Genomic DNA, 115,343 nt, shown 5'->3' on the forward strand with positions numbered 1-115,343 from the left:
TAATCCAGATACTTACCCCCCGTTTTGCTTCCTGCTCATCAGCAACATACTCCGGCTCGTTATTAACCGGAATTGTGGTAATTGGCGGCGGCGTATAAGTTTGCTGTAAAGGTATATCCGTTGGCAAAGGCGGCGGCGGAGGTGGTGGCGGTACATAGTTCACCTTGTTAAGTGTAACTGGTGTAAGGCCAAAAAACAAAGGATCAGTCCCTTGTGATTGCTCCTGTGCCCTGAAGGCAATTTTGCCTTCCTGCATATAAAACCAGCCTAACTGTGCAAAAGACACTTCATGCAGTGCCAGCTCCTGCTTTAGGCTGTTGATATATTTTTCGGTGAAATATTTGGATGATGCCAGCGAAATCTTTTTCTTTTCGGCAATATATTGCGTTAAGATCTCGTCGTCCTTAGGCTGATGATCAAAATGCAGTTTATGACCTGGCGGATAAAATGTTGCCTGTGCATCATCATAATAGCCATTTACACGCAGGCGCGAAAAGCAGCCTAAACCGGGTACACTTACTTCAGTGTACCGGCCAAGTAGTTCGCTTAAATAATTGGCTATATCCATCCGGTAAAAATACAGTTAATTTTAAAACATCAAACAGGGCTTAAAACGAGTATCCAACGCCACCAAATATATTAAATCCGTAGTTAGGGTAGTATAACCAGTTTTGGTACGAACTGCTCAGGATGTTATTAGCCTGCGCAAATACCGAAAACCTGCGGTTGATCTTGTATTCCACACTGCCGCTTAAATCGCCAAAGCCATTAATTGGCTGTTTAACCTGATTGTAAACCGGGCTGCCGCCTGGTGTATTTGGTGTTGGCGCCAATACCAATAACCTGTCGTTAGTTGCACCGCGGATAAGCAACGAACCGGTAACAGTCAATTTGCTGTCGATATGTATTGAAGTACCTGCAGTTAATAAAAACTTAGGCAGGTTCCATGGTTCTTTTTCAGATGCCATCTGGTAATCTTTTATTTCAACGCGACCGAAAATGTTAAAATCGTCTGTTGCTTTAAAGTCCAGCTCACCGTTGAAGCCGTTTACACGGGCTTTGCCGTCATCATAAATAACGGTGAATTTGTTGCCTTCTGCATTGAAGTTACTCACCATTAAAGGCATATTTTTAATGCTGTTGCGGTATACCGAAGCTTTGAAACTTAAACCGGGAGCAAGGGTGCCTTTTAAACCGGCGGCAATATCCAACTGATCAACTGAGTTTTTAATATTGAGGTTTTGACCAAGGAATGGGTTGATCATGGCAAAATCGTGCAGTGAAGAGCGGTTTACATCACCTTTAGCTTCCACAAACAAACGCACATATTTAGGCACTACCTGTACCTCAAGCTTTGCTGCCGGGAAAATGTAAAACTTGCCAAAGTCGCCAAACTCCTTCACAATGTTAACTCCCGCATCTATCTTGTAGTTAGTACCCTGAAATTTGATGTAAGGGTTAATCCTTGCAATGTTATTACCAAGGCTGTAAAGACTGTCTTTCTGGGTGGCCAGATCTAAGGAAGCGCTTAAGCCTGCATAAAATTGTTTAACGGTCTGGTTTAAAAAGCCCGAGATAACCACATTGTTTTCACGTGCCTGGTAAGCATTGCTAAATGCATAACCTTTTAATTTTACAGCATAGGTGAAATCGTTTTCAACATCTTTATAATTTTTGGCCAGTTCAACCTCACCGCTTATGGTATTGAAGTGTTGTTTAGTTGGCACAAAGCTATTGTCTGGGGGGACATCTCCGTTATAACCATAAAAATAAGTGCCTAAACGGTTATAGTTGATCCTGCCCGATATGTTGTTATCGCCAATAATGCTTTTGGCAAATACACCTACATCATCACGGCTTTGAGTTTGTTTTTGTAACGAGCCTGACTGAGATAGATGTTTAACAAAACCACCAAATTGTAATGCCTGATCGCGGCCATTGGCAAAGTAACCTTCGCCATAAATGGTTTTTAAGTTGCCGAAACCAACTTTAGCAAAGTTGTTGGTTAAAACAGAATCCTGCTCGGCTGGCCTTTTCATTGGGTCCAGCTGCCTTATCTCGGAGTTTTGCTCCTGGCGTTTATCAAGCGGTGAATAGGTTAGTGGCGCTTTAAACGGCACTTTATCCTCCAGGTCAGGATTGCGGCGGATCTTTACAGCATCGGCCAGTACAGGTTTGTAGGCTGTAGTTACCACAATCTCTTCTGATAAACTGCCACCGTTGGCAGATGCATTAGGGTTATTGCCACCACCTTTTTTAGTGGTATCTGCCACGGTTTTTGCAGCTGCATCACCTAAGCTTTTGCTGTCAGCAGCTTTTTTGGTTACCGGTTTTGGTGCGGCTTTTTTAGGCGCTGGCTTGGTAGCCGGTTTTTTTGTTGCAGTTTTTACAGTTGCTTTCTTCGCGGGTTTCTTTGTTTGTGCCTGGGCAGGAACAAAGTATAATGCTATTATTAAGGTAAGCAGCGTATATGTGTATCTTGAGTTCATTGCTTGTCTTTTTTTATATTACTCTTTGTTACTGTTTGTTAGTTGTATCTGGCTGGGCAGTTTCTTTGGTACTTGCAGCAGGAGCTTTGGTTTTGCGGCCGCTCAGTTTATCCAGCTTTTCTTTAGCAGTAGGTAATATGTCGTCATCGGCTTTATAGTTATCAATGATACTTTGCAGGGTTGCTTTAGCCTGGAAGGTATCTTTTAAGCCTACATAGGTATCTGATAATAAAATGTATGTTTTGGCAACCCAGTAATCATAGTTTGGCATTTCCTTGGCTAAATCAAAACACATTTTTTGAGCTGTTTTGTAGCGGCCTTTATCGTATTCGATATAGGCAAGGTTGTAACGGGCTTCGGCAGATGCAACGGTTTTAGTGTTTGTTGCAGTGTAGGTAAATTGCTTAACAGCAATAGCGGTGTCCCCGGTTGCCAGGTAAGCTTTACCTTCGTAAAGACCGGTTTTGAATTTATCCTCCTGCGATGTTTTATCATTGGTTTTAACCAGCTCTGCGTACTTGATAGCATCGTCGGTCATTAACATTTCGGAGTAGCAGTACATCAGGTTGGTAATAGCGAAGGTATAATCTGCCTTGTATTCGGCATTAGTTTCCAAACGTTTCAGGAACACTACAGCTTCGTTATATTTCTTTTGCTGCATGTACAGTTTAGCCATACTGATCAGGGCTTTTTCACTGTAGGCACTTGTCCAGTCGTTCAGGATCACGTTATAATCAACTACGGCCTCGTCTGTACGGCCTAATGCTGCTAAACCTTGTGCCCGAATAAAGCGGGCTTGTTTTTCATAGATCTGTTTGCCCGGGAATTTATCAAAATAAGCGTTTACAGCGCTTACAGTACCCTGCCAATCTCCTTTAAGGTAAAGGTTGTTAGCCGCAGTGATCATGATGCTTTCCTGATCAGATGTAGTGTAGTTACCGATAGGGGTGGTACCTGCATAGTTGATAAATGTTTGGGCATCGCCTTTATCAGTATAGATCTTTTCGATCTGTTTCAAAGATTGTTTGGCCTCATCTGTTGAAGAGTAATCCTGTACTACTTTTTTGAATGATTCAATAGCAAGGTCATCGTTGCCGGCATTATAATCGATTAAACCGATGGTAACCAGTGCACGCGGTATGTAGCTGCTGCGCGGATATTTCTGGATCATGGCGTTCAAATCGGTTTTAGCTTTCTCTCCGTCTGATTTCAGGAAGTAGGTATAAGCTATCTCGAAGGATGCATCGTCGGCATAATCAGAGTTTGGAAACTTGTTCAGCACGTCATTCAGGGTGCTGATCTTGGTGTCTAACGATCCCTGTAAGCCCTGGATCATACCACGCTGAAACAGTGCGTAATCTTCGCCCTGGTTGTGCATAGCTATGATGCGGTTATAATAGGTCATCGCATTACCATAGCTTTTCATCACAAAATAGCTATCGGCCAGGCGGGTGATGGCATCGTTTTGGGTATTGGCGTCTTTTACATCGCCCTGTAAAAACTTCTCAAAGTAATTGGCTGCTTTTTTATACTGCTCATCGCCAAAGGCTGCATAAGCTAAAGCGTAGTTTGCATAATTGGCTACATCGGTTTCCTTAGCCTCAGGCATGCTCAGGAATTTTTCGAAATTCTCTACAGATTCGCCGTATTTACGCACCTCAAACATGGCCTCGGCCATCCAGTAGGTAGTTAATGCCTCGGTTTTACTATCAACCGGATCTTTTAACGAACGCAGGAAAATACCAATAGCGTTTTCAAAAGCACGCTCATTATAAAATTCCAGACCGCGATAGTAAGTAACTTTTTGATAAGCTAAACGTGCACTCTGGCTTTTATTAGGGATTGGTTCCAGGATTTCAACAGCTTCTTTGTAGCTGCGCGAGTTCAATAGCTCTTCACCCAATAATACCTTAACCTCATCAATACGTTTTGAACGCGGGTAGGTAGCCAGGTATAACCTTGTAGCGCCTAAAGCCTGCAGGTTAAAGTCAAGCTCGTATGATAGTTTGGCGTACTCATAAAGGGCGTCTTCCTGTAACTGCTTATCGTAATCCAATTTTGATGCATTAAGGAAAGCGTTACGGGCACTCTGTTTATTGTTCATTTTCAGGAACACATCGCCCAGGGTATAGTTACCGCTTTGGCTGTAAACATCATGCTGTTCAACCAGTTTTTCCAACTCGCTGGCAGCTTTGGCATAGTTGCCTACTTTATAATAGGTATAACCCATTTGGTAGCTGTCCTGCGTATTTTGGGTACGGCCCTGGTCGCGGTCTTCAAAACGGCCATAGTACTTAACCGCGTTATCATAATCGGCTTTGGCAAAGTATGACGCAGCTATGATGCGCAGCATTTCGGTTTCGTTTTGCTGATGGGTGCTGTTTACAATAGGCACAGCGTAATTGATCACATCATCATAACGTTTATCTAAAAAGTAAACAGCTGAGATGTAATAAGGATAGCTGTTTTCGTATTTTTTAGAGTTTTTAAGCTTTTCAAAGTTTACCAGGGCAAGGTGATAGTCCTTGTTTAAGTAAGCGATGTAGGCAAAATAGTAAGTAGCATCTTCGGTAAACTCAGTGCGCTTATTTTTTACTTCGCCAAAAAGTAATTGTGCGTTTTTAAAATCCTTTAACTCAAAGTAGGCATAACCTTTACGGAATTTATACTCGGTGTTGTCATGACCGTTAAGCTCGCCGGCTTCAACTTTATTGAACCAGCGGATAGCATCTTCATATTTACCTTGTTTAAAATATGATTTACCGATCTGGAAAAAAGCCTGTTTGGTAAGTGGGTTTTCCGGATGTTCTTTTATAAAACGAAGGAACATGCTTTCAGCATCATCGTTCCCTAAATTAAGGGCGCAATAGGCTTCGTAATACTGGCAGTTTTCTTTGGTGAGCGACAGCTCGGTTTCAAACTGCGGCTGAGTGCTGGTTTTAATTTTGTAAGCTTCAACCAAACGGAACTGTTCGGCAGCCGAAGAAAATTTCCCTTTGTCCATCAAGTCCAAAGCCGCATGATAGGTGCGGTAGATTTGAGTGGAAGGGTTTTGCTGGGCTCGTGCGGTTGAAACTAAAAATACGGGAATGAGCAGGGTGATGTATCTTGTTTTGATCATAAAGCGCATACTAACGATAGTGCGAAAATAGCTAAACCAAAAAGAGGCTTTTCACATTAGAAATTAACAATTGTGGATAACACTTCTTTTAACGAAGGTAATACTAAAGATAATATCCGTGTGGAAAACTTTAAAATTGTTGAGTATTGCCGGGGCTTCGGCGAAGAGTACCCAAAGTTAACAATTAAGCATACAGGGATGCAATTTATTTGTATTTTGAGCATTATAATACCCTTGGGGTGCTATATCGCATCTTTTATTTTTACCAATTATGAACAGGGTTTTTAACAGTGCTGGATTGTGGTTGCCGGTAATGTTGTACATGTTTGTGTTTTGTCCGTTAAATTCAAAAGCACAAAAAACAAATGCCGAAATTGTTTTAACAAACAGGCAGTTAATTGACAAACCAAATGAGTTTTATATAGCTAATGTTATTGATGAACGGGCAGAACGCAATGCCGTTGCCTGGTTACTGCCTGCACCGGGGAATTTACCGGCGGTGCAATATAAGGCGGATTTACAGGGAGGAGCATCCACAGCAGTTAAGCAATTTGCCGACTATGCTATCCCTGTAAATAAAACACTGCGTGCGGTAAACATCCGCATAAAAAAATTGAAACTCAATGAAACGCCTATGTCCGATGGCAGGATAGCAGGCCGGCTGGAGATACAGTTATGGTTTGAATTGAAAAAAGATGACGGAAACGTGCATTTGATTGACTACCCGGCCTCCACAACCTACTACCGCAGCGCAACACAGCAATACGATACAGGGCTGTTGATAAGCCGGACACTTGAAGCCGGTCTTCAGTTTTTTAATAAATGGATAAACCGCGAAGCTGATACCAATATTAAACTTGCCAAGGGGGTGAAGCTGATCTTCACAGATTATTCGGAACAGCCCGAAGGGGACACCATTTACTATTCGGCTAAAAGGCCCCTGACCTGGAATGATTTTCAGGATAAGGCCCGCGGCGGGAAGTACGTTGCCGAAGTGATGCCTGGTTTTGGTTATACCGAACAGGTAGAAGTGAGCAAAGCTATTGTTGTTGTGAGGATAAGCATGAAGGTATTTTTACCTAAAAGTGCTGCCTGGGTAAAACCCGAGGGCCGTACAGCGTTTGCACTGAACCACGAACAGCGACATTTTGATATTGTAAAGGTGGTGGCCCGGCATTTTAAACAGGCACTTATAGCTATGAAACTGCCGGTTGATAATTATGATGGCTACATTAATGTACAATACCTCGACTCGTACCGGGAGATGAACCTGTTGCAGGAACAGTATGATAATGAAACTAATCACGGTACGAACCAATACTATCAGCAGGAGTGGAATACGAAGATAGATGGGTGGTTGAGGCAGTAGATTTTAGATGTGAGACATGAGATAGGAGACAAACTGTATGTCCTTGTTGAAAATGTTTTGTAACCCTAAAGTTATGAGTTCGTTTAGCCTTTAGCCTTAATTTTCATTTTTTTTTGAAAGTTTAAAAACTTATCTATATTTGTGCATGGAATTGACAGAGGCAAGGTTAAAATTCATTGAGGCATGGGGTAAGCTGGGATCGGAGTGGGGGATAAACCGCACCATGGCCCAGGTACATGCCTTGCTGATGATCTCGCCGGAAGCCTTGACTACCGAAGAAGTAATGGCCGAGTTAAGCATATCGCGAGGCAATGCAAACATGACCCTGCGCGATTTAATTGACTGGGGCCTGGTTGAAAAGCAGCATAAAACCGGTGAACGCAAAGAGTTTTTTTACGCCGAAAAGGATGTATGGACTATTGCCCGCCGTGTAGCCGAAGAACGTAAAAAGCGCGAGCTTACACCTATCATTAAAATCCTTGACCAACTGGCAGGGGTAGAAGGTGATGCAAAAGATCCGGCTTATAAAACATTTAAAACCACGGTTACTGATATCAACAAGTTGGCTAACAATGTGAACAAAACACTTGATACCATGCTTAAAGCCGAAGAGAACTGGTTTTTCGGTTCGATACTGAAAGTATTTAAATAATTTTTTTTAAATCAAAATTTCAATTTTTTCTGAAAATTCTAAATTATTAATAATAAATAAAACCCTAGGCGTCATGAATTACTTTATTTTAACCTATGTTATTTATCTGCTGGCAAGTATTGCATTAACTGTATGGGTGGCCAAAGTGCTGTTTAAAAACGGGCGGATCTTTTTGGTAGATATATTTCACGGCAACAACGAGCTGGCCGATTCTGTGAACAAACTGCTGGTGGTAGGCTTCTACCTGGTAAACATAGGCTATATGAGCCTGGCCCTTAAAGAGTATGGCTCTATAGCCAGTATGCAGGTAGTGGTAGAGGTATTGAGCTATAAACTGGGGTGGATCATTTTAATATTAGGCGGTATGCATTTCCTAAACCTTGTCATTTTCTTTAAGCTGCGTAACCGCGCTAAACGGGAAAAGGCATTTAATATAAATGTTTGATTTTTAGTTTTTTGTTTTGATTTGGCGGGGTGGGCAAGTGTTTGTCTGCCCCGTTTTTTTGGAGATATGTATCGTATATCAGGCAGCGCTTTTTAATTGCCTGCTTATGCTGTTCAGCAATGCATCAATATCAAATGGTTTGGCTATAAAATCATCGGGTGATCCGGCCTGGGTAAGTACGCCGGGGTTATGGCTGGCCGAAATTAATATCACAGGTATGTTTTTAGTTTCCTGTTGATTTTTAAGGGCTTTGCAAAGTTCGCGGCCGTCTAAATTGCCAAGCATAATATCAAGCAAAATTAAATCAGGTTCATGCTGTTTTATACGGTCGAACAATGCTTTGCCTTCGGTTAATGTGTCAACCTCGTAACCTGAGTCTTCCAGAATATATTTTATGATCTCTAAAATGTCTTTGTCGTCGTCCACCGCTAATATCCGTCGCATAAGTAATCTGTTAAAAATTGTATCAGCAAAAAATGAAATTTTGATATAGCTTATTCAATATCAGGTTACATTGAGCAATTTTTATACCAAGTATTATACTCGATTGTTTTAGAGCCAAATTTGTGTTTTGGGGTGTTTTTATGCAGAAGGTTTAATAATCTGATAGGTTCAATAAAGTATGGCAGATGTTCAATTGTATACAAATAAGGTCGGCGTTCTAAAATAACAGAATAATGCCGTATAGGAATGGTTGTAAATACCGGGGGCAATCAGAATATCGACGTATCTAAATGGATGCAGCTAACTGGTGTTATTTTATAAAAACGTGGGCAGATTTTTTACACTTTGCGCAAAAATATTTTCTGACCGGTACAAAAAACAGAACGTTTTTTAAAAACCAATTTCTTCGCATCTGGAAATGATAAGGGGCTCCGCATTTCGAACAGTAATACCTTTTTCTTGAGTTGGCTTCGTTTTCTTCCACAAATTTTAAAATAACAGGAAGCCAAAATACAATATCTATAGTATTTATGGAGAAGAAAATAAGAGAAAAGTACTTTTAAGTGCTTGTTAATTTACTTTTAAGAAATTAATTAAATTAATTATCGTAGTATATACCGCTTACGTTGACATTTATAGCAGATATATCTTTTTAAGGGAAGAAAAAAAAGAAATTTTTTCACCAAAAAACCTCTTGGCACGCGGCTGTCAAGTTCTGATTTACACCTGGGGCATACCGGTGCTTTCCTTACTTCCTTTTTTTCGTGTTCAGTTATCGATAGTACCATAATACAATCAGGGGTTATTGTATTTAATTATTTATTGATATTAACTTATAAAACAAAGTTAATATAATTATCAATATCTTAATAAGAGTATTGAAATATTGATAATTATTAAATTAAAATAGGAAAATGAAACTGTATTTGTAAAGCGATGCTCTTTTATGTTCTTTTTTTATTTTTTTGATAATTCCAGCCTTTTATCACATGGAAAAAACTTGTAACTAAAGCTTAAAATGTACAATGGAAAAAGGCGGCAGCAATGTTGATGGACTAAAGCAAGGTGGCTTATTTTAAAGCAGGCTATTTACCTTTTCAACAAGTTCGGTTAAATCAAAGGGCTTATTGATTATGGAGTCGCAGCCGTAGCTAATGAGTTCGCTTTCATTATTTACATAGGCCGAAAAGATAATTACAGGTGTATTGCCAAATTTAGGGTGTACTTTTATATTACGGCAAATTTCGCCGCCATTGGTACCTGCCACACGGTAATCAAGTATAACAAGATCTGGTTCAAAACTCTCAATCAGCGGCAGAACATCGGTGCTTACCGATGTACTTTTAACCTCAAATTGCTCATAAGTAAGGGTTTCATGAACAATATCAAGAATGTCTTGATTGTCATCCAATACTAAAATACGCTTAACCATAATAAAAATTAAAGAAATAAATGCCGAAAAGGTATTAAAGTATGCTCGTTAAAATACAGTATCCTGTAAATAGTGGTTTGGGCTTAATCTTAATCGGATAAAACTTTAATGCAAAATTAAAACTATTTTTTATAAAAAAAATGAAACGGACGATAAATAGTAACAGGTTGCAGAATAATTACACAGGCTTCCGGTTTTTCGGGTTATAAAGATAAAAAAGCTACATATGTGCTGTTAATAGCAAGGTAATTAAAAGCTTTTACCATTAAAAATCCGAAACTCAAATTTTGTTGTTACTTTAGTTGGCCGCAGCGGGTGTCCAATACTCTGGTTATACACCACTGGCCATACATAAACATATAATTTAATGGTACTGTTAACTATCCTTTTTTGTATTGTGCTGCTGGTTTTGCTGGTAAGCCTTGTAAAAGTAAATCCCTTTATCGCATTCCTGATTGTTTCAATAGTAGCTGGTTTGCTATTGGGCATTCCCATTAATAAAGTAACCGCTTCATTGCAAAAAGGAATGGGCGATATTTTGGGCCAGTTGCTGATCATTATATGCCTTGGTGCCATGCTGGGCAAGCTTGTGGCGGTAAGCGGAGCCGCGCAAAAAATAGCAGGCGTACTTGTTGCCGCAGTAGGTGAAAAATATATTCAGTGGGCGTTGGTTGTTGCCGGATTTATTATCGGCATTCCATTGTTTTATGGTATTGGTTTTGTGCTGATGGTACCGCTCATATTTTCGGTAGTTTATAAATATAAACTGCCGGCTGTTTATATAGGGTTGCCAATGCTTGCTTCGTTATCGGTAACGCATGGCTTTTTACCCCCGCATCCATCGCCATCAGCATTAGTAGCCCTGTTTCACGCTAATATGGCTACAACATTTATTTACGGCCTTGTAATAGCTATTCCTGCCATCATATTGGCAGGGCCTGTGTTTGCCCTGTTTCTAAAAAAAATTCCATCAGAGCCACTGGCTACTTTCCGGGCCGAAGAATTACCTCCTGAAAAGCTTCCGGGAGCATTTAACAGTTTTTTTACGGCGTTACTGCCGGTTATGTTGTTAATGCTTACTGCATTTTTTCCATATCTTAACATACAAAACCCAGGTTTAGCAAAATTTATTACATTTCTCGGCGATCCCTCAATTGTTATGCTGGTAGCGCTCATTGTGGCCACTTATACTTTGGGTGTAAAGCAAGGTAAAACAATGGGCCAGCTTGCAGGGAGTTTTACTGATGCAGTAAAGGATGTTGCACTGATATTATTAATCATAGCAGGATCGGGCGCTTTTAAAGAGGTTCTAACTGCAAGTGGCGTAAGCAGCCAAATAGCAGCGCAGTTGCAGGCTTTTAATTTGCCGCCCCTGCTGCTCGGTTGGGTAATTGCCGCTATTATACGCATTAGTTTGGGCTCTGCAACAGTAGCCGGACTAACAGCCGCAGGTATCGTTGCGCCCCTGGTTTTGCAAAATCATGTTAACCCTAATTTAATGGTATTATCTATCGGGGCCGGTAGTCTGGCATTTTCGCACGTAAACGATTCGGGGTTCTGGCTATTTAAAGAGTATTTTAATTTGAGTATCAAAGATACGATCAAATCATGGTCGATAATGGAATCCCTTGTTTCTGTTATCGGGCTTGTGGGTGTAATGATTATTAACCTGTTTGTTAAATAAAAACTGTACTTGTTATGAAAAAGTTACCAGCCGGTTTGTGCCTGTTTTTCTTTATGCTGATCATCAGCAACTGTGTTAGGGCGCAGCAAGCTGCTACAGCAGGCAGCTACTATAACTCGTTTGATGGCATTAAGATTTATTACGAGGTAAAAGGCGATGGCTTCCCGGTAATACTGGTTCATGGTTTTTCGGGCACCGGCGAAGGCTGGAAAAAAGGACAGCTTTATAATGATTTGTTAATCGCAGGCTACAAAGTAATTATATTGGATCAGCGTGGTAACGGCCGGTCGGACAAGCCACATACCGACGCCGGTTACGCTAACGATGCCGAAGCAAAAGATATTATGGGTTTAGCCACGAACCTTGGCCTTAAACAATATAATATTGTTGGATACTCCCGCGGATCGATCATTACATCGCGGGTGTTTGTGCTGGATAAGCGCGCCCAAAAGGCCGTAATGGGGGGCATGGGTGATGCTTATACCAATCCCGAATGGCCGCGCCGGATCCATGCCTATAAGGCTTTAATGGGCGATACCAGCTTTCATGACGTTGATGGGATGATTAAATACATCCGCAGTAATCCCTTTGATGAGCTTGCTTTGGCTTATCAGCAAAAGTGGCAACCATCAACCGGTAAACAGGAATTAGCCAAAGTGAAAATCCCGGTGCTGCTTATAGATGGCACTGAAGATCATGACAACGGCGATGAAGTTGCCCTCAATAAACTCATTCCAGGGTCTAAGCTCGTTTACGTTCCCGGCGATCATAACAGCGCCAGCCGAACCTCCGAATTTTCAAAGGCTGTTTTGGAATTCCTGAAATAGCATTGTCAGCTAAGGTTCTTTTGTTTAATTTTTGCAACGCAATTTTCAATAACGGCCTGTTATTTGTATAGGTGTTTGTGTTAACACTTATTAAATACATACCAAAATGAAAAAGTTAATGATATATATGTGCTTTTTAATTGGCCTGATGTTATCGATCAGTATTAATGCCGGTGCACAAACAACACAAAAAAAAGGAATCAGTAAACAAGGTAAGGGAGCTATAATAGGCGGCGCAGGTGGCGCTGTTGCAGGTGCCCTTATTACGCATAGCGCAGGCGGCGCTTTAGTTGGCGGTGCTCTTGGCGCGGGTGGTGGTTACATTATTGGTAATGAAGCCCGCAGGCGCGAAGAAAAAAGGCAACGCGCAGCACGTATTGCATGGCGCAGGGCACATCCGCACCATCATTATACTACCACCAAAACAACTGTAACCAAAACAACAACGTACCATTAATTTAAAAGCTTTTATAAAAGGCCTGTAATTAATAATAGTTACAGGCCTTTTTTATTTAAATTAAAATTTAACTAAATTGAAGCGATTACACTGTTTTATCCGTTAATAACATTATTAACGATCAAACAGCTGGGTGAGTTTTCTGTTTAAAGCACGATGGTAGGACGGTTATCTGTATTAGTTTTATGTTTTATTCCGGCTATGGTGCTGGCGCAGGAAGCGGGTACCGATACCGTGAGCATAAAAAAAGATACAGTACCACAAAGAGATGTTATTGATATTGCACGTTCGCTTTTTAAAGTAAAGCCCCGGCAGCAAACAACCGAAAGAAAAAAGATTTACTTTTCTGTTTTCCCAATTTCATCAACAGATGGCCGGAGCGGGGGCAGGGCGCTGTTTACTTCAACAACTGCCGGTTTTTACCTTGGTGATGCGGCTACTACCAATTTATCGAGCTTTACTTTTACCCCTTATTTTAATTTAAAAGGGCGGTATGGTTTGCCTATCCGGTCAAATATCTGGCTTAATAATAACGAGTGGAATATACAGGGGGATACCCGGCTGATGGTTTATCCGCAATATACATGGGGCTTAGGCGGCAATCAGGGGCCCGAAGATAAGTTCCTGGTAAATTATAATTACATCCGGTTTTATCAAAGCGTGTTAAAGCAGATCAAACCCTACTTTTATGCAGGCTTAGGCTATAATCTGGATTACTACATGGATATTGAAAGCAATGGCGATCAAAACCTGCGTAAGTTTACCGGCTATAAATATGGCACCGCTGCCGATCAGGATGCATTTTCATCGGGCATAACGCTCAATTTACTATACGATTCGCGCAAAAACTCTATCAACCCGCTTCCCGGCGCTTATGCCAATGTGGTTTATCGTGTTAATGCAAAAGCATTTGGAAGCCATACCGATTGGCGGTCGTTATATATTGATATGCGTAAATACCTGCAGTTAACCAACTCCGGCCCTAAAAACGTGCTGGCTTTATGGGCTTTCTTCTGGACAACGCTTACACCACGTACTCCATATCTCAACCTGCCCAGTCTTGGCTGGGAGCCCTACCAGCGATCGGGCAGGGGATTTCCTCAAAGCCGGTACCGGGGCGACAGGCTTGCTTATTTTGAAACAGAATATCGTCGTGATATTACCCGCAATGGCTTATTAGGCTTTGTGGTATTCGCAAACGTGAACTCAGTTACCGAGCCCGGAAATCATGCTTTTGTATACTGGCACCCGGCCGGTGGCACGGGGCTGCGGTTTAAGTTCAATAAAAAAGCCGGCACCAATATCAGCCTTGATTATGGGGTGAGCAAAAACTTCTCGTCAATAAGTCTTAATTTAGGCGAGGCGTTTTAGGGGCTGTAGTTCATGGATCATAGTTCATAGTGCGGAGCCTGTGAATGATTGCCTGAACGTTGAAAACCACTACATACTGTAATCCAATATTGCTATGGTCCATGAACTATGATCCATGAACCATCAACAAAAATATGACCAAACAAAAATATATTGTACTGATCCTCATATTAGGGTCCTTAACGGCCCTTGGCCCTTTTTCTATTGATATGTACCTGCCGGGCTTTACGGCAATAGCTAAGTACATGCATACCAGTACCGATGAGGTAGCGCTATCCTTATCGAGCTATTTCGTTGGCATTGCTGCGGGGCAGCTGCTTTACGGGCCTTTGCTTGACAGGTTTGGCCGTAAAAATCCACTATACTGGGGGCTGGGCCTCTATATCGTATCATCAATGGGATGCTTCTTTTCCTCATCGCTTGAAATGCTTATTGTGCTTCGTTTTTTTCAGGCGGTGGGCAGCTGTGCGGCAAGTGTGGCAGCTATGGCTATGGTGCGCGATCTGTTTCCGGTTGAGGATAATGCTAAAGTATTTTCATTGCTGATATTGGTACTTGGCGCATCGCCCATGCTGGCCCCTACGGCCGGTAGTTACATTGCGGCCGCTTTTGAATGGCAGATCATTTTCCTGGTGTTAACTATTATAGCGGTGCTTATATTGGTGTCGGTAATATTCTGGCTGCCCGAAAGCTATCAGCCCGATCCTTCGTATTCCTTAAAACCCGGGCCGATAATAGGGCATTTTATAACTGTTTTAAAAGATACACAGTTTGTAACTTATGCCATAGGCGGGGCGTTTGCATTTGCAGGTTTGTTTGCCTACGTTTCGGCATCGCCCATTGTGTTTATTGACGGCTTTAAAGTAAGCGGAACTCAGTTTGGATGGATCTTTGCCGGGCTTTCGGTGGGCTTTATTGGTTCAAGCCAGTTGAATAGCTTATTGATAAAGAAATACAAAAGCGAGCAGATGATTGGAGCGGCCTTGATTTTAATGGTAATTATCTCAATGGTGTTTTTTATAGGATCATTACATCACTGGTTTGGAATAGGGGGGACTATAGCTATGATATTTGGTGTATTATGTTGTATTGGTATCAGCGCGCCAAACACGTCTGCATTATCACTCGCGCCGTTCACAAAAAATGCAGGTTCTGCTTCGGCAATATTAGGTGCATCTCAGATGGCTGTGGGGGCGTTATCATCCATTGGCATCTCGGTAATAAAACAACATAGCTCGCTGCCTATGGCGGCTGTTATGGTTAGTTCATCAATTTTGGCGCTTTTAATTGTTTTTATTGGCAAGCGTTTTATTAAACACAAGGTTGAGGCCAGCGGTGATGTTGTTGCGGCTCATTAAACCTTGATTTTTAGGATTGAAGGATTAACATGATTTAAACCAAGCGCTACCGTAAGGTTTTGCCTTGTGGCCCATATGCAAGTTATGCAATTTTCCTAATTAAAACTTACTCGCCCGTAAAGCGGTAACTTTTGAACCATCCGGGCCGGTGCTTTCAAAAACTATCTTGGTTTCGGTAAGTTCCGAAACGTAAAAAACAAAATCGCGGGTCTTGCCATCAGGCAGCTTCTCTGTTATATTCATATTACTGCCGTTAAGCGTAAAACTACCGTGCGACAAAAACTTGCCTCCCCAAACTATCAGGAACTTCATTTCGGGCGTAAACTGGATGTAGGGCACGTTTGCATCCAACTCGGCTTGTTTTACGGTATCGGGCGGACTGGCATTAGGGTGTTCAATTTTTATGTATTTCCATTTACCGGTAAGTGTAGCAACCGAAACCGTAGGTTTACATGACGTTATAAAAAGTGTAACTATGGCAAGCAATAAAAAGCCTTGTTTTATCATAACATAAAATGTTTGGATAAAACTATACAATTGCTTTTGAAATTGAAAGCGACGCTAAGTCTTTAGTCTGAAGCCGTAAGTCTTAAGTTCAAAGTATAGAGAAGAGGGAAACAGAATCAGGACTTGTGGACTTCCGACCTCGGACTTCCGACTAAGACTATTTCTTTGTGCCTTTCCTGGTACGCTCTTCGGCCTGCTTTACTTCGTCCTTTTCACTTAGCGGGCCTTCTGTTTTGAGCTCTTTGGCTTTTTGCCCTTCCGTTTTAGTAGTATCCGCCTTGCTACCTTCTTTTTTGATATTATTAGTAGTGTTCATGGCTTTATAAGATAAGTTTTCGTTAAATAACCTGTATCTGTTTAACTATGCGTATTGTTAAAAGTTTTTATAAAAATTGTCTTAAAATTTACTTTCTGTGTATCAATTAATTACATGGATTTGACGTTGGGCGTAAAATATTTTTAAGATTTTTCGTAACAAAGCATAACTGCAACTGTCTTAATGACACTATATAGCCAAGGTACTCTTCCAGGTAAGCTATAAGTATTGTGAGGGCCCGCACCTTAAGGGTTCCGTTAATAAAAAAATCAAAAACAATCTTTAAAAAAATGGACAATCTAATTGTTAGTCTGTGGTGGGTTATACCCGTCATAGTGTTATTGCTGATGTACAAATTTGTTTTGCGCGTGTTTTGCGGCATGGTTATCGTTCCAGACGACCGTATTGGTTTGGTGATCAAAAAGTTTGCCCTTACGGGTAACAGCCGCCTGCCCGATGGCCGTATCATTGCCACCCAGGGCGAAGCTGGTATGCAGGCCAAAGCTCTTGCTCCTGGTTTATACTGGAAAATGTGGCCATGGCAATATACCATTGTAATGCAGCCTTTTACCATTATTGAGCAAGGCAAATTGGGCCTCGTAAAGGCTAAAGACGGTGCTGCATTTGATACCGGCCGTGTATTGGGTAAACCGGTTGAATGCGATAAGTTTCAGGATGCTATTGCCTTTTTGGATAATAATGGTCAGAAAGGTCCGCAGGCAGCTTTTCTTACTCCGGGTAACTATCGTATCAACGCCTTTTTGTTTGATATAGAGATGGTGCCAATTACGCAGATTCACGAAAATAAGGTAGGTATTATTACCACTTTGGATGGTGAACCGCTGAATAAAGGTGAGATAGCCGGCGAATCGGTACATGGACATAAAAACTACCAGGACCCGATAGCTTTCATTAATGCAGGCGGCCGTAAAGGTTTGCAGGAGGATGTAATACTGGCAGGTACATATTACCTTAACCCTTGGTTTGTGAGTGTTGAACAGGTAGATATGATCTATATACCAATTGGTTACGTGGGCGTTGTTAACTCCTTTGTGGGCCCGGAAGGTAAAGATACCAGCGGCGATAACTTTAAGCATGGTAACATTGTAAAACGCAACGAAAAAGGTGTTTGGGATGAGCCGCTTGACCCTGGTAAGCACCCGGTAAACATCTACACTCATGCGGTTGAAATTGTGCCTACAACCAATATCGTACTAAACTGGGCCGATAGCCGTACCGAATCGCACGAGTTGGACAAGAACCTGTGTACTATTACAGTAAGGTCAAGCGATGGTTTTACTTTCAACCTCGATGTGTCACAGATCATCCACGTGCCACGTAATGAAGCGCCAAAAGTGATAGCAAGGTTTGGCAAAATGAAAAACCTGGTATCACAGGTACTGGAACCAACCATTGCCAACTACTTCCGTAACTCTGCCCAAAAAAGTGATGTAATCGGCTTCCTGGCCAATCGTATCCAAAGGCAAACCGATGCCCGCGAGCACATTGGGCGTGTACTGGAAACCTACAACGTAATTGGTGTAGATACCCTGATAGGTGACATCGTACCGCCAGCAGCGTTGATGAAAACCCTTACCGACCGTAAACTGGCCGAAGAGGAAAAGGTTACTTATGAGATCCAGCGCCATGCGCAGATTGAACGTAAAGAGTTTGAAAGTGCACGTGCCGGTGCCGATATGCAGCCTGAAGTAGTGAAATCAACCCGCCAGGTTGAGATCAACACCCAGATGGCCGCTTCAAGGGTAGCTGCGTCAAAAGGTGAGGCCGAAGCTAAAACCATCAACGCCAAAGCCGATGCCGAGGTAAGGATCACGATAGCCAAAGCCGATGCCGAAGCAAAAACAGTGAATGCCAAAGCTGATGCGAATGCCACTGAAGTGAACGGTTTGGCCGAAGGTGCCAAGATCAAAGCCATAGGTTTATCAGAAGCCGAGGTTACGAAACAAAAAACCGAAGCGATGGGTACCGAACAATATGCCATAGTGCGTGTAGCCGAAGCTTTAGCTGCTGCAGGCATCAGGTTAGTGCCTGAGATATTGGTGAGTGGTAAAGAGGGTGGCAGCGGCGGTATGATTGACGCCTTGATAGGTACCGAAATGCTTAAAAAATTGCAGATCGAAAACCAGGGCAAAGGCGACGCCAGCACTAAAGGCGAATAATTAAAATATCCTGATGCATAAAAATTTGCTGGCTGATTATGTAATCCCTGCAAATTATGCATCATGGTTAAGGTTTGTGATTAGAGATTTTTGAGGGAGAGTACATATGATTTCAAAATCCTAAACCTTTTTATTGAAGAAATTTGCGGCTAAGGGGGAGTTTTTTACTGCCCCCGGCCAAAGAAAGAGCGTTCTTTATACCTAAACCTTTCTTTAACGTGATCAGGGGTTGGAGATTATCGATTGGTTGCTGTGATAGTATCCGGCTTTATGATTCAATTGCACTGATATAATTGACGAGGCTTTTAACCTAAACCGATCAATGAACAAAGGCATCCCGCGAGGGGATGCCTTTTGTGTTTTATGAGTTAAAGAATCAACGGAATCATCGAAATCAAAACCAATCAACGGTTACAGGTCGCTAAGCTTAAACATATCTTTAACCCTGATGCCTTTTTCCGTTTGTTGTAGCGTGCAGCATTCATTAACGGGGTCATGCTCAAAATATAATACGTATTCTTTTTCCAGAGCTTCATTTAAAAAGAGCTTTTTCTCGGCAAGCGTTTGCAGCGGGAACATATCATAGGCCATGACGTAAGGGATAGGCAGGTGGCCAATGGATGGCAGCAGATCAGCCATGTACAGGATCTGTTTGCCTTTATAATTAATGAGCGGCAGCATCATGGATTCGGTGTGGCCGGATACAAAACGGATATCAAAATCCTTCATGAAGTTAATACCGTCTTCGGCATCAACAAATTTGAGCTGGCCGCTTTCCTGTATGGGGATGATATTCTCCGTAAAAAAAGAAGCCTTTTCGCGGTCATTAGGGTTTACTGCCCAGTCCCAGTGTTTGGGGTTACTCCAGTAGGTTGCATTTTTAAAAGCAGGTAACAAGCTTTCGCCATCTCGTACAACGGCCCCGCCCACATGATCAAAGTGAAGGTGGGTTAAAAATACATCGGTAATATCATTCCTGTGAAAGCCAAGGGAAGCCAGCGAGCTGTCCAAACTGGCGTTGCCATGAAGATAATAATGGCTGAAGAATTTTTCGCTTTGTTTGTTACCAATGCCTGTATCAACTAATATCAGCCGGTTTTCGTGTTCAACCAGCAGACAGCGCATGGCCCAGGTACAAAGGTTATTTTCATCGGCAGGGTTGGTTTTGTTCCAGATGGTTTTCGGAACAACGCCAAACATAGCGCCGCCATCTAATTTAAAAAAGCCGGTATCGATGGTGTGTAGTTTCATTTTAGTTGTTAGTTCGTGGTTTATTTTTGTTCATAGATCATGGTTAATAGTTCATGGTCTTTGATGCATAAAGGCCCTTTAGTACACGCAAGGCTAAATTAGGATATTATTTTTAAGATGACTTTCGCTTGATGACGTTATAAACGTAAAAAGCCTCAAACTAAATGCTATACATTTAATTTAAGGCTTTAAATATGTGTTGCAGCTATAGGCTATTAACCATGATCTATGAACTATTAACCATGATCTATGAACTATTAACCATGATCTATGAACTATGAACCATGATCTATGAACCATGATCTATGAACTATGAACCATGATCTATGAACTAAAATCTACAAGTGGATACACTCGCCGTAAGCTTCGGCGGCTGCTTCCATTACGGCTTCGCTCATGGTTGGGTGAGGGTGTACCGATTTGATGATCTCATGACCGGTAGCTTCCAGCTTGCGGGCAGTAACTACTTCGGCAATCATTTCGGTAACGTTGTAGCCAATCATGTGGGCGCCTAAGAACTCGCCATATTTGGCATCAAATATCACTTTTACGAAACCATCTTTAGCACCGGCAGCACTTGCTTTACCCGATGCTGAGAATGGGAACTTGCCAACCTTAATTTCGTAACCGGCTTCTTTAGCTGCTTTTTCGGTATATCCAACAGAAGCAATTTCTGGTGAGCAATAAGTACAGCCAGGGATATTATTATAATCAAGCGGGTGCGGGTTTTCACCGGCAATTTTTTCAACGCAGATAATACCTTCGGCAGATGCCACGTGAGCAAGGGCCTGGCCTTTAACTATATCGCCGATAGCGTAAACGCCCTCAACGTTAGTGCGGTAAAAATCATCAACCAATACTTTGCCGCGATCAGTTTTAACGCCATTTTCTTCGAGGCCAATGCCTTCAAGGTTGGTAGCAATACCTACTGCAGACAGAACAATCTCAGCTTCCAGGGTTTCGGTGCCGGTAGCTGTTTTTACAGTCACTTTGCACAAATCGCCGCTGGTATCAACAGCTTCAACATTTGAGCTTGTCATAATGTTGATACCTTGTTTTTTTAGGATGCGGTTTAACGCTTTTGATACGTCCTCGTCCTCAAGCGGAACGATGTTATCAAGATACTCAACAACGGTAACTTTAGTACCTATTGCATTATAAAAGTAGGCAAACTCAATACCGATAGCGCCTGAGCCAACCACGATCATTGATTTTGGCTGCTGAGGCAATACCATAGCCTGGCGGTAACCGATAACTTTTTTACCATCCTGTTTAAGGTTAGGCAATTCACGAGAGCGTCCACCGGTAGCTAATATAATGTGTTTTGCACTGTAGGTTTTAGCCGAACCATCGGTAGATTTAACTTCTACTACGCCTTTGCTTTTCAATTTACCAAAGCCAACAAGAACATCAATCTTGTTTTTCTTCATCAAAAACTGAACGCCTTTGCTCATGCCATCGGCAACGTTACGGCTTCTTTTAACAACTGAGGCAAAATCAACTTCGCCGGCGCCGTTAATTTTAATACCATAATCGGTACTGTGGTTAAGGTATTCAAAAACCTGGGCGCTTTTTAACAAAGCCTTGGTTGGGATACAACCCCAGTTCAAACAGATACCACCTAAAGATTCTTTTTCGACAATGGCGGTTTTTAAACCAAGCTGGGAAGCGCGGATAGCAGCAACATAGCCACCCGGACCAGACCCAATAACAATTACATCGTAATCCATATTATTATTGATATACTTTAATTTCGTTTCAAAGGTAAACAAGCTGTGCGGATTTTAGAGGTTTTTCCGCAGACCCCTATTTTTTCGAATGCCAAAGCTAAGTAAAAGGGCTGAAACCAAAAAATGTACTGCCTGTATATATGCTTCGCAATCGGCTATTTATATCTGTCCTGTGTCATAAAACCGCCTATGTTATTTTAACAGTTGAACCAGATATGATATAAACCATATTATTTACAATATTTTCATTGCTTTTGACCATTGTTTTATGGTTTTTGTATTTATCATGTAAAATGTTGATAAATATATAATAATTGTTAACGTTAACTTAACATTGGTAATTGGTTCATTAATTATCTTTGCGCCAATTAATTAAACGTATAATTAAAAAAGCAATTTATGAGGAAGCATTACCTTCTTTTATTACTTCTCATCGGCTTTTCGTTCTTCACTGGTAAGAACGTATTAGCTCAGGGTGTAACCACCGCAAGCATCAACGGTACCGTTACCGATGCTAAAGGTGCTATCCCCGGTGCAACTGTAACAATGGTGCACACGCCAACCGGTACTGTGTATTCGACTGTAACCCGTGCCGATGGCCGTTACAACATCCCTAACTTAAGGGTAGGTGGCCCCTACACTTTCAAAGTAACTTTTATTGGTTACGCTAATTTCGTTCAGGAAGGTATTAACCTTAACATTGGCCAGGATCAAAAGATCTCTGCTCAGCTTGCCGACAACACTACTTCATTAAAAGAAGTAACTGTAAGAGGTACATCAGGTAAAGTGATCAACTCTTCACGTACCGGTGCACGCGAAACTGTTAGCCGTCAGCAAATTGAAAACCTGCCAACTATCGCACGTTCATTATCTGATTTCACTAAATTAACCCCTTCTGCTAACGGTTTATCATTTGGTGGTCGTTCAAGTACTTTCAACAACATTACTGTTGACGGTGCATTGTTCAACAACTCATTTGGTTTATCAGGTACCTTGGGTGGTCAAACCAGTTCACAGCCAATTTCATTGGATGCGATTGACCAGATCCAGGTTGATATTGCTCCTTATGACGTTCGTCAGGGTAACTTTACCGGTGCCGGTGTTAACACTGTTGTAAAATCAGGTACTAACCAGGTTAAAGGTACTGCTTACTACTACGCCCGTGGTTCAAAATTACAAGGTTACCATGTTGGCCCAACCAACCTTAACGTAACTGATGTAAACTACCATACAGATGGTGTTGCTGTAGGCGGCCCGATCATCAAAAATAAATTATTCTTATTCGTATCTGGCGAGCAGGAAAGAATCACTCAACCACCTTCAGCTGTTTATGTAGCCGGCGGTTCAGGTGCAAGTGGTGCTAACGTATCACAGGTACAAGCTTCTACACTTGATGCAATCAAACAAAAATTGGCTACTTATGGTTATGATCCAGGTGTTTACCAGGGTTACAACTACCGTACGTCAAGCAATAAATTGACTGCAAAAATTGATTGGAACATCGACAAAAACAACACTTTAAGTGCTAAGTATTTTTACTTAAAATCATTTAAAGATCAGCCTGCAAGTAACTCAGGTATCACCAATGGTGGTGTTGGTTACGGTACAACCCGTGCTCCTGGTACTAACACATTACCTTTCTACGGTTCAGGTTATACTATTAACAATAACTTTAACATTGGTATTGTTGAGTTGGATACCCGTTTCAGCAATAAAATTTCAAACAAATTTACTGTTGGCTACTCTGCTTTAAGAGATTTCCGTAACTTCCTTGGCAGCTCAACTATCCCTATGGTTGATATCGGCAACGGCACAAGCGATGCTAATGGTAACGTAGTAACTGCTGCAAACGCAACAGCAACCAGCTTTGGTTCTGAGCTTTACACAGCCGGTAACTTGTTAAATACAAACATCTTCCAGTTTTCAGACGATTTAACTATCTTCTCTGGTAAACATGAGATCACTATCGGTACAAGTAACCAGATCCAGAGCTACACTAACGGTTTCGCTCCAGATTACAATGGTTTATATACCTATAACTCAGCTTCAGATTTCATAAACGGTTTGCCTGCACAGGCTTATACTTTACGTTACTCTGCAGTAGGTAATTCATTCCCGTTTGCTAAAATTAAAGCTTCTATCTATAGTGCTTACGTACAGGATAAAGTACACGTAACTGATAACTTCAGGTTAACTTACGGCTTAAGGGCTGATTATGATGTATTCCCTACTACTTTAGCTGCTAATAGCAATGCTGCGGCTTTAACTTTCCAGGGTGGTACTCAGGTTGACGTTTCTAAATTGCCAAAAAACAGGGTTCAGTTATCACCTCGTGTAGGCTTTAACTGGGATGTTAATGGTGACCAGTCAACTCAGATCCGTGGTGGTTCTGGTTTATTTACAGGTTCTGTACCATTTGTATGGATCTCAAACCAGGCTTCAAACAACGGTTTATTGTTCGGCTCATACACCATCACCAAAGCAAATGCTACTCCTGCTAACGCCGGTCAGTTAGTATTTGATCCAAACGTTAACAAAAACAGGCCTGCAAATGCAGTAGCTGCTACTTCATACGAGTTAGACGTTGCTGATCCGAACCTGAAATATCCAAAAATCTGGAGAACAAACTTAGCTGTTGACCAGAAATTACCTGGCGGTATCATCGGTACTATCGAAGGTGCTTACACTAAAGATATCCGTGCTATTTATCACCAAAATCTTGTTCTGTCTGACGGTTACAGCACTTTTGCTGGTCCTGAAGGTCAGATCCGTTACGATTCTAAAAACACTACCCCTGCTGCATCTGCAGCTACGGCACAGAACCCGGCTATCACCGGTTTATATTACATGAGAAATACTTCAAAAGGTTTTTCATACTTCATTACCGGTCAGTTACAGAAGAGCTTCACCAATGGTTTCGCTGCAAGCTTTGCGTATACTTACACCAAATCGAAAGATGTTAACGACGGTGGTTCAACTGCAAGCACTATCTGGAGCACCAGGTATGTTGCCGGTAACCCTAACGCCGATAATATCTCAAACAGCTCATACGTACAGCCAAACCGTATCATTGCTACAGTATCTTACCGTAAACAATACGCTAAAAACTTAGCTACTACTGTTGGTTTAGTATTTGAAGCTGCTAACAGCGGTGCTATCTCTTACATCACTGCTAACGACCCTAACGGCGACGGTGCTACCAACGACTTGATGTTCATCCCTAAAAATCAGGGCGACATTACATTAGTTGCTGCTCCAACTGCTGCTAACGGTACTGTTGATACCCGTACTCCAGCTCAAATCTGGAACCAGTTGAATAACTTCATCAACCAGGATTCATATTTAAGTGCACACAGAGGTCAGTTCGCTCAACGTAACGGCGCTATATTACCAACCTACAAAAGGTTAGATTTACACTTTGCCCAGGACTTCATGATCCAGGCTGGTAAAACCAAAAACACTTTGGAGTTCACTTTCGACGTGATCAACTTCACCAACTTATTGAACCGCAACTGGGGCTTATACCAGGTATCTTACAGCGGTTTCAACAACGGTGCAACTACAGTGTTAAGGTATATGGGTAAAGATGCTACTACTGGCAAAGCTCAGTATTCATTCCCTTATCTTGATGCTAACAATGCAATCCCTGTTACTAAGTCATTCCAAAATGATATCAGCACCTTCTCTCGCTTCCAGGCGCAAATTGGTGTAAGGTATATCTTTAACTAAGAATTACTTATAACAATAAGATAAAACAAAAAAGTCCCGGCCAATTGGCCGGGACTTTTTTGTTTTAGGATTTTTCCGTTGTTTAAATATGGCTGTTTTTGATCGTAGAGACGCATAATAGCGTCTCCCGCATGCAGGTTAGATATGCAAGTTCGCCAGCTTTCATACAAAGTGGCTTGTCCTGCGAAAGACGCAATTATGCTCTCTACATAAACCTGTTTTTGGATTGTTTTCAAGCTGCCCCGGAAAATGTCATGCGGCAAAACAACAAAGGCGCTTAGGATTATCTAAAGCGCCTTTTAATAGCAAATCGTAAACTATTTATTTTTATTCGTATTCAAATACCCCAAATTCAGATGTTACGGTTACCTTCTTGGTATCAGCTTTTTCAACCCTGCCAATGATCTGCGCGTCAACTCCAAAGCTTTTTGAAATGCTGATCAGGTCTGCAGCAATAGCCTCAGGTACGTAAAGCTCCATACGGTGCCCCATATTAAATACCTTGTACATTTCCTGCCAGCTGGTTTTTGATTCCTCATGGATGAGCTTGAACAGCGGAGGTACAGGGAACAGGTTGTCTTTTATAATATGAAGGCCTTCCACAAAGTGTAATACTTTGGTTTGAGCACCGCCGCTGCAATGTACCATGCCATGCACCCGGCTGCGGTAGCCATCCAGTATTTGTTTAATGATTGGAGCGTAGGTACGGGTAGCGCTTAAAACAAGCTTACCGGCAGTTACGGTTTGCCCATTTCCGATATCAATAGCATCGGTAAGGTTTTTACTTCCTGAGAAGATTAGCTCATAAGGAATAGCCGCGTCATAGCTCTCCGGGAATTTTTCGGCAATGGTTTTATTAAACACATCATGACGGGCAGATGTAAGGCCGTTTGAGCCCATGCCGCCGTTGTATTCTTTTTCGTAGGTAGCTTGTCCGTATGATGCAAGGCCTACAATTACATCACCGGGTTCAATGCGGTGGTTTGATATCACATCTTCGCGTTTCATACGACAGGTAACTGTCGAGTCAACAATGATGGTACGTACCAGGTCGCCCACATCAGCGGTTTCGCCGCCGGTTGAGTAGATGCCGATACCGGCTTCACGCAATTCGGCCAAAATTTCTTCAGTACCGTTAATAATAGCTGCAATAACTTCGCCCGGGATCAGGTTTTTGTTACGGCCAATGGTTGATGACAGCAAGATGTTATCTGTGGCACCAACGCAAAGCAGATCGTCCAGGTTCATGATAATGGCATCCTGGGCTATACCGCGCCAAACGGATATATCACCGGTTTCTTTCCAGTAAGTATAAGCCAGTGACGATTTTGTACCAGCACCGTCGGCATGCATAATGTTACAGTATTCTTGGTCGCCGGTTAAAATATCGGGTACTATTTTGCAGAATGCTTTTGGGAAAATGCCTTTGTCGATGTTTTTTATGGCATTATGAACGTCATCTTTGGAGGCTGATACGCCACGCTGATCATATCTTTGCGAAGAAATCATGGGCAAATATAAGGCTATTAGGTTAAATTGAACGAATGGGCTTTCTGTATAAAGTAAAATGAGTTTTAATTAAATCGCGCTTTTAATATTCCCATCCATCGTACTTAATATTGGGAACTTCAATTTTAGGTGTTTGCCTTATTTTTCGGTTTCGCTGTTTTTTTAACCATTTTCTAAAACCGGCTTTAGGCTTTACTTCATATTTTCGATTAAACCAATGTTCGATTTGCTGATTTCTTAAAGACATATAATTGACTTTGGGTAAGTTTAATAACTAATTAGGTAATGTAAATATGCTCCAATTGAGTTTAATGAATATAAACTGTTGGAAATTGTGTTTCTTTGTAAGAAAATAGACTAATACACATCCTTAGTCTGTTTTAGGTTAATCGAAAAACAATTCGCGCTGATAATACTTCATCGGCAGGATTAGTATTTACTTCTGTTATGTTAAAAACACTTTCCTACAAAATAAACCGCTGGCGGCTAAAGCGTAACAGCCAACGTAACTTTTTAATTTATTGCAGCGTTTTTGTAGGCTTTGTAGGCGGACTGGCAGCAGTAGCCCTTAAGTTTTTAGTGCATTTAATGGAAGAACTGAGCCACAATATATCATCGCACCTGTATTATCATATAGCCTATGTGTTTTTACCTGCAATTGGCATTTTGGGTACGGTAGCTTATCAGCACCTGATAAACCGCGATAAAATTGAAAAAGGCATAGGCAAGATCCTCATCAATATCAAAAAGAACCGCTCGAACATTAAGGTCAACAATATTTATTCGCACCTGATCACAAGTTCATTAACTGTAGGTTTCGGTGGATCTGCGGGGTTGGAGGCGCCTATTGTTTGTACAGGCACAGCTATCGGCTCAAACGTGGGTAAGTTTTTTAAGCTCACGCCCTATGAAAAAACGGTATTATTAGCAGCTGGATCATCGGCAGGTATAGCAGCGGTATTCAATAGCCCTATAGCGGGTGTTTTATTTTCGCTCGAGATATTGATAGGGGAGATCACCATCCCAACATTTATTCCTTTATTAATAGCCTCAGCTACAGGTGTAGTGGTTTCAAAGGCATTATACTCGGGGCAGTTGTTTCACCTGGTTACCGAAGGTTGGGTAATGAATGCTTTGCCCTTTTATGTAGCCCTTGGCGTATTAAGTGGGTGGGTTGCCATTTATATAGCCAAGGTAGGCGGCAAATTAGAGAGCGGCATATTCAAAAAGCAAAACCGTTATGTGAGGGCCATTGCCGGCGGCGTGATCCTTGGGTTGATGATTGTGGTATTTCCGCAGTTGTTTGGCGAGGGCTATCATTATCTTACGGCCATTTTAAATGGTAATATCCATGTTTTAAAGGAAGAAACTTTATTTAGTGAGTGGCTTGATCAGCCGCTTGTTATGCTGCTGTTTATAGCAGCGTTGGTATTTATGAAAATCATTGCCGCGGGGATCACTATTGGTGCCGGCGGTAATGGCGGTACTTTTGCGCCAACTATGTTTACCGGGGCTTTTCTTGGTTTGTTGGTGGCCTTTGGCGTTAATCAAACCGGGTTAATTCATTTAAATACAGTAAACTTTATTGCTGTGGGGATGGCCGGCGCGCTGGCCGGTGTGTTGCATGCACCACTTACGGCCATATTCCTGATTGCCGAAATTACAGGGGGGTATGTACTGTTTATTCCGCTGATGATCGTATCGGCTATATCTTATATTATATCTCGCTATTCATCGCCCCATAATATGTATTGGAGCCATCTGATTCATGAAAACAATATCCAGCCAGGCCAGGATTACGGCATGTTGAATGCGATATCACTTGACAGCGTTATCAATCGTAAATACACCGCTGTAGATAAATTAATGACGGTAACCGATTTTTATAAAGTATTAGCCAAAACGGATGCTAATATTTTCCCCGTACTGAAAGATGATGGCAGCCTGGAAGGAGTGGTGCTGATAGATGATATCCGCCGCCGATTATTTAATAGGGAGATAGCTGATAGCCTGATAGCAGATATTATGATAGAGCCGCCGACGGTAATAGACTATGAGCAACCGGCCAGCAGCGTTATGGATACCTTTGATGCTATTGATGTTTGGCAGTTACCGGTGGTAAAAGATGAAGTTTTTATAGGTTTTATATCCAAATCGGCTTTGCTAAGTAAATACCGGGCAGTGCTTATAGAACAGCACAAGGCGAGTGATTTGTTTGCTTAGATTTAATTTGCAAAATGTCATTTCGATGGAGCCGGTTGGGAATTAGTGGGCGTGGGGCGAAAGAGAAATCTTGTACGCCCTGCAAAGCCTCAATACAGGGTGTACAAGATTTCTCCTCACTCTCTTTCTCCATCCTGCCCACTGTTCGTCGAAATGACAATGCTTTTTGAGTTGTTTTTGCCTGATGAAAAAAATCCCCTAATAAAAAAATGCCACTAACTCTAAAATTAGTGGCATTGTATAAATGAGTAATCTTACCTATTTAATGAACAACAGTTCTCTGAATTTAGGCAATGGCCATAAACGGTCATCAATTAATTGCTCAAGCTTGTCAACGTGGTAGCGGATAGGCTGGAAGAAAGATTTTACCTTTTCATCATAATCAATGGCACGCTGGCGGATATCGTCGATAACATTAGCCTTTTTACGTTCATTAACCATTTGCTCGGTATTGGTTTTAATGAAATTTACATGCTCCGAGATCCTGTTAATAATATCAAGCTGTGAAGCATAAGTTGATTCATCTAAACCGATATCTTTTAAACCTTTTACATTTTCAATCAGCTTGCTTTGATAGGAAACCGCGGCAGGAATGATGATGTTCATTACCATCTCGCCAATTACGCGGGCTTCTATCTGTAGTTTTTTATAGAAAGCATCCAGCAGGATTTCGTGGCGTGCATGAGCTTCACGCACAGTAAATACACCGGTTTCGGCAAACAGGTTTTCTGATTTGTCGCTTAGTAAGGCATCCAGTGCCTTTGGTGTGGTTTTAATATTTGGCAAACCCCTTAATGCTGCTTCTTTTTCCCATTCTTCGCTGTAACCATTTCCTTCAAAGCGGATGCTTTTTGACTCTTTGATGTATTTTTTGATCACCATTAATAAAGCAAGATCTTTTTTCTCGCCTTTTTTCATCAGTTTATCTACATCATATTTAAATTTCTTAAGCTGATCGGCAACAATAAGGTTAAGAATCGTCATTGGGCTGGCCGAGTTGGCTGATGAACCTACAGCACGCAGCTCAAACTTATTACCCGTAAAGGCAAAAGGCGAGGTCCGGTTGCGATCGGTATTATCGGGCAAAATTTGCGGGATCTTAGGAATGCCCTGCCATAACAGGTTTTCTTCCTTGATTTTTTTGCTGATACGCGATGTTTCAATCTCATCCAGTACATCGTTAAGCTGGCTGCCCAGGAATATCGAAATAATAGCGGGCGGCGCTTCATTGGCACCCAAACGGTGGTCGTTATTAACCGATGCAATAGATGCCCTTAACAGGTCGGCATGTTCGTAAACTGCTTTTATGGTATTCACAAAAAAGGTTAGGAACATGAGGTTGTTTTTAGGCGTTTTGCCCGGGGATAACAGGTTTTTGCCGGTATTGGTTATGAGCGACCAGTTGTTGTGCTTGCCCGAACCATTGATGCCCGCATAAGGTTTTTCATGCAGCAGCACTTTAAAGTTATGGCGCTTGGCTACACGGTCCATCAAATCCATTAGCAATTGGTTATGGTCAATGGCAAGGTTGATCTCTTCATATATAGGTGCGCATTCAAATTGAGATGGCGCAACCTCATTGTGGCGGGTTTTAAGCGGGATGCCTAATTGCAGCGCTTCGGCTTCCATATCCTGCATATAGGCATACACACGTTCGGGTATCGAGCCAAAGTAATGATCTTCCAGTTGCTGGTTTTTTGCAGATATATGGCCGAATAAGGTGCGCCCGGTTAAATAAAGATCAGGACGTGCATTAAATAAGGCAATATCAACCAAAAAATATTCCTGTTCGAGGCCTAATGAAGCATTTACTTTTTCAATGCCTTTATCAAAATAGTGGCAAACATCAACGGCTGCTTTGTCAAGCACGTTCAGTGCTTTTAATAAAGGCACTTTATAATCAAGCGCCTCGCCGGTGTACGATACGAACACAGTTGGGATACATAATGTACGCGCCATTAAAAAGGCAGGCGAAGAAGGGTCCCAGGCGGTATAACCGCGGGCCTCAAATGTATTGCGGATACCACCGCTTGGGAAGCTTGAAGCATCAGGCTCCTGCTGTGCAAGGGCATCGCCCGAAAAGCGTTCAATAGCACCGCCGTCGGCAGTAGGTTCAAAAAAGGCATCATGCTTTTCGGCAGTGGTGCCGGTAAGCGGTTGAAACCAGTGTGTATAATGAGTTGCACCTTTACCTAAAGCCCAGGCTTTCATTGCCGAAGCTATCTGTTCGGCCAGGTCGCGCGGAATTGGCTCTCCTTTTTCAATTGAATTTACTATTCCCTGGTAGGCCTCTGATGAAAGATATTCCTTCATCTTCTTTTTGTCAAAAACGTTCGACCCAAAATAGTCTGAAATTTTTGGTGAAGGCGGTTTTACTTCAGGGATAGTTCTTGAAAGTACATCCTGTAAGGCTTTAAAACGGATATTGGACATATTTTATGAGGTTTAAATAAAGGTTAGTGTTCAAAATTATAACTATCCTTTTAAAATACGGGGTAAAATTAAGTGAAATATAACATACCACCTAATCATTAAAAAACTGAGATAATTTAGAGAAAAGTCCTAATTGTTCGGATAATTTCACCTGAAATCGATAAAATCTTATTTTTTCGACGTTTTTAACGTAATTTTTTGTTTTAATTCTGGTTAATTGTTGTTTTAAGTGTTAAAAATCAAATTTTTTGATTTTTTTAATGAGTAAAATGAATTTATATTGAAAATAGCATTTTTAAATAATCAAAAAATAGCATTTTAAGAGCCTTATTTTTGCAATTTTCATAATTTTTTGATTTTTTACCATTAATTTATCGTTAATAATTTGTTATTCTTAAAAATACTACCTAATTTCAGAAAATAATTTACGAAAACACACCAATTATTATGCTTTTTATAAAAAATTAAAAAGTTTTTAGTCGAAATGGAAGGGTAAGAAAAAAAAGAGGTTTCGTAACTAAGAATAGCAATCAAACTAAATTTAATACAACAATCAAACTAATTAATTTTTAAAAAACAATCAAACTAAATTAAACGATGAAAGTAGGTTCTACAAAACACAACTTCCTAAGTGCAGTCCGACAGCTGACACGTGAAAAATGGGCGCTGGGAGCAACCATTTTTACAGGGAAAATGATTGGCTTATTGCTGGTATTTGCCGCAATGATGGTTTTGCCAGGTGTATTTGGTACAAAAGCTAACGCTGCCGAAACATACACCGCCCATGAAACAGCATTAATTAACACAGTTAATACTGTTTGGACACTGGTTGCTGCCTTTTTGGTATTTGGTATGCAGGCGGGTTTCGTTATGCTCGAAGCTGGTTTTGCCCGCAAGCGCGAAACAGTGAACGTGCTGATGGAATGTATTTTTGATACTTGTCTTTGTGGTTTGCTATTTTACGCCGTAGGTTATGCCTTTATGTTTGGCAATGGTAATGGTTTTATTGGCTGGGGCGGTTTAGGTGCCGACGGCAAAACCATTACAAACTGGTTCTTCCTTCAAAATACTCCTGAAACTTACGGTTCAACCGGTATTCCGGTATTGGCACACTGGATTTTCCAGTACGCTTTTGCTGATACCTGCTCAACTATCGTGTCAGGTGCAATGATCGGTCGTACCAGCTTCCGTGGCGATATTCTTTACAGTATCGGTATTACCGGCTTTATCTATCCTATTATCGGTCACTGGGCCTGGGGACCGGATGGTTTCCTTGCTACAATGGGAACTTCTGGTTTCTTCAAATCAATAAGCGCTCAGCCTTTCCGTGACTTTGCAGGTTCAACAGTGGTACACACTATTGGTGGTGTTGCTTCGCTGGCAGGTGCAATGGTATTAGGCCCGCGCTTAGGCCGTATATTTGCCCGCGACGATAAAGAAAAAGGCGGTTTGCCTCCTGGTCACAACTTATTGGTTGCTGCTGTAGGTGGTTTTATACTTTGGTTTGGTTGGTATGGTTTTAACCCTGGTTCAACATTATCAGCAATGGATATGCAGGGTATTGGCCGTGTTGCTGCTAATACTACGCTTGCAGCCTGTGCCGGTGGTTTTGCAGCTATGCTTGCCGCTTTATGGTTTGGCCCAACTAAAGGAAAATTTGATTTGGCCTTTACAATTAATGGATTTTTAGGTGGCCTTGTTGCAATTACCTGCCCTTGTTACTGGGTAAGCCCGCTGGGTGCTATCCTGTTGGGTGTAGTTGCCGGCTTTGTAATATTTGCAGGTGTTTACCTGATCGAGTGGTTCCGTATCGATGATCCGGTTGGTGCAGTATCGGTACACGGTCTTTGCGGTATCTGGGGTACTTTATCATTAGGCTTATTTGCATCAGGTCAGTATGGTGCCACAGGCCCAACCGGTGCTGATAATTCTGCTCCGGTAGCCGGTTTGTTTTACGGCGGTGGTTTTGATGTATTCAAAGCGCAGCTGATCGGTAGCTTGACCATTACACTTGCAGTGTTTGTAATAACATTCGTGATGATGTTTGTGATCAACAAATTAGGTCATCCATGGAAATTGCGTATCGAAGAGCATGGTGAAACAGGTGCAGGTGGTATCGACGTATTCGATCACGGTATTGAAGTTTACCCTGTTCAGGACGATGAAATCAGCTTAAGCGGTCTTTTTGATAAAGGTGCTAAAGTTGCCTCTGAAGCCTGATCATATATAAGCTTAACAGCTTAAACAGAGATATTAATGCCTTGTGCGGTTGGAGAGTGGTAGTACTAAGTCAGTAGTACTGAGTTTAAAGTCAAAAGTTCATTTTTTTGACTTGGCACTAAAAACTGATGACTTAAAACTTTAAATGAACGTTGCCAACCGTACAGGGATTTTTTATGCCGACACATAAATGATCCTTTTAATTGCAAGGTGTTGATAATCAAATAATAACATCGTAATTATCCCAAAAAACAACAATTAACAAATAGTTTATCAATTCACAATTAAATCGTTATCATGAAAAAAGTATTTTTACTCTTCTCATTATTTTCAATTGCGGCCTTTACGGTTAAGGCCCAGGATACTGTTAAAACAACTTCGGATGCCCCTTTGGTGATCTACGGTTCGGTAGATACCTATTATAAGTATGATTTTTCTGATAAGGGTTCACAAATCCCTACCAGTTTTGCAAGTGATCATAATTCAGTGTCGATAGGTATGATTGACCTGGGTTTAAAGAAAAAAGTTGGAAAAGCAGCTTTTGTTGGTGAGCTTTCGTTTGGTCCGCGTGGTCAGGCCCAGTCAATTCCAAATGGTCCTAATGGTGATTCATTTCACATTCAAAACTTGTATGTATCATATGATCTAACCGATAAATTAAACCTTACCGGTGGTTATATGGCAACATTTATTGGTTATGAAGTGATTAGTCCGGTAGGTAACTTTAACTACTCTACTTCGTACCTGTTTACCAATGGTCCGTTCCAAAATCCTGGTGTTAAATTAACTTATGCATTTAGCGATAAAGTAAGTTTAATGGCCGGCATCTTTAACGATACCTGGAACAATTACACTTCAACAAAAAAAGTTAATACGTTCGGTTCGCAGTTGTTTGTATCTCCTGTAAAAGGATGGACTGCTTATCTTAACCTTGCTACCGGAAGCACTTCAGGTACCGAAGTTGATTTGACAACTGCTTATCAAATTACTGATGCCTTTAAATTGGGCTTAAACGGCGCTACTTATTCGGCTCCGCATGATGGCGGCGGCTTTAGCGGTGTTGCTTTATATCCGCAGTTAGCAGTGTCAAAAACAGTAACATTAGGTTTAAGGGGCGAGTACTTTAAAACTAAAAAAGGTGATTTAGTAACTTTAGGCCCTCCTCCGGGACAAAATGTTAAAGCGTTTACCTTTACTGCAAATATCAAATCAGGTCCGCTTACTTTCATTCCTGAAATCAGGTTAGATCACGGCTCATCTACTTCATTCCTGAATCACTCCGGCGATCCTTCAAAATCAGCCGGTCAGTTTGCTGTAGCTGCTGTTTACGCGTTCTAAAAAAATATAATTTAATCTATTTTTATCACGAGCCGTTCCGGATAAACCCGGAACGGCTTTTTATATTTGTATATGAAAAATTTGCTGCTTGCCCTGGCTGCTATCCTTTATTCGGGGATGGTATTTGCTCAAAAGGATTCTTTATCGTTTGATGAGCGGGATAAATATATTTACTATAAGCTTGTTGATCAGCCGGGGGCTAATGCAGATACCTTGTATAACCGCGGCTTGTATTTTTTAACTACAGCATATCCTAAAAAAACACTTGCGCTTTCAAAAAGTGATAAAGCTGCTTATTCGCTGACGGCTGCGGGCAGTTACATGGTTTCAAAAAAAGGACTGGTAAGTAACAGCGATGGCGGATCGTTAAGTTATACACTAAAAATTGAGGTAAAAGATTCAAAATACCGGTTTTGGCTTACCGATTTTGTTTATCAGCCTTACCAGCGTAACCGCTATGGTTCTTCAGAGCCTGTGCCTGGTGGTGATGTTCCGCTCGAAAAGGCATCGGCAAAATTATCAAGAGCTGATTTTAATGCCTGCTTAGATCAGGTGCTGGCCAATAGCAAGCAGGTGGGGGATAAATTAAAGTTGTATATGCTTAAAGTTTCATCGCTGGTTAAGAAGCAGGAGCCCAAAAAGGTAAATAAAATTTCTACGAAGGATTGGTAGTTTTTCTGAGTTTGCAGCTGCGGGTTTGCAGTTGGCAGTAAATGTATGCCGAGTAAAAGCTAATAAAAGAGCCGCACCTTGTAAAGGATGCGGCTTATTTTTTATGTGTTAATTGGGTTTAATCAGGTAGGGGTAGGATCTGGTTACAGTTCCTCGTCGTGCTGGCTGATGTCGAGGCCTGCAAGCTCTTCTTCGGGTGTTACACGCAATGTGCTGATCATGTCGGTGATCTTTAATAAAATGAATGAGCCGATGAAAGCAAAGGCTGATACGCCAATTAATGTAATTAAGTGAACTAGGAAAAGATGTGTTTCGCCGTAAAATAAGCCATTGCCGGTTGTGTTGGCGGCGTTTACATTTTGGTGCGCAAAAACGCCGGTTAAGAGCATGCCTACCATACCGCCCACGCCATGGCAAGGGAATACGTCAAGCGTATCGTCAATGCTGGTTTTGGTTCTCCAGATCACAACCAGGTTGCTCACTACAGCTGCTACGATACCGATAATTAATGAGTGAGGGATAGTTACAAAGCCCGCTGCCGGAGTGATAGCTACAAGGCCTACAACAGCGCCGATACAAGCCCCTAATACGCCTGGCTTTTTACCGCGAAGGATATCAAAAAACATCCAGGCCATAGCAGCTGCAGCTGATGCTGTAGTTGTAGTTGCCAAAGCGGTTGCTGCCAATGTGCCTGATCCTAATGCCGAGCCGGCGTTAAAGCCAAACCAGCCGAACCATAATAAGCCTGTGCCTAATAATACATAGCTGATACGGGCAGGGTTGTGTGAGGTTTCGTTACGGCCTTTTAGGTATATAGCTGATGCTAAAGCTGCCCAGCCTGCACTCATATGTACCACGGTACCACCGGCAAAGTCAAGTACACCTTTTCCGAAAAGGAAGCCTTTTGGATGCCAGGTGGCGTGAGCTAAGGGCGCATATATGAATACCATAAACAGGCAAAGGAAAATTACGTATGAGTTAAAGCGGATCCTTTCGGCAAATGCGCCGGTAATAAGGGCCGGGGTGATCACCGCAAATTTTAACTGGAACATGGCGAACAGGATCAATGGGATAGTTGGGGCAAGTTCCCAGGTAGCATTGCCTAATGTTCCTTTCATCATAAAGAATGTGCCGGGGTTGCCGATAAAGCCGCCAAACTCATCTTCGCCGAAGGCAAGGCTAAAGCCAAATATTACCCATATAACTGTAATTACGCCCATGCAAACAAAGCTTTGCAGCATGGTTGATAGTACGTTTTTTTTGCTCACCATGCCGCCGTAAAAAAATGCCAAACCGGGGGTCATGATTAATACAAGGGCGGTACTTACTAATAACCAGGCGGTGTCGCCGGTGTCAATTTTGCTGTCTTTAACGGTTGTAAGGGTAACTGAAGGGTATATAAGGGCTAATACAATTACAATTAAAAGTATGCCAAATGGTATGAATTTTTTCATGTTTCGGGTTTAAAGGGAGGAAAAAATGAAAGTTTGAATAATACTGCCCGGTATCCAATCAAAAATACCGGACAGCATTAAAACTAAATTTTTTTAAAAAACAATAAATCCTGCATGCTTAATCAGAGCATGAGGGTTGGTTTATTGTTTTTTGCCTACCAAAAGTCGTGAAACGGGAAAAGGATGAGCTTGCGAAATTGAGATAGTTTGCTTGTATCCAGTCCGCAAGTAAAATCAAGGTACTTAAATCTAATTGTGTAACTGCCGGGCGTTGCCACAAACGCCTGTAATGAATGTGCACCCCTGTGTTGCTGTACATTAATAACCGGAGCCGGTACATTATTTAATACAAACTCTAAAAAAGGATTGTGATGCGGTATTGTAGCAGATACAGTGGTTTTTTTTGTTGTTTTATGGTAGTAATGGTATAATCCACCCTTTGCAGATGCTTGGAATCCGCTAAAGAGTAGAAAAAATAAGGCAATAAGTTTGTAAAGCCTGTTAACCATATCTAAAAGTAATAAAAAATTAAAATAAATGTGATTTTTTTTAAAATATTTTAAATTTTTGATGTTTTGTGTAGTAAAATTATGAATTAAGTGGTGTTTTTGTGATGAATTTTGTTTTGTTATTAACTAATAAATGATTTTTAGCCATTTTTTTAATGGTTATCGTTGTTTTGATGGTTTTTTATTGGAGATGAAAATCTGATGAAAAATTAGGCGAAATTATTTTGAATATTTTCTACTTTTTGCAAAATATAATATAAGTGTATTCGTTATTAGTAAAATTTAATTCTGAAACTATGCTTATCACCAAATTTGATTTGTACAATGCCGAGTGGCTCGACCTTGTATTTGACCATCGCAACAAAAATTATGGCGCTTATGAATTAAGACAAAACTATGGGCGCACCATGACTAAGTCTATGAGTATTGCCTTTGCTGCAGTAGCACTTTTATCGGCAGCAGCTATTATTTTTAAGGCAAAGCCAAAACCGGTGGATAACCGCCGGATGATTGAAGTGAAACTTGATCCTTCAATACCTAAGCCCCCTGTAGAAGCTAAACCAAAACAACCTGATCCACCTGCCGCAGCACAGCCGCAAAAAGCCGCTGCTCCTGTTGAAACTAAAGGTCTTACAACTCCGCATATAGTTCCGACAAATCCTCCGACAGAGCCGCCAACAATGGAAGAACTGAAAAATGTTGCTATAGGTTCTAAAGATTCGGAAGGAGTTACAGGTACGGGTAATGTAATAAAGCAAGATGACGGCACTCCCGGCGGAACTGGTACCGCTCCTAAAGTAGATGATGGCGTTCATACAATAGATGGGCTTGAAGTTATGCCCGAACCTATTGGGGGAGCGGCCGCCTGGGCTAAATTTTTGCAAAAAAACCTGCGTTTTCCGGGTGCCGCGCAAGATGCCGGTGTTTCGGGCAGGGTATTTATGAGCTTTATTATTGAAAAAGACGGCTCGCTTTCCAATATTAAGGTTGACCGTGGGGCTGGTTATGGTTTTGATGAAGAGGCAACCCGTGTATTGAAGCTGGCCAAAGCCTGGAAACCCGGCGTACAAAATGGGCAGAACGTAAGGGTTAGGTACAGTATCCCAATAAGCTTTCAGTTAGCGACAGAAGAATAAATAATAATTGGTGTTATGTTTTTAATTAGGTGTGTGTTATAAATTGTTGCTAACTGTGTTTAGGCCCCGTTTACGCGGGGCTTTTTTTGTATATTAGCAATACCGGTTACAAAAGCAATGAATAAGCCTAAATCTGAAATTTACAGCAATAGCGAATGCGTTTATGTTTCTGTAAACGTAAGTAACCCGCTTTGGGGAAAAGTGGTGCTGGTTTTAGGTAATTTATTTATTTTAACAATTATTGGTTTAGGTATAATCTGGCAAATTCCGCAGATGACTATCTGTTTCCTGTTGCTTTTTATATCACTGATAAAATATTCATTGTGGAATTTTTGCGGATGTGAAAACCTGATCATTAATACGCGGTCGGTTAGTTACCAGCACAATTATGGTTTGTTTAAAACACGGTATGTAACCAAACGGCTGCAAAGCAGGCTTATCATCAGCCATAGTTTGTACAAAAACTGCCCGGGTTGTGTATTGTGCAGTTTTGGTTCCTATAAACAGATTGACAATACGCCTTTTGAGCTTTATAACATGACTTTCCCCATGGTCGAAGCTGATGCAAAGTATCTGAATACCTTAATTGAAAAGCTTTTTATAGATGATATGTCTAAACGGTACGATCTTCCGCAGATTATTTTAAATTGAGGCTGTGAACATTACAACGTTTTTTTGAAGCAGAAACTATAAGGTAAGCCCTCATATTGTCCGTAATTAGGTATCCGTTCATAACCCGATTTTAGGTATAAGCTATGCGCTTCTACCTGTTTGCCGGCACTTTCAAGCACCACAGATTTAAACCCCAGCTCCCGGGCCCAGGTTTCCAGTTCGGTTAAAACCATTTTGCTGATGCCATTTCCCCTTGCATCTGGTCGAACAAACATTCTTTTAACTTCTATCGATTGTGCATCGAAAGGTTTAAAACATCCGCAACCGGCTGGCTTATCATCTATATAAGCTAAAACTACCGTGTTGTTTTTTTCGATAACATTATGATGGTCGTAAAAATCCATCATTTCGCCATTGCGAAGGCGTAAATCGGCGTCAAGTTCTGTAATAAGCAGCCTGAAATCGGGATTATCACTATTTGTTCTTTTAAGAATGGCGGTTTTCATCGGGGTGCTAAAATAACAGTTTCTTCAATGAAATATGCCGCCGGGTTTTATTGCGTTTTAAATGCCTTATCGTTTGTTATCCGTAATGCCTTTTAATATCCCGTTATACAAAGCCTGGGTTGAAACTATTGCCGAATATTTTCCGCTTTCTGTTATCACAATAAAAGGTTCTTCATTAGTAAACAGGGCGTTTGTTTGCTCTTCGTTACTCCAGTTTTTATCGATCTGTTTTTTTATAAGCACTGGTTTAAATACTTCATCGAGGTGAATAATGCTGATGTGTTTGGCATCGCCTTTATTTTCAATAGTTTCGCCAAGTTCATGCTGTAAAAGTTGTTCGGACAGGAGTTCATTGGGCAGGCCTGTGGTGGTTGAAAATGCCATCCAGCTGTGGTTTAAGGCAAGGGCACCTTGCATCCAGGGGGGAGCCGGCGGAATTGCATAATAACTGGTAGGCGGCAAGGGCTCTAACGGACCTAACAAGGCCCATTGTGCCGCTGCAGCACGGGAAGCATAAAAACTTTTTAAATATCGCGGGTCTTCTTTTAATAACTGTTCCAACAGGTCGCCGGGCCGGGCCCAGCCTAAATAAATTTGCTGTCTGACTTCATCAGTTGCTGTAAAAACAATTTTATCAGGTTTTTTAAGGCGATCGGCACCAGCCAATAAAACTAACAGCCGGGTTTCCCACCAGGCATGGCCATCTTCAAGATCAATCACGGCAACGCCCGAAGAGGTGGCTGCGCGCAAAGTTTCCAGAATATTAGAAGTGCCGCTATCGGCAACATACTGACCGCGTACCCCGATATTGGCAGGTACGGTAAAGCCCGAATTTGATAGCTGCTGAATTTTTGAAAAATCGATCTTGAGATCGCCATAGCCTATGCTGCCGCCCCGTTCAATAACCACGTTAAGAATTGCAAGTACGATGGGCAGCAGGCTAAGAACAAAAATGCCGATTAAAACAGTGTTGTTAGATGAGTCGGGCGGCCAACCTGTGTAAGCACGCAGCATACTGGTGATAAACAACAGTATTAACAAAACTGCAACGGCCGTAATGATACTCACCTTTGGTGTAAACGGCCAAAAACTATGATCACGTGGTTTCATTTGTTTCGCCTTAAAAAACTGTAATAAGTGTGGTATTTGGACAATTGCGTATGCATGATGCAAACCGCTTGCCGGTATATAAGTCTGTATGGCGGTCGGCCGCTGATATGAAATAAAATTCGATATAAATTATTGAAAAACAATGCGTTAAATCACGTTTTGAATGTGCGGTTTTTACGTGAATGTAAATTGTTCAAAATTGTTGGAATCATCACATTTGCAGTACAGATAACGAAAATCAGCTATCTTTAATTAAGCTGAATGTTTATGAAGATTTTAATCTTAGTGGTAGTTATGGTGTTATTTTTTGATTCCGCTTACGGGCAGGAATATGGAGCAGCGACAAATGCTACAGAACGAAAGGTACTGAAGCTTATCAATGCGTTGCCCGAGGTGCAGCAGGCAAATCAATATCGAAAAACACATAAAATTCCAGGGTTATTAAAGGCGCTAATTCAAGATACGCCTACTAAAGAGCATAATTATTACCGCGTATCAATAAGTGAGAATCTTGGGTTTCAATTACGAACTTATGAATGGTATGAAGTTGATGCTAAAACTTTTGTCATTAGGTATTGGGACATTGCAGAAGACAAAACGATGTCTTTAAGTGAAATGCGCAGACGAAGAAAATCTCACTAAATTGAGATTTACTTTGTAACCTCCGGAGCAGCCTGTGCCATCTCTCTTATAGATACCCAACCATAAGGGCTATCCTTATATCTAACAAAAACAGTCATTGCCCTTCCGCGGCCAATTGAGGGTTTGCCACCATTTATTGGGGTACTTCTGAAGGCGAAGATGCAGGTTTCGATGATGGTGTTGCCGTTGAAGGTGGTGCTTTCAACCTGGTTCTGAATTAATTCCATTCTGGCGGTACGGAACATGGCAGTTAATCCTTTAGCCAATTCGGCCCTGCCGGTAACCACATTGCTGTCACCAAAATATTTAACAATATCGGGATGGTGCAAGGCTACTAATGCTTTCACATCGCTGCGCGTAAAAGCATCAGCAAAAGCGGCTTTGGTTTTCTCAAGCGCGATTTTATCGCTGGCAAGGTTATCACTTTGACGTGAACAGCAACCGCAAAATATTAAAAGGAATAAGATAAGGCAGTGTGATGTTTTCATTTCAGTTATTGATTTAATGACAACAAAATAGTGAATATTGAAGCTGTTAGTTTTAGAAATTGATGATTGCATCTTGTAAATTGATAAGATGCGGATTAGGAAGGATGATTGGAACTGATATTGATGTAAGATGTATTAAGTTATCATAATTTATTTATCCTTAATGCTTTACCGTAGGTTTCGTTTGTTAACTTTATGAATCAATCTTACCTATATATGAAAATACTTACCGAACCCATCGGGAGCATTCCGCGCCCGGTTTATTTACAACAAGCCATGACCGCTTTTGCCGGCGGACAAATTAAAGCCGATGAATTAAATAGCCTGTTTGATCGGGCTACCCGCGAAACCATTATGGAACTGGAAGCTACCGGTTCGCCCGTAATAAGCGATGGTGAGCAATCAAAACCAAGCTTTGTTACTTACCCTATGCAGGGCTTTAAAAACTTCGCCGCCGATGGTGTAGTGATTCCCTTTGCCGACGGCCATACCCGTCAGTTGCCAAAGCTAACCGCAGGTCCGTTTCATTATACCACTTTTGCAAATTCGTACCTGAACCGGGCCAAAAAGTACTCCAATTTGCCGGTGAAGCAGGCTGTTATTTCCTGCTCGGCCATGAGCCTGCTTTATCCGCAGGAGGGCATCGACGGCTATTCGCGCGATCAGTTCCTGAATGATTTGGTGAATGATGCGGCATACGATATCCGCTCATGCCTTGAAAGCGGCGCATACAATGTACAAATTGATTTTACTGAAGCCCGCCTTGCTATTAAGTTAGACCCGAGCAAGCAACTGTTGTCGGCTTTTATTGATCTCAACAACCAGGTGCTCGACCGCTTTACAGCCGAAGAACAAAAGAAGATAGGCGTACACACATGCCCCGGTGGCGATCATGATTCCACCCACAGCGCCGATATACCTTATACCGAGCTGCTCCCGCTGTTGTTTAAACTCCACGCCGGTAATTTTTACCTGGAATATGCTGCCGAAAAGGACAAGGAAACGGTGTTAAATGCGATAAAGGAAAACCTTGGCGCAGGTCAGCGCGTATTTTTGGGTGTTACTGATGTTATCAATCCCAAAGTAGAAACTGCCGAAGAGGTAAGCAACCTGATCCTCGAAGCGGCACAGATCATCTCCGTTCAGCAGCTCGGCACTACCGATGATTGCGGCTTTTCGCCATTTGGCGATGATACTTCAACCGCGAGGGAAATTGCTTTCGCGAAGATCCGCGCAAGGGTTGAGGGCACTAAGCTGGCAGAGAAGGTGCTGAGACGGTAGAGAAGAGCTTTTACTAATACTGGTTCAAGTTTAGCGACAGCATAACTTGGACCTAAAACCCTGCAAGCATCCTGCTTGCGGGAGGGGGAGTTGACATTTTTTTGAACAGAATAAGTTAAGCTGAAAGCTTAACTTATTTTAGGTCGAAGTTACGCTATCGCCAAACTTCGACCAGAAAATTATTTTGCCGCTATTTTTTTATCATATTCGGCTTGCAGTTCAGCTATTTCATCGTAATAACTCTTCTCGTCTGCAAAAGCTGCCGGATTATAAGGGCTGCCGGGTTTATGTTTGCCGAGAAGATCAAATTGCGAACCATGGGATGCTAACCAGATATCAAATTTTAAACCCTTCATTGCCTTCAAGGTATAAGCATAGTCGTTAGCAATGCCGGGATAAGAGGGAATAGCCGAAAACTTTTTATCGGTAACTATAGTAGGCATATTGGCAATTAAAGCCCTGTAGCTTCGTTTATTATCCTTTACATCAAACAAATAACTGCACGAACCTTTTGTGTGGCCGGGATGGTGAAGTAAGGTCAGTTTCATATTCCCCAACGTGATACTATCGCCATTGTGTAAAATGCGGTCTACCTTTACAGGTGTAAACGTGCGCACATCTCCTTTAAGGTCATAATCAGAAAGGCCCCCGTCGGCTACCACCGCTGCGTCGCCTTCGTCTGCCATCATTTTGGCTTTTGTTACCTTCTTTATCGCCGCCATGGCGCCCATATGATCAAAGTGGGCCTGGGTTGTTAAAAGAATTTTTGTGTCCGTAATTCTGAAGCCCAGGGCCTTGATGTTTGCTATAATTTGCGTTTCGGACGATGCAAGTCCGGTATTGATCAGGATATTTCCTCCTGAAGTGGTGATGAGGTAACAAGCCAGATCAGCAGTACCCACATAATAAAGATTACCGGCAATTTGAAATGGTGGAAATGGCCGTGACCATTCGGGATGCTTTTCTGCCGATGGCTCGACTACCTTTTGCGCCTGAACAATTAAAATGTTACAGATAAAAAATAGCAGGAAAAGCGTTCGTTTCATTTTGGCAATCTTTAAAGAGCAAAGAAAACATTTTATTCCCTTATACCGGGCATTATTCATCTAAAGGCGTCTGTACAATAGCTATCGAGCAACAAAATCTTAAAAAGCTAATTAGTTTAATGGGAAGCCGGGGACGGCTTTTTGTTTAATCAATTCGTGAGTTCTTTATTTGGCTGCCATAAGCCTCGCTTTGTAACTTATGCAGTATTGCATGTTCTTTATCCAACGCGATCCACAGGGCGATGGAGCTTCGTGTTATTTTTGTTTCAGTTTTGAAAAGAACCCTGTAATGGTGCCAATGACCGCGCATGGCGAATTGGCCGGACAGTTGGTAACTACCGGAACATAAAAAATCTTTTTGCCGGCGGATTGGCCGTCGGGGCTTATCTCTACAACGTAGGTTTCCTCATTAATGCCGCCGCAATTGCACTCCCGCTTATTGATGTTTTCGAAATTTTTTGCGGTTAAATTATTCATGAATTTGGTCATATCGGCATCAGTTATGTATTTACCATTTTCGGCCGATAAGGGTTTGCCTATTTGAGCATGTGGTACTTTTTTAAAGTAATAACATTTAGCCGCCAAAAATGCTATGGCTTTAACTTTATGGTCTTTTTTGTGGTGCGGATTATACCGGTAGATGACGACTTGCTTTGAATTTATGTTTGATGAAGATTGGCTGCCGGTTTGAGCAAATACATTCCCTGTGCTTAGGATAAGCAATGCTGTAGATAATATTTTTATAAATATTGACATGGGTTTAACCCTTAAACACTTTTGCCAACGAATCCGCCGTGCGCCTGTGCTTGGCGGCTATTGTGGTTATGTTCGATTTAGTAATTGGTTGAATAAAATTAGGGAATTGTTGGGGGAATGGCAATGGTTGCATGTAGTGATAGCAAAGAGAGGTAGGTAACGCACGGTAACACCGCGCGCTACATTAAAAAGGCTAGCTTTAGTGCGTGTTGTCCAAACAATTTTGTTGTGTTATTCGTGTAATATAGTATCTTTGAATAAAAACCAAGTTTAATTAATGATTCCCGAACTAGCCGAAAATGGCATATTGCCACCAGGAATTCATATTTGCGAGATTAAAGAACTGGAGGCCAAGTTCGTTTATAATTTACATAGACGTAATCTATATAATGGTTTAGTGAGGTTAGTGCAAGATTTAAAAAGCATTAACGCAAAAGCTATTTACGTTGACGGCAGTTTTGTTACCGCCAAATTAATGCCTGGTGATATCGATGTGTGTTGGGATGAAGGTACTGGCACTGGCTACGAATACGAGCTAGCTAATCTTCCAATTCTGTTCAATAGGCAGCTAGCCAAGGCGCGATATTTAGCCGATATTTTCCCGGCGGCTATCATGGAGCAAGGTTCTAAAAAATTATTTATCGATTTCTTCCAAATAGATAAACAAACGGGAGAGCAAAAAGGTATTTTAAAAATAAATCTATTCTAATGATAAAGAATCAAAAACAAGCAGCACTTACTAAGGAAAAACTAAAAGTGCTTGAAAAGGATAGAGTCGCCTTTATGGCTGAAGCAAAAAATAAGACGTCTGCGGAATTAATCCTAGGTTTAAATTCTTTTGATGCATTAATCGACGATATGAAGGCTGAACTTCACGAGTTTGATGAATTGACGAAAGGTAATTTACATATTATATCTGCAAAATGCTTAGATGATATACATAAATTATTGATAGGGGCTAGAATTGCGCAGAAAATCACTCATCGCGAATTGGCAGATCGAGTTGGAATCCAAGAACAGCAAATACAGCGTTATGAAGCAACGGATTATGAATCTGCAAATCTAGCTCGACTAAGAGAGGTTGCTTTAGCATTGCAAATTAGGTGCTATTTTGAGAAAATCATCTTTATAAGCGTAGAGCCCGAGTTTAATTTACCAGATCATATTACCCCAGAGAACGTTGCGACTACAGAAGATCAAATAAGAGAACGGGGCGCTTTACTTTGCATCGAATGAAAACAATAACATTTTATTCTTACAAAGGCGGAGTTGGACGTTCATTAGCATTGACCAATATCGCCGTTCGCCTTTCAGAAATAGGACAGCGTGTATGCATCGTTGATTTTGATCTCGACGCTCCAGGTCTTCATTTCAAGTTCAAGAATTATGAATTAGCTAATCCAATAAATCGTGGTATAGTTGATTATATCCACCTATTTTCGTCAGAAAAAATCATTGATCAGGATTTGGAATCATACGCTGTAATACTAGAACCGGCGGCTAGTGTTTTCCAGCCAATTACTATGATACCTGCAGGAAACATCGATTCTCCGGAGTATTGGAAAAAACTATCCATGATTAATTGGTCTGATTTGTTCTATGCTGAAAACGCATCTGGAGTTAGTTTTTTCCTTGATTTTAAAGCCAAGATAGAAAAAGTATTCAAGCCTGATTTTTTATTGATAGATTCCAGAACTGGAATAACAGATATTTCAGGGATTACGCTACGTTTGCTTGCAGAACAAGTAGTTATACTATGTATCAACAATAAGGAAAATCTTTTTGGGAGTAAAAAAATTATCAAAAGTTTAACAAATCCAAACAACGCACTTTTTGGTACGACACCCAAAATCAATTTTGTTTTAAGTCGAGTTCCTTTTGGTCCAAATGAAAAAGAAAAAGAGTTCCTTATCGTCGAAAAACTTAAACATGATTTCAAAACTGATTTTAACCTTCCTGAATTTGACGTGTCAGTTATCCATTCTGACAAAAGAATAGAAGAGGAAGAGAGTTATTTGTCATCCCCTCATTATGATTATCAGCCAGGATCGATTTCCAACGATTATCTAAAACTGTTTGAGACTATAACCGGAGATCAACTTCACTTGGATGATCGCTTCCTTACTTCCAAACGAGCGGAAGTGGAATTTCACAAGAGCAATATTGAAAGTGGCATGAAAATGAAAATGCAACATATAAATAAGGCAATTGAGTTAGACAGTAGTAAATATGCATATTATATTGCTCGTGGTGTTTTGTACGCACAACAAGGGAATGCATCGATGGGTATTGATGATCACTTAAAGGCCTTGAAGCTGAACCCCGTATCTCCTCATATCAGATTTAACCTGGGGTTGCTTTACATGAATTTAAAACAATATGATGAAGCACTTAAATACTTGCGCTCAGCTGAACGTTATGGGCCTATTGTGTTTCTTAACATAGGGTTAATCTATGCACGATTACGGAAACCAGATAAGGCGATAGAGGCGTTTGACAAAGCTTTAGCTTTACATCCATCTTTCGACATGGCGTTAAATGGAAGAGCAGATCAATACCGAAGTAGCAAACACTTTCAACAAGCGTTAAGTGACATAACAAAAGCAATTGAACTGAATTCGAATCAGCCAATTTTTTTTGCGACACTAGCGGAAATTTATGCCGATATGGATAAAATAGAAGAATTCTATTTGAATTTAGCGATAGCGTTATCCAAAGGATTAAAGACATCTAATATGTATTATGCAAGAGAAGTGTATGAGCGTTTCTTTAATGACGAAAGATTCATCGCGTTAATATCAAAATATGATATGACTATAGACGACTTCCAAATTGATCCCGAACAATATATTTGATTTATCCGCTTGCTACCCCTTCGCTGGCGCACGCGTGTCGCGTGTGTCTCATAAACTAAGTCTATTATTATAAATTAGGCGTACCTTTGTATACTAAGTCTGTGATTATTAATATTAACGATAACCGACCGTCATTATTTATCCTATACTCTACAAGCGGAATACACGCGATACGCGTGCGCCAGCGAAAAGGAGTTTATCTAAAAATAAAATTGTTATGAGGATATTGCGCCACATCAACAATCAACCGATGAACGCCTTGGGAAAGGCGTTGCAGGAACGGTGCACCATACTTGTTGCCTCGCCCGAATCACACGGCATTTCCTCGCTTGGAGATTTAGAGACCCTGTTGGAAGCGTACAAAGCAACCGTCGCCTCACAGTTTGCCCGTTGCAATCCCGAATCGCTTCGCGGCGAATTGCACCAATATCAAACGTTTGAAGTCTATAACCTTATGTATAAGGAACGCACGGTGCTCTCCGTCCTCTCCCGCAAAACGGAACATCAAAGTGCATTTCAGGAATATGATGACGCAATGGCTTAGATATAGTTGCAGTCTTGTGCCCCCGCTACCACAAGCAGGTTCAAGACATAGCACAATGACCATAAGGAACAGCCAGCGGTAGCGAAAAAAACCAAAACGCTGCCGCAAGGCTGTGCCTTGTGGCCCACATGCAAGGTATAATCCAGAAATGACTAATACCTGAAAGAGCCAGTACTATAATTTAATAGTATCAGCCTTAATAATGGTGGCACTATTTTGCCAGTATCACTTGAGCCTGAAACGCATATTTAAGAAAATCTTAAAAAAAACATAAAAAAATAAGGAAAATGAATGACAGTAGTAATTCTGCGTTTTAATGCCGGTTTATTACTCTGATAAGTTTTAAGTGTTGATTATTAGTTATATAGATATGTTTCAAGTAAAGGGTCAATTGTTTGATTACCAAAGTGTTTCATGAAAAAGATGTTCCGCGTTTTTACATTCAAAATTTGGAACGCTCTCACTTTTTTAAAAAAAGGACACCGGAGATTTTTTTATTTTTTTGAGAATCAAAAAATTGGGACAACCGCTTTGTTACAATGGGCCTGATGCCCATCTGAGCGTTGCCCAAACCTTTCGCCTTTAACCTTTTCCCTTTCCGCCTTTTTCCATACTTTTGCGCATCCTTTCAAATAAAACAATATTACATTGGAGCACCAGGAATTAACTACCGTTGAAACCGCTAAAGATCTGGGCCTTTTACCCGAAGAATTTGTACGTATAAATGAAATATTAGGACGTGTGCCCAACTTTACCGAGCTCTCTATTTTCTCGGTGATGTGGAGCGAGCACTGCTCATACAAAAATTCAATTACATGGCTTAAAACTTTACCTAAGGATAGTCCGCGGATGCTGGCTAAGGCAGGTGAAGAAAATGCCGGCCTTGTTGACCTTGGCGACGGCATTGGCTGCGCCTTCAAAATCGAATCGCACAATCACCCTTCGGCTCTTGAACCATATCAGGGCGCTGCTACAGGTGTGGGCGGTATCAACCGCGATATTTTTACCATGGGCGCAAGGCCTATCGCGCAGCTTAACTCCCTGCGTTTTGGTGACCTAAGTCTCGACAAAACAAAATGGTTCGTTAAAGGTGTGGTTAAAGGTATTAGCCACTATGGTAATGCTTTCGGGATCCCAACCGTTGGCGGTGAATTATTTTTTGACGATTGCTATAATGTTAACCCGTTGGTTAATGCTATGTCGGCCGGTATTGTTAAGGCCGGCGAAACCGTTTCGGCTACATCATACGGTGTTGGCAACCCGGTTTATATAGTTGGTTCGGCTACAGGTAAAGATGGTATCCATGGTGCCGCCTTTGCTTCTAAAGATATTACTGAAGATTCGGTGAACGACCTTCCTGCCGTGCAGGTAGGCGACCCTTTCCAGGAAAAACTGTTATTGGAAGCTACACTTGAAGTAATTAAAACCGGTGCCGTTGTAGGTATGCAGGATATGGGCGCTGCCGGTATCATCTGCTCAAACTCTGAAATGAGCGCAAAAGGTGAGCACGGTATGCGTATCGACCTGGACAAAGTGCCAACCCGCCAGGATAATATGAAACCTTACGAGATCCTGCTTTCTGAATCACAGGAACGCATGCTGATCGTAGTTCATAAAGGTCGCGAAAAAGAAGTTGAAGCTATTTTTGATAAATGGGACCTGAACTGCGCTATTATTGGTGAAGTTACCGATACCAAACGTTTAGAATACTTTATGCACGGCGAAAAAGTTGCCGATGTACCTGCCGATGACTTGGTTTTGGGTGGCGGAGCCCCGGTTTACCAGCGCGAATACCGCGAGCCTGCTTACTTTGCCGAAAACCAGAAATTTAATATCGATGACGTTGCTGAGCCTGCAAACCTTGTTGAGGTTGCCGAGCATTTGGTTGGTCACCCTAATATTGCTTCAAAACGATGGGTAACCGATCAGTACGATAGCATGGTAGGTGTACAAACCATGACGGCCAACCGCTCATGCGATGCTGCCGTTGTTGCCGTTAAAGACACCGACAAAGCCATCGTATTAACTACCGACTGTAACTCGCGCTATGTTTATGCCGACCCATACAAAGGTACTGCTATTGCCGTTGCCGAAGCTGCACGTAATATTACCTGCGCCGGTGGCGAGCCTGTGGCTATTACCAACTGCTTAAACTTTGGTAACCCTTACATTCCTGAAGTTTACTGGCAGTTTGTGAGCGCTATTAAAGGCATGGGCGATGCCTGCCGCAAATTTGAAACTCCTGTTACCGGTGGTAACGTGAGTTTCTATAACCAGTCGGCAGATGGTGGCTCGGTATTCCCTACACCAACTATTGGTATGCTGGGGGTGATGGACAACGTTGATAACATCATGACTGCCGACTTTAAACAGCCTGGCGATATGATCTATCTGATCGGTGAATCAGTTAACGATATCGCTTCGTCACAGTACCTTGCATCATGGCATAAAATCACCAAAGCGCCTGCACCGTATTTCGATATCGACAAAGAATACGATATGCAGCAAACCGTTAAAGAATTGATTGCGCACAAAGTGATTGAATCGGCTCATGACGTTGCTGATGGTGGTTTGTATATCGCACTGTTAGAATCAGCAATGCCTAACGGTCTTGGTTTCGAGATTGCTTCTGACGATAGCATCCGTAAAGATGCTTTCTTGTTTGGCGAAGCACAGGGCAGGGTAGTGGTAAGTGTTGCTCCTGAAGAAGAAGAGCGTTTTGTTGAGGTGATGGCTACCAGCGAAGTTGAGTTTACCTTGTTAGGTACGGTAACCAACGGAGCATTAACTGTCGACGAAGAAGCTTTTGGTCATGTTACTGATCTGAAAATGGTTCACGATAATATCCTTCACGGTATTTTAGGAGAATAATGTTAAAACTAAACAGGGTACATCATATTGCTATCATCTGTTCGGATTACGCAAAATCCAAACAGTTTTATACTGAGGTACTCGGCTTAAAAATAGTTCGCGAAGTTTACCGTGAACAACGACAATCATACAAGCTTGATCTGGAAGTGGGCGACCTCTATCAGATCGAGCTTTTTTCTTTTCCCGATCCACCTGCAAGGCCATCCCGGCCCGAAGCTGCAGGTCTGCGTCATTTAGCTTTTGAGGTTGATGATTTGGATGAAGCCGTAGCACATATAGCTTCTTTTGGTGTGGAAATTGAACCTATCCGTGTAGATGAATGCACGGATAAACGTTTTACTTTTTTTGCAGATCCGGATGGTTTACCGCTGGAGTTGTACGAGCGATAGATAATTAAATTTCGACATACCGAATTTATTTCGGCAACCCACAGGACAGGTCTGTTTCGTTTTTCAATAACCTTAGTTGGTATTAATCGTCATTGTCCCGCTCAATTGCCGCGGGAAGGGCTGTTACTTTTGTCTTGACACAAAAGTAACCAAAAAGTCAAGTCAGCAGGGAGGCTTCTTTGCGCCCGCCCGCCCCTGTGCCCATTGCTTGGGCCTTTACCCTGCAAAGCGGTCAGAACCACGGGCTGCAATTATTTTGCCCCGCTTCGCACTTTCCCAACGCTTCTGCAAAAACTTGCTATGCCCCTGCAGCCGCACAGGCCACCATTGTTCTGCCCGCTTTCGCCCGAAGCTTTCCTGCTGACGGAGGGAAGGGAAGATGCAAGAAATCAAGAGGTAAAAGACAAGACTTAAAACCATGGCATTGCGAGCACAGCGTGGCAACCGCACGGAAGTATGGCCGCCCTGTATAGTAAGCGATTGCCACGCTGCACAATGACATATTATTGTTACTAACCCCAAAACAAAAGCGGGCAAAGGCCTGACAAAAAAGCGGGCCTGGGAGTATGGCCTGCGGGGGGAAGCATTTTTTTGTCTTGATTTTTGTTTCTTTTTATCAAGAAAAAGAAAAAGCCCTTCCCGCGGCGAATGAGCGGGCCGATGTTGTTATTTGGCAGAAATATAGTTTATTCCCAACGAATAGATAACTTCGCCCGATGTTTCGTTTTAAACAATTCAGCGTTGACCAAACCGGCTGTGCCATGAAGATCAATACCGATGGAGTATTGCTCGGCGCTATGGCCGGCGAAGGTGAGCCATTAAACATTCTGGATATAGGCACCGGAACAGGTGTCATAGCCCTGATGCTGGCTCAACGATTTACTAACGCGATTATTGATGCAGTTGAAATTGATGAACAGGCTGCTATAACGGCTAAGGATAATTTTAGCAATTCGCCATTTAAAAACAGGTTAGCACTTTACGCAAAAGGGTTTGAGGAATTTTTTGAAGATCATCCTGAAAAGAGATTTGATCTCATCGTATCAAATCCCCCGTTTTATATTAACTCCCTGCAATCGCCGGGGATTAAAACAAATTTGGCCAAGCATGCTGCAGATGGTTTTTTTGAGAGATTGGTATCAACAGTTGCCACACAGCTTACGGAGCAAGGGACTGGTTGGTTAATATTACCCGTAGATACATCGGAATTAGTTAAAGACCTGATCAAGCAGCATGGACTTTTCCTGAAAAAAATAATCACCATACACTCTTTTAAGGAGGACGCAGCGCACAGGGAAATTCTTGCTTTTGGGAAGAGCGATGAACCGCTAACTGCTGATAAGTTTATTATTTACAGCGAACCAAAAGTGTACACGGAAATGTACTGTGAGTTGTTAAAAGATTTTCTGATAATATTTTGAGGCCTCGTCTTGATTCTTAATTTCCTGACTCTTTAATTCTATCTTTACCCCATGACCCGCATAGGCCTAATTTCCGATACCCACAGCTACCTCGACGACGCCGTTTTTAAACACTTTGAAAACTGTAACGAGATCTGGCACGCAGGCGATTTTGGTACCATTGAACTGGCAGATAAACTGGCCGCCTTTAAGCCCCTAAAAGGCGTTTATGGTAATATTGATGATAAGGACGTAAGAATAGTTTATCCCGAGCACCTGCGTTTTAAATGCGAAGACGTGGATGTGTGGATGACCCACATAGGCGGCTATCCCGGCAGATACAGCCAAAATATCAAAGCCGAAATTTATAGCAATCCCCCCAAGTTATTTATCACAGGCCATTCGCATATTTTAAAAGTGATGTTTGATAAAAAGATCAACTGCCTGCACATGAATCCCGGTGCGGCAGGCAAACAGGGCTGGCACAAGGTACGTACTTTGTTGAGGTTTAATATTGATGGTGATAAAATCCAGGATTTGCAAATTATTGAGCTGGCTGGTTAGGAAATAAAAAATGTCATTTCGATTGAGCCGAAGGGGGTTGAGCATTGGGTCGAAAGAGGAATCTTATGCGTTTTGCAAAGCGACCATAATGGCTTAAAGCAGGGCGTAGAAGATTTCTCCTCACCGCCCACGCACTTTCCGTGTTAGGTTCGTCGAAATGACAGATTGTGAATAGGCGATTTAATCACATCATCCCAGCCCTTGCGTTCTCAGCCTCAAAAACAGAGTCGATAAGCAGGGGAGGACGTTTGCCTGCTGCTACGGCTAACTGATCGCAACGCTCGTTTTCCGGGTGACCGTTATGCCCCCTTACCCAGGTGAATTTAATTTTATGAAGCTTACTGATCTCTAAATAACGCATCCACAGATCTTTGTTTTTTTTGCCCACAAAGCCCTTGGCTACCCAGCCATTAACCCAACGTTTTTCGATAGCGTCAATAACGTATTTAGAATCGGAAAAGATTATTACATCCTGATTGGGAGCCTTCAAAGCTTCCAGCCCTTTGATAACGGCAAGTAACTCCATCCGGTTATTGGTTGTTTTGCGAAACCCTTCGGATAACTCTTTGTAATGTTGTCCCGAACGCAATATCACCCCATAACCACCCGGCCCCGGATTCCCGCTTGAAGCCCCGTCTGTAAAAATCTCGATCATGTAGAATAGTTCATGGTTGATGGTTCATAGATCATAGTCAGGAACCGGATTAATATCAAGTTTCAAAAGTAACAAACTTTAGCCTATCCTCTAAAACTAATAGGGCTAAAAAACTGCCATGAACCATGACCTATTATCTATCAACCCTCTTTATCTTCAACCTCAATGAATTTCCAATAACCACCACATCCGAAAATGCCATGGTCAATGCACCAACCATAGGATTAAGGAATCCCATGGCGGCTACAGGAATCGCTATAATGTTATAAGCGAAAGCCCAGAATAGATTTTGTTTTATGGTAAGCAGCGTATGCCTGCTGATCTGTAAAAACTTGATCACCGATTGGAGGTCGGTATTAAGGAGTACCACACTGGCCGACTGAATGGCAACCTGGCTTGCATCGTTCATCGATACGCCAACATCGGCGTGGGTTAGGGCAGGGGCATCATTAATGCCGTCGCCAATCATAATGGTTTTGCCCTTTTGTTTATAGATATCTATCGCCTTCAGTTTTTCTTCAGGAAGTCTTTCGCCATGTACCTCGGTAATGCCTAATTGCTTGGCGACACTAAGGCAACGGTCTTTTTTATCGCCACTTAACAGCACAGGAACAATACCCATTTGTTTAAGCTGGGTTATAAGCGTTCCAGCTTCGGGTTTTATCTGATCGTCAACTGCTATTTGGGCCATCAGTACCTGGTTTTTATAAAGCACCAGGTTAAAATAGCCATTATTGCCTGCCTTGGCCGTGCCCAAGAAGTAATGATTGCCTTCTACGTCTTCGGCCCGCATGCCCAGGCCTTTTTCTTCCTTAACCGATTTTAAAATAAGCTTTCGTTGAGGCAGGCCTTTCAATCCGTTTACAAGCGATTTGGCTATCGGATGATTGGAACGCTCTTCAATAGCTGTGATCATCCCCCTGATATGCTCTATATCGACGCCGTCCTCAATACTTATTTCATTAACAATAAACTTCCCGGTGGTAAGGGTACCTGTTTTATCAAATACTACATATTTGGTATTAGTAACTGCCTCAATGGTATCGCCGCCTTTTACCAGGATGCCATTTTTTGCGGCCCTGCCTAAACCAACCATAACGGCGGTAGGCGTGGCCAGGCCCATTGCGCAGGGGCAGGAGATCACCAGCACAGCAATTGCATTCATCATAGCATGCTGAAAGCCGGCGCTGCCCATAAAATAGGTAAGCATAAAGGTAATCAGCGCTATTAGTATAACGGCAGGTACAAATATAGCTGCAACCCTGTCACCCAGTTTTTGTACTGGTGGCTTTGCTGCCTGCGCTTTCTTCATCAGGTCGATGATTTGAGCGAGGATGGTATTTGAACCAACACGGGTGGCCAGCATATGGAAATTGCCGCTAATCAGTATGGTTCCGCCGATAACCTTGTCATATTTCTGTTTTTCAACAGGGATACTTTCGCCGGTAAGCATGGCCTCATCAACCGAGCCCTGACCTGAAAGGATCTCGCCGTCAACTGGCACTTTATCACCCTGGTTAACCAGCAATGTATCTCCCGGACGAACTTCTTTGGCATTAATTACCTCAATGCTTCCATTTATTATCCGGTTAGCATTTACCTCCTGAAATTTGATAAGGTCTTTTACGGCGGAGGTAGTTTGACTTACCGAGCGTTTTTCAAAAACATTGCCCAGCAGTACAAGGGTAATTATTGTAGCACAGGTTTCATAAAACTGGTATTGTGACCCCAGATTTTGTAATGTGCCGATAAAGCTATATATAAATGCCGATGATGAGCCCACAAAAATGAGCACATCCATATTAGGGATCCCTCCCTTAAGTGAACTGATAGCACTTTTTCCAAAGTGGACGCAACCAACAACAAAAACCGGAAGGCATAACAGCAACTGGATTATAGGCTGATGTAGAAAATGCCAGGGCAATATCATGTGCATTAAAAGCGGGGCTGTAAAGATGGCGCAGAAGATAAATTTATTTTCTATCCGTTCATAAAACGGTACCGAATGGGTGCTGATGTCCTCAACAACTTTAAATCCTAAATTTTCTATGCCTTTTTTTATTTCGGGTAATTTGGCTTCGTCGTTTGTCGAAAATTTTACCTCTTCGCCGGCAAAATCGACCAGGATATTATGTAAGCCCTTTTTTTCGAGGAATTTATGGACAGACATGGCGCAATTATTACAATGCATACCAGTCACATTCAGTTCTATTAATTGCTCAGCCATAGTTACAAAAATACTTATTAACCATAATCATTCTAAATTAAACGGGTAAGCTTAATGTAATTTTAAAAAAGAGTTTGCAATTAACCGGGAGATTTCTATTTTTGCACTCTCGAAAACGAAACGGTAGGCATAGCTCAGTTGGTTAGAGCACCAGATTGTGGTTCTGGGGGTCGTGGGTTCGAGCCCCATTGCTTACCCGCTTTTATAAGGCTCATTTACATACGTAAATGGGCTTTTTTTATGCCCATAGGGCAGTTTTTACATGGAAAATTTGATTTATCCGGGTTAGTAGGCTTACTCAATTAAACATGAAAAACTGCTCAACTTGACGAAAGTGTTTTACAAAAAATCGTCATATGGCAACAATTAGAGAATGTATCTTAAAACACCACAAAAAAGAAGATGGTAAAGTACATATCCGTAAGCGAAAACTAACAAACGGCAGAAAGCCGCTAATGGTTGATTTTTCTCCACCGCTGAGAAACCCCGAAAACGGAAAATCGATGAGATTTGAGTTTCTGGGCTTGTCTTTATAAGATAAACTGTCCAATGTTTGGGAGCGCAGCATGATGCCGAATCCAAACATTGAGTTGAAACTATCCGTTCTCAAAGCCAGCTGGAATTTACCGTTAGTAGCCTCATATAGCCTGTCAGCTACAGATAAGTTACATAGAATATCAACAATCATAATAAGCATTCTTTTAGGACATCCTTTTCATTAACGCTCATCCAGATGATATTTAGCGGATTCAGATCGGTTAAAAGCCGCTTCTTTTGTCGCTGTATATATTTAATCCTCCTGGAATACTCATTGTTTTGTATCGCATTTATGATCAGATCGGCAGCATCTAATGGTTCTTTCACATTAACCCTGACAAAAGACCGCTCATCAATGAATTTTTCAAGATCCGGGCATCCATCATAAAAACACAAGGTCTCGGTAACAATCGGATCTACTATCTTTTCTGTAAAATAACCCGGCTCAAAGGAGTTTTCGCGCATAAAATGGTAATAATGCTGCCAGAGGCCGTCATATTTATCGGCCAATTCTCCCCTGTAATTCTTTAGCCTTTCGAAAAAATTATTTCCATATCGTTTTCCCCAGATGTCTAAGCCAGCAGCGATTAATTGGTCCAGCGTATTCACCATCCTCAGCCTGTAAAAATGGCCTTCCATAAATTGCAGGTCACTGGCAATGCAGGAAAGCAGCTTTTTTTTTGCAAAACTACCCCGTCTCCGCCATGGCCGGCGACGCCTAATATTTTCGAAGGCCAAAAAGGTAATGGCGATGATTTGAAATGGATTGAACTCCTGAAAAACAATTTGAATAGCCGGCTTGGGCTGCGCTATGAGCAAATTTTAGCTATTACCAGTGCATTTTCGTTGTTAAAAGCTCAAAGCAAACGTTTGCGTTGAGCTTTTAACAATAGCGTTTTTTTAGATTGAGTTTTGTTTGTCAATCCATGTATAGAATGAATATGAGGAAAAAAAAGTAAGTCATTTGAAACCAGTGTTAACTATGAACCCATAAAATTAATATTAGAGGCCATTCCGAAAGCAAACGTTTGCGTTTAGTTTACAGCTTATTTTTTTGATCTGCCTTTCCAATGAGTATATTTTTGAATACCAATTTTTAAGATCAAATTTTTATTCCCCCAAAATATCGTTAATGTATTTAACATTATTGGGCATTAATCCCTGATTGATTTAAATTCATGTTTGAGCCCGGGTTATATGAGGATCATGAGCTGCTTTTGATGCTGAAATCAAATAATGAACTCGGCCTTAAATGTATTTATGACAAATATTGGAATCGGTTATATCTTTCCGCTTTTAGTATCATCAAAGAAACGGAGCCTTGTGAGGATATCGTTCAGGATGTTTTGCTGCAATTATGGCTCAAAAGATCCGAAGTTGAAATCTATTCACTCAAATCCTATCTGTTCATGGCAGTTCGTTACAAGGTTTTATCCTTTATCCGGTCAGCTGGTAACCGAACGGTTTTTATTTGTCCCGGCGAACTGGAGCAATTGGCCGGCATTGAAGAATTAAAGGACCGCTTAAACGAACGTGATATCAACGACATGCTCAATAATGGCATTGCCTTACTGCCGGAACGGTGCAAGGAGGTATTTACGCTAAGCAGGAAAGAATTCCTTACCAACAGGCAGATCGCTGAGCGGATGGGCATCAGCATAAAAACGGTCGAAGCACAAATGACCATAGCACTGCGCCAACTCAGAAAAGGCATGAGCGATTTTTTATATGCTTTGATTGTTATATTTCTTTTAATAAAATAAAAAATTAAAAATTTCTTTAGGGGTCGGGCATTTCTATAGCGACGTATAGAAGTGGAACAACCCATGACTAACGAAGAATTTAAAACACTGGCTGCAAAATGCCAGGATGGAACGGCAACTAAAGCCGAAAAGGAGGCTTTTAATAGAGCTTATCAATTATTAGCCACCAGGTATACCGAGTGGGATAACGAGTTGATGGGTAATGAAGAAACGGTAAAGTCCAAACTTTATTCATCGGTAACCGCTAAAATCGCTATTACCCAAAGGAGAGGCAGAATTCGCCGCCTTCACATGTATGCAGCCGCTGCGGTTATCTTAGTATTTCTTAGTGCCGGAATTTATCGCTTATTACACGCGCCAAGCCAACTAAACCAAGCAGCCCATAACCAAACTAATGACCTCAAGCCCGGCGAAAACAGGGCTACATTAACGCTGGCCAATGGGCAAAAAATAGTTTTAACCAAAGATCTTGTAGGCCAACTTTCCAGGCAAGGGAATGTGAACGTTAGCATGAAACCTAACGGGACGGTTGCATATACTGCCGGTTCTGGTGGGCAGAAAATTAATGCCGGGACAGCGTACAACACCTTGACTACTAAAAAAGGGGAACAGTTTCCGTTAGTTCTTTCGGATGGCACGCAGGTAATACTTGATGCAGCCTCATCAATTACTTTTCCCGTGTCATTTACAGGCAAGCAAAGGGTTGTTTCTATAACAGGGCAGGCCTATTTTAAGGTTGTTCACAATGAGCATCAGCCATTCCAGGTATTAGTCAAAGGCCAAAAGATAAGGGATATCGGAACTGAATTCAATATAAATGCCTATGATGACGAAGGCGTTGTAAAAACCACTTTGCTGGAGGGGAGTGTAAAAGTTTCCACGGCAAATAAGGCGGTTGTATTAATGCCTGGCGAGCAATCACAGGTGGCTGGCGACATCAATACGATCACTGTTGTAAAAAACGCAGATATACAAAGTATTGTGGCGTGGAAAAATGGCCTTTTTCAATATAACAATGCCAGCATACAGGAAGTTATGCGGCAGATTGCCCGATGGTATAATGTGGATATAGCGTATGAGGGGGCAATACCACAACGCGAATTCTCGGGCAAAATGCAAAGAGACCTGAACGCTTCACAGGTATTAGACCTGCTTAGTTTTACCAGGATACATTTCAAAATTGAAGGAAAGAAAATTATCGTGACACCTTAACCAAAAACAGCAATCAGTTAATCCAATTATGTACACTAAATAAAAAAACCATGGCCGGCTAAAATTAAAATCGAGAGAGGTCATCAAATAAAAACCGGGTAGTGAGTCGAAGCACATCCCGGTAATAGTTTGAGCAACCTTCCCTGATTAACAGGGTAAACAATTTGCGCAATTGACAGAATTTTAACTCAAACCTAACAAATGTAATGAATTTTACTACTTTTTTTATGGCAATACGGTGCGTATTGCTGTCACTGGTTGCTTTGCCCGATTATGTTCGCAGGCACCCTCTACTGTTAAAAAAAATACTCATGCGGGTAAACACAACAGCACTCATTATTTTGATTGGCCTCCTGCAGGCCAGTGCGGCAACATTCGCCCAGAAGATCTCATTGAATGAGAAAAATGCACCATTAAAAAAGGTTATTTCATCCATAGAACAACAGAGCGGCTACGTATTCTTTTATGATGATAAAGATCTGGCGAAAGAAACTGTTACCGTTCGGCTGAACGATGCCAATATTACCGAGGCGTTGGATCAATGCTTTAAATCATTGCCTCTAAGTTATAGGATAACCAATAAAACTATTGTGCTATCGAAAATCGAGCAGGCATTGCCGGAAAAGGTAAAACCTGTAGCAGTTGCAGCTACTACCATCACCGGTACAGTTCTGGACGAACTAAATAAACCAATGCCTGGTGTTGCAGTAAAGATTAAAGGCTCATCAATTGGAACCGTAACAGATGATAAGGGTAATTTTAGCATTGCTGTAGATAATAACGATGTTGTACTGACCTTTTCATTTATTGGTTATGAAAAACAAGACATTAAAGTAGACGGTAAGCGGGTTATTAATATAACAATGCGCCCTGTTCCAACAGCTTTAAACGATGTAGTGGTGGTAGGTTATGGTGCCCAGAAAAAGGCAAATCTTACAGGTGCGGTATCTTCGGTTAGTGCAGCCCAGTTAGAAAACAGGCCGGTTACAGGTGTTACCAATGCATTGCAAGGCACTGTGCCGGGCGTTACCATCGTTTCCAACAACGGGCAACCAGGCAAAGACGCAGGCTCAATCAAGATAAGAGGTATAGGGACACTGAATAACACCAACCCTATGATTGTTATAGACGGGGTAATTTCTACTCCTACCGACATGAATGCTGTAAATGCTGACGATATTGACAACATTTCTGTATTGAAAGATGCTGCATCGTCATCAATCTACGGTTCACGGGCAGCAAACGGTGTTATTGTTATTACCACAAAAAAAGGAAAAAAAGGAACAGCCCAAATAACTTACAGCAACTACTTCGGCAAGCAAACGGCTACAGCCCTTCCTGATTATCTTCCGTCATGGCAGGCTGCTACTTTGTATAACGAAGCCAGGGTAAACGAAGGTAAATCCTCTTTATATACCGCACAACAGATACAAACTTTCAAAGATGGATCAGACCCCGCAAATTATCCCAACACCGATTGGCTTAAGTTGTTCTACAAAGGAAGCGGGTTTCAGCAAAACCATTTTGTAGGCGTCAATGGCGGTGGCGATAAAACCCAGTACGCATTTTCACTTGGTTATTTTGACCAGGACGGTATAACTCCAAAAACCAACACCCAGCGCTATACCACAAGGCTAAATGTAAACAGCCAGGTAAATAACAAGTTATCGTTTAACGCGAATTTGTCTTATACCTATCAACCGCTGATTGAACCTCAAAGTTCTTTCCCTGGTGTGCCGGATTTTACGCAGATGATCAGGCAAATTAACAGGATTTCAAATATTATACCTTATAAATTCCCAAATGGACAGTATGGCCACATATCGGATGGAAATCCTATGGCCTGGCTTAACTCACCTTCCTTTAATAATCAAAACGCCTATAATTTACAAGGGATAGCAGGCGCTGACTGGGAAATAATAAAAGGCTTACATCTTAAACCGTCACTTGGTTATAAACTGGTACAAAACCAAAATAAGAATTTCGTTTCATCCATACAGTATTATAATCCTGACGGAACAACCAGCGGACAGGCAAACCTCAGCAGCGCAACAGATACGTATAACAGCACTACCATTGTCACTCCGCAGGCGTTGTTGGATTATAGCGTAAAGGTTGGCAATCACGGCTTCAAAGCATTAGTTGGCTATTCACAGGAATATACTAAATATTATACACTAACCGGTTATCGGCAGGGATTCCTAAATAATGCCTTAAGTGATTTAACCGCTGCCCCTACTGATGGACAAACATCAACCGCTGATAGCTATGAGGTTGCACTGCGGTCTGTTTTTGGCAGGATTAACTACGATTATAAAGGGAAATATTTACTGGAAGCGGATTTGCGCGACGATGGTTCTTCGCGTTTTGCCCCATCTCTGCGCTGGGGTTTGTATCCTGGCGGATCGGCCGGATGGCGTGTGTCGGAAGAAGATTTCTTTAGTCCGTTGAAAAACGTACTCTCAAATTTAAAACTGAGGGCATCGTGGGGACAATTGGGAAATCAAAATTTAACAGGCAATACTTATACGAGCGTGTATTATCCCTATATACCTACTGTAACCACTATTAACCAGGGCTATCCTTTTGGTGGAGTGGTTAATGGAGGCGTAGCGCCTGTTGATGGCGCCAACACTGCTCTCGTTTGGGAGAAAACGACAGATACCAACTTTGGTTTAGATGCCGACTTTTTGAACGGAAAATTTAGTTTTACTGCTGATTATTTTATTAAAAATACTACCGGAATATTGTATGATCTTCCAGTTGGAGCACCTTATGGTTTAAATCCACCCTATCAAAATACATCCAGCGTGCGAAATAAAGGCTGGGAGTTTGCATTGACCTATCGTGAAAAAGTTGGCGCATTTGTCTTTAATGTGTCTGGTAATACTGCTTTGGTTCAAAATACGGTGACCGGCCTCGGTCCAAGCTCTGCGCCGGTGATTAGCGGTTCCACAATTACCAAAGTAGGGTTGCCAATAAGTGCTTTCTGGGGATACCAAACCCAGGGTATTTTTCAGTCTGCGCAACAGGTTAGTCAGCATGCCACTCAGAATTTAGGAGGTCCTACCGGTCCCGGCGACCTAATCTATAAAGATGTTAATGGCGATGGTAAAATTGATGGCAATGATAAAGTTTATCTTGGTTCTAATTTCCCGAAGGTAACGTTTGGCCTTAATATCAATGTTGTCTGGAAGCAATTTGACCTGACCGGTTTTTTCCAGGGAGCAGCTGGGGTTAAAAATATAATTTCAGGGCCAATGTTGGGACAGAACGGAAATGCTGTTGGTAAGCCAACCTCGGCGTTGCTCAACAGCTGGTCGGCAAGCAACACTTCGTCAGACTTCCCACGTTTATGGATCAATTATCGCCAGAACGATCCGGCTTCAAACCCATCATCTTTTTGGGTGAAAGATGCCAGTTATGTAAGGCTGAAAAACTTACAGCTTGGTTATACATTACCTCAAAAATGGTCTGACGCACTGCATATCAAAAAATTAAGGGTTTACTACAGCGGGCAAAACGTAGCTACGTTCACTAAATTTTACAAATGGGTAGACCCGGAAGCGCCTCGTGGCGAAACCGGCTATAATTATCCGCAGGTAAAAATAAATACCCTGGGCCTAAACGTGTCTTTTTAAGGCTTTTAAAATTAGAAATCATGAAAAAAAGCATCATATTTAAAATAATAGCATTACTGATTTTGTTTTCGTCTTGTAAAAAAGACTTCCTGTCGAGGCAACCTCAGGATGCTTATAGTAACTCAAGCCTATGGACATCTGCTGGCGACGCTAATGCCGCTTTAACAGGAGTTTACAATGGTCAACAGTATAATTTTAGCGACAATGGTCCAAGCTGGGCAGATGGCACGTTGATTGTTTATCTCGATTGCGCCTCAGATAATGCTTACGGGCAATATCCATGGGAAGGTTTCCAGGCCTTTGGTAATGGAAGTATTAATCCTACTAACACTAATGCAGCTAATCTGTGGAGCTATAAAACTATTCAAAAGTGCAATTTCTTTCTTACTAATGTAGTGGCGACACCGATGGACGCAACCTTGAAGAATCAAATGATTGCGCAGGTGAAATTTATACGTGCCTACGAATATTTCGTGATGAGCCAACTATACGGTGATGTGCCTTTAGTAATCACCGGCCTTACGATCCCCGCGGCCAATTCCGTTACAAGGACACCGAAGGCTGACGTTACTAAATTTATCCTCAGTGAGCTTACAGCCGCAATAGCAGACCTGCCCACCAGTTATTCTGCTGCTAATGCCGGTCATATTACCAAGGGGGCTGCCCTTGCCTTGAAGGCAAGGGTTGAACTGTATGAGCAGGACTATGCGGATTGCATAACAGATTGTCAGGCAGTAATGCAATTGGGTTACACCTTAGACCCAAGTTACCAGGATCTGTTTCGTATTCAGAACCAGGCAAACAATCCTGAAATTATTGCTGCCGCGCAATATGTTGAAAATCCATCTGGCAGTTCCAACGGGGTGTTGGGTGTAATGCCATCGAACTCTATGGGGGGATGGGCATCAATTGATCCGGTGCAAAACCTTGTTGACGCGTATGAAATGGATAACGGCAAACCGATTACCGATCAGGCATCAGGCTATGACCCTGCAAATCCATATAAGCACCGCGACCCACGATTGGCTGCGACTATTCTTTATCCGGGCGCGTTGGTAGCACCAACGGTACCGGGTGGTACAACCAGCTATTATGATCCTTTGGGCGCTTCTTCCCCGGATTATTATGCAAGCGGTAATAATACTTCGCCAAGCGGGTATGTGGTTCAAAAATATACCTCCCATATCAGCGACTTTGATCAACTGTTTCAAAGCGGCTTAAACATAACCGTTATTCGTTATGCCGAAATCCTTTTATCTTATGCTGAAGCAAAAATAGAGTCAGGCCAAATTGATGCATCGGTTTACAACGCAATAAACAAGGTAAGAAACCGAGCAGGTATGCCGTCAGTAGATCAATCCGTATACAATACCCAGGCTTCGCTGCGTGCACTGGTACGCAATGAGCGTAGGGTTGAGTTTGCATTTGAAGGTTTACGCTGGTTTGATATACAACGCTGGAAGATTGGGGCACAGGTGATGAACGGTGCTGTTTATGGAGCCAAAATAGGAACTGTTGATGCAGCTACGGGTAAATATACAATAACCGGGACTCCGTTAAAGGTTGAAGACCGCGTTTTCGCTGATAAAAATTATCTCTGGCCGGTACCACAATCAGAAATTGACATAAATAAAAATCTGAAGCAAAACCCTGGTTATTGATTGACTATATTTTGTATTGAAAAAGACACTTCGATTAGTGAGATCAATTGAGGTTTAGTTGATTAGCGTCCCTGTTTTACCGGGGACGCTTTTGCCTCTTTAAGTGAAGATCAATTATCGTAACAAGATAAATAGGAGTAGTATTTTATTTAAACAATTGATTATTAGTTATTTAAGTGGTCTCTCTCTGCGGATCTATATGAGCATCTACATCAACTTATCTTGTCGGTTATTTTTATCAGGGCTTTAATATTAGTAACGCCATACCTGCAATACATTGTTTGAAAACCTGCAACAAAGGATAATTAGGAATAAAAATCCCTGCAGAAGACCTAAATAAATAATTAATGCGACTGAAAAGTTTTTTAATCAGCACAAGTGCATGCGCGACATTGCTGCAGGCACACTTCGCCCTGGGACAGATAAAACCAGCCGGCGAGGTTGTAGGTAAGTACCGGAATGTTTTTACAGTTCCGCCGTCGCACATCCCGTCACAAGTTACCGTCGATGCGCCATTGTTGGGTAACGGCTTTACGGCAGCCGCCATTGCAGGCGAACCGGAACAGCAAAACTATTACCTGGCGCGTAATGATTTCTGGCGCCTGAAATCAAAAGTTGATAATTCTTTTCCGGCAGTGTTGGGTAAACTCAGTATTCATATACCCGGGCTCAAGAGGTCGAAATACAGGATAGAGCAGGATCTATATACAGCGATCACTTATTCTACATTTTCCAAAGGCGACACAATTGTTAAAATGTGTTCGGTACTTGCCGCAGGCAAGGATGTTCTGCTAATTGATATTACCAATAGCAGCAAAGTTATCCTAAATGGTAACGTAGAATTGGACCTCCCGGACACCAACCAGTTGCAAAGGGAAAATAAGTTTGAAGATACAGCGACAAAGGGAAGCGATAATCAGGGGACACAATGGATACAGAGAGGTTTTGTAAAAGACGTCGATATCACCACAAACGCGGTGGCCGCTTGTAAAATTCTGGGCAGCACCAATAATACGTTTTCGCTTGCACCGGGGAAAACCATCACCATAGTTTGTGCTTTCAGCAGCAACTTTAAAAATCCCAATCCCTTGCAATGGGTAAAAAAAGAGGTAAAAGGTGCTACAAGACAGTCCGCCTTAAAGGCTGTCTATAAACATAAATTGTGGTGGCGTTCCTATTGGAATGAGAGTTCGGTAAATATAGGAGATCCACTTATTGAGCACCAATATTACAGGTCGCAATACAATATGGCTGCATCATGCAGGGATCCAAAATTTCCCCCAGGCATTTTCGGTAGCTGGATTACTAAAGAAATACCCTTCTGGAATGGCGACTATCACTTAAATTACAATTACAGTGCGCCATTTTATGCATTGTATTCCTCCAATCATTTACGGCAGGCACTGCCCTATGAAGCCCCTTTAATTGACTTTATGCCACGGGGACGATTTTATTCCAAACAACTGACGCAATCGGCTGATGGTATTTTGTACCCTGTGGGCATCGGTCCATTAGGCATCGAAACTACCCGGCTCAAAGCGGATTCCGGGATGTTTTGGGGACAAAAAAGCAATGCGGCCTATTGCGTTACCGATTTAGCCATACAATTTTACAGAACCTATGACGAGAATTTTACCAGGCGAGTTTACCCGTTTGTTAAAGCTACTGCCATTTTTTGGCAGCATTATTTGAAAAAGTATGGCGACAGGTATATTATAGAAGACGATGCTGTCCAGGAAGGCGCTTATGGTACTTTTAATTCTATTCTTTCGCTGGGCCTGGTACCTATGGTATTCAAAACAGCCATCGATATGAGTACAATATTAGGTGTCGATAAAGATTTGCGCAGCGACTGGCAGGAAAAATCTGACCATATTGCCAGATACCCCTTACAAGTTCGTGATGGTAAAACCGTTTTCCGGTACAGCGAAAAAGGCCCGGCATGGTGGGATGACAATACATTGGGCATCCAGCATATTTATCCTGTAGGGGCCATTGGGTTAAACAGTGATCCTAAACTTTTAGAGGTTGCGCGTAATACCATTGCCGTTATGCACCGCTGGCAAGATTTTAATGGTTCAAACAGCTTTTTCCCGGCGGCTGTTCGTGTGGGATACAGCCCTGACACCGTCCTTCATCAACTCAGGAAATATTGTACCAATACTTATCCAAACGGTTTTAGAAAAGGTAACCCTCATGGCATAGAAAACTGCAGTACAGTACCCAATACCATTAATGAAATGTTATGCATGAGTAACCAAAACCTGCTACGTGTTTTTCAGGTGTGGCCGAGAGATAAAGATGCGGCTTTTTACAACATCAGATGCGAAGGGGCCTTCCTTGTTTCGTCCGAATTGAAAAAAGAGCAGGTTAAGTACGTGCGCGTTATGAGCGAGAAGGGACATACTCTTGTATTGCAAAATCCATGGCCGGGTAAAATGCTAATAATTAATAGCAATAAAACAGCCCCGAGAAAGCTGTCAGGCGAGCGATTAACAATTAATACCAGTAGGGATGAAGTGCTGACAGTAACCTGTGGGGGAGATAAAAGCGCGCTGCCGAGATAAAAAACGGAGACGGCTGGAAGCGTGAAGCACGGTAGATTTTACCACCAAAACGAACTCTTTTTGTAGTTAAAAACATAGAAAAATAGATATGAAAAAGCTGCTGTTATTTCTCATTTTTTTGATTCCTGGCATGGTACAGGCGCAGGGGAAAATATCTGAGAATTTTTTGACTGGTTTGAGAAGAGCATCATATGCGATGATATTGCAGGATGGCTCTGTGGTAAATGCAAAAGATGCCATTGTAACACGCAGATGGAACAATGGTTTATGTAAAATATCGGTGCAAAACAGATCCGGCAAACCTTTGCGAATACGTGAAGTTGTTGTGTTCGACTGGCAGCACGGTCTCTCGGGCGCTACGCCCATTTATGGGGAAGGTTTTCAAAAGCTGTCGCAAACAGGCGGTACACTTGCCCATCCTGAAGACTTGGGCGGGTACACAGACAGAGGCCATTACAAAATTCCCGAGCCCGAAGGTTTGCGGACAGTGTATGGAATGCTTATGCTTCAGTTAAATTCCCACGACCGGGTTTTGCTGGCTGCCACATCTTGCAATAGGTTTATTTCCAGGTTTTCTTTTGATGACAGACGGATGCGCATTTCCATGGATTGCGAAAACCTGGTTTTAAACCCCGGGCAAAAATGGGAACTTGAAGAGTTTATGGCAATTTCCGGAGCCAACAGGGAGAAACTATACGATCAGCTAACCGCGGCTATTGCTGAGCATCATCCGCGTTCACATAAAATTGCAGAGCCAATGGGTTGGTCGTCCTGGGCAAGTTTTGGGCCAAATATTACGGCAAAAGATGTTGCCGGTAATGCCGACTGGATTGTTAAAAACGCCCCGCAATTAAAATATATTCAGATAGATGATGGCTATCAACCATGGATGGGGGATTGGCTGGACGTTGGAAAATCTTTTGGCGGCGATGTAGGCGAAGTGCTTCGCCAGATAAAGTTGAAAGGGCGGCAGCCGGCTATATGGGGGGCACCCTTTATCGCCAGCCCGCAATCAAAACTGTTCAAAGAACATCCTGATTGGATGGTAAAAGATGAGAACGGCCAACCCCTGCGGTCTGATAAGATCGGTTTTGGCGGATGGAGGCTTGGACCCTGGTATGTACTGGATGGCACCAATCCGGCTGTGCAAAATCACCTGACCCAACTATTTAAAACTATGCGGGAAAAATGGGGCTGTACATATTTTAAATTAGATGCTAATTATTGGGGCGCTATGCACGGCGGAGTGCATTATGACAAAAATGCTACGAGAATTGAAGCCTACCGTCGGGGTATGGAAGCGATACGAAAGGGTGCGGGAGACGCATTTTTGTTAGGGTGTAATCATCCTATCTGGGCTTCGCTTGGGTTGGTTGATGGTTCAAGAAGCTCCAATGATGTAGATTATTCCTGGCAGTCGTTCAAAACCGTCGGCAAGGAAAATTTACTGCGTGGCTGGCAGAATGGACGGTTGTGGTGGAACGACCCTGATTGCATTTTGCTGGGTGCCCCGCGTCCGGATCAAACGCCGACTGATAACGAATATTTTTTTCATGCTACAGTTAATTATGCTACAGGAGGTATGCTGTTGAGCGGGGACGATCTAACCAGGCTGCCTGCGGAAAGGGTGACGATATTAAAGAAATTGATACCACCAAGCGGTGTTGCAGCAAGGTTTGAAAATGAAGATTTTGAAATAGGTGTTACACGGGAAAAAGGGGGCAATGTTTATTCTGTTTTTAACTGGAATGACACTGCTGCGCGACGAATAGTAAAATTACCTGCAGGCAAATACCGGCTTACCGATAAATGGACAGGTAAGTATTTAGGAACTTTCAGCGACAGGTATATTATTCAATCGCTTGGGCCTCATTCGGCAATGCTGATCGTGGCAAAAAGAATTGAGATCTAGCCAATCGAAAAATGGAAAAAAAGTTTTGAACCCGGAGTGGTCTAATTGAAAAATAAAGTGAACAGATTTCAAAATATAATCAAGAAAACTACCTGGCTTGTTGTTGTATTAATCGGCCTGCTAAGCAGCGTTAAGGGCCAGGAGAGGACAGAAAAAAATAACCGATGGATCGCATGGTCGCGACAACCCGCCATGGCCTGGCAGGATGCTTTTGTTACGGGAAATGGGCATCACGGCTGGATGCAGACAGGTGCCCCGGGAGCCGAACGTTTTATAGCGGTGCATGAAGAACTTTTTCTACGGGCCTGGGACCGTAATAAAATAGCGGTTGCTAATATCGCCAATCTATTGCCACAAGTACGCCGGATGGTAGCCCATGACAGTCTTGACGCGGCCGATCAGTTTGCTTGTACCGCAGCCCGGGACCAATTGAAAAATATGGGCGCGCTGCAAGCCTGGCCGGTTTCGCCGCATCCGGCTTTTGACCTGAATATCCGGAGCCAAACAAGCGGGAAACCTAAAAATTACCGCCGCCAATTAAACCTGGAGACAGGAGAAGGCGGCGTTCGCTGGGCTGATGATGCAGGCGAAGTAGAACAAAGTTTTTTTTCATCAAGGGTGCACAATGTAGATGTATTACGAATAAGAGGGAACAGTGGTCGCAAATTAAATCTGACGCTAAGCCTTGATGAAACACCCGGCAGAAAAGGAGATGTTGATGGAGTGGATGTGAGTAAAGCCTTTCGCAGCATTACCAGCAATGCAACCAGCGATGGGTGGATAAGCTATCATGCTCAATATGCCAATGATTCAGGCGGATATGAGGGGTTGGCAAGGGTTACAATTAAAAGCGGCTCGTTTAAAACAGACGGCAAGAGACTAAGTATTGAAAACGCAACAGAAATATTATTAGTGCTGCGTATTACACCACTGCTTTATGGCGCTACAACAGAAGCAACGAGCGTAAAAAATGAATTAAGCATGTTGCCATTAAGCTATGAACAATTATTAGCACCTCATGCGAAAGCTCACGCAGAAATGTTCAATAGGGTTGCTTTAGATTTGGGTGCTGCTCATGAATGGCAGACCACACCAACGGAGATAATGCTTGCCGAAATTGAAAAGAAAGGTGTTACGCCGTTGTTCCTGGAGCAAATGCATGCAATTGGCCGGTACTTGATTATAGCGGCATCGGGTAAATACCCCCCTCCTCTCCAGGGAATATGGGGTGGCGGGTGGACTCCCGCGTGGAGTGGCGGCTTTGTATTTGATTCAAATGTAAACCTGGCTATTGCTGCAATGTCTACCGGCGATCTTCCGGAATGTGCCGAATCTTATTTTAGTTATGTAGAGCGGCTACTGCCTGCCTGGCGCCTGAATGCAGTTAATTATCTGGGGTGCCGGGGCTTTTTAGTGCCTCATTACAGCGACCCTGAAAAGGGTTTTTTAAATCATTTTGGCCCCGGTTATCCCTGGATGTACTGGCCTTCCGGCGCAGGCTGGAATCTGATGCCTTTTTACGAACACGGAATGCTTTTTGGCGATACAGCCTTTTTACATAAACGGGTATTGCCATTGTATCTTGAAATGGCTCAGTTTTATGAAGATTACCTGGTTAAGCTTGATGATGGATATTATCATATTATGCCCGGGATATCTCCCGAAAACAATGTAGGGGACAATAGTACCACGCTGGCCAAAGATGCCACCATTGATATTGCCGTAGCCAGAGAGGTATTTGAACATCTGCACACGCTGGGAAAAATGTTCGCTCTTGATCGGAACGATATGGATAAATGGAAGTATTACCGTGATCACATCGTGCCATACCGTGTAAATGCAGATGGTGCACTTGCTGAATGGGCGCCTGCTAACTATCCGGATCATTATGAACACCGGCATAATTCTCATTTATATCCCGTATTTCCCGGTACAGAGTTTTTGCAACCCAACATAGACACAGCATTGTTGCATGCGGCCCGCATAGCGCTCGCAAAACGATTTAAATATGACACAGAATCGGCGCATGGTTTAATACATATCTCGTTAATGGCCGCCCGCCTGCACGATGCCGTTAAAGTAATGGACAATCTTAATCGGTTTGCGGAGCGAAAATACGTTTATAACGGACTGGTAACCTCTCACAACCCTAATCATTCTATTTATAACCTTGACGCGGCGTTGAGCATCCAGCGCCTGCTTTCGGAAATGATGGTGTTCTCTCAGCCGAAGTGCCTTGAGCTTCTGCCTGCATGTCCTGATAATTTTCCCGATGGAAAGCTGTCGGGCATTCGTATACTCGGCGGACACAAAGCAGACATTGTTTGGGCCCATGGTAAATTGATAAGCCTCACTGTTCACGCCGGCAAAAGAGATACCTGCAGAATTATTTATAAGGGTAAGTCAAAAAATGTACTACTGACAGCCGGGCACAAATTTACGTTTGATAAAAATTTGGATCTCGTTGCCAACGCTAAACCCCGCCTTTAAGATGCACGATACAGATGTAAAGTAAAGCCAGATAACTTCTTTCTTCTCAAGACAATATAATTAAACATGAATCCTAAAAAATTTTCTCTTATTATTCTTTCATTTCTATTTGCACATACTGTTTTTGCACAGCGCAGTTTGTTTAATAGCGGATGGCAGTGTAAGTATGTCGAGTATGCGGCAAACAAAAGTAGTGACACATCACATAAGCTGGGAAACAACTGGAAAGATCAGTTCCTGATTGAAAAAATAAATATAGTTGATTCCTCTTTCAATAAACACGTTGATGTTGAGAAGGAATTACAACAGCTAAGCAACAAAAAATGGCAAAAGGTTACTCTGCCCCATATTGCATTCCCCGAACCACTGGTCATAACAAAGCCAAGGGAGGGGATCGCCTATTATAAAAAGGACTTTTTTGTAAGCGAAAAACTAAGGGGGAAAAGATTAAGTATAGAGTTTGAAGGCGCTATGCAGATAGCGGACGTATGGATGAATGGGAAATTGGTGTCGCAACATCAGGGCGGTTATTTGCCTTTTACTATTGATATTACAGAAATTGCCAGGTATGGCGGATCAAATACAATTGTATTAAAGCTGCAGAATAAAAGCAACCCGGTTGTGCCCCCCGGAAAACCTGTAAACAAGCTGGATTTTATTTATTATTCCGGCTTATATCGCAACGTTTGGCTCCGGGTGAGCAACCCATTGCACATCACCAATGCTAACGCAGTGGATAAACAGGCAGGCGGCGGCATTTTTGTTACATACCCTTCAGTCTCAAAAGAGCGGGCAACTGTCGATGTTCAAACACATGTCCGGAATGAAGGAAATGCTGTCGCAAACTTCAACGTGGAACAAAATTTAATAGATCCAACTGATCATATTGTTGCAAGCATAAAATCTGATAGTAAAAGATTAACCGCCGGAGCAGACAAGCATTACAGGCAGAGCATAACCGTCAACAGACCTTTATTATGGCATCCGGACCATCCTTACTTGTACCGTCTTCAAACCATCATAAGAAAAAGAAATAAAATATATGATGAAAAGACAACACGCCTTGGCATCCGCAGTTTTGAGCTGTCAAAAGATAATGGTTTGCTGATAAATGGAGAGCCGTTTATAATAACGGGGACAAACAGGCATCAAAACTACCCTTATATCGGCAATGCTTTGTCGGACAATGCGAACTACCGCGACGCCTACCTGATAAAATCTGCAGGCATGAATTGCGTGCGCACGGCGCATTATCCGCAAGCTACCGCGTTTTTAGACGCTGCGGATGAGTTAGGTATATTAATCGTGGACTGTATTCCTGGCTGGCAGTTTTTTAACAAAGATCCGGCGTTTGCCAAAAATGTATTTTCTGATATACGACAGACTATTCGCAGGGACAGGAACCATCCTTCTATTTTATTGTGGGAAACGAGTCTTAACGAAACGTACCCACCGGCTGAATTTCGCTGCAAACAAAATGAGGTGGCAAAAAGCGAATGGATTGGTATGAAGAACTTTTTTACCAGTGGCGACTCTTATTACACGAAAGCCTGCTGGGATGTGCCATATGACGATTGGAGCGATGACTGGGGACCCGAAAAAAGAAACAACACAACTTACCCTGAACACAATTTTTTAATAAGGGAATATGGCGACTACGAGTTTGGCGGCGGTAACAGCACATCGCGTCAACTGAGAGGAGCCGGTCAAAACGCACTATTGCAACAGGCGTGGAACCTTCAATGGGAGCATAACAAAAACTTATCAGCTTTACCCCGTTGCATAGGCGATCTAACCTGGGCTTTTTATGACGGACTTGCAGGTGTAACAGATGAAATTGAGGCATGGGGTGTTTCTGACCTGCTAAGGATCCCCAAATTCTCCTTTTATTTTTTTCAGAGCCAACAGCCAGCTTCAGTAAATAAAAATCTGCCGACAGGATCCGGGCCAATGGTTTTTATTGCCAATTACTGGAAAGAAAAGACGGACGGTGATAAAGTAGTAGTGTATAGCAATTGCGATGAAGTGGCTTTGTATGCAAATGATAAGCTGATTGCAAAACAAGCGCCTGACAGCGGCCCGGAAACCAATTATGGATCTGATTTACAAGCCGGCGGAAAACCCTTTGATGGTGGCAATTGCAATCATCTTAAACATCCGCCTTTTACCTTTCATCATATTCCTTTCATGCCCGGAACATTAAAGGCAGTTGGTTTAATAGATGGCAAAGCAGTAACATCTTATCGTATCTCGACACCCGGCGAAGCAGCTGCCATTCAGTTGGAAATAAATGATTGCGGAAAACACTTCACTGCAGATGGAGCTGATGTGGTTTTTGTGCATGCTAAGGTGGTGGACAAAGAAGGTAATCTATGTATCGATAAAAGCATGCCTTTAACTATAAAAGTATCAGGCGACGCGACACTCGTCAGCCCCGAAACGGTCAATGCCGAGGCTGGCATTGCTACATTTCTGTTGCGTGCCGGAACACATCCGGGAAATGTTCAACTGATTTCCGGCGCCTCCGGATTGAAAGAAGGACACCTAACTGTTCATGCTTATTAAATACCAATTTTCTAAAAATGAAAAAACGAATTCTGCCATATTTTTTATTCCTGTTCTTTTTTGGCCTCGCCGCGGTTGCCATTGCACAGCAGCATATTTATACGCCTGATAATAAAAACGGAAATTACACCAATCCACTGCTTTGGGGCGATTGGCCCGATCCCGATATCATTCGTGTGGGTGACGACTTTTACTTTGTATCGACAAGTATGCATTACGTGCCAGGCTGCCCGATTTTGAAATCAAAAGACCTCATTAATTGGCAAATGGCTGGCTACGCCGTGCAAAGGTTTGATGAAGACCCGCGGTATGATCTAAAGGGCGGAAATATGTATCTCAGAGGCTCATGGGCCGCATCTATCCGCCATCACAATGGCTTGTTTTATGTGGGCTTTTGCACGCCGCAATGGGATAAAGAAAAAGGTCATTTTTCAATTTGTACAGCGAAGAATATTGAAGGCCCATGGACGCGAACGATATTTCCGGAGTATTTGTATGATCCGGGCCTGCTTTTTGATGATGACGGGAAAATATATGTGGTTCATGGCCAGGGTAAATTATATGTTACTGAACTCGCCGCCGATGCCCGATCAGTGGTTGGCAAACCAGTACAGATATGGAACAAACCTATTGAAAAACCGGACGGATCTTCGGCCCCCTATGACAAATACGGTATGGAAGGTTCTCATGCCTATAAAATCAACGGATATTATTATATAACCTGTCCTGCAGGTGGAACGGAGGGGTGGCAGGTTTGCTTGCGAAGCAAAAATATCTATGGGCCTTACGAAAGTAAAATAATTGCCCAGGATGAGTCGACTTACCCCAATAATGGGCTCCACCAGGGCGGTATGGTACAATTAAAAAACGGTGACTGGTGGTTCATAATTATGCAAGACCGAGGACCTTTTGGTAGAGTTCCTAACCTTCTCCCGGTAGTATGGAAAGATGGCTGGCCGATGCTGGGAAAAGACGGAAATGGCAAAGGACTTGAGGTTTATGGCAAACCAAATGTAGGGCAGTCATTTGCAGTGGCTGTCCCGGCAATGTCAGATGAGTTTAACAGCCCGAAGCTCGGCCTGCAATGGCAATGGAACCATAATCCTGATAATAAAAAATGGTCACTTAAAAACCGCCCGGGATATTTATCTATCAGTGCTTCGTATGCCGGTTCTTTAAAAGAAGCCAGTAATTCGTTGAGCCAACGGGTTCAGGGCCCTCAGTCTTCCGGAATGGCTGAGCTTGATGTAAGCGGACTCAAAGATGGAGACAACGCAGGGTTGGCAGTTTTCCAGTTCCCATACGCATTTGTAGGTGTTCAGCAAATAAAAAATCAACGACAGATCGTGATGATTAATGATGGTAAAACCATTGCCGTAGTTCCTCATTTTAAACAAACAAAGATATGGCTACGGGCTTCTGCCGGTATCGAAGGTGGCGGCACAGCTGGTTTCGCATACAGCACCGACGGAAGAACTTTTCACAACATCGGAGACAAACTGAAAATGGGGCTTGGACTTGACTGGACGGCTAACCGGTTCATGCTGTTTAATTTTAATTCAATTGCCGGTAATCCCGGCGGCAATGCGTATTTTAATTGGTTTCATTTTTCTGGCATCAATTCAAATACAACAAAAGCCCGTATCAGTTATAATGGCGACTGCATGAAAATAGATGGTGATGATGTTTTTATTTACAGCGCAGCTTTTCATTATTTCCGCGTCCCGAAACCCTTATGGCGGGATAGACTGGCAAAAATAAAAGCGGCCGGCTTCAACACAGTTGAGACATATATTCCCTGGAATATCACCGAACTCAATATGCCTAAAAACGTGCGGGACCAATCCCAGTTTGATTTTACAGATATAAAGGACTTTTTGAAAATCGCTTCGGACGAGTTCGGTTTATATGTTATTGCACGTCCTGGTCCGTTTATTTGTGCAGAATGGGGTGGTGGCGGCTATCCGCGCTGGCTGGCAAAATATAAGCCGGCAAAATATTCTGATGAATTTTGGCTAAGAAGTAATGATTCTGTTTATATCCAATGGAGTAAACATTGGTTTAATGCAATAGATAAAGTGTTGCTTCCTTACCAGGTTACCAACAGGCATCCCGGCAGTAAAGGCATCATCATGGAGCAGGTTGAAAACGAATACGATTACCAGGATGCAAAAGATAAAGCAGCGGCATTGAAAACATTTTACCAGACGGTAAGAAATGATGGGATCGACATTCCTTTATTCACCTGTCTCACCAATGAGTGCAGAGGCAGCCAGGATGAAGTGCTAAAAAATGTTTTTGATGCAGAAAATCTTTACGTGGGTTTGAAAGAAGCGCCGGGCTGCGCGCAGCGTATTGCACATTTAAAGCAACAACAACCCAATGCGCCTGCTTATGTAACCGAACTGCAAGGGGGCTGGTTCTCACTTACAAAAGGGAGCCTCAGCGAAGATAATTATTCCGACTACAGGCACTATCAGGCAATTACATTAATGTCTATGCTAGGCGGCGCAACAGGGTTAAACACGTACATGTTTGTTGGCGGCACCAACTTCGCCGGCTGGGCCGCAAGAGGCCAAACCACTACCTATGATTACAATGCACCTGTCCACGAGAACGGCAGTCTTAGTAAAAAATATGAGGTGGCCCGGCAAATAGGTACTTTTATACGTAAATATGGAGCTGCTCTGGTACATGCAAAAGGCGGGCCTTGTACACTGATTGATGGTGTTAAATCTTTGTATGGAGGTGTAAGGGTTTCGCCAGACGGAACAAAGTTTGTGTTTTTACACAATACCGACCCTGATCAAAGTGTCGCCGGTACTGTAACCCTGATGCCAGGCATATTATCAAAAAATGATTCCGTTTATAATATTGATCAGAACGGTCAAAGAGTGCTTATTAAAACAGGTACCGGAAATAATGATACTTCTTTGTTTAAACCTTTTCGCGTCACTTATCAATTAAGCGGGTTAGGTTCAAAAGTTTTGGTTATCCCTCCGGGAAAAAAAACTGATGAAGGTATGTGGTGGTTTGGCGATAAAATAGCGGAGGCTCCAAGTATTGTGAAGCCTGTTCATATGCGTATGGCTACGGTTTGGAAACGAAATGAAGATCATCAGGTGCAGTGGGTGAATGCAACCAGATCTTTACCGGAAATGGGTGTGAATGATTGCAGGTATGTATTGTATCGTTCCTCGGTTACTTTACGCGAAGAAGCACTGCAATCGTTTAGCCGGCTGCTGTTCAATACGTACTCAAGAGACATTATTGATGTACAAATTAATGGAAAAATTGCCCGGAGACTGGCACCGTCAGAGCAATATGCGGCAGAAGCAACGCGCAATCTTAAAACGTCTTTCCAACCTATAAAAGATAACGAATTCGATAACGCTTTTGACGTTACAGGATTGATGCACGAAGGCAAAAATGAAATTGTGGCGTTATACGAAAATATTGGCCATGAACATGGTTACCAGCCAATGGAGCAGCTTTGCGGAATCAAAACAGCAGGGCTTAGCGACACGTTAAACGAGATTAAGTACAAGCTTGACTGGCAGGTAAGTAACAATGTTTCCGGGGTAGAAAATAAGTGGACGGATGAAAATATTGGCCATGAAAACTGGGCAAAAGTAAAACTTGATACGATTACGTCCATACCGCGAAAAGGAAACAATATTCAGCCCAAGGGGCGGCGCGATGCGCTGATGACATGGTACAGAGCGGAATTTGAAATGCCGAAATCAGCTGACTGTAAAAAAGCACTATGGCGTTTATTAATCAACGCATCGGGTAATGGGTACATTTATTTGAACGGGCACAACCTTGGTCGTTATTGGGAGATAGGGCCACAGCGGGAATTTTACTTACCGGAATGCTGGCTGAATTTTGACAGCGGTAAAAAGAATGTTATTAGTATCAGCCTCCGTCAGACCATTAATGGCGGTGAGATTAAAGCAATGGAAATTGGAGTATATTAACGAGGAATGCCTCAATCCTGTCATTAGTCTAACGAAATTTGTTTGGGTGCTACTTTTTTGGTCAGATGGCCGGCCGTTAATCCGGGCTATATGTATTTGATGCCGGCGGCATTCAGGGAGAAACAAAAAACGCAGGAGCAGAAGGGAATGATGACCACGAAAGCTAAGTGATACTGTCAATTATAAATAACCATGTGTGTGTTCAAATATAGTGATTAAAGGCGACCCATGCAGTCTCAGATGTTGAAGTAGTCGGTCGTTCGCAGTATGGTACTTCAAATATACGACAATTAATGCCGCTAAATCCTGAAGCAAAGGAGGTCACTCAGTCTCCTTTGCTTCGGGATTGACCCTGATTTACAGATTGGCTACGGCTATCGTTTGTTTAACCGAGGTGCTCAGATAGCTGGTTTTTATGTGAACTGTACCGGTTTTATCATTTTTATCAAAATAGTAACCGGTTTTAGCCTTGTCAAATTGCTGCTGGTTTTTAAATGCCTTAAGCTTTTGGTTATTTACGTTTACAGCTTTAGGCGCTTCGGTTTGGTGAATGTCAAGCAGGTAAACCCTTTCTTTGCTCATGCCGTTATAACTGCCCCTGGCGGCGTTAATATTAATGCTAATATCGTTGGCGGCATCAACAGTTATCAGTGTTTTGGCAAAAGCGCCGGTTTTATACTGGCGGGTGAGACCGTCATCCTCATACAGGTCAAAAGCCGATTTTTGGTATGGGTAAATAGCTAAGGTTAATGTATCTGTTTTCTTTTCACTGTCGTAATTCATGGCGGGGTACATGGGGATAATTGCACCTTGCTTAACAAAAAGAGGGAGTTTTTCAATTGGGGCAGGGTAATTGTTGAGCCATGTGCCGCCCTCCATTTTATGACCGCTCCAGTAATCATACCAGTTGCCCTTAGGTAAATAAATACTGTCTCTTTTGCTTTCGCTTTTGTAAACAGGAGCTACAAGCAACCATTCGCCGTTCATGAACTGATATTGTGTTTTTTTGCTCCAGGTTACGCTGTCTGTTGGGTATTCAAGCACCATGGCCCTGCTGGCAGGCACGCCTGTTTCATGTGCCGTTGCGCAATACGTGTACATATAGGGAGTTAGGCGCATTTTAAGCTGCAGGTATTTCCTGTTGATGGATGTATAAGGCTCGCCATAAATGTAGGGTTGTTTATCCTTTTTTGCCCAGCCGCTCATCACCATTAAAACGGGCGTAAAGCACTTCCACTGCAGGTCCCGCACATAGGTTGAATCACTGCCGCCGAAAATACCGTCTACATCGCCGGTTGCAGCATTTTGAGCCGAGAGACCTGAACCAATAACTGTTGGAATATGAAACCTAATGTATTCCCAATTGCCCGATTGATCGCCCGACCATACCGTTGAGTAACGCTGTGTGCCGGCCCAGCCCATTACGCTCCATATAAAGCCACGGGCATCGCTGTTGTTTTCAATACCTTCGTAAGCTGCTTTGCAGCCGTCAAGGGCATATTTATAGCCGGGGCCAACCCAGGCAACATCTAACTTAGCTACCCTTGAACCGTATTGACCCACTTCTTTCGCTATCTTCTCAACGCCGTTCTCAGTCCACAGGCCGGTGTAAAAACCACGTTTATGAAGCTCCATAATGGTCGAATCGAGCTTGGTATAACCGCAACCGTAACCATCATTAGGAAGGATCCAGCCGCGTGGCATATTATTGGCCACATACTTATCGGCCACCAGTTTAATAACATCGGGGGTGGTGCCGTTAATGCCGGTACCCGCATAGTTTTTGGTGTCGGTGCCTTTAACACCACGGTTATAGCAGTTGGCATCGCCCATGCTTAATGCCCATCGGGGCATTAAAAACGGGCGACCGGTTATTCGGGTGTATCCGTTTAATATTTGTTTTAATGAGGGGCCGTAGAAGTAAAAGCAATCGAAACGATTTTCATTATGTGTAAAGGCCAGCTGCTCTTTAAATGAATATTTGCCTGCATCAAAAGTATTACGGAATGCACCGTAACCAGCAGTCGACATGTAAAAAGGAGCTGGATTAGCCCTGCCGCCATCATCCCAGCCGCCGCCTTTTTCAATCAGGATATCCTTATCGCGGTGCGAGAAATAACCATTTTGCATGCCGCAGCCATAAAAGTATTCATTGGCCTGGCGTTTCATCGTTTGAGAAGTATGGGCGCCGAATGATATCGGTTGGGCTTCCTCCCAGATCAGGCGGGTATCGGTGACATCATACATGGCAAAGCGCAGGGGGGCTTTAAATACCCGCAGTATGCATTGGGCGCTTTTAAGCTGGTAATAAGTGCCTTTATCTGCCCAGTTAAGGGTTGGGTTTTTACTGCCATAGTCAACTACAATATCGTTGGCCGCGGGGTTGGTAAATTCGCCATCAGGCGCCATCCAGATCCTGAAAATATCGTCACCGTAAAAAATAACCTTAAAGGCCGACAGACCGGCGGCAATATCAAACTCATTACCGGCAGCTTTAAAATTGGTAAGGTCGCCAATTTTTGATTCTTTGGCGGTTATTTTGGTGAAAAGACTGTTGTTTGATGGTTTTTGATCTCCATCAAAACTCAAACTGAAATTTAAGCTATGTAAAGGCCTGTTAGTTAAATCGGTTGCGGGGAGTTTAACCAAAACTTCTTCACCGGGTTCAATGCCTTTTTTGAGGGCTGCAACATTAGTTGTAATTTCCTTTTTACCATCAATTGTACAGCTAACTTTAAAAGCCGAGCGAATTGTTTCAGTACCACTATTTTTGACGGTAACTGCTAAAACATCGGCTTTGGTAAAGGTATTATCGCCTTCGTTGTGTGATTGTAAACGGCCTATGGCCAGGTCTTTGTTGTAGCCCTGGGCCAGCTCAATATCATCAATCATCCAGTACCAACTGTAATAGCCTTTCCAGTAAAAACGCAGGTATACTTTAGGTTTGTTGGCCGCCAGTTTGGTGATATTAAGCTCCTGGTTAACCGGGTTAAACATATCGGCAGCGGCAGGTGCGTTGTTCATAACATTGATGTCGGTCCACTTTTCGCCGTCGGTACTTATGCCCGCAAACAGGCCTGCTCCGGGTGCAGCTGCTTCGGCATTATACCTGAATGTTTGCTGAAAACGCAATATTACCGACGATTTGCCCGAACAGTCAATAGCTCCTGTTTGCATCCAGGTATCGGGGTGCCAGCCTTTTTTGGTCCACCTTGGCTGGTCTTCATCAACAAAATAACCGGCCTGAAACTGCAAATGGTAGCCCCTGCTTTTTGAAGCGATAGGAGGGGCCTGCTGCTGGTATTGGTAGGAACCGGGATAAGGTTGATTGGTAATCAGCCACTCCAGGTTTTGGGTGCTTTTATCAACGTTCTTCCATCCCTCAGGCAGTTTAGCACCCTTAAAATTCTCCGACCAAAAAACCTTTGGATCGGGCGTAGTGGTTTGGGCGGATGCCGGTAAAAAATGCAGAGCTGTAATAGCCATGAGTATTATTTTTCTAAAAAGTTTATTCATAAAGGTGATAAGCTTGGTTAGGCCGAAGGCTGGGTTTGGTTATATCTATGTTCGCTATGGTTGCCCTGGTTTACTTCATCAATGAGCTGATTAAAGGCCGGCTCTGCGTTCACATACTCGTTGAGGAGCCTGAATTGATTTTGAGCCCTTAACAGGTTATGGCCGGGGTACCTGGCACCGTAATAAATATCGTTATTTAAAAAATCGGTTAAAAAGCGCAGCGCCTGCATATATATCATCATTTTACCCGAAAATATAAAATGCTCTTTTTCGGTTTCGGTTAAGATAGCGCTCATTTCTGACAGATAGCCGGTATAGATAGCTCTGAAAAAATCCTCCCTGATACAGATCTTATTCAGATCCTTCTCTTCCTCACTTGCAGGTGAAAGGTAGGTGCGCATCATATCTCCCACATCGCTTAGGTAGTAACCAGGCATAACGGTATCCAGATCAACCAGGCATAGTGCATTTTGCTCATCATCAAACAGGATGTTGCTTATTTTGGTGTCATGATGTACCACGCGCATAGGTATTTCCTCGCCACTGATCAACTGGTTGTAGGTTTCTAAAATATGCTGGTGTTTATATACCTCATTGATTTCGGCAGCCGCCTCTTCCTGCTTTGTGGTTTCTGCATTTTTTACAGCTATTTTGAACTGATCAAACCTTAAAGGCAGGTCATGGAAGTTTTGTAGGGGATATTCAAGCAGGCTGATGTCAAAATCTTTAAGCAGGTAGGTAAACTTGCCAAACTGTTTGGCCGCTTCATAAGCCTCTTTTTCGTTTTTCAGAACATCAACCGAGTGTGAGCCCTGCACAAAGGGGAATAACCGGTAATGCTCGCCTGTGGCTGTCCTAACTATAAAGTCGCCATTGAGGCTTTTTAAAGGAGCCACAAACAAATAGCCGGGCGCGGTTTCATTGATATATTTTTCTATTAAAGCCAGGTTGTTAACTATATGGTACGGTGCCTTGAAAATATTGGTGTTAATTTCCTGAAGGATATAGTTTTGGTTATTAGCGGTTAGTTTGTAAGTATGGTTTATTAAACCTGAGCCATAAGGGGCAATTTTAGAACCAATTAAGCTTAGTCCATAGCTTATGAGTACATCATCGATCATATTATTTTGATTAACTAAACCAAACATACTTAAATAGGTAAATGAAACCCACACGCAAACGTTTGTGCTTTTTATTGCAATTGCCCCTTATAATTTATACAAGGTTTCATTGACAAGGTATTCGCGCAAAAGCGTGTGGGTTTAATAGATTTTTATAGCTACCCGGGGATTATTGCTGCGGCAGTTTATCAAAGTCAATAGCAGGGGGGATGCCGTTAGCTTCACGGGTTATTACCGTGCCGTAAGGTGTAACGCCAACTGTTTTAAATCCTCCCGAAAACATGTAGAACCATTTTCCTTCGACACCGCTGCCATAATCAAATCTCGGGTGTTTTATTTTATCTGCAGTGGTGGTGAAGCGGGCTGTGGTTAACTCCATCCATTTGCCGCCTGGTGTGCAGATCCATTGGTTGCCGTAACGGGCCGAAAAATAATCCGCGCCGTTATCGCCAAAATTTTCAACAAACGAGTACAAGCCTGTAAGCAGTTTGCCGCCGGTTTTGGTTTTATCCCACTGGGCTATTAATTTCCATTCTCCGTTTTCGGGTGCGTAGTAGTAGGCGGTAAATATAGTATGGTCGCCGGCAGGTTTTGCGCCAACAAGCAGTTTGTAAACAACATCGGCTTTCCAGTTAAATACCAGGTGACTGTGGCCACCGGAACCTTCATTACCAAATTCGCCGGTAAACACGCCTGCGCCTTTTTTTATAAGGGTTACCGCATAGTCAGACGGGATCTCTTTCGGATCATTGGTATTGTAAGCGCTCCAAACCGAGAATATAAAACGTTTCTCGTTTTTTGAATTATGCTGTATGCCCATATAGCCACCGCTAAAGCCGTTGGTTTCATAATAAGCGTTAACCGAGGTGTCGGCTATTTTAGGTACCGATACCTCACTGTAAAACCAGGCAGCAACGCTGTCACCCGAAACCTTATATGTGAGGTGTGTTGCAGGAGCTCCTTTATACTGGCTGTTGTTGAATTTAACATCCTGCGCCGCTGCCCCTGAAAGCACAGCCGCCGAAATATCGGGTAGTTTGTTGCCCTCGTTTTGTTTTATCTCAATAAAATGATAGCCGGGTTTGCTTATGGCGTATGTTGATACAGGCACCAGGCTATAGGCTGTTGAAGGTTTTACTTTTATGACGGTGGTTTTGCCCTGACCATCAAGTCTGCAACTTATTTGGGCGTCGTCCTGGTCTTTTGCCTTAAGTGCTACCTGCAAGGCTCCGTTTTGTTTTGTTAGAAAATATACCCTGTAATAATTATGGTTAACGGCATACCCGCTGCCCGATACAGGCACGGTAACACTGTTTGCAGTATCAACAGCCTGTGCGTATGCAGCCGAAAGGGGGGCAGCTAAAGTAATAGCCAGTAAAAAAGGTTTAAACAATTTTAGCATAGTGGTAAAGTTTACATTTATAGTTATTTACAAATGAAACCATTGCAGTTCAAATGAACTATTAAACCTCTGTGCAAACGTTAGCATAAAATAAAGTCGGGATTTAATAACAGCGCCGGCAGGTAGTTTATATAATTAAACGGGCACAGATCGCCTCGAAAAATAAGCTAAAGAAGCCAAAGTAATGATATGGCTTTGTTATCAGTTAACCGGCAAGGATAAGTTTTGCCTGTACGTTGTTAAATTATAACATGTTTATTTAAATTTCAAACGTTTGCGTAATAGTTGTGCTATGTTAATTGTCAGTTTGAACTATGCAGCCAGGTGCTCCCAATACCCGGTAAAGTGATTTATAGTGAAGCTTCCTGTTAGAAATATACTTGTTAAAATATTACCTGTTTAATATGTACAAACGGTTGTGTAACAATAAAAAGTAACATTTTATACCTGTTTTGATTCATTCCAACTCTGCCGTTTGGACTTAAGGTTGGCATGGCCAGCTAAAATTTACGACTTAACTAAAATGAAATTTATATTCTTTTAATGATTAATTAATCTTGGTCGTGTTGCCGATATGTGTAAAATGGCCATAATAATGGTTGAGCTAATCAATCGTTTGCGTTGACAACAAAAAGATTTATCCAAAACCAATTATTTAGTTTTAGATAAATGACCTGAACATCAGTTCACTATTCAATTAGGTAACGTTTGATTTTAGCTTACGGTTGCCATTTACTAAACCAAACCATATCCGCCAGGGATCTGGGTCCTGCTTGCAAATCCTTTAACATACAATATATATGATCAAAACCTTTACACTTCGCTATTTAAAAATCAGCATTTTAAATTTACAGCTCCCTCGGGAGGCATTCGTCGTCATGGTTAACGATTAATTTTTCGTTCCCCAATAAATTTTAAGCGTTCATAATTCCACGCCAGAAACATATTCGTTTCAGGCGACAGGATAGCTATGTCCTAAAAGTTCAAACCAGTTTAACAAAGCTTTATCAATAAAATTAATCAATGCGAATGAAAATGAACCGAATTAGTACAGCCGTTATTTATATGGCCCTGCTATTACCTTTTGGTGTCGCCAGGGGATATGCAGTAACATATAAGGCTGCTGCTTTTAATTACAACACTTGTTTTTGGCAGGATACTACTGATACAGTCAAAAAGAAGGCCGATACATTAATATCGGTAAAAATACGCCGGGCTTTAGTAAAGGGCTTAAAAGATTCTCTTAATATGGAGATCTCCAAGCTTAGCCCCAATCTCTCGTTACAGCAAATGCTGAAAGGGAATGTCCCCGGCTTATACGTTCAGGAAACTACCGGCGAGCCGGGTACCGAGCAAAGCATGATCATCCGTGGTTTATCATCGCCCTTGTTCAGCAAAAATGATATTTACAATCAGCAGCCCACTGTTTATGTGAATGGCATCCCGCTTATCCAGGAAAGCTCGTTTGTTTATGATATTCAGAAATACAATTTTAACCGCATAGGGCCTGCCACCAACCTGCTTGCCGGTATTGATGCAAGCAACATCAACTCCATAGAGGTTATTAAAGATCCGCTTGAGCTGGCCAGGCTGGGGCCAAATGCGGCAAACGGCGCCATCTGGATCACTACCAAGGTTGCCAAATCAGGCGTAAGGCAGTTGAATGTGAACAGCTATTTTGGTTTTGTACAGGCCAGCAGGGTAAATACCACCAATGCCGAGTACGAGAACCTGTTCCGCAAGCCCTTTTATCAGAAATATTCTACCGAAAGTGATTATCTGAATTATCCCGGCTATTTAAGGGATTCAACCAATACGGATTATTATGGTCCGGCAAGGTGGAACGACCTATATTATCAAAATACACCAATTCACTCGCTCGATCTGGGTTTGACCGGCGGGTCAGACCGGGCCAACTTCCGTTTCTTTGGTTCTGCTACCACTAATGCCGGTAATGCCGATAATACCGCGCTTAACCGTTACACGGCATCGTTTCAGATCAATATGCTGCCATTTAGCTGGCTAACCATTTCAAGTATGGTTAATGCCAACCGTATGGATCGCGACAGAAACCGTAACCTGCGCGATCGCTTTGCCGAAACCCGCTACATCCCCGACCTGTACAACCCGCTGCCTCCAAGTGCAACTACCTACCAGGCTTTATTAAACGAGTACGATAAAAACATCGACAATAACAGAACAACCGTTGTTAACGGCTACCTGTCGTTAGGTGTGGACCTGAAAAAAGTGAAAATTCTCTCCAACCTCAGCTTTGATTATAATCAGGGTACAAGGGATGTGTTTTATCCTTCAACCTTAATGGAGGGTAATAATTATGTATCTAATTATTTAGGCTATAACCAGCGTTTTAAGATCGACAACAGTATTAACTATACTAAGGAGCTGGGTAAAGATCACAAATTTGTTTTTGCGGCAGGCCAGTCATACCAAACCGACGTACATAAATACAACTATGCCAACGCCTATAACGGCCCCAATGATTTCATCAAGATCAACGTTGTGCAGGGTAATACTGATTCGGCCAATTACCTGAAACCAGTGGCCTACCTGGTGTACCGTTATATTGATAAAGAGCAGGCCCGTTTATTTTCGGTTTACGGTTCGGCAAGGTATGCTTATAAAGACCTGTTATCATTTACCGCCCTGGTACGTGATGATGCCTCTTCAAACGCGCAACCAGGCAGCCGCTGGTTTATATCGCCGGCCTTTAGCGGGCAATGGAACCTCAAAAATCAATTCCTGAAAAGCAGCAGTCTGTTTGATGACCTCTCCTTTAATGTCTCATGGTCAAGAATAGGCAAGCCTTTTACCGACGACAGGTTTGCCGCAGGTCCGCAATACCGTGTGGAGATAGGCTGGGACGCTGAACCAACCATTCCCGGCTATAATGGCGTGGCCGCTGTATCAAGGCCTTACACCAGTGGTTGGGTAGGTTATAATTTAAAATGGACCTATACCGATCAGCTAAATCTTGGCCTTAATACATCTTTATTACAAGGCCGCTTAAATGCATCGGCAACTTTCTATATCAAGGATGATAAGCGCATGTTGCTTAATATTCCAGTACCGCAGGAGTATGGCTACACCAGCAGTTATGCCAGCGGCATGGCTGTAAGAAACACCGGTGTTGAATTAGGTTTGGCCGGAACCATCTTAAAATCATCGGCCGGTTTAAACTGGACATCGGGTATCAACCTCAACTTTAACCGCAACAAGTTAACGGCGTTGCCAAACGGTCTTGATCAGTTGGTTATAGGCGATATGAAACTTAAGGTTGGCCAGCCAATTGATCAGTTCTTTATTTACCAAAACCAGGGTATTTATAACGTCGACAGTGAAGTACCTGTTAACCCGGCCAACAGCAAACGCCTCTCTTTTCAGGGTACCCCGCTAAAGGCCGGCGATCCTAAATGGAAAGATGTGAACGGTGATTATGTAATTGACGAAAACGATAAGGTGCTAAAAGGCAACGCTATGCCTAAGCTTACCGGGGGCTGGTCAAATGATTTTCACTACGGTAACTTTGACCTGAACTTCAACATCATTTTTGCAGTTGGTCAAAAGGCCCTTAACCAGTCGGCCGCTTCGCAGTATGATTTTATTAACCGAGAATCCGGTAATGACATCAACTCAATCAAAGAGATTTTTTCGTGGCAGCAAAATCCTAAAGCAATTCAATATCCCATATACAATCCATGGAGCAGCGTGGTGCCTTATCGCTTAGATCAGGACCTGTTCCTGGAAAATGCCTCGTATGCTAAGTTGAGGACAGTATCAGTAGGATATGACCTTACCAGGGCCGGTTTTATTAAAAAAATGAAATCGACCATAAAAAGAGCCTACATATACGTGACCGCCAGTAACCTGGTAACGGTTACCTCATTTACCGGCAGCGACCCTGAACTGATTGATTATAACGGCATATATAACGGTTATGGCATGGCCATTCCGCGTACCTATATCCTGGGCATTAAGTTGGATTTATAGTATTAACAAATAAAAATTATTGAATATGATATCTTTTATAAACAGACACATTAGCGCAAACAAAGCAGCCGGTATCTTACTGCTGGTTGTTGCCTTGTGCCTGAATGTATCATGCAAAAAGTCGCTCGATGTTGATTCAAGCCGGCTTGCAAAAGAGGATGGGCACTGGACAAGCCTGCAGGATACCCGCTCGGGACTGATGGCCACTTATGGTTTAATGCGCGCCGCCTTGGCCGATAATAATGCGCACTGGCTTTGGGGCGAGTTCAGGCAGGGGGATTTTGCGGCAACCAACCGGTCGGACCTGAAAGCCATTGTTAACGGCAACCTGAACGCATCTTTCCCGCTGTTACAGGATATTACTAGTTGGCGTGCCTTTTATGCAGTGATAAACAATGCCAGTTTACTGATAGAACGTGCCCCCGGGGTGTTGGCTGTTGATAAGCGTTACACCGAAGTTAACTACAAGGTTGATGTGGCCCAGGCCCGTGCGCTTAGGGCATTCGCCTATTTTTATATGGTGAGGATCTGGGGTGATGTGCCATTGATCACCTCATCTCATGATGACGGCAGTTTTCAGGCTAAGGCCCGTACCGATCAGGCTAAGGTGTTGGTTTATGCCGAATCGGAATTGATAGCTGCCGCCAAGGACCTGCCATATGTATACGGTGCCGAAGGAAACGACCTGTTGCCGGGTTTATACTACGGTTATGATGCCGACCGCTGGAGGGGCGCATTGTTCACCAAAATTTCGGCCTATGCAGTTTTGGCGCACATTGCCGCCTGGCAATCACACTACATCGATGCGGCTGTTTACACAGATTTCATCATGAAAAACTACGCCAAAGCCAATATTGCCTACTCAACCATTACCGAGCTTACCGGTTCGGACGGGATTTTTAACGGTGCGTCAAACAACCAGGTCATTTGCTTTGGCTTTAATGACCTCTATGGTGAATCGACCACTAACGGCCATATTGAGCAGCTGGTATTGGCTGCGCCGCTCATCACCAAGCAAACGCCCGATCTGTATGTGCCAAAAGATACCATTGCCAGCGCTTTTACCGATCCTAACGATCAGCGCTTTGGTCTGGATACCATTTCGGGCCTGTCACGAACCAATTATTTCGTGAACTACAGCGGCGAAACACCGGTATTCAGCAAGATCAAGGTGTTAAGAGGCGGCTCAACTAACGGCAATTTTGCGGTTTACAGCTCCAATATCATTTTCACCCGCCTGGAAGAACTGGCCTTACTACGTGCCGAATCTTTGGCTGTTTTAGGCCAGCGGCAGGATGCCATAAGCCTGTTAAACGTGATAAGAAAAAGCAGGGGAGTAGCCACTTTTTCAGATGGGCCTGATAAAGACCTCATTAAAGAAATATTTGATGAACGCCGCCGCGAGCTCATGGGCGAAGCCTGGAGATGGTATGACCAGGTACGCTACAACAAGATAAAAGGCAACAACACCGCATTTAATGACCTGATAAACAGAAAAGGGATCTACTGGCCTATAGCCACGGATGTGCTTAATGCCAATAACCAGCTTACGCAAAACAGCTACTGGAAATAGCCTCTGAGCTTATAGCACATTGTCAAAAATTTATGCTTAAACACATATAGAGATGAGAAATAAAAATATTGTTTTCTTCCGCACGCTGATGGTACTGTTGCTTGGCACCACGCTGTTTGCCTGTAAGAAAACCGACAAAACTTATTACGATTACCAAAATACCTTGAAGGAGTTTAATGGTAACGCGCTTGATTATCTGCAGGCCCAGTCTGGCGTTTACGATTCGCTGCTGGTAGTGCTTAACAGGCTGCCTGCCCTTAAAGATTCATTACAACGCCAAAATATTACCCTGTTTGCTGTAACCAATAAAAGCTTCCAGATCTCGGTAGAGAGCCTGAATGAGGTACGGAGAAAGACTAACAAAGCCCCCATTTATTTGGCCAATGCCGATCTGGCGCAGCTGGATACCATGCTGTGCAAATACATCATCCCCGGTAAACTCACTACTGCCGATTTTGAAAGTTATTCGGACGGTTTGCAGATCAAAAGCCTCAAATATGGCTACCACATGCATGTGGCCTATACCAAGGCAAATGCTTCGGGTTTTAACGGCGGAGGGCCAGGCATCATCACTTTTACCGATCCTAAAAACTCAATTTTCGTGAGATACTGGCAAAGTACGCCAACCAACGCGGTAAACATAAAAACCAACAATGCCACGGTGAATGTTATCGCCCCCGGTCATGATTTTGGTTTCGGCGATTTTGTAACAAGGATTAATCACTAAAGCTAAAACAATGAAATATACATACAAATTACAGTCATTTAGCATTCTTTTAGTAGCGCTGATAGTATCAGTTGGTATTAGCGGCTGTTTGAAAAACCTGCCCGACGACCGCGAATCAATTGCCACCAATACGCAGTTTACCCAAACAGTATACAGCCCGGTGCTGGGCCGCAATACTTTGTTTGACAATAACTTTTCTGTCGGTAACTCATCGCAGCCCTTAACTTTCAAGATCATTAACATGCGTAACCGCGACGGCTCGGCCGCTCCGGAACTAACGCAGCTTTTCCCGGTGCAGGTTTGGACATCGTCTTACCTGGGCGATGAAAAATCAATTGCCGAAATAGAGGCCAAACGTAAAATTGAAAACCACGCTTTATTTGAAGTAAGGGAGCATGCAGGGCAGTTTTTAATGTGGGCCGCAGCACGGTCAACCTTTGTGAAAACCCAGCCCGATTCTGGTTATGTGTTTGATGTGGAGATGTCAAACAGCGGCGGCCGCAGGTATTTCCGCGATTTTAAACTGATGCCTTTAAAGGAGCGACAATTTGAGCCTTCAACACTAAATGCTGTCACCGGCCTGTCTCAGCATACCGGCCTGTCATCATCAGATGTAGAAAACATAATAGGAGCCAAAACCAATAAGTTTTTGAGCGGCGATGATATTGAGGTGCAGTTTCACAAAGTAGGAGAGGGCAATTCGCTCAAATTCAAATTTGTTGATTCGCTGTATAACCCTATTGATCCGGCCCAGTTTAACCTCACCAAATGGGACAAGCTTGTACACGGCTTTAATATGGAGAAAACCAACCAGTATGTAAAGTACACCGTGGCTTATCCTGTTCCATTGATTGTTTATAAAACAGCTTACACCAACACCCCGGGGGATAAAGCCCATGTAGTGTTCAGCTACGACAGGCAGGCCTATGGCAATATCCGCAGTGTGAGCAATCTCAAGCTCGATTTTGCCATCTACGAGAAAGGAGATTGGGAAATCACCTTTTGGTTCAGGAACGAGATCCCCAAGTTTATTAACGATTAACAGAATAGGATTTAAAATTATATAAGATCTGATATGAGATATTCAGCTATACTATTTTCTTTGATTGTGCTGCTCAGTTTCTGTCATCCGGCAGGGGCCCAGCAAAAGAAAATTACGGTTTCGGGTACCGTTATTGATGCCAAGGAAAAAAAGCCGCTGCCCGGTGTACTGGTGCGCTCGGGCAAGCCATCCGTAGTACTTGGCCAAACCGATATTAAAGGAAATTTTACCGTAAAGGCAGATGCCGACGCCGAGCTTACCTTTAACTTCATAGGCTTTAAAAGTATTACCCGCAAGGTAACAGGCCCGGTCATGAACATTGTAATGGCCGAAGAAGTGAACGCTCTTAAAGAAACGGTGATCATCGGTTATTCAAAAAAAACCAAGGAAGTTTCAACCGGTTCAAGTGTTGTTATTACAGCCAAAGATATCCAGGATGCCCCTGTGGCCAACGTGCTTGAACTGATACAGGGTAAAGTGGCCGGTTTAAATATCCAGAACAATAATGGTACGCCAGGTATGGTAGGGTCTATCAATATCCGTGGTATTTCAAACGTGAATGTATCCGGTTCGGGTTTCCTAACACCAACATCTCCTTTGTTTGTAGTTGATGGTTTCCCGGTTGATGATAACTCCAATTACAGCTACGGCTTTGATCAGGCCAGCCCGGGTTTAAGCCCTATATCACTTATCCCAACCGAGGATATCCAAAGCATCGAGATTTTGAAAGATGCGCAGGCAACTTCGTTATACGGTTCGCGCGGTGCATATGGCGTTATCCTCATCACTACCAAAAGGGGGAACTCAAAAGTGCCTATCATTAAATACACCGCCAATTTTACCCTTGCACAGCCGCCGGCTTTGCGCAAAGTAATTGGTGGTAAAGGCGAGCGGTTGATGCGTATTGATGAGATCCTGCAAAACGACACCAATTATTACCACGCATTGAATACTATTAACAGTAACCCTTTCCTGTCCGATAGTTTAAATGCCTACTATAATAATTCCACCAACTGGCAGGCCAAGTACTTCAGGAACACCTTTAACCAAACCCATAACGTTGAAATTTCGGGTGGCGAAAACAAGTTCAATTACAAGGTTAACACGGGTTATTTTAACCAGAAAGGGATTGTTGAAAATACAGACTTTACCCGCTATAACCTGAACATGAACACCCTGTACCAGCCAAACGACAGGTTTAAATTATCGGCAGCTATTAATAACCAGCTGGCCTATAACAGTACGGGCGGTGGTAACAGTTTAACACAAACGGGTGTGGCCAGCAGTGGTGCTTCATCATCATTATTGCCTGCTCCCTCGTTGTTTACGGCCAGCAGCGGTTTATTGAATACCCTAAGCACGCAAAATGATAATAAAACGGTAAATATTACCGCCAATCTTGACCTGGATGTGCTGATCTTTAAAGGGCTGCGGGCTACCAACTCCTTCAGTTTTAATTACTTTAGCCAGGGCACTGAAAAATTGACCCCGGCCGCATTAAATGGCGACTTTAACCAGCTTTATAATTACTTCGACCGGAAAAATACTTTATATAACCGTACTGGTCTGGCTTATGATAAGTCATTTGCCAATAAGCATAACTTCAGGCTAAATGTTTTTGGCGAGTTAAACAGCACCAATTTCAGGGCCGACGTTATCCAGCAAAGCGGTACACCCAATGATCACATATTGGGCCCGCTGGGTCATGACTGGAGCAAATCATTGGGTGGTACGCTGAATAACCTGTCCGATCTGAAAACAGCTTCGCTTGCGGCCGCGTTCTCCTACAACTACAAACAGATCTATGTGCTTGATCTTTCGTACCGTATGGATGGTTCATCAACCAACGGGCCAGATGCCGGTTACTCCAAAAATCCTTCGGTAGGCGTACGCTGGAATTTCAACAAAGAAAAATTTATGCAGTCGTTCAGCTGGCTCGACTATAGCTCATTGCGTTTTAGCTACGGTAAAAATATAGTGCCTACCGGCTCGGTGTATGATGTGTACGGCCGTTACATTGCCGGTAGTAACTACAACCAGGACCCAACCGTTAATTTAGATTACGGCGTTATCCCCAACACAGGTTTAACACCTACTACTACCACGCAGCTTAACGGTGGTTTTGATGCCGGTTTCCTGAACGGAAAGTTTTCCGTTACCATGGATGCTTATTATAAGCAGGTTGACAACATGCTGCGCATGAAGGATATTGCCAATATCAATGCCTTCAGCCAGGTAAGCACCAACGAAATGAGCGTGGTTAACTACGGCTACGAGTTAACCTTAACCGCCCGGCCTTTACCAACTGATAGCAAATTGTCATGGCAGCTATCGGTAAATGCAGCTTTTAATAAGGATGTAATGGTTCACCTGCCCGATAACGTGAGCCAGTTACTGGTGGTTGACCCATCTACCGGTCAGAATATCCTGTACCGTTTAGGCCGTAACAGCCTTTCAAACGTATTGCTGAACACCAAAGGTGTTTATTCAAGCAATTCGACCGTACCGGTTGACCCATTGACCGGTTTAAGATACCGCACGGGCGGCCTGGTTTATACTTACTTTAAACAAGGTGATCCCGCCTGGACAGATGTTAACGGTGATTACGTGTTAGATGCCAATGATTATGTGGCGGTTGGTAACTCACAGCCTTTGGTTACCGGCGGTTTTACCTCATCTATGCAGTATGGGCCATTCTCGCTAAGTATCAATGGTTCGTTTACCGCTATCAGGGATGTATTGAACAATGACCTTGCTTCACGTTTCCAGAGCTTCGCTAATCCCACCGCACAAACAGGTTTAGTACCGCTTGAAGCTTATAACTACTGGAAAACATCGGGCAATAATGCAACCTATCCTAACCCTTATGATTATACCAGGGCGGGCAAAGTATCGCCGTTCCGTTATGACCAAACACTGTTTCAGGAAGATGGCTCATACCTGAAAATCAACCAGGTCACCTTCTCTTACAACTTTAAGAAAGCAATGATCAAACGGTGGAATATTTCATCGGCGCGTATTTATGTTACCGCTTATAACGTGCACACATTCAGTAACTATTCAGGTGCAAACCCCGAAAACGTGACTGACCTGGGCAGGGATATCTCCGGCGGTTATCCTACCCCGCGCTCATACACATTAGGCCTCCAGGTTCAATTTTAATTATAAAATGAATAGTATTATGAAACGATTTTTATGTGCATTCCTGATTTTACTTGCCGGGAGCTTGATCCTGCCGGGGTGTAAAAAGTTTTTGAACGTTACACCGATAGATAACCTGTCGGGCAATAATTACTGGCAAAGCAAAAAAGATGTGGAGGCTTTTACACTGGGTATTTACAACCAGTTCAGGGAAAATACGCTGAGCACGCCTTATTTTGCTACCACCGGCGATTTGCGCTGCAGCCCGGCTGTCATGACGCCCGGTTTAGGCCGTACCTATATTACCTATATAGCTACCAATGATCTCCGCAGCCTGCTCAATAATACAGATACTTACTATAGCGATCTTTTTCATTACATCAACCTTACCAAGTGGGCGGGGTGGTATAAAATGATCCAGTCGGCTAATATTCTGTATGTACAGGCCGGTACGGTGACCGCCCTTTCTGATGCTGATAAAAAGCAATACCGTGCGGAGGCCGTGTTTCTGCGTAATCTGGCTTATTTGTTTTTGGTACGCCAGTTTGGTGATGTTCCTTATTACACCAAAGCCTATAACCAGGACGCGCTGCCGCGGATGCCGATGGTGCAGGTGCTCAATAACTGTATTGCCGATATGATGGCCGTAAAAAATGACCTGCCATGGACCTACGACGATCCATCGCTGGTAGGTATAAGGGCTATGCGCGGCGGTGCCGATGCTTTGCTCATGCACCTCAATATGTGGGCTGCCGGCTTTGATGATGCTAACAAAACAAAATACTATACAGCCGTAGATAATCTGGGCGCCGAAATAATGGGAAATAACAGCTATGGCCTATTACCGCTATCTCGAAGCAAGGAGATATTTAAAGGCCGTACCAAAGAGAGTTTGTTTGAAGTGCTCCGTAGCCTTAACTACGGCGAATACTCAACCGGCGACTACCTGTACAACACCTTTACCGATATGGTTTTGCATTATCCGCATAAGCCGGTAAAATCAATCACCAAAAGCTATATCTACTACAACAGCAAGTTCATGACCAAACTATACCCCTTAAATGCACCTGATAAAAGGGCTTCCACCTGGTTTGATCCTGCTTCCCTTTATGCCACCGACGGTTCATGGGAGCTCTTGAAGTTTGTGAACATTTTTGCCGCCGAGGGCGAGGATGTGCTGCCCGATGACGATCTGATGGTTTTCCGCCTGCCGGATGCCATTTTGCTTCGCGCCGAGGCGCAGGCCGAACTTGGTAAGGATGCTGCTGCGCAAACCACCCTCAATGTGGTTAGGGCCAGAGCCGAAGCTAATCCCGTTACAGACATAGGTAAAGATCTTAAAGATGATATCTGGTATGAGCGAGCCCGCGAACTGATGGGCGAGGGGCATTACTACTATGACCTGGTGCGCACCAAAAAAGTGCTGGATAAAGAGTATTGCTATCACCCTATACCGGTTGAGGATTTTAAAGCCGGAGCCTGGGCGTGGCCAATTGACAAAAGCGCTTTGGTTAATAACCCCTATATCACCCTAAATAGTTTCTGGCAATAATATTAACACAAAACATATCATGTACAAGATCATAAAAACAATTATAGCGGTATCCATCATCGTTGTCTGTTTCCTGGCAGGGTGTAAAAAAGATAGTTATTACTATGATACGGGCGTTCACCAGGCTAAGTACAACGGTACTATTTTAGATTACCTGAAGGCTAAACCTTTCATTTTCGATAGCCTGGTACTGGCAATCAAGGCCGCCGGTATGGAGGATGTTTTTCAAAAGGAAAACGTCACCTTTTTTGCGCCGCCCAGCTCATGTATTCACAAGGCCATAGTAAACCTCAATACCGATCTGCGCAACAACGGAAGAGATACCGTTTCACAGATGGGGCAGGTACAGCCGCAGGTTTGGAAGGATATGCTTTCCGAGTACGTGTTTAAAGGAGCCTACCTGCTAAAGGACATTCCGCAAATTGATACGCTTGCACTTTCGGCATTCCCCGGCCAGGGCTATGTTTCATACGGCGGCCGCACCATGAATATTGGTGTGTTTTACAACAGTGCCAATGGGGTAAAATATGTTGGTTATAGGCAGCTCATCTTATCATTCATCCCGGATTTTTCAAACCCCACGGTTGGGTTGTTTAACGTACCCATTGCAACTTCCGACATCCAGCCTACAAACGGGGTTATCCACGCTTTACAGTTCCAAAACCATGTGTTGGGTTTTGACAGCCGGCGGTTTATCACCGCGGCCGAGTCGGCAGGGATCAGTAAGCCGGCGCAATAATAACAGGGGGATAAATTATATAAATACTTAAGAAATGATCATGATATCAAACCTTATAAAAAATACCGGCAGTAAGATCCTGAAAATGGGGTTGGTACTGCTCGTAATTGCGCAGGTTTCCTGTAAAAAATCCTCGATATTGCAAGAGGATCCATACGGAGGCGGCAAATCGCCCCTGGGCATTAAATTCACCGGCGAGGAGCCTACACCCAACAGCGGCAGTTCGGGCGATGCCGTTACTTTTAAAATAAAAGGTCTGCTTAGCCATAAAGACAATTTTCAGTTCCTGGTTAATGAAATTGAAGCCAAGGTAACGGCCCTTACCGATAGTACGGTTACCGTAACAATTCCTGATAATGCAAGCTCCGGCGGTACCACCGTTATTGCCGACGGGCAATCATTTTTTGGCCCCAAGTTTACTGTGGACGGGAAGGTTTCTATCGATGCCTCTTTTAAAGTGGTAAACGGTACCAACGGCGCAATAAATGACCTTTTGCAAACTACCGATGGTAGTTACCTGCTGGTTGGCGGCTTCACCAATTTTGAGAGCCAGGCGCCTTCAACGCCGGTAAATCATATCCTGCTCATCTCACGCGACGGCGATTTTAAAACTGATCTTAACGCCGGCACCGGCAGCGATGGTACCCTGCAAACCATAAACAGGCTTGATAACGGGCAATATATTGTAGGCGGCTTGTTATCTACTTTCAATAACCGTAAGGGTATCAACGGTATCACCCGCTTAAATATCGACGGCTCTTTAGACTCGGCTGCTATTGAGGTCATCAATCTTAAACCGCAGATCCCGAACCTGGGTCTTGATACGGTGGCGGCATTTAATGGCGGCGTATTTGGTACGGTTGTAAAAAGCTTTGTAAGGGATGGCAAAATTACCATACTCGGTAATTACCAAAATTATGTAAAGTATTTCTACCCGCGCTCAACCCGCGATTTTAAAGTAGCCGACGTTACCAAAATGAACCAGATAGCCCGCCTCACCCAGGATGGCACTATGGATTCTACCTATAATTATAACCCTGGCACCAGGCAGGGTTATGCCGGTGGTAATGGCGACATAAATGACGCCTTTATGCAGGCCGATGGTAAAATTATAGCTGTTGGGGCTTTCTCCACCTTTAATGGCTTGCCTGCCAATCACATTGTACGCCTTAACACCGATGGCTCTGTTGATGCAACGTTTGCTTCAGGTGCCGGTGCCGATGGACCGGTTACTTCAATCCGTTACAATGCTACTACCGGTAAAATGATCCTTGCCGGTTCGTTTAAAACCTATGGCGGTAAAACCAGGAGTGGCGTGGTGCTCCTTAATGCTGATGGCAGTGTTGATGATACCTTTCAGTTTGGTGAGCTCACCGGCGGCGTGCCCAATTTTGCGGCACAGCTTAACAATGGCAAGGTGCTTATCTCGGGCAATTTTAACAAGTACAACAACATCATCAGGCAGGGCTTTATGATCCTGAATGCTGATGGTTCACTAGCTGCCGGTTATAACAATACGGGGGCTTTTCAGGGGCGCATAACCAAGGTGGTTGAAACAACCTCGGCCCTGGGCAATCCGGCTGTGATACTGGTGGGGGACTTTAACAAGTTTGATAACACCAAAGTAGGCAACATAGTGCGTGTTGAGTTGAAAAAATAAGTGGGATACTAATAATAACAGTAACGAAATGAAAAAATATACCTTCAAAAAGCAGTGGAAAAACCTGGCGGTGGCGGCTGTGCTTGCACTACTGGCAACAATGCTGTTTACCTGTAATAAGGATTTTCCAAACAAACTCAAAGATGCTTCAAAGAACGATACGCTGGGCATCAATGTAAAAGCGCGTAAAGTGTTATACATTATTGTTGATGGTGTAAGGGGGCGTGCCTTACGCTCGCTCAGTGCGCCTAATATTTCTAAAATAGTAAAGAACTCTATTTACGCTTATGACGCATTAAGCGATTACGGGAGTAATACCGTAACCAATGCCGGTACTTGGGCAAATATGATAACTGGCGTTACTGCCAATAAGCACAAGGTTACCACCGATGATTTTGCCGGGAGCAACCTTACCACTTACCCTACCTTGTTTGCCAGGTTAAAGCAGGCCGGCCCAGGTTACCGCACAGTTTCCATCGCATCAACGGCAAGCTTTAATGCCAATCTTGCTGCCGATGCTACTTACCAGAAAACCTATGAAAATGATGACGCTTCTGTTAAAACCGCAGTAACCGACGAATTACAAAAAGAAGACGCCAAACTGGTAGTAGCCCAGTTTCACAGTGCTGAGCTTGCAGGCGAGGCCAGCAGCTTTGAAGATACCGACGCAAAATATACCACCGCCATCCTCAAAATTGACGGCTATGTTGGCGAAATCATGGCAGCATTAACAGCCCGTAAAACCTACGCTGCCGAAAACTGGCTGGTAGTTATAGCATCAAACAAAGGCGGCGCTATTGAACCCGACCCTAAGAGTACCGATTTTACCTCTTATGCCGATGCAACCCGCAATAACTTTATTGTGTTCTATAACCCGCGTTTCAGCACACTGTTTGTGCCAAAGCCCGAAACCGATAACATAGCTTATACCAACACCAGTATCACTTATGATTACGCCGGCTCAAAACGCCCCAATGCGTCATTGCAGGACCCATCTACATTCAATTTTGGGGTTTACGGCAATTTTACGGTGCAGGTGTTGATTAAAAGTTTACCAGGTGAGTTTTATTATCCTACGTTTTTATCAAAACGGGTTACGGCCTTTACCGGGGCGGGTTGGAATATGTTCCTGGAAGGCGACGCCTGGACACTCAACTCCTCGATAGCCAGCCAGGCGCAGGGAACCACCATTAACGATGGTTTATGGCATAAGCTCACCGCAGTTTTTGACGGTACAAACAAAAAAGTGAGGGTATATACCGATGGAGTGCTTAACACCACACGGAATATGAATGGTAACAACCCCAATAATAATGCATCATTTAAATTGGGTTACATCCCCGGCAGCGAAGATGAAAGTGCTAACGTGCTCATGACCAACCTGCAGGTATATAATGTGGCGCTCACCACACAGCAGATCTCTGATTACTCCTGCAAAACCAGTATTGATGAATCAAATCCCAATTATAAAGACCTGGTAGGCTACTGGCCAATGACCGAAGGTTCGGGCAATTTACTCAAAGAAAAAACGGGAAAAGGTGCCGACCTGCTGGTAGGCGCTAACGGCGATTGGGAAAACTTCAGCGACCTGAGCCCGGCCCTGTGTCCCGATATCAATGCCTCGTTTTTTACCATGGTGCCCAATAACGTTGATATTCCATTTGAAATTTACCAGTGGATGAGCATCACCATACCGGCATCATGGAAGCTGGACGGCAGGTCATGGAACCCAGTTTACTCAGATATTAAACCATAAAACATCAAATAAATGAGAAAGATATATTTAAGTATACTTTGTGCTGTTTTGCTTACAGGAGCTATCTCCTGTAAAAAGTATGGTCATGAGTTTGAAGATGGCTATAATAAACCCGGCAGCACCACGCCGGTTGATATTACGGTTGATACAGCCATGTCGCAGGTTGACAGGTCTATGTACTCGCGGGCACGTATTTTTCCGGGTCTGATCGATCCGGCCGAGCCAAGGGTTAAGGACGAGAAGTTTACGCTCGATCTTAACTTTTCGGCATCCAATGCCAGCATATTGCGTATTTCGGTTGCACCCGAGCCTCAATTTAGCACAGGTTACTGGGCGCCTGCCGGCGAACTAATAAAAATTATTGTTCCTGATGGCGTTAATGGTTTAAGTGTACAGGTTGGCGGGCATACTGATGACCTTACCGGCCAGGTAAGTATTCAGCGAGATCCATTGATTTACACCGTAAAAGCCCTGTTTCCGGGTGTTAACTATGTGCGCAACGTATACGGGGGGACTATTTATATCCGCGCATCGTTTGCCATTGCACAGCCGGTTCAGTTTACCATAACCGGAGCTGCAAAGCAGCCCGATTTTGTGCTGGGTATAAGTAACAATGCAGCATGGATGGCGCAAGTAAAGGCATCAACTGTACCCTGGCTTGAACTGCGCTCAAAACGGGTGATATTTTTGATCCCGAGAGACTTCCTGATCAAAAACTTCAACTCAGCAAATGCACTTACCGATCCAACGGCTCTGATGACGGCCTGGAATAATGTTTTTGAGCTGGATTATAACGGCTGGATGGGACTTTCAGATAATAGTACTGATCCGCGCGATAAAAGCCCGCAGGGTGCATGGCGCGAGGTGTTGGATATTCAGCCAAGTGTTGGCTATGGCCATAACGGTTTCCCGGTAGTGGCTACTATGGATAATGAATGGTTTAACAGCGTGGTAAGTATCGATCAGCTTTTGCATGGCGCAAACTGGGGCACTTATCATGAGTTTGGTCACAACTGCCAGCAAGGTAATATATGGAGCTGGAGCACGCTTGGCGAAACCACCAACAACCTGTTCAGCTTTAAAGTGGCCCATCGCAATGGTGCCGACTTTGCAATTCAGCATGTTCCCAGCGATTGGGCTCAGCCGGCACTGGATTTTGCCGAGGCCAATAATGATCCGGCAAACTTCAATACGGTTGATGCCATGAATGATCCTTTCAGGCGGATGGTGCCCTTTCTTCAGATCTTCGGACTTTATGGTTATGACGCCATGACATATTTGTATACGGCGGCAAGGCATGCCCCCCGTTTATCAAACACCGATCAGGACAAGCAGGATTTTGTGTACGAACGCTTTTCGGAGTTTGCCAAAACCGATCTGAAGCCGTTTTTTGAAGCCTGGGGAATTGGTGTATCTTCCCAGTCAAAGCAAACCATCAGTGCTAAATATCCGATGCTTACCAAAAAGATATGGACGTATAACCCCGTGACCAAACAAGGCGGCACTGCCGATATTACTTATAAAACAAGCATTACAGCAAGCTCGGAAGAAACAACAGGTGAAGGAGCTGTTAATGGCCACGCAACTGCTTTAATTGACGGCAATAACAATACTTTCTGGCATTCGCAGTGGTATTACGCGACAGACGTATACCCTTATACGCTGGTGTTAAATGCCGGCGGGCCAGTTACAGCTAAAGGGATGTATTTTGTTCCACGAAACAGCAAAGCGCAAAGGCCTAAAAATATTGACATATATACCAGTACCGATAATGTGAACTGGACGTTTGTTGGCTCAACCATCATTACTAATGCTTTTGCCCGGTATGAGTACCTGTTCCCGGCCAGTAAAACCGCCCAGTACTACAAAGTGATATTGAAAGATGCCTGGACAGATACACCAAACGCGGCCCTGGCAGAGATGAACCTAATTAAATAATCAGCCAATCATTAACAACCCAATGATGATAAATTATAAAAACAAAAGCATTATCCTTTGCAGCGTTGCTTTACTATCGCTGATGGTATTTAATGCCTGTAAAAAATATGATAACCCACCGCAGATATTTGAAGAGTATGGCGATGGCATTAATGGCAAAGCCGAAAGAAAAGTGCTCATCATCAATATTGATGGCCTTGCCGGGGCTGAGCTTGAAAAAGTGGCTCCTCCAAATATTGGCAACCTTATCAAAACGGGTAAGTATACTTATGGTGTACTTACCGATGCGGTTTCGTCTGATGCTGCTACATGGGCAAGCATGATCACTGGCGTATCATCAGCAAAACACAGTATTGTTGATGATACCTATATCCCAGTTGCCGATCCTGATGCCGAGCACGAAGTAAACACGGTTTATCCAACATTTCTGTCAAGAATGCTGGATACCCGGCCCGAGTTTAAAACCGTAACAATTACTACCAACGCAGCCCTGAATAAATACATGATCCATGCCGATCACCGTATTCTACCGGTAAATGATGAGGCTGTGAAAGATTCGGCTGTAAATATTGCTCAAAACAATGCAGCCAAGGCAATACTTGTTGATTTCAGGGCCGTGGAAACCGCCGGTAAAGCTGTAGGTTACAGCGCCGATTTAGCGGATTACAAGGCCGCTATTGAAAAGACGGATGGCTATATCGGTGAGATCACCAATGCTATCAAAGCCCGTAAAACCTACTCAACCGAAGACTGGCTGATCATTGTTACCACCAATCGCGGCGGCAGCGATACCAGCCCGAAACCCGGCTTTATTATTTGCTCAAACCCAAGTCTTAAATCGCAGGCCATTACCAAATCGGGCTTTAATACCATGCATTTTAACGGCACCTCAACAAACGCCGTTATCAAGGCTGACAATGGCTTGTATGATGCTGGTTCAAATAAGGACTTTACCATACAGTTCCAGATAAAAATGAATGCCGAAAATTATTATCCCGGGTTCTTTTCAAAAAGCACCGGTGTTGATGGCTCGGTTACCACCGGCTGGACACTATTTCAACAAGGAGGTGATTATGGTGTGATTTTTGGCGGCTCGGCCAATGGTGGAAATGGCAAAACACAGATTTTAGCTGGCTCATCAATAGTGGATGGTAAATGGCATACTATCACTTTAACCGTAAAAACAGATGGCAGCACAAGGATAGCATCTCTTTATACTGATGGCGTTTTGGCGAATTCGGGCGATATTTCCGCTACTAAAAGTATCAGCACTCCAAACCCGCTTATCCTCGGGCATAAGAACGTTGATGGCAGCGATGCACTTGATTTTTACGCTGCCGATGTGGAGTACTTTAACGTGGCGCTTGATGACGCAACCGTACAGGCCAATATTGCATTAAAAGATGTTACCAAGCATCCCTATTATAAAAACCTTATTGGTTACTGGCCAATTGATGACGGCGGTGGCGGTGTGGTTTCAAACCTTGCACCGGTGGGTTATAATTTCCTGATGAAGGGACAGGCGACCTGGGATGCCTTGGGCAATGATATCCCGGCAAGCCGCATCCCGCAAAATGTATCGGACGGAGCGGTTTCCATAGTGGCAACCGGCCCTGATGTAACCGGCCTGATCTTTTACTGGCTGAAAGTGCCCGTTTCAAGTGACTGGAGCCTTGATGGGGTAGGCTGGCTGTCAAATTTCGAGTTAGAATTTTTAAAATAAGATTTTTGAATTTTAGGATGCGGCTAATTATTCAACTATCCGGATTAAATGGATTTCGAACACCCGCCGTTAGTTTTTCAACTGGTTTAAAATTCCCCGGTAAGCGTTTGATTTTTTGGGGAGTTTTGCGCATCTGTTTTAGAATTAAAATATCTTTTTAATGGTTATATAATAAAACAGTTATATTAATAAAAAAGGAGACAAGCCATGTTGTTTGTCTCCTTAAGTGGAGCCGGAGGATTTGAGCTATTCTTCGATTCCGGTGTGCTGAGCTCGTTTTTAATATGTTTCTCAAACCACTGCCACTACAAAACTTTAAGAAATGTTTCTTTGTTGTTTAATTGCCTGCTATAATCACTATAAATGGCTATTAAAAAGGGACAAGCTACATCAATACGTAAAATGCTTAACACTCTAAGGGCGTCTAATAAATTAGAATCCTTTTCCTTTAACAGTATCTATTTGTATAATTTCCGGAATACCCTGTAATCTCAGCTACAATATCTTCTATTAATAATCCATAAGCATAGCTTTTGAAAGTGTTATAAACTTGATTAATATTGGGCATCATGCCGATTTTGGCAGAAAGGAAGCCCTTCATAAAGCGATAAAAAATGCGGCATTTCATTACTGTAATTTTGATCCATTGGGTATCTGTACTTTTCGTAAAGATAGGCAGGCTTGAAATAGCGTAAAATTGCGAAATATATTGTTTTTTAAGATCTTTGGTTCGCTCGGGGCGGTCACTATGTGAAATGAGTTTCAGCAGGACGATCCCTTCCAGTGAGCAAACTTTTTGTGACTGGTCCTCATTGAAGATCACCTCTTGGGTGAACGGATAAATCTCCCGGAAGCCCGGCATATGCAGGACAAAGGTCGGATCGGTCAGATGGATCATCCGGGTAACAGATTCGATGTCACCAAAAGGCAGCAGATCGACCTCGATACTGTTATGATAGTAAACCCTGATCGCTTCGGTCGGATTGGCCGTAAAATCCCCGGTGGCCAGCAACGCAGCTTTCAATGTTTTAAATTCGTCGGCGGAACTCAGCATGATCGCGATGTCTACGTCCAGCGTTTTACAGGTAGAGGCCATCTCCGGGTCTGCTGGCAGCAGGATGTCACGTGCGACGGCACCGACCAAGTAAAAGTTTATGTCATATAGCGCAAAGACCGCCTGCATGTCTTTAAGCATTAGGGCGATGTCTGTATCAAGCAGGTTCATATAGGTATTGTTTTCTGATCCGTTGCCGGCCCTTACAATAAATTAAACCCTTTCCTGAGAGGGAGAGGCTCAGTTATTTTATACTTTGAGGCCACCAATTGTGCTAAACAGCATTACACATAATACTATCGTTGTAATGACAACATAAAGCAAATCTTTTTCCAATATAAAGCCGAATAGCGATAGTGCTATCCTCAAAACGGGGGTAGCTATGAGTATCATTACGCCAAATTGAATTATGCCTTTTGCGTTGAGTTGAAACGCACCCCAAAAAATACCGGCAAATGTAGTGTAGTCGGTATTTTCACCCGCAAAATGGTGATACGATGGCATAGGTGCTGAGCCGTGCCGGATGAGGAATAATATGCCACCAAAAAATACGATACAGCTTGCTGTTATGACGCCGGTACGCAACAGCCTGCCTACAAGCATCTCGATGTCACGGTCGCCGGTTTGTTTTCTAATATTAGTGTTCATTTTTTTGAGTTAAAATTTGTGTTGAAATCCGTTGTACATCATTTCCGCGGCGACAAAAACGATGGCCGAGCAGAAAATATAACGTAATACTTTTGGATCGAGCCGCTTGAGTAAGCGGGCCCCGGTAAATGCTCCGCCTAAAACGCCTAAGACTACGGGAAAAGCGATAGCAGGGTCCATGTAGCCACGCTGCAGGTAAACCACCGCGCTGGCAGCAGCGGTAACTCCGATCATGAAATTGCTGGTAGTGGTACTTACTTTGAAAGGGATATGCATAGCTGAATCCATTGCCAATACTTTAAGCGCTCCTGATCCGATGCCTAAAAGCCCCGAAAGTATCCCGGCTACAGTCATGATTGAAAAACCTGCGCCTATGTTTTTGAGTTTGTATGCTACTGGGCCCTGGGCGGTTGGATAGCTGCCGTCGAGCTTTAAAAGCCCCGACATGCGGCTCCCTTCTGTTAAGGCAACCTGATTTTTCTTTCTTAGGGTCATTGCTGCGGAAAAGAACAGGATGCAGCCGAAAAGTATAGCGATGGTATTGGAGGGGGTGTATACAGCGAGTAAAGCGCCTATAACCGCTCCAATAGTGGTAGCTATCTCCAGGAACATGCCCAGGCGAATATTGGTAATGCCTTCTTTTACATAAGCGCTTGCAGCGCCGGATGAATTAGCAATAGAAGCAAGCAGGGCCGCACCTATTGCGTACCGGATATCTACCTGGAACACCAATGTTAATAAGGGTATTACAACAACGCCGCCTCCAAGGCCTGTTAGGGAACCTACAAGGCCGGCCAGGTATGCACCTGCCAGTAATATCAGAGTGAAAGTTAGAATAGTCATGATTTAATAGTTGTTTTTTAGAATTTCAGTGGTGATGTTGCGGGCGGTTTCGGTATCACCTTTTGCAATCGCATTATAAAGTGCCTCGTGCAAATGATGGCTCATCGCGAAATGGCTTAGGCCTTGTTTTTCGCGTTTTTCAAAAAAGTCGCGGATAATAAGGGAGAAGCTGCGATAAAGATCGGCCAGGACACTGTTTGCTGATGCTTTGGCTACAGCGGTATGAAAGGCAATGTCGGCATCAATGCAGGCCAGGCGCTGTCCGTCCATTATAGCTTCTTTTCGTTGTTGTAAGCGCAGTTCAATTTCTCTGAGATTATCTTCCGACCGCTGTTTGGAAGCAAGCGTAACGATTTCGAGCTCTAACATGCGGCGCACAGCGTTGATCTCAACAAAAGCTGCACGTTTTAGCCGCTGATCAATCGTATCGGAGTCGGCAATCGTGTTTATAAATGTTCCGGAGCCTTGCTGTACCCTTAGCACGCCGGCATCGGCCAGGGATTTAATAGCTTCACGGACGCTTGAACGGCCAACATTGTACAATTCCATCAATTCAAACTCCGAAGGCATTTTATCGCCTTCTTTCCATTTGCCCTTAAGGATATCATCCTTGATCAGTCTTATGATTTTGTTGCTGAGTTTCTCTGCCATATCTTAAAGTAAAAACAATACAAATATATGATGTTTATTTAAACATCTGATGTTTTAATTTAATCTTTTTGTCAAAATCTAATACTATTTATAACTTTTGGTTTTCGGAAAATCTCAGGTGATCCGGCATTTATTATTTAATATAAAATTTAAGATATTTATTATCTTAGGCTTAATACTAAGTACGTGTCTAAACTTAATCACAAACGAATTTATTTTTACGGTACCGGATTGGCTGCAATGGCTGTGAATCATTTGCTGTCAACTCCGGCCTTTGAAAATGACCTGTCTGTTCTGGGCGTTGGAAGCATTATCATTTCGGAAGCACTGCGTTTTTTTGTTTCTATATCGCCCAATCTTGCCAATGATTGGTTGAACCAAATCAGGCAGACTAAACAAATTAATCGTAATCATCTTGAAAATGCTTTCAAAGAAGCCTATAAGGAGGCGGCTAACACTATTGCGGAAAATTTTATACGAGATACTGATCTCGAAGAAAGTTTTCTTTGGAGGCTTAGGAATAAAGTCCTTGGTATGCGTGAAAAGGAAAGGCAGCGATATGCTATCAAGCAGTATTTTGTTCAGTTAGAATTGCATCTCACCAGCAGTGAAAACTTAAAGTATCATCAACAGGAAAATGACCAGTTGAATCTTTCTGCATATCTGACTCAAATTTTTGAGGATACGAAATTGATCGATGCTATTCAAGATCTTGACATGGGAGATCGCGACAAGGAGGAAATCAAAGAGTATTTCGTAGCTAATTTTACAGATGTGTTTTCCCGGTCATTTATTAATTGCCTTAAGGAAAATGATCACGCGAAAACCGAGTATTTTAAGATATTACTGGAACTTATTGTTTCAAAAATAGCTGAGTTAAAACTTGAACTGGGTAAAACAGATCTTAAGATTGACAACATTGAGCGCGCACTCAAAGTTGTTTACCTGATGGCATTGCGAACAGGTAACGATCTGAATACAGTGACCGATGAATTATCCGCAATAAATGAAAACATAGATGCCCTGAGGGCGCAAATACCTCAAAAGCAAATTTTTTTGAATCAAGTTGAAGAACTGAAATCTTTAATAAGAAAGTCAGACAACTGGATTCCCCCGCTTTTTCTGCCGGTGAAGACCGGTAGCTTACAGGACAACTCAGACTTCCTTGACTTTGATTCCGGACGTTTTGATTTTATTGGTCGAAACATCGAGTTATCTTCTCTTTTCGATTTTCTTGACGAATCCAAAAACTTCAGCTGGTGGATGATTGAAGGCAAGGGAGGGATTGGTAAAAGTCGATTAGCGTTAGAACTCTGTAACAGTGCTAAGCAGCAGGGAATTTATTCGGGTTTTTATAGTCTGGACCATTCGAATCCGCCGGACAATAACAAAACAATAGGAGAGGGGCTGCCAATCTTATTAGTTATTGACCATGCCATGGCAGATCCGGATAAGACATTGAATATTTTAAAATACTTTCATTATAAAATATTAAACAATAACGTGCAAGCAGGTCAGAATTATGCTGTCCGGGTAATATTGCTTGATCGTAAATTTCCAACAACATGGTATGAAAGACTTGGTCAGTTGAAAAGATCTGCTTACAATTCTGGTAACAACTACGAACCCCTGCAATTACAAGGAGATGGTGATAGTGCACGCTGGAAGATAATTGAAAGCATATTACAGGAAGAAGGCCACACTGATGTGTTATCGACTATCAACGCAAGGAAAAAAGAGACCATCTTAAACAAGCTATCACAAATAGATCCGTCACATTCCTCCCTTTATGCACTTTTCGGCGCATTTGCACTGCTTGTTGATCCCGATACAGATCCTCAATATTGGAATCACAAGGATTTATTAAAAATTTCGCTGGAAAGGTTGAAATATCAAATTTGGCATCGTTACCCCAATTTTGACCGGTTAGGGTATTTGATTGAAAGAATCCTGGTGCTCAATATCTTTTCGAAAAGTCTGAATCAGGAAGAAGTCGCTTTGTTCGTTGAAAATATTGAAGGCCTCTATGCTGTTGATCGCAGAAACCTGAAGGATCTTTATTATCAGATTGCAGAGAATGATCCATTTTTTGATGGAAATTTTACCGGGCTTACCCCGTACCTGTTCGCCGGTTACTTTATTATTGAGAAACTGAGTGAAATGTTAAAAGAAGGTCGAAAAGAGGTCAATGAGTTAATCAATTATGCCTGGTTTACCAGGCCGCAACAAATGAGCGGGACCTGTTTGCTCTTGTACCAGGACTTTTTTTTATCGAATCATTTTCAGTCAACTTCATTGGAAAGCCTTTTATTTCTATCTCCAGATATTAATAAAGCAGTTTCGTTGCCTTACGTAAAAATGCTTGAACAGGCGATCTACCTTACCACGCAAAACGATATCAACGATCCGCGTATCAAAATATTTATTGGCCAGATTAAAAAGTCAGTTACCCCCAACTTATTAAATGAAGAAGTAACAGATATCTACAGGCGGGTATTAGCGAACAGTGTAGTTAATATTAGGCAGTTACGGCTGACAGCCGATCTTGTAGCCGATCTTCGTGTTTTGTATCAGTCCAATCCGCAAAGTTCAATCATCTGGAAAAGTTATGTCGAATCCTTGTATCACGTGATAGTATTTGAAAACGCGTCGGCATCGTTTTATCCATATCTGCAAGAATTGGAATATCTTCAGAAAGAGACCAATAACGAAGAACTGGCGCTTTTTGTGGCGAATAGTTATTTACACGCCCTGTTTTATGTTAAATATGCTTATAAACGGAAGTATTTCCTGCATAAAATAAGTGTATTGAGTAGCCTATATGAATCAAATGACGCCCTTGCCCTTCAATATTTTCAAGGCCAGATGTTGCATCAGTATTTGCAAAAGAAAGATAAAACGATAAACGCGGAGTCAGACCATGTTGCGATGAGCGAGATTTATTTGAAATTTGGGGGCTCTGCAACATTGAATTCTTTAGAAAACTTTCCAAATGATCAAAGTAGCGGCATACAGTTTAGTGATTTCCAAACCGAAGAAATAATACAATCGGAACAGACTGATTTTCCCTTCGCCGATGAATTATTAAAGGTTAATCTGTATTTTGAAAACGGCGAAATAAGGCTATCTGAGCGAAGCCGCAAATATACAGATCACGCTATTTCGTTATTTGATACGTTTTTGGCGGACAAAGCCCGGGCAAAAGCCCTGTGTAATAAATTGGTGGGCTTGATTTTGCATTGCAATAATGTTAATGATGCATTCCTGTTTTTTAATAAACTCAATACCATAAGAAGTATTCATAAAAATGATAGCAAAATAAATCTTTTAACTGCATGGGGAATAAAATATTTTACTGAAATCGCACAGGATAGCCGTTATCTGAAATCATTCGTAAAGATTTTGATTGAGATGCTACCGGAAGAGTTTAATGTCAGGAAAATAGAGATACGAGTATCCTACATTCTGGAGGAGGTTGTTGATTCTTTACTGAAAACGTCTCATGGGGATGCTGAAAAGATCGATTGGGGTAATCTTGAAAAATTATATGTGAATGAAAATGAGGTGATTGACGCCATTGTCGATTGCTTTGCCGAATCGGTTCGGCGGTATGCAACCTACTTTGACCGGTTGCGCATACTGAATAAAATAGCGGATTTGGCTGATGCCTTTAAAAAAAATGAAAAAGTCATTGCTGCTTATGCAAAAGGTTTGTTTACGATGAGCTATCTGGTGGCACCGCCTTACTCTTCAGAAGATGAGTTCACAAATTACATACAAGAAGAATTGAAGTGGGTTCGGGAATTAATTAAAGTAAGTCAAGAACATCCAAACAACGCAGAGGCGGGCGCGTTTCTGATTTTGTCTGTTTACCAGTTTCTTCCGAAGAAAGAATTAATAGATGAATCTTTGCGTTTGGCTGCAATTTGCGAGGACATTGCAAATAGATTTCCGGATAATCATAAAATTCGTTGTGCCTTTGCACAGATGGTTGAGAAACTCATGCGTTGTTTGCCATTAAGACAAAAAGTTGAATGGTTTAATAAAATTGATCCTATGCTCTCCGATCTTGACGATGAAGATTTTGCAGGATCCGTCGCACATGGTATTATTAATATTTGCGATGAGATTGGCTATGATCATCCCCATTTTGATGAGTATTATTTACCTAAAGTTGAAGCAATGATAAAAAAACACCCGGGATTACTTGTGCAATTTAGTTTAGGGCATTTATTAGCAACGGCTTATGAAAATATGTTGAAAATAGATAAACCAAAAGCGAAACGTCTTTATTTTCACAAGCTATTACAACTTCAAGATGACTTTCCAACAAATGGAGTGTTAAACGATATGATTTACCGGGCACAGAGATTATGGAACCCTCCTAACACATCTTTGAATTTTAATTAGTTAAAAGCTGGATCTTTGTAAGATGTTTTGGGTAAGGGGACAAACCAAGTAAGGCATCAGTTTTATTACTGCAGCTTATCCCGAAGGGATGATTCGCGGATAATCAATTCAGATCGTAGTATAAGCCCGTGCGTTTGCTGAAGGTCCTGTTTGCCGAGTAAATAATTGATCATTAATTTGGCTGCAGCTTCTCCCATTTCATAGCCTTTGTAGTTTACAGTTGTGAGTGCCGGCTCAATTACAGTGGCAGTTGGGTCATTGTTAAATCCGGCAACTGCTATATCATCAGGGATATTTATCCCTTCTTTTTTTAAGGCCTGCATACAGCCTACTGCGCATATGTCATTGGCCACAAACAAACCATCGGGGCGCGGCTGCATCTTTAAAATTTCATATGCAGTCTCAGCACCCGCTTCACTGGTAAGGTCATTAATGATCACTAAATTATGGTCAAACCCGATATGGTTTTCTTCTAAAGCTTTTTTATAGCCCTCAAAACGTTCTGAGTATACATTACGTAACTGATTGCCTCCTATATGGACTATCTTTTTGCATCCTTGTTTTATAAGGTGGCTGGTAATATCATATGCCGCTTTGTAATTGTCGATGTAAATTTGCGGGCACGATGCATGATCAAACACACGATCGAAAAATATAACAGGGATATTACGTTTAATAAATGGCTCAAAGTGGTCGAAGCTGGTAGTATCATACGCTACGGAAACCAGTAAGCCATCTACCCGGTTATTAAGCATCGCTTTTGCGTTGCTGGCCTCTTTTTTCATCGTTTCAAGCGATTGACTTATAAAAAGGTTATAGTTGTTATTGTTAACTACCTTTTCAATGCCGGCAAGTACATCGGCCATAAAGTTGCTGTTTAGCCGGGGGACTATTACCCCAATAACATTGCTTTGCTTTTTACGGAGGTTGCTTGCAAATGAATTAGAACGGTAACCCATTTCATCTGCTGTTTTCACAATCAGTTTTTTTGTTGCCTTGCTAACCCTTGGATGATCTTTCAGACCCCTGCTAACAGTTGCAGCCGAAATATTAAGTTTCGCCGCGATATCGTAAATAGTTATCTCTTTTTGCACGCTTTTTAGGGGAATGTGGTTTACCGGTTTATCTATAAATATATAAATAAAATAATAGCAAAGAACGAAAAATGCAATCGATTGTATTGTGGTTGAATTGTCATATACTCGCAGTATTCCGAATAGGGGAGTTATAAAACAAATTGAGCCTAATAAGTATCGCTTTAATTAGCGTAACTCATTAAAAATAAGTGGTTACGCTAATTGAAAACTTACCTGTCCGTTCTTTTGCCTGAATCGGGTGGACCGAGATAACTTGGTTTAAGTCCGCCTGTATTTAACACAACCCGTTCCAGTACAACGGCCGGGTCAACCATCCAGTATTTAATCGTATGTTTTCCGGCATGGCTGATATGATGTATCGTAGTTAGTTTCCTGATATTGTTCGATACGGTTTCTGACCAATCCCTGCTGTCTACTTTAGGGGCTATGTTCACCCGTTGCGGTTGCTCATCATCAATCGATACCGCATAATATAAGCCATTGCCATTTTTAAAATCAAGGGTAGGGGAGATGAAGCATGTAATTGCTACTTTACCGGTATCTGTCAAATTAACATCGTATTCTAAATGCGAAGAAGTTCCTCCCGGGGTTAAACGTGGAGCAGTTACCGGCCAGGGCGTTACGCCCGATATCGTGTTGCCAAAATCAGGAATAACTACCCAGGTTACATTCCCTGACGGTAAGGCCCGGTTATAATGCTCCGCTTCTATAGCTATGAACCCGCTTTTTTGGCCGGAGCCAACCTGCAAATTCAGTCCTGATGGCGCATCGGTAGACTTATGTAAAGAGTCCAAGCCTGCGCCAGCCTTAAACAATTCAGGCATCTTATTAGTCTTCGGATCAAACCATGATACATACCCGATATGCGTTTGGTCCATCATATGGTTCCATTTGCCGTTTGCCAGCTTGGTATTGTAATAGTCTGATATTTCCTGGTCACGGTCAAATAGTTTTTTAACGTTTGCTGCTGCCTGATCGGTCGCTGTGGAGTTTCCTGATTGCGCATAGAATTTGTTTTTCGCAGCCTCAAAATACATCTCATTTAAATTTGCACACGCCTGTATGGGATGAAGTACAAGTTCGAAGTAGGCATCTTTATATTCACTGCCAATAACTGTATTGATTTGCTCTGCTTCGGCCAGTAGGTTGCTGTAATCGCTAACCACCCGACCAAATTCATTATAGTTGGAGAAGCTGTATGTGTTTTGATTTAATAGTTCCGGCTTACATCTGGCATTGTAACGGGTATAACGTGTAAGCATGCCTGCTATTTGGGAGGCATATTGAGTGCCAAATTGCTGCGCCGCCCATTGTTGCGCATAACTACCCAGGTTTGAAGCAGACCATTTTTCGGGGTTCCAGGCATAATCCAGGAAAAAGCTGATCGGGTACTCCATGGGTTTCAGATCGCCTACATTTACAACCCATATCTGCCTGGCGTTATACGTATAGGCCAGGTGCATTTGCTCCCAGGTTTTTGATATGGTGTTGGTGTTTAGCCATTTATAGTTTCTTGGGCCGCCAACGTAATCAAAATGATAATAAATGCCATATCCACCTTTTCTTGGCTTTGATGTTAATGAAGGCAGTTTACGGATATTGCCCCAGTTAT

The 115,343-nt window shown here is 42.7% G+C and carries 79 protein-coding genes and 1 tRNA gene (2 of these 80 cut by a window edge); 50 read left to right on the plus strand and 30 right to left on the minus strand.

The genetic code is table 11. The features are described 5' to 3' along the window. The 3 genes in view from ACEN9X_RS20120 to ACEN9X_RS20130 are tightly spaced (at most 40 nt apart) and all read right to left on the minus strand, a layout consistent with a single transcriptional unit that may run on beyond the window. A protein-coding gene (locus ACEN9X_RS20120; protein ID WP_413666826.1) for an SPOR domain-containing protein crosses the window boundary here: on the minus strand, window positions 1-568 show its 5' portion. The gene continues 503 nt to the left of window position 1, outside the view; the window shows 568 of its 1,071 coding nt (coding positions 1-568); it begins with the start codon at window positions 566-568; the stop codon falls past the left edge of the window. A gap of 40 nt (window positions 569-608) precedes the next feature. Next, window positions 609-2,489 carry a hypothetical protein gene (locus tag ACEN9X_RS20125; RefSeq protein WP_413666827.1) on the minus strand — a complete coding sequence of 627 codons (1,881 nt, stop codon included), beginning with the start codon at window positions 2,487-2,489 and terminating at the stop codon, window positions 609-611. 28 nt (window positions 2,490-2,517) lie between these two features. Beyond that, complete coding sequence (locus ACEN9X_RS20130; protein WP_413666828.1) at window positions 2,518-5,610, minus strand: tetratricopeptide repeat protein; 3,093 nt, start codon at window positions 5,608-5,610, stop codon at window positions 2,518-2,520. 271 nt (window positions 5,611-5,881) lie between these two features. Here ACEN9X_RS20130 and ACEN9X_RS20135 point away from each other — a divergent pair, with 271 nt between their 5' ends. The 3 genes from ACEN9X_RS20135 (at window position 5,882) to ACEN9X_RS20145 (ending at window position 8,076) form a co-directional block, all read left to right on the plus strand. Next, a complete protein-coding gene (locus tag ACEN9X_RS20135; protein WP_413666829.1) occupies window positions 5,882-6,979 on the plus strand; it encodes a hypothetical protein in 1,098 nt (365 codons plus the stop codon). A 145-nt stretch (window positions 6,980-7,124) separates the two neighbouring features. Next, window positions 7,125-7,631 carry a GbsR/MarR family transcriptional regulator gene (locus ACEN9X_RS20140; protein ID WP_413666830.1) on the plus strand — a complete coding sequence of 169 codons (507 nt, stop codon included), beginning with the start codon at window positions 7,125-7,127 and terminating at the stop codon, window positions 7,629-7,631. A gap of 73 nt (window positions 7,632-7,704) precedes the next feature. Further along, window positions 7,705-8,076, plus strand: a complete 372-nt coding sequence (locus ACEN9X_RS20145) for a hypothetical protein (protein WP_413666831.1) — start codon at window positions 7,705-7,707, stop codon at window positions 8,074-8,076. Between the two features lie 78 nt (window positions 8,077-8,154). Here the strand turns inward: ACEN9X_RS20145 and ACEN9X_RS20150 are convergent, their stop codons facing one another. Both ACEN9X_RS20150 and ACEN9X_RS20155 read right to left on the minus strand, forming a co-directional pair. Beyond that, complete coding sequence (locus tag ACEN9X_RS20150) at window positions 8,155-8,520, minus strand: response regulator (RefSeq protein WP_413666832.1); 366 nt, start codon at window positions 8,518-8,520, stop codon at window positions 8,155-8,157. A 1,075-nt stretch (window positions 8,521-9,595) separates the two neighbouring features. After that, window positions 9,596-9,952 (minus strand): response regulator, encoded by a 357-nt coding sequence (locus ACEN9X_RS20155; protein ID WP_413666833.1) that lies wholly within the window; start codon window positions 9,950-9,952, stop codon window positions 9,596-9,598. A 367-nt stretch (window positions 9,953-10,319) separates the two neighbouring features. On the opposite strand from ACEN9X_RS20155, the gene ACEN9X_RS20160 reads away from it, so the two are divergent. The 5 genes from ACEN9X_RS20160 (at window position 10,320) to ACEN9X_RS20180 (ending at window position 15,649) form a co-directional block, all read left to right on the plus strand. Continuing rightward, entirely contained in the window at window positions 10,320-11,636 is a 1,317-nt protein-coding gene (locus ACEN9X_RS20160) for a gluconate:H+ symporter (RefSeq protein ID WP_413666834.1), read from the plus strand. Window positions 11,637-11,650: 14 nt separating this feature from the next. Next, on the plus strand, window positions 11,651-12,463 hold the full coding sequence (locus ACEN9X_RS20165) for an alpha/beta fold hydrolase (protein WP_413666835.1): 813 nt from the start codon (window positions 11,651-11,653) through the stop codon (window positions 12,461-12,463). Between the two features lie 106 nt (window positions 12,464-12,569). Continuing rightward, entirely contained in the window at window positions 12,570-12,920 is a 351-nt protein-coding gene (locus ACEN9X_RS20170; protein WP_413666836.1) for a hypothetical protein, read from the plus strand. Window positions 12,921-13,076: 156 nt separating this feature from the next. After that, on the plus strand, window positions 13,077-14,291 hold the full coding sequence (locus ACEN9X_RS20175) for a hypothetical protein (RefSeq protein ID WP_413666837.1): 1,215 nt from the start codon (window positions 13,077-13,079) through the stop codon (window positions 14,289-14,291). A gap of 134 nt (window positions 14,292-14,425) precedes the next feature. Beyond that, the gene (locus ACEN9X_RS20180; protein WP_413666838.1) at window positions 14,426-15,649 is read left to right on the plus strand and encodes a multidrug effflux MFS transporter; all 1,224 of its coding nucleotides are present in this window, start codon (window positions 14,426-14,428) and stop codon (window positions 15,647-15,649) included. A 99-nt stretch (window positions 15,650-15,748) separates the two neighbouring features. Here the strand turns inward: ACEN9X_RS20180 and ACEN9X_RS20185 are convergent, their stop codons facing one another. Next, window positions 15,749-16,156, minus strand: a complete 408-nt coding sequence (locus ACEN9X_RS20185; protein ID WP_413666839.1) for a hypothetical protein — start codon at window positions 16,154-16,156, stop codon at window positions 15,749-15,751. Between the two features lie 157 nt (window positions 16,157-16,313). Beyond that, window positions 16,314-16,472 carry a hypothetical protein gene (locus ACEN9X_RS20190; protein WP_413666840.1) on the minus strand — a complete coding sequence of 53 codons (159 nt, stop codon included), beginning with the start codon at window positions 16,470-16,472 and terminating at the stop codon, window positions 16,314-16,316. A gap of 290 nt (window positions 16,473-16,762) precedes the next feature. On the opposite strand from ACEN9X_RS20190, the gene ACEN9X_RS20195 reads away from it, so the two are divergent. Then, on the plus strand, window positions 16,763-18,652 hold the full coding sequence (locus tag ACEN9X_RS20195) for an SPFH domain-containing protein (RefSeq protein WP_413666841.1): 1,890 nt from the start codon (window positions 16,763-16,765) through the stop codon (window positions 18,650-18,652). Between the two features lie 411 nt (window positions 18,653-19,063). On the opposite strand, the gene ACEN9X_RS20200 is transcribed toward ACEN9X_RS20195, so the two are convergent. After that, window positions 19,064-19,903, minus strand: coding sequence for an MBL fold metallo-hydrolase (locus ACEN9X_RS20200; RefSeq protein WP_413666842.1), 840 nt, complete (start codon window positions 19,901-19,903; stop codon window positions 19,064-19,066). Between the two features lie 338 nt (window positions 19,904-20,241). Continuing rightward, window positions 20,242-21,633 (minus strand): dihydrolipoyl dehydrogenase, encoded by a 1,392-nt coding sequence (gene lpdA / locus ACEN9X_RS20205; protein WP_413666843.1) that lies wholly within the window; start codon window positions 21,631-21,633, stop codon window positions 20,242-20,244. Between the two features lie 399 nt (window positions 21,634-22,032). On the opposite strand from lpdA, the gene ACEN9X_RS20210 reads away from it, so the two are divergent. Further along, window positions 22,033-25,362 carry a carboxypeptidase regulatory-like domain-containing protein gene (locus ACEN9X_RS20210; protein WP_413666844.1) on the plus strand — a complete coding sequence of 1,110 codons (3,330 nt, stop codon included), beginning with the start codon at window positions 22,033-22,035 and terminating at the stop codon, window positions 25,360-25,362. A gap of 327 nt (window positions 25,363-25,689) precedes the next feature. On the opposite strand, the gene ACEN9X_RS20215 is transcribed toward ACEN9X_RS20210, so the two are convergent. Next, window positions 25,690-26,871 carry an AIR synthase related protein gene (locus tag ACEN9X_RS20215; RefSeq protein WP_413671149.1) on the minus strand — a complete coding sequence of 394 codons (1,182 nt, stop codon included), beginning with the start codon at window positions 26,869-26,871 and terminating at the stop codon, window positions 25,690-25,692. A gap of 82 nt (window positions 26,872-26,953) precedes the next feature. After that, window positions 26,954-27,118, minus strand: a complete 165-nt coding sequence (locus ACEN9X_RS20220; RefSeq protein WP_413666845.1) for a hypothetical protein — start codon at window positions 27,116-27,118, stop codon at window positions 26,954-26,956. Window positions 27,119-27,318: 200 nt separating this feature from the next. On the opposite strand from ACEN9X_RS20220, the gene ACEN9X_RS20225 reads away from it, so the two are divergent. Continuing rightward, a complete protein-coding gene (locus ACEN9X_RS20225; protein WP_413666846.1) occupies window positions 27,319-29,094 on the plus strand; it encodes a chloride channel protein in 1,776 nt (591 codons plus the stop codon). A 258-nt stretch (window positions 29,095-29,352) separates the two neighbouring features. On the opposite strand, the gene ACEN9X_RS20230 is transcribed toward ACEN9X_RS20225, so the two are convergent. Continuing rightward, a complete protein-coding gene (locus tag ACEN9X_RS20230) occupies window positions 29,353-31,527 on the minus strand; it encodes a glutamine synthetase III (protein ID WP_413666847.1) in 2,175 nt (724 codons plus the stop codon). A gap of 597 nt (window positions 31,528-32,124) precedes the next feature. Here ACEN9X_RS20230 and ACEN9X_RS20235 point away from each other — a divergent pair. The 3 genes from ACEN9X_RS20235 to ACEN9X_RS20245 all read left to right on the plus strand — a co-directional run bounded on the left by ACEN9X_RS20235 (window position 32,125) and on the right by ACEN9X_RS20245 (window position 35,757). After that, window positions 32,125-33,747: an ammonium transporter gene (locus tag ACEN9X_RS20235; RefSeq protein WP_413666848.1), complete on the plus strand. Its 1,623-nt coding sequence runs from the start codon at window positions 32,125-32,127 to the stop codon at window positions 33,745-33,747. A 297-nt stretch (window positions 33,748-34,044) separates the two neighbouring features. Next, the gene (locus ACEN9X_RS20240; protein WP_413666849.1) at window positions 34,045-35,085 is read left to right on the plus strand and encodes a porin; all 1,041 of its coding nucleotides are present in this window, start codon (window positions 34,045-34,047) and stop codon (window positions 35,083-35,085) included. A 72-nt stretch (window positions 35,086-35,157) separates the two neighbouring features. Beyond that, complete coding sequence (locus tag ACEN9X_RS20245) at window positions 35,158-35,757, plus strand: DUF4468 domain-containing protein (RefSeq protein WP_413666850.1); 600 nt, start codon at window positions 35,158-35,160, stop codon at window positions 35,755-35,757. A 143-nt stretch (window positions 35,758-35,900) separates the two neighbouring features. Here ACEN9X_RS20245 and ACEN9X_RS20250 read toward each other — a convergent pair whose 3' ends face one another. Further along, window positions 35,901-37,211, minus strand: a complete 1,311-nt coding sequence (locus ACEN9X_RS20250) for an ammonium transporter (RefSeq protein WP_413666851.1) — start codon at window positions 37,209-37,211, stop codon at window positions 35,901-35,903. An 805-nt stretch (window positions 37,212-38,016) separates the two neighbouring features. On the opposite strand from ACEN9X_RS20250, the gene ACEN9X_RS20255 reads away from it, so the two are divergent. Then, a complete protein-coding gene (locus ACEN9X_RS20255) occupies window positions 38,017-38,856 on the plus strand; it encodes an energy transducer TonB (RefSeq protein ID WP_413666852.1) in 840 nt (279 codons plus the stop codon). A gap of 117 nt (window positions 38,857-38,973) precedes the next feature. Next, window positions 38,974-39,507, plus strand: coding sequence for a hypothetical protein (locus tag ACEN9X_RS20260; RefSeq protein WP_413666853.1), 534 nt, complete (start codon window positions 38,974-38,976; stop codon window positions 39,505-39,507). An 11-nt stretch (window positions 39,508-39,518) separates the two neighbouring features. Here the strand turns inward: ACEN9X_RS20260 and ACEN9X_RS20265 are convergent, their stop codons facing one another. Then, window positions 39,519-39,974, minus strand: coding sequence for a GNAT family N-acetyltransferase (locus ACEN9X_RS20265; RefSeq protein WP_413666854.1), 456 nt, complete (start codon window positions 39,972-39,974; stop codon window positions 39,519-39,521). Between the two features lie 66 nt (window positions 39,975-40,040). Continuing rightward, window positions 40,041-41,084, minus strand: a complete 1,044-nt coding sequence (locus ACEN9X_RS20270; protein ID WP_413666855.1) for a hypothetical protein — start codon at window positions 41,082-41,084, stop codon at window positions 40,041-40,043. Between the two features lie 267 nt (window positions 41,085-41,351). Between ACEN9X_RS20270 and ACEN9X_RS20275 the strand changes: the two genes are divergently transcribed. Next, on the plus strand, window positions 41,352-41,726 hold the full coding sequence (locus tag ACEN9X_RS20275) for a hypothetical protein (RefSeq protein WP_413666856.1): 375 nt from the start codon (window positions 41,352-41,354) through the stop codon (window positions 41,724-41,726). Window positions 41,727-41,734: 8 nt separating this feature from the next. Here ACEN9X_RS20275 and ACEN9X_RS20280 read toward each other — a convergent pair whose 3' ends face one another. Next, window positions 41,735-42,214: a YybH family protein gene (locus ACEN9X_RS20280; protein WP_413666857.1), complete on the minus strand. Its 480-nt coding sequence runs from the start codon at window positions 42,212-42,214 to the stop codon at window positions 41,735-41,737. A gap of 216 nt (window positions 42,215-42,430) precedes the next feature. On the opposite strand from ACEN9X_RS20280, the gene ACEN9X_RS20285 reads away from it, so the two are divergent. Further along, window positions 42,431-43,495 (plus strand): cobalamin-independent methionine synthase II family protein, encoded by a 1,065-nt coding sequence (locus tag ACEN9X_RS20285; RefSeq protein ID WP_413666858.1) that lies wholly within the window; start codon window positions 42,431-42,433, stop codon window positions 43,493-43,495. Between the two features lie 179 nt (window positions 43,496-43,674). Here the strand turns inward: ACEN9X_RS20285 and bla are convergent, their stop codons facing one another. Together bla and ACEN9X_RS20295 are read right to left on the minus strand one after the other, a co-directional pair. Continuing rightward, on the minus strand, window positions 43,675-44,541 hold the full coding sequence (gene bla / locus ACEN9X_RS20290) for a subclass B3 metallo-beta-lactamase (RefSeq protein ID WP_413666859.1): 867 nt from the start codon (window positions 44,539-44,541) through the stop codon (window positions 43,675-43,677). A gap of 255 nt (window positions 44,542-44,796) precedes the next feature. Beyond that, window positions 44,797-45,297 carry a hypothetical protein gene (locus ACEN9X_RS20295; RefSeq protein WP_413666860.1) on the minus strand — a complete coding sequence of 167 codons (501 nt, stop codon included), beginning with the start codon at window positions 45,295-45,297 and terminating at the stop codon, window positions 44,797-44,799. A 277-nt stretch (window positions 45,298-45,574) separates the two neighbouring features. Between ACEN9X_RS20295 and ACEN9X_RS20300 the strand changes: the two genes are divergently transcribed. From ACEN9X_RS20300 to ACEN9X_RS20335, 8 genes are all read left to right on the plus strand, one after another. Further along, complete coding sequence (locus ACEN9X_RS20300; RefSeq protein WP_413666861.1) at window positions 45,575-46,006, plus strand: DUF6932 family protein; 432 nt, start codon at window positions 45,575-45,577, stop codon at window positions 46,004-46,006. Then, window positions 46,006-46,533 carry a helix-turn-helix domain-containing protein gene (locus ACEN9X_RS20305; RefSeq protein ID WP_413666862.1) on the plus strand — a complete coding sequence of 176 codons (528 nt, stop codon included), beginning with the start codon at window positions 46,006-46,008 and terminating at the stop codon, window positions 46,531-46,533. Before ACEN9X_RS20300 ends, ACEN9X_RS20305 begins: the two co-directional genes overlap by 1 nt. Then, the gene (locus tag ACEN9X_RS20310) at window positions 46,530-48,152 is read left to right on the plus strand and encodes a KGGVGR-motif variant AAA ATPase (RefSeq protein WP_413666863.1); all 1,623 of its coding nucleotides are present in this window, start codon (window positions 46,530-46,532) and stop codon (window positions 48,150-48,152) included. The genes ACEN9X_RS20305 and ACEN9X_RS20310 overlap by 4 nt, the downstream gene beginning before the upstream one ends. A gap of 217 nt (window positions 48,153-48,369) precedes the next feature. Continuing rightward, the gene (locus ACEN9X_RS20315; RefSeq protein ID WP_413666864.1) at window positions 48,370-48,696 is read left to right on the plus strand and encodes a hypothetical protein; all 327 of its coding nucleotides are present in this window, start codon (window positions 48,370-48,372) and stop codon (window positions 48,694-48,696) included. 648 nt (window positions 48,697-49,344) lie between these two features. Beyond that, on the plus strand, window positions 49,345-51,567 hold the full coding sequence (purL, locus tag ACEN9X_RS20320) for a phosphoribosylformylglycinamidine synthase subunit PurL (RefSeq protein WP_413666865.1): 2,223 nt from the start codon (window positions 49,345-49,347) through the stop codon (window positions 51,565-51,567). After that, a complete protein-coding gene (locus ACEN9X_RS20325; RefSeq protein WP_413666866.1) occupies window positions 51,567-51,956 on the plus strand; it encodes a VOC family protein in 390 nt (129 codons plus the stop codon). Before purL ends, ACEN9X_RS20325 begins: the two co-directional genes overlap by 1 nt. 716 nt (window positions 51,957-52,672) lie before the next feature. Next, window positions 52,673-53,377 (plus strand): tRNA1(Val) (adenine(37)-N6)-methyltransferase, encoded by a 705-nt coding sequence (locus tag ACEN9X_RS20330; RefSeq protein ID WP_413666867.1) that lies wholly within the window; start codon window positions 52,673-52,675, stop codon window positions 53,375-53,377. Between the two features lie 51 nt (window positions 53,378-53,428). Next, window positions 53,429-53,920 (plus strand): metallophosphoesterase family protein, encoded by a 492-nt coding sequence (locus ACEN9X_RS20335; protein ID WP_413666868.1) that lies wholly within the window; start codon window positions 53,429-53,431, stop codon window positions 53,918-53,920. A 184-nt stretch (window positions 53,921-54,104) separates the two neighbouring features. On the opposite strand, the gene rnhA is transcribed toward ACEN9X_RS20335, so the two are convergent. Together rnhA and ACEN9X_RS20345 are read right to left on the minus strand one after the other, a co-directional pair. Continuing rightward, window positions 54,105-54,575 (minus strand): ribonuclease HI, encoded by a 471-nt coding sequence (gene rnhA / locus ACEN9X_RS20340; RefSeq protein ID WP_413666869.1) that lies wholly within the window; start codon window positions 54,573-54,575, stop codon window positions 54,105-54,107. 133 nt (window positions 54,576-54,708) lie between these two features. Beyond that, window positions 54,709-56,802 carry a heavy metal translocating P-type ATPase gene (locus ACEN9X_RS20345; protein WP_413666870.1) on the minus strand — a complete coding sequence of 698 codons (2,094 nt, stop codon included), beginning with the start codon at window positions 56,800-56,802 and terminating at the stop codon, window positions 54,709-54,711. Window positions 56,803-56,925: 123 nt separating this feature from the next. Between ACEN9X_RS20345 and ACEN9X_RS20350 the strand changes: the two genes are divergently transcribed. Both ACEN9X_RS20350 and ACEN9X_RS20355 read left to right on the plus strand, forming a co-directional pair. After that, window positions 56,926-56,999 (plus strand) — tRNA-His (locus tag ACEN9X_RS20350). Between the two features lie 159 nt (window positions 57,000-57,158). Next, the gene (locus tag ACEN9X_RS20355) at window positions 57,159-57,338 is read left to right on the plus strand and encodes a hypothetical protein (protein WP_413666871.1); all 180 of its coding nucleotides are present in this window, start codon (window positions 57,159-57,161) and stop codon (window positions 57,336-57,338) included. A gap of 148 nt (window positions 57,339-57,486) precedes the next feature. On the opposite strand, the gene ACEN9X_RS20360 is transcribed toward ACEN9X_RS20355, so the two are convergent. Further along, window positions 57,487-57,978: a hypothetical protein gene (locus ACEN9X_RS20360; RefSeq protein WP_413666872.1), complete on the minus strand. Its 492-nt coding sequence runs from the start codon at window positions 57,976-57,978 to the stop codon at window positions 57,487-57,489. On the opposite strand from ACEN9X_RS20360, the gene ACEN9X_RS20365 reads away from it, so the two are divergent. The 10 genes from ACEN9X_RS20365 to ACEN9X_RS20410 all read left to right on the plus strand — a co-directional run bounded on the left by ACEN9X_RS20365 (window position 57,967) and on the right by ACEN9X_RS20410 (window position 79,130). Beyond that, a complete protein-coding gene (locus ACEN9X_RS20365) occupies window positions 57,967-58,218 on the plus strand; it encodes a hypothetical protein (RefSeq protein WP_413666873.1) in 252 nt (83 codons plus the stop codon). The two genes, ACEN9X_RS20360 and ACEN9X_RS20365, sit on opposite strands and share 12 nt — an antisense overlap. Window positions 58,219-58,517: 299 nt before the next feature. Beyond that, window positions 58,518-59,102, plus strand: coding sequence for an RNA polymerase sigma-70 factor (locus ACEN9X_RS20370; protein ID WP_413666874.1), 585 nt, complete (start codon window positions 58,518-58,520; stop codon window positions 59,100-59,102). Between the two features lie 63 nt (window positions 59,103-59,165). After that, window positions 59,166-60,314 (plus strand): FecR family protein, encoded by a 1,149-nt coding sequence (locus ACEN9X_RS20375; RefSeq protein ID WP_413666875.1) that lies wholly within the window; start codon window positions 59,166-59,168, stop codon window positions 60,312-60,314. A 227-nt stretch (window positions 60,315-60,541) separates the two neighbouring features. Then, window positions 60,542-63,955: a TonB-dependent receptor gene (locus ACEN9X_RS20380; protein ID WP_413666876.1), complete on the plus strand. Its 3,414-nt coding sequence runs from the start codon at window positions 60,542-60,544 to the stop codon at window positions 63,953-63,955. A 20-nt stretch (window positions 63,956-63,975) separates the two neighbouring features. Next, a complete protein-coding gene (locus ACEN9X_RS20385) occupies window positions 63,976-65,616 on the plus strand; it encodes a RagB/SusD family nutrient uptake outer membrane protein (protein ID WP_413666877.1) in 1,641 nt (546 codons plus the stop codon). A gap of 347 nt (window positions 65,617-65,963) precedes the next feature. After that, window positions 65,964-68,183, plus strand: coding sequence for a glycosyl hydrolase family 95 catalytic domain-containing protein (locus tag ACEN9X_RS20390; RefSeq protein ID WP_413666878.1), 2,220 nt, complete (start codon window positions 65,964-65,966; stop codon window positions 68,181-68,183). Window positions 68,184-68,271: 88 nt separating this feature from the next. Next, window positions 68,272-70,095: a glycoside hydrolase family 36 protein gene (locus tag ACEN9X_RS20395; protein ID WP_413666879.1), complete on the plus strand. Its 1,824-nt coding sequence runs from the start codon at window positions 68,272-68,274 to the stop codon at window positions 70,093-70,095. Window positions 70,096-70,152: 57 nt separating this feature from the next. Next, window positions 70,153-72,585, plus strand: a complete 2,433-nt coding sequence (locus ACEN9X_RS20400) for a glycosyl hydrolase family 95 catalytic domain-containing protein (RefSeq protein WP_413666880.1) — start codon at window positions 70,153-70,155, stop codon at window positions 72,583-72,585. Between the two features lie 66 nt (window positions 72,586-72,651). Next, complete coding sequence (locus tag ACEN9X_RS20405; protein WP_413666881.1) at window positions 72,652-75,150, plus strand: glycoside hydrolase family 2 TIM barrel-domain containing protein; 2,499 nt, start codon at window positions 72,652-72,654, stop codon at window positions 75,148-75,150. Window positions 75,151-75,167: 17 nt separating this feature from the next. Continuing rightward, a complete protein-coding gene (locus tag ACEN9X_RS20410; RefSeq protein ID WP_413666882.1) occupies window positions 75,168-79,130 on the plus strand; it encodes a beta-galactosidase in 3,963 nt (1,320 codons plus the stop codon). Between the two features lie 357 nt (window positions 79,131-79,487). Here ACEN9X_RS20410 and ACEN9X_RS20415 read toward each other — a convergent pair whose 3' ends face one another. The 3 genes from ACEN9X_RS20415 to ACEN9X_RS20425 all read right to left on the minus strand — a co-directional run bounded on the left by ACEN9X_RS20415 (window position 79,488) and on the right by ACEN9X_RS20425 (window position 85,169). Further along, on the minus strand, window positions 79,488-82,616 hold the full coding sequence (locus ACEN9X_RS20415) for a TIM-barrel domain-containing protein (RefSeq protein ID WP_413666883.1): 3,129 nt from the start codon (window positions 82,614-82,616) through the stop codon (window positions 79,488-79,490). A gap of 47 nt (window positions 82,617-82,663) precedes the next feature. Then, window positions 82,664-83,767, minus strand: coding sequence for a phosphotransferase enzyme family protein (locus tag ACEN9X_RS20420; protein ID WP_413666884.1), 1,104 nt, complete (start codon window positions 83,765-83,767; stop codon window positions 82,664-82,666). Window positions 83,768-83,936: 169 nt separating this feature from the next. Beyond that, window positions 83,937-85,169, minus strand: coding sequence for a DUF3472 domain-containing protein (locus tag ACEN9X_RS20425; protein ID WP_413666885.1), 1,233 nt, complete (start codon window positions 85,167-85,169; stop codon window positions 83,937-83,939). 1,035 nt (window positions 85,170-86,204) lie between these two features. Between ACEN9X_RS20425 and ACEN9X_RS20430 the strand changes: the two genes are divergently transcribed. From ACEN9X_RS20430 to ACEN9X_RS20480, 11 genes are read left to right on the plus strand one after another with little or no spacing between them, the layout of a single operon-like run. After that, a complete protein-coding gene (locus ACEN9X_RS20430) occupies window positions 86,205-89,177 on the plus strand; it encodes a SusC/RagA family TonB-linked outer membrane protein (protein ID WP_413666886.1) in 2,973 nt (990 codons plus the stop codon). 25 nt (window positions 89,178-89,202) lie between these two features. Next, window positions 89,203-90,750, plus strand: coding sequence for a RagB/SusD family nutrient uptake outer membrane protein (locus ACEN9X_RS20435; RefSeq protein ID WP_413666887.1), 1,548 nt, complete (start codon window positions 89,203-89,205; stop codon window positions 90,748-90,750). Between the two features lie 52 nt (window positions 90,751-90,802). After that, window positions 90,803-91,477 carry a hypothetical protein gene (locus ACEN9X_RS20440; protein ID WP_413666888.1) on the plus strand — a complete coding sequence of 225 codons (675 nt, stop codon included), beginning with the start codon at window positions 90,803-90,805 and terminating at the stop codon, window positions 91,475-91,477. A gap of 10 nt (window positions 91,478-91,487) precedes the next feature. After that, window positions 91,488-92,519, plus strand: a complete 1,032-nt coding sequence (locus ACEN9X_RS20445) for a DUF5007 domain-containing protein (protein WP_413666889.1) — start codon at window positions 91,488-91,490, stop codon at window positions 92,517-92,519. Window positions 92,520-92,552: 33 nt separating this feature from the next. Next, window positions 92,553-95,681, plus strand: a complete 3,129-nt coding sequence (locus ACEN9X_RS20450; RefSeq protein ID WP_413666890.1) for a SusC/RagA family TonB-linked outer membrane protein — start codon at window positions 92,553-92,555, stop codon at window positions 95,679-95,681. 19 nt (window positions 95,682-95,700) lie between these two features. Then, window positions 95,701-97,212: a RagB/SusD family nutrient uptake outer membrane protein gene (locus tag ACEN9X_RS20455; RefSeq protein ID WP_413666891.1), complete on the plus strand. Its 1,512-nt coding sequence runs from the start codon at window positions 95,701-95,703 to the stop codon at window positions 97,210-97,212. Window positions 97,213-97,231: 19 nt separating this feature from the next. Continuing rightward, on the plus strand, window positions 97,232-97,951 hold the full coding sequence (locus ACEN9X_RS20460; RefSeq protein ID WP_413666892.1) for a hypothetical protein: 720 nt from the start codon (window positions 97,232-97,234) through the stop codon (window positions 97,949-97,951). 34 nt (window positions 97,952-97,985) lie between these two features. Continuing rightward, on the plus strand, window positions 97,986-99,611 hold the full coding sequence (locus ACEN9X_RS20465; protein WP_413666893.1) for a DUF5008 domain-containing protein: 1,626 nt from the start codon (window positions 97,986-97,988) through the stop codon (window positions 99,609-99,611). 28 nt (window positions 99,612-99,639) lie between these two features. Further along, window positions 99,640-101,367, plus strand: coding sequence for a LamG-like jellyroll fold domain-containing protein (locus tag ACEN9X_RS20470; protein ID WP_413666894.1), 1,728 nt, complete (start codon window positions 99,640-99,642; stop codon window positions 101,365-101,367). 12 nt (window positions 101,368-101,379) lie between these two features. Next, window positions 101,380-103,305, plus strand: a complete 1,926-nt coding sequence (locus tag ACEN9X_RS20475) for a M60 family metallopeptidase (RefSeq protein ID WP_413666895.1) — start codon at window positions 101,380-101,382, stop codon at window positions 103,303-103,305. A gap of 22 nt (window positions 103,306-103,327) precedes the next feature. Continuing rightward, window positions 103,328-105,028: a LamG-like jellyroll fold domain-containing protein gene (locus ACEN9X_RS20480; RefSeq protein ID WP_413666896.1), complete on the plus strand. Its 1,701-nt coding sequence runs from the start codon at window positions 103,328-103,330 to the stop codon at window positions 105,026-105,028. A gap of 448 nt (window positions 105,029-105,476) precedes the next feature. On the opposite strand, the gene ACEN9X_RS20485 is transcribed toward ACEN9X_RS20480, so the two are convergent. The 4 genes from ACEN9X_RS20485 to ACEN9X_RS20500 form a co-directional block, all read right to left on the minus strand. Next, on the minus strand, window positions 105,477-106,253 hold the full coding sequence (locus tag ACEN9X_RS20485; RefSeq protein WP_413666897.1) for a hypothetical protein: 777 nt from the start codon (window positions 106,251-106,253) through the stop codon (window positions 105,477-105,479). A 78-nt stretch (window positions 106,254-106,331) separates the two neighbouring features. Beyond that, entirely contained in the window at window positions 106,332-106,730 is a 399-nt protein-coding gene (locus ACEN9X_RS20490) for a DUF1634 domain-containing protein (RefSeq protein WP_413666898.1), read from the minus strand. A gap of 9 nt (window positions 106,731-106,739) precedes the next feature. After that, window positions 106,740-107,573, minus strand: coding sequence for a sulfite exporter TauE/SafE family protein (locus ACEN9X_RS20495; RefSeq protein WP_413666899.1), 834 nt, complete (start codon window positions 107,571-107,573; stop codon window positions 106,740-106,742). 3 nt (window positions 107,574-107,576) lie between these two features. After that, window positions 107,577-108,224, minus strand: a complete 648-nt coding sequence (locus ACEN9X_RS20500; protein ID WP_413666900.1) for a FadR/GntR family transcriptional regulator — start codon at window positions 108,222-108,224, stop codon at window positions 107,577-107,579. A 186-nt stretch (window positions 108,225-108,410) separates the two neighbouring features. Here ACEN9X_RS20500 and ACEN9X_RS20505 point away from each other — a divergent pair, with 186 nt between their 5' ends. Beyond that, complete coding sequence (locus tag ACEN9X_RS20505; RefSeq protein ID WP_413666901.1) at window positions 108,411-112,634, plus strand: hypothetical protein; 4,224 nt, start codon at window positions 108,411-108,413, stop codon at window positions 112,632-112,634. A gap of 65 nt (window positions 112,635-112,699) precedes the next feature. On the opposite strand, the gene ACEN9X_RS20510 is transcribed toward ACEN9X_RS20505, so the two are convergent. Next, the gene (locus ACEN9X_RS20510; protein WP_413666902.1) at window positions 112,700-113,728 is read right to left on the minus strand and encodes a LacI family DNA-binding transcriptional regulator; all 1,029 of its coding nucleotides are present in this window, start codon (window positions 113,726-113,728) and stop codon (window positions 112,700-112,702) included. A 212-nt stretch (window positions 113,729-113,940) separates the two neighbouring features. Beyond that, on the minus strand, window positions 113,941-115,343 hold the 3' portion of the coding sequence (locus ACEN9X_RS20515) for a glycosyl hydrolase 115 family protein (protein WP_413666903.1). 1,177 nt of this gene lie beyond the right edge of the window; only the last 1,403 of its 2,580 coding nucleotides appear in the window; its start codon lies beyond the right edge, outside the window — the gene reads right to left on this strand; the stop codon is at window positions 113,941-113,943.

It is taken from the genome of Mucilaginibacter sp. Mucisp86, assembly GCF_047324315.1.
Taxonomy (GTDB): Bacteria; Bacteroidota; Bacteroidia; order Sphingobacteriales; family Sphingobacteriaceae; genus Mucilaginibacter.

Bases quoted from the DNA above. Each gene is read 5' to 3' on its own strand.
- ACEN9X_RS20285 (WP_413666858.1), top strand. From the start codon at position 42,431: ATGAAAATACTTACCGAACCCATCGGGAGCATTCCGCGCCCGGTTTAT.
- ACEN9X_RS20310 (WP_413666863.1), top strand. From the start codon at position 46,530: ATGAAAACAATAACATTTTATTCTTACAAAGGCGGAGTTGGACGTTCA.
- ACEN9X_RS20130 (WP_413666828.1), bottom strand. From the start codon at position 5,610: ATGATCAAAACAAGATACATCACCCTGCTCATTCCCGTATTTTTAGTT.
- ACEN9X_RS20185 (WP_413666839.1), bottom strand. From the start codon at position 16,156: ATGATAAAACAAGGCTTTTTATTGCTTGCCATAGTTACACTTTTTATA.
- ACEN9X_RS20280 (WP_413666857.1), bottom strand. From the start codon at position 42,214: ATGAAAACATCACACTGCCTTATCTTATTCCTTTTAATATTTTGCGGT.
- ACEN9X_RS20220 (WP_413666845.1), bottom strand. From the start codon at position 27,118: ATGTCTTTAAGAAATCAGCAAATCGAACATTGGTTTAATCGAAAATAT.
- ACEN9X_RS20445 (WP_413666889.1), top strand. From the start codon at position 91,488: ATGAAATATACATACAAATTACAGTCATTTAGCATTCTTTTAGTAGCG.
- ACEN9X_RS20295 (WP_413666860.1), bottom strand. From the start codon at position 45,297: ATGTCAATATTTATAAAAATATTATCTACAGCATTGCTTATCCTAAGC.
- ACEN9X_RS20480 (WP_413666896.1), top strand. From the start codon at position 103,328: ATGATGATAAATTATAAAAACAAAAGCATTATCCTTTGCAGCGTTGCT.
- ACEN9X_RS20260 (WP_413666853.1), top strand. From the start codon at position 38,974: ATGAATAAGCCTAAATCTGAAATTTACAGCAATAGCGAATGCGTTTAT.
- lpdA (WP_413666843.1), bottom strand. From the start codon at position 21,633: ATGGATTACGATGTAATTGTTATTGGGTCTGGTCCGGGTGGCTATGTT.
- ACEN9X_RS20415 (WP_413666883.1), bottom strand. From the start codon at position 82,616: ATGGCTATTACAGCTCTGCATTTTTTACCGGCATCCGCCCAAACCACT.
- ACEN9X_RS20420 (WP_413666884.1), bottom strand. From the start codon at position 83,767: ATGATCGATGATGTACTCATAAGCTATGGACTAAGCTTAATTGGTTCT.
- ACEN9X_RS20125 (WP_413666827.1), bottom strand. From the start codon at position 2,489: ATGAACTCAAGATACACATATACGCTGCTTACCTTAATAATAGCATTA.
- ACEN9X_RS20370 (WP_413666874.1), top strand. From the start codon at position 58,518: ATGTTTGAGCCCGGGTTATATGAGGATCATGAGCTGCTTTTGATGCTG.
- ACEN9X_RS20235 (WP_413666848.1), top strand. From the start codon at position 32,125: ATGAAAGTAGGTTCTACAAAACACAACTTCCTAAGTGCAGTCCGACAG.
- ACEN9X_RS20200 (WP_413666842.1), bottom strand. From the start codon at position 19,903: ATGAAACTACACACCATCGATACCGGCTTTTTTAAATTAGATGGCGGC.
- ACEN9X_RS20150 (WP_413666832.1), bottom strand. From the start codon at position 8,520: ATGCGACGGATATTAGCGGTGGACGACGACAAAGACATTTTAGAGATC.
- ACEN9X_RS20495 (WP_413666899.1), bottom strand. From the start codon at position 107,573: ATGACTATTCTAACTTTCACTCTGATATTACTGGCAGGTGCATACCTG.
- ACEN9X_RS20230 (WP_413666847.1), bottom strand. From the start codon at position 31,527: ATGTCCAATATCCGTTTTAAAGCCTTACAGGATGTACTTTCAAGAACT.
- ACEN9X_RS20380 (WP_413666876.1), top strand. From the start codon at position 60,542: ATGGCAATACGGTGCGTATTGCTGTCACTGGTTGCTTTGCCCGATTAT.
- ACEN9X_RS20160 (WP_413666834.1), top strand. From the start codon at position 10,320: ATGGTACTGTTAACTATCCTTTTTTGTATTGTGCTGCTGGTTTTGCTG.
- ACEN9X_RS20325 (WP_413666866.1), top strand. From the start codon at position 51,567: ATGTTAAAACTAAACAGGGTACATCATATTGCTATCATCTGTTCGGAT.
- ACEN9X_RS20180 (WP_413666838.1), top strand. From the start codon at position 14,426: ATGACCAAACAAAAATATATTGTACTGATCCTCATATTAGGGTCCTTA.
- ACEN9X_RS20450 (WP_413666890.1), top strand. From the start codon at position 92,553: ATGAGATATTCAGCTATACTATTTTCTTTGATTGTGCTGCTCAGTTTC.
- ACEN9X_RS20315 (WP_413666864.1), top strand. From the start codon at position 48,370: ATGAGGATATTGCGCCACATCAACAATCAACCGATGAACGCCTTGGGA.
- ACEN9X_RS20410 (WP_413666882.1), top strand. From the start codon at position 75,168: ATGAAAAAACGAATTCTGCCATATTTTTTATTCCTGTTCTTTTTTGGC.
- ACEN9X_RS20165 (WP_413666835.1), top strand. From the start codon at position 11,651: ATGAAAAAGTTACCAGCCGGTTTGTGCCTGTTTTTCTTTATGCTGATC.
- ACEN9X_RS20270 (WP_413666855.1), bottom strand. From the start codon at position 41,084: ATGAAACCACGTGATCATAGTTTTTGGCCGTTTACACCAAAGGTGAGT.
- ACEN9X_RS20475 (WP_413666895.1), top strand. From the start codon at position 101,380: ATGAGAAAGATATATTTAAGTATACTTTGTGCTGTTTTGCTTACAGGA.
- ACEN9X_RS20155 (WP_413666833.1), bottom strand. From the start codon at position 9,952: ATGGTTAAGCGTATTTTAGTATTGGATGACAATCAAGACATTCTTGAT.
- ACEN9X_RS20210 (WP_413666844.1), top strand. From the start codon at position 22,033: ATGAGGAAGCATTACCTTCTTTTATTACTTCTCATCGGCTTTTCGTTC.
- ACEN9X_RS20375 (WP_413666875.1), top strand. From the start codon at position 59,166: ATGACTAACGAAGAATTTAAAACACTGGCTGCAAAATGCCAGGATGGA.
- ACEN9X_RS20500 (WP_413666900.1), bottom strand. From the start codon at position 108,224: ATGGCAGAGAAACTCAGCAACAAAATCATAAGACTGATCAAGGATGAT.
- ACEN9X_RS20215 (WP_413671149.1), bottom strand. From the start codon at position 26,871: ATGATTTCTTCGCAAAGATATGATCAGCGTGGCGTATCAGCCTCCAAA.
- ACEN9X_RS20490 (WP_413666898.1), bottom strand. From the start codon at position 106,730: ATGAACACTAATATTAGAAAACAAACCGGCGACCGTGACATCGAGATG.
- ACEN9X_RS20435 (WP_413666887.1), top strand. From the start codon at position 89,203: ATGATATCTTTTATAAACAGACACATTAGCGCAAACAAAGCAGCCGGT.
- ACEN9X_RS20330 (WP_413666867.1), top strand. From the start codon at position 52,673: ATGTTTCGTTTTAAACAATTCAGCGTTGACCAAACCGGCTGTGCCATG.
- ACEN9X_RS20365 (WP_413666873.1), top strand. From the start codon at position 57,967: ATGGCCTTCCATAAATTGCAGGTCACTGGCAATGCAGGAAAGCAGCTT.
- ACEN9X_RS20405 (WP_413666881.1), top strand. From the start codon at position 72,652: ATGAATCCTAAAAAATTTTCTCTTATTATTCTTTCATTTCTATTTGCA.
- ACEN9X_RS20145 (WP_413666831.1), top strand. From the start codon at position 7,705: ATGAATTACTTTATTTTAACCTATGTTATTTATCTGCTGGCAAGTATT.
- ACEN9X_RS20460 (WP_413666892.1), top strand. From the start codon at position 97,232: ATGTACAAGATCATAAAAACAATTATAGCGGTATCCATCATCGTTGTC.
- ACEN9X_RS20485 (WP_413666897.1), bottom strand. From the start codon at position 106,253: ATGAACCTGCTTGATACAGACATCGCCCTAATGCTTAAAGACATGCAG.
- ACEN9X_RS20385 (WP_413666877.1), top strand. From the start codon at position 63,976: ATGAAAAAAAGCATCATATTTAAAATAATAGCATTACTGATTTTGTTT.
- ACEN9X_RS20335 (WP_413666868.1), top strand. From the start codon at position 53,429: ATGACCCGCATAGGCCTAATTTCCGATACCCACAGCTACCTCGACGAC.
- ACEN9X_RS20345 (WP_413666870.1), bottom strand. From the start codon at position 56,802: ATGGCTGAGCAATTAATAGAACTGAATGTGACTGGTATGCATTGTAAT.
- ACEN9X_RS20245 (WP_413666850.1), top strand. From the start codon at position 35,158: ATGAAAAATTTGCTGCTTGCCCTGGCTGCTATCCTTTATTCGGGGATG.
- ACEN9X_RS20265 (WP_413666854.1), bottom strand. From the start codon at position 39,974: ATGAAAACCGCCATTCTTAAAAGAACAAATAGTGATAATCCCGATTTC.
- ACEN9X_RS20135 (WP_413666829.1), top strand. From the start codon at position 5,882: ATGAACAGGGTTTTTAACAGTGCTGGATTGTGGTTGCCGGTAATGTTG.
- ACEN9X_RS20250 (WP_413666851.1), bottom strand. From the start codon at position 37,211: ATGAAAAAATTCATACCATTTGGCATACTTTTAATTGTAATTGTATTA.
- ACEN9X_RS20140 (WP_413666830.1), top strand. From the start codon at position 7,125: ATGGAATTGACAGAGGCAAGGTTAAAATTCATTGAGGCATGGGGTAAG.
- ACEN9X_RS20190 (WP_413666840.1), bottom strand. From the start codon at position 16,472: ATGAACACTACTAATAATATCAAAAAAGAAGGTAGCAAGGCGGATACT.
- ACEN9X_RS20300 (WP_413666861.1), top strand. From the start codon at position 45,575: ATGATTCCCGAACTAGCCGAAAATGGCATATTGCCACCAGGAATTCAT.
- ACEN9X_RS20225 (WP_413666846.1), top strand. From the start codon at position 27,319: ATGTTAAAAACACTTTCCTACAAAATAAACCGCTGGCGGCTAAAGCGT.
- ACEN9X_RS20465 (WP_413666893.1), top strand. From the start codon at position 97,986: ATGATCATGATATCAAACCTTATAAAAAATACCGGCAGTAAGATCCTG.
- ACEN9X_RS20255 (WP_413666852.1), top strand. From the start codon at position 38,017: ATGCTTATCACCAAATTTGATTTGTACAATGCCGAGTGGCTCGACCTT.
- ACEN9X_RS20175 (WP_413666837.1), top strand. From the start codon at position 13,077: ATGGTAGGACGGTTATCTGTATTAGTTTTATGTTTTATTCCGGCTATG.
- ACEN9X_RS20360 (WP_413666872.1), bottom strand. From the start codon at position 57,978: ATGGAAGGCCATTTTTACAGGCTGAGGATGGTGAATACGCTGGACCAA.
- ACEN9X_RS20470 (WP_413666894.1), top strand. From the start codon at position 99,640: ATGAAAAAATATACCTTCAAAAAGCAGTGGAAAAACCTGGCGGTGGCG.
- ACEN9X_RS20455 (WP_413666891.1), top strand. From the start codon at position 95,701: ATGAAACGATTTTTATGTGCATTCCTGATTTTACTTGCCGGGAGCTTG.
- ACEN9X_RS20430 (WP_413666886.1), top strand. From the start codon at position 86,205: ATGAACCGAATTAGTACAGCCGTTATTTATATGGCCCTGCTATTACCT.
- ACEN9X_RS20240 (WP_413666849.1), top strand. From the start codon at position 34,045: ATGAAAAAAGTATTTTTACTCTTCTCATTATTTTCAATTGCGGCCTTT.
- ACEN9X_RS20395 (WP_413666879.1), top strand. From the start codon at position 68,272: ATGAAAAAGCTGCTGTTATTTCTCATTTTTTTGATTCCTGGCATGGTA.
- ACEN9X_RS20275 (WP_413666856.1), top strand. From the start codon at position 41,352: ATGAAGATTTTAATCTTAGTGGTAGTTATGGTGTTATTTTTTGATTCC.
- ACEN9X_RS20195 (WP_413666841.1), top strand. From the start codon at position 16,763: ATGGACAATCTAATTGTTAGTCTGTGGTGGGTTATACCCGTCATAGTG.
- ACEN9X_RS20305 (WP_413666862.1), top strand. From the start codon at position 46,006: ATGATAAAGAATCAAAAACAAGCAGCACTTACTAAGGAAAAACTAAAA.
- ACEN9X_RS20170 (WP_413666836.1), top strand. From the start codon at position 12,570: ATGAAAAAGTTAATGATATATATGTGCTTTTTAATTGGCCTGATGTTA.
- bla (WP_413666859.1), bottom strand. From the start codon at position 44,541: ATGAAACGAACGCTTTTCCTGCTATTTTTTATCTGTAACATTTTAATT.
- rnhA (WP_413666869.1), bottom strand. From the start codon at position 54,575: ATGATCGAGATTTTTACAGACGGGGCTTCAAGCGGGAATCCGGGGCCG.
- ACEN9X_RS20355 (WP_413666871.1), top strand. From the start codon at position 57,159: ATGGCAACAATTAGAGAATGTATCTTAAAACACCACAAAAAAGAAGAT.
- ACEN9X_RS20440 (WP_413666888.1), top strand. From the start codon at position 90,803: ATGAGAAATAAAAATATTGTTTTCTTCCGCACGCTGATGGTACTGTTG.
- ACEN9X_RS20390 (WP_413666878.1), top strand. From the start codon at position 65,964: ATGCGACTGAAAAGTTTTTTAATCAGCACAAGTGCATGCGCGACATTG.
- ACEN9X_RS20425 (WP_413666885.1), bottom strand. From the start codon at position 85,169: ATGCTAAAATTGTTTAAACCTTTTTTACTGGCTATTACTTTAGCTGCC.